The organism is Serratia bockelmannii (assembly GCF_008011855.1).
GTDB lineage: Bacteria > Pseudomonadota > Gammaproteobacteria > Enterobacterales > Enterobacteriaceae > Serratia > Serratia bockelmannii.
On the sequence record NZ_VOUX01000008.1, the window covers coordinates 56,247 to 142,263 of the forward strand.

69 protein-coding genes, 4 tRNA genes and 2 other RNA genes (1 of these 75 running past the window's edge) are annotated in these 86,017 nt (G+C 60.3%); 21 read left to right on the forward strand and 54 right to left on the reverse strand.

The genetic code is table 11. The features are described 5' to 3' along the window. Positions 1 to 1,649, forward strand: partial view of a zinc/cadmium/mercury/lead-transporting ATPase gene (locus tag FOT55_RS11850; RefSeq protein WP_099816939.1) — the 3' portion only. Its footprint begins 670 nt before the window's first position; the window shows 1,649 of its 2,319 coding nt (coding positions 671-2,319); its start codon lies off the left edge, out of view; the stop codon is at positions 1,647 to 1,649. An 80-nt stretch (positions 1,650 to 1,729) separates the two neighbouring features. Here FOT55_RS11850 and tusA read toward each other — a convergent pair whose 3' ends face one another. Then, positions 1,730 to 1,975, reverse strand: coding sequence for a sulfurtransferase TusA (tusA, locus tag FOT55_RS11855; RefSeq protein WP_025304890.1), 246 nt, complete (start codon positions 1,973 to 1,975; stop codon positions 1,730 to 1,732). Between the two features lie 219 nt (positions 1,976 to 2,194). Between tusA and FOT55_RS11860 the strand changes: the two genes are divergently transcribed. From FOT55_RS11860 to FOT55_RS11870, 3 genes are all read left to right on the forward strand, one after another. Then, entirely contained in the window at positions 2,195 to 2,854 is a 660-nt protein-coding gene (locus FOT55_RS11860) for a 7-cyano-7-deazaguanine/7-aminomethyl-7-deazaguanine transporter (protein WP_049209361.1), read from the forward strand. Between the two features lie 40 nt (positions 2,855 to 2,894). Next, a complete protein-coding gene (locus FOT55_RS11865; protein ID WP_043142199.1) occupies positions 2,895 to 3,329 on the forward strand; it encodes a GNAT family N-acetyltransferase in 435 nt (144 codons plus the stop codon). A gap of 80 nt (positions 3,330 to 3,409) precedes the next feature. Further along, a complete protein-coding gene (locus FOT55_RS11870) occupies positions 3,410 to 3,973 on the forward strand; it encodes a DcrB family lipoprotein (protein WP_025304887.1) in 564 nt (187 codons plus the stop codon). 35 nt (positions 3,974 to 4,008) lie between these two features. Here FOT55_RS11870 and glpC read toward each other — a convergent pair whose 3' ends face one another. Genes glpC through glpA form a run of 3 tightly spaced genes read right to left on the reverse strand, consistent with a single transcriptional unit; the run spans position 4,009 to position 8,112 of the window. After that, positions 4,009 to 5,208: an anaerobic glycerol-3-phosphate dehydrogenase subunit GlpC gene (gene glpC / locus FOT55_RS11875; RefSeq protein ID WP_147823499.1), complete on the reverse strand. Its 1,200-nt coding sequence runs from the start codon at positions 5,206 to 5,208 to the stop codon at positions 4,009 to 4,011. Continuing rightward, complete coding sequence (gene glpB / locus FOT55_RS11880; protein ID WP_147823504.1) at positions 5,205 to 6,473, reverse strand: glycerol-3-phosphate dehydrogenase subunit GlpB; 1,269 nt, start codon at positions 6,471 to 6,473, stop codon at positions 5,205 to 5,207. Before glpB ends, glpC begins: the two co-directional genes overlap by 4 nt. Further along, on the reverse strand, positions 6,463 to 8,112 hold the full coding sequence (glpA, locus tag FOT55_RS11885; RefSeq protein WP_147823500.1) for an anaerobic glycerol-3-phosphate dehydrogenase subunit A: 1,650 nt from the start codon (positions 8,110 to 8,112) through the stop codon (positions 6,463 to 6,465). The genes glpB and glpA overlap by 11 nt, the downstream gene beginning before the upstream one ends. A gap of 364 nt (positions 8,113 to 8,476) precedes the next feature. Here glpA and glpT point away from each other — a divergent pair, with 364 nt between their 5' ends. Next, positions 8,477 to 9,832, forward strand: a complete 1,356-nt coding sequence (gene glpT, locus FOT55_RS11895; protein WP_025304883.1) for a glycerol-3-phosphate transporter — start codon at positions 8,477 to 8,479, stop codon at positions 9,830 to 9,832. 82 nt (positions 9,833 to 9,914) lie between these two features. Continuing rightward, a complete protein-coding gene (glpQ, locus tag FOT55_RS11900) occupies positions 9,915 to 10,994 on the forward strand; it encodes a glycerophosphodiester phosphodiesterase (RefSeq protein WP_038874121.1) in 1,080 nt (359 codons plus the stop codon). Positions 10,995 to 11,048: 54 nt separating this feature from the next. Here the strand turns inward: glpQ and yigL are convergent, their stop codons facing one another. Further along, complete coding sequence (gene yigL / locus FOT55_RS11905) at positions 11,049 to 11,846, reverse strand: sugar/pyridoxal phosphate phosphatase YigL (protein WP_025304881.1); 798 nt, start codon at positions 11,844 to 11,846, stop codon at positions 11,049 to 11,051. 4 nt (positions 11,847 to 11,850) lie between these two features. Then, positions 11,851 to 12,894 carry a lysophospholipase L2 gene (gene pldB, locus FOT55_RS11910; RefSeq protein WP_043142212.1) on the reverse strand — a complete coding sequence of 348 codons (1,044 nt, stop codon included), beginning with the start codon at positions 12,892 to 12,894 and terminating at the stop codon, positions 11,851 to 11,853. 148 nt (positions 12,895 to 13,042) lie between these two features. Here pldB and rhtB point away from each other — a divergent pair, with 148 nt between their 5' ends. Further along, complete coding sequence (gene rhtB, locus FOT55_RS11915; protein ID WP_060434791.1) at positions 13,043 to 13,663, forward strand: homoserine/homoserine lactone efflux protein; 621 nt, start codon at positions 13,043 to 13,045, stop codon at positions 13,661 to 13,663. 48 nt (positions 13,664 to 13,711) lie between these two features. Here the strand turns inward: rhtB and rhtC are convergent, their stop codons facing one another. The 3 genes from rhtC to pldA are packed head-to-tail and all read right to left on the reverse strand — an operon-like array spanning position 13,712 to position 17,102. Further along, positions 13,712 to 14,332, reverse strand: a complete 621-nt coding sequence (gene rhtC / locus FOT55_RS11920) for a threonine export protein RhtC (protein WP_049203601.1) — start codon at positions 14,330 to 14,332, stop codon at positions 13,712 to 13,714. 12 nt (positions 14,333 to 14,344) lie between these two features. After that, complete coding sequence (gene recQ, locus FOT55_RS11925; protein WP_060434793.1) at positions 14,345 to 16,180, reverse strand: ATP-dependent DNA helicase RecQ; 1,836 nt, start codon at positions 16,178 to 16,180, stop codon at positions 14,345 to 14,347. 43 nt (positions 16,181 to 16,223) lie between these two features. Beyond that, entirely contained in the window at positions 16,224 to 17,102 is an 879-nt protein-coding gene (gene pldA, locus FOT55_RS11930; protein WP_063989073.1) for a phospholipase A, read from the reverse strand. 203 nt (positions 17,103 to 17,305) lie between these two features. Between pldA and FOT55_RS11935 the strand changes: the two genes are divergently transcribed. Continuing rightward, complete coding sequence (locus FOT55_RS11935) at positions 17,306 to 17,776, forward strand: thioesterase family protein (RefSeq protein ID WP_033636656.1); 471 nt, start codon at positions 17,306 to 17,308, stop codon at positions 17,774 to 17,776. A gap of 66 nt (positions 17,777 to 17,842) precedes the next feature. Next, positions 17,843 to 18,730, forward strand: a complete 888-nt coding sequence (rarD, locus tag FOT55_RS11940) for an EamA family transporter RarD (RefSeq protein WP_025304876.1) — start codon at positions 17,843 to 17,845, stop codon at positions 18,728 to 18,730. Between the two features lie 16 nt (positions 18,731 to 18,746). On the opposite strand, the gene corA is transcribed toward rarD, so the two are convergent. Then, the gene (gene corA / locus FOT55_RS11945; RefSeq protein ID WP_004934262.1) at positions 18,747 to 19,697 is read right to left on the reverse strand and encodes a magnesium/cobalt transporter CorA; all 951 of its coding nucleotides are present in this window, start codon (positions 19,695 to 19,697) and stop codon (positions 18,747 to 18,749) included. Positions 19,698 to 20,141: 444 nt separating this feature from the next. Between corA and FOT55_RS11950 the strand changes: the two genes are divergently transcribed. Further along, complete coding sequence (locus tag FOT55_RS11950) at positions 20,142 to 20,615, forward strand: WbuC family cupin fold metalloprotein (RefSeq protein WP_025304875.1); 474 nt, start codon at positions 20,142 to 20,144, stop codon at positions 20,613 to 20,615. A gap of 45 nt (positions 20,616 to 20,660) precedes the next feature. Here the strand turns inward: FOT55_RS11950 and uvrD are convergent, their stop codons facing one another. From uvrD to lptM, 6 genes are all read right to left on the reverse strand, one after another. Next, on the reverse strand, positions 20,661 to 22,823 hold the full coding sequence (gene uvrD, locus FOT55_RS11955) for a DNA helicase II (RefSeq protein ID WP_025304874.1): 2,163 nt from the start codon (positions 22,821 to 22,823) through the stop codon (positions 20,661 to 20,663). Positions 22,824 to 22,901: 78 nt separating this feature from the next. Further along, positions 22,902 to 23,618: a 5-amino-6-(5-phospho-D-ribitylamino)uracil phosphatase YigB gene (yigB, locus tag FOT55_RS11960; RefSeq protein ID WP_025304873.1), complete on the reverse strand. Its 717-nt coding sequence runs from the start codon at positions 23,616 to 23,618 to the stop codon at positions 22,902 to 22,904. Next, positions 23,618 to 24,529, reverse strand: a complete 912-nt coding sequence (gene xerC, locus FOT55_RS11965; protein WP_147823501.1) for a tyrosine recombinase XerC — start codon at positions 24,527 to 24,529, stop codon at positions 23,618 to 23,620. Before xerC ends, yigB begins: the two co-directional genes overlap by 1 nt. After that, positions 24,526 to 25,239, reverse strand: coding sequence for a DUF484 domain-containing protein (locus FOT55_RS11970; RefSeq protein WP_038874100.1), 714 nt, complete (start codon positions 25,237 to 25,239; stop codon positions 24,526 to 24,528). The genes xerC and FOT55_RS11970 overlap by 4 nt, the downstream gene beginning before the upstream one ends. Then, positions 25,236 to 26,060 (reverse strand): diaminopimelate epimerase, encoded by an 825-nt coding sequence (gene dapF, locus FOT55_RS11975; RefSeq protein ID WP_147823502.1) that lies wholly within the window; start codon positions 26,058 to 26,060, stop codon positions 25,236 to 25,238. Before dapF ends, FOT55_RS11970 begins: the two co-directional genes overlap by 4 nt. A 71-nt stretch (positions 26,061 to 26,131) precedes the next feature. Next, a complete protein-coding gene (gene lptM / locus FOT55_RS11980; protein WP_004934241.1) occupies positions 26,132 to 26,338 on the reverse strand; it encodes an LPS translocon maturation chaperone LptM in 207 nt (68 codons plus the stop codon). 78 nt (positions 26,339 to 26,416) lie between these two features. Between lptM and cyaY the strand changes: the two genes are divergently transcribed. Next, positions 26,417 to 26,737, forward strand: a complete 321-nt coding sequence (gene cyaY / locus FOT55_RS11985; protein ID WP_004934237.1) for an iron donor protein CyaY — start codon at positions 26,417 to 26,419, stop codon at positions 26,735 to 26,737. A gap of 36 nt (positions 26,738 to 26,773) precedes the next feature. Here cyaY and FOT55_RS11990 read toward each other — a convergent pair whose 3' ends face one another. Next, positions 26,774 to 29,326, reverse strand: a complete 2,553-nt coding sequence (locus FOT55_RS11990) for a class I adenylate cyclase (protein WP_019452546.1) — start codon at positions 29,324 to 29,326, stop codon at positions 26,774 to 26,776. 316 nt (positions 29,327 to 29,642) lie between these two features. Here FOT55_RS11990 and hemC point away from each other — a divergent pair, with 316 nt between their 5' ends. From hemC to hemY, 4 genes are read left to right on the forward strand one after another with little or no spacing between them, the layout of a single operon-like run. Next, a complete protein-coding gene (gene hemC / locus FOT55_RS11995; RefSeq protein WP_041037210.1) occupies positions 29,643 to 30,584 on the forward strand; it encodes a hydroxymethylbilane synthase in 942 nt (313 codons plus the stop codon). Continuing rightward, a complete protein-coding gene (gene hemD / locus FOT55_RS12000; RefSeq protein ID WP_025304868.1) occupies positions 30,581 to 31,321 on the forward strand; it encodes a uroporphyrinogen-III synthase in 741 nt (246 codons plus the stop codon). The genes hemC and hemD overlap by 4 nt, the downstream gene beginning before the upstream one ends. 22 nt (positions 31,322 to 31,343) lie before the next feature. Further along, complete coding sequence (gene hemX, locus FOT55_RS12005) at positions 31,344 to 32,468, forward strand: uroporphyrinogen-III C-methyltransferase (protein WP_016929498.1); 1,125 nt, start codon at positions 31,344 to 31,346, stop codon at positions 32,466 to 32,468. Positions 32,469 to 32,471: 3 nt separating this feature from the next. Further along, entirely contained in the window at positions 32,472 to 33,668 is a 1,197-nt protein-coding gene (hemY, locus tag FOT55_RS12010; RefSeq protein ID WP_004934228.1) for a protoheme IX biogenesis protein HemY, read from the forward strand. A 705-nt stretch (positions 33,669 to 34,373) separates the two neighbouring features. Here hemY and FOT55_RS12015 read toward each other — a convergent pair. The 20 genes from FOT55_RS12015 to trxA all read right to left on the reverse strand — a co-directional run bounded on the left by FOT55_RS12015 (position 34,374) and on the right by trxA (position 52,144). Next, positions 34,374 to 34,502: non-coding RNA, RtT sRNA (locus tag FOT55_RS12015), on the reverse strand. Between the two features lie 32 nt (positions 34,503 to 34,534). Then, positions 34,535 to 34,611 (reverse strand) — tRNA-Pro (locus FOT55_RS12020). Between the two features lie 74 nt (positions 34,612 to 34,685). Next, positions 34,686 to 34,772 (reverse strand) — tRNA-Leu (locus FOT55_RS12025). Positions 34,773 to 34,813: 41 nt separating this feature from the next. Continuing rightward, positions 34,814 to 34,889: transfer RNA gene (locus tag FOT55_RS12030), tRNA-His, on the reverse strand. A 63-nt stretch (positions 34,890 to 34,952) separates the two neighbouring features. Then, positions 34,953 to 35,029, reverse strand: a tRNA-Arg gene (locus FOT55_RS12035). A gap of 135 nt (positions 35,030 to 35,164) precedes the next feature. Then, a complete protein-coding gene (gene thrP, locus FOT55_RS12040; protein WP_025304867.1) occupies positions 35,165 to 36,568 on the reverse strand; it encodes a bifunctional threonine/serine APC transporter ThrP in 1,404 nt (467 codons plus the stop codon). 366 nt (positions 36,569 to 36,934) lie between these two features. Beyond that, complete coding sequence (gene wecG, locus FOT55_RS12045; RefSeq protein WP_025304866.1) at positions 36,935 to 37,675, reverse strand: lipopolysaccharide N-acetylmannosaminouronosyltransferase; 741 nt, start codon at positions 37,673 to 37,675, stop codon at positions 36,935 to 36,937. A gap of 14 nt (positions 37,676 to 37,689) precedes the next feature. Then, the gene (gene wzyE / locus FOT55_RS12050) at positions 37,690 to 39,057 is read right to left on the reverse strand and encodes an ECA oligosaccharide polymerase (RefSeq protein WP_060434807.1); all 1,368 of its coding nucleotides are present in this window, start codon (positions 39,055 to 39,057) and stop codon (positions 37,690 to 37,692) included. Beyond that, positions 39,054 to 40,139: a TDP-N-acetylfucosamine:lipid II N-acetylfucosaminyltransferase gene (locus tag FOT55_RS12055; protein WP_060434809.1), complete on the reverse strand. Its 1,086-nt coding sequence runs from the start codon at positions 40,137 to 40,139 to the stop codon at positions 39,054 to 39,056. The genes wzyE and FOT55_RS12055 overlap by 4 nt, the downstream gene beginning before the upstream one ends. Further along, on the reverse strand, positions 40,136 to 41,386 hold the full coding sequence (gene wzxE, locus FOT55_RS12060) for a lipid III flippase WzxE (RefSeq protein WP_147823503.1): 1,251 nt from the start codon (positions 41,384 to 41,386) through the stop codon (positions 40,136 to 40,138). The genes FOT55_RS12055 and wzxE overlap by 4 nt, the downstream gene beginning before the upstream one ends. Before the next feature lies 1 nt (position 41,387). After that, a complete protein-coding gene (gene rffA / locus FOT55_RS12065; protein WP_060434811.1) occupies positions 41,388 to 42,518 on the reverse strand; it encodes a dTDP-4-amino-4,6-dideoxygalactose transaminase in 1,131 nt (376 codons plus the stop codon). Then, entirely contained in the window at positions 42,505 to 43,236 is a 732-nt protein-coding gene (gene rffC, locus FOT55_RS12070; protein ID WP_043142245.1) for a dTDP-4-amino-4,6-dideoxy-D-galactose acyltransferase, read from the reverse strand. The genes rffA and rffC overlap by 14 nt, the downstream gene beginning before the upstream one ends. Next, positions 43,214 to 44,095 (reverse strand): glucose-1-phosphate thymidylyltransferase RfbA, encoded by an 882-nt coding sequence (gene rfbA, locus FOT55_RS12075; RefSeq protein WP_043142249.1) that lies wholly within the window; start codon positions 44,093 to 44,095, stop codon positions 43,214 to 43,216. The genes rffC and rfbA overlap by 23 nt, the downstream gene beginning before the upstream one ends. Positions 44,096 to 44,143: 48 nt before the next feature. Beyond that, positions 44,144 to 45,217 carry a dTDP-glucose 4,6-dehydratase gene (gene rffG, locus FOT55_RS12080; protein WP_187181939.1) on the reverse strand — a complete coding sequence of 358 codons (1,074 nt, stop codon included), beginning with the start codon at positions 45,215 to 45,217 and terminating at the stop codon, positions 44,144 to 44,146. Then, a complete protein-coding gene (gene wecC, locus FOT55_RS12085; protein ID WP_060434813.1) occupies positions 45,208 to 46,470 on the reverse strand; it encodes a UDP-N-acetyl-D-mannosamine dehydrogenase in 1,263 nt (420 codons plus the stop codon). Before wecC ends, rffG begins: the two co-directional genes overlap by 10 nt. Continuing rightward, on the reverse strand, positions 46,467 to 47,597 hold the full coding sequence (wecB, locus tag FOT55_RS12090; protein ID WP_043142254.1) for a non-hydrolyzing UDP-N-acetylglucosamine 2-epimerase: 1,131 nt from the start codon (positions 47,595 to 47,597) through the stop codon (positions 46,467 to 46,469). The genes wecC and wecB overlap by 4 nt, the downstream gene beginning before the upstream one ends. A gap of 86 nt (positions 47,598 to 47,683) precedes the next feature. Next, complete coding sequence (gene wzzE / locus FOT55_RS12095; protein WP_033631474.1) at positions 47,684 to 48,736, reverse strand: ECA polysaccharide chain length modulation protein; 1,053 nt, start codon at positions 48,734 to 48,736, stop codon at positions 47,684 to 47,686. A 27-nt stretch (positions 48,737 to 48,763) separates the two neighbouring features. Further along, complete coding sequence (gene wecA / locus FOT55_RS12100) at positions 48,764 to 49,861, reverse strand: UDP-N-acetylglucosamine--undecaprenyl-phosphate N-acetylglucosaminephosphotransferase (protein WP_025304855.1); 1,098 nt, start codon at positions 49,859 to 49,861, stop codon at positions 48,764 to 48,766. Between the two features lie 296 nt (positions 49,862 to 50,157). Continuing rightward, positions 50,158 to 51,417 carry a transcription termination factor Rho gene (gene rho / locus FOT55_RS12105; RefSeq protein WP_004934188.1) on the reverse strand — a complete coding sequence of 420 codons (1,260 nt, stop codon included), beginning with the start codon at positions 51,415 to 51,417 and terminating at the stop codon, positions 50,158 to 50,160. A 400-nt stretch (positions 51,418 to 51,817) separates the two neighbouring features. Beyond that, positions 51,818 to 52,144 carry a thioredoxin TrxA gene (trxA, locus tag FOT55_RS12110; RefSeq protein WP_025304854.1) on the reverse strand — a complete coding sequence of 109 codons (327 nt, stop codon included), beginning with the start codon at positions 52,142 to 52,144 and terminating at the stop codon, positions 51,818 to 51,820. 131 nt (positions 52,145 to 52,275) lie between these two features. Between trxA and rhlB the strand changes: the two genes are divergently transcribed. Together rhlB and ppx are read left to right on the forward strand one after the other, a co-directional pair. Continuing rightward, positions 52,276 to 53,562 (forward strand): ATP-dependent RNA helicase RhlB, encoded by a 1,287-nt coding sequence (gene rhlB, locus FOT55_RS12115; protein WP_025304853.1) that lies wholly within the window; start codon positions 52,276 to 52,278, stop codon positions 53,560 to 53,562. Positions 53,563 to 53,567: 5 nt separating this feature from the next. Next, entirely contained in the window at positions 53,568 to 55,064 is a 1,497-nt protein-coding gene (ppx, locus tag FOT55_RS12120; RefSeq protein WP_043142260.1) for an exopolyphosphatase, read from the forward strand. Between the two features lie 32 nt (positions 55,065 to 55,096). Here ppx and rep read toward each other — a convergent pair whose 3' ends face one another. After that, positions 55,097 to 57,121, reverse strand: coding sequence for a DNA helicase Rep (rep, locus tag FOT55_RS12125; RefSeq protein WP_043142264.1), 2,025 nt, complete (start codon positions 57,119 to 57,121; stop codon positions 55,097 to 55,099). Between the two features lie 109 nt (positions 57,122 to 57,230). On the opposite strand from rep, the gene ppiC reads away from it, so the two are divergent. Beyond that, complete coding sequence (gene ppiC, locus FOT55_RS12130; RefSeq protein ID WP_004934175.1) at positions 57,231 to 57,512, forward strand: peptidylprolyl isomerase PpiC; 282 nt, start codon at positions 57,231 to 57,233, stop codon at positions 57,510 to 57,512. Between the two features lie 26 nt (positions 57,513 to 57,538). On the opposite strand, the gene FOT55_RS12135 is transcribed toward ppiC, so the two are convergent. The 9 genes from FOT55_RS12135 to bcsR all read right to left on the reverse strand — a co-directional run bounded on the left by FOT55_RS12135 (position 57,539) and on the right by bcsR (position 73,575). Continuing rightward, a complete protein-coding gene (locus FOT55_RS12135; RefSeq protein WP_025304850.1) occupies positions 57,539 to 59,041 on the reverse strand; it encodes a M16 family metallopeptidase in 1,503 nt (500 codons plus the stop codon). Positions 59,042 to 59,302: 261 nt separating this feature from the next. Then, positions 59,303 to 60,589, reverse strand: coding sequence for a dicarboxylate/amino acid:cation symporter (locus tag FOT55_RS12140; protein ID WP_016929514.1), 1,287 nt, complete (start codon positions 60,587 to 60,589; stop codon positions 59,303 to 59,305). A gap of 273 nt (positions 60,590 to 60,862) precedes the next feature. Further along, complete coding sequence (hmsP, locus tag FOT55_RS12145) at positions 60,863 to 62,869, reverse strand: biofilm formation regulator HmsP (RefSeq protein WP_025304849.1); 2,007 nt, start codon at positions 62,867 to 62,869, stop codon at positions 60,863 to 60,865. Positions 62,870 to 63,097: 228 nt separating this feature from the next. Then, positions 63,098 to 66,571, reverse strand: coding sequence for a cellulose synthase complex outer membrane protein BcsC (gene bcsC / locus FOT55_RS12150; protein ID WP_060434817.1), 3,474 nt, complete (start codon positions 66,569 to 66,571; stop codon positions 63,098 to 63,100). Beyond that, on the reverse strand, positions 66,553 to 67,665 hold the full coding sequence (bcsZ, locus tag FOT55_RS12155; protein ID WP_080433042.1) for a cellulose synthase complex periplasmic endoglucanase BcsZ: 1,113 nt from the start codon (positions 67,663 to 67,665) through the stop codon (positions 66,553 to 66,555). The genes bcsC and bcsZ overlap by 19 nt, the downstream gene beginning before the upstream one ends. 5 nt (positions 67,666 to 67,670) lie before the next feature. After that, positions 67,671 to 69,977 carry a cellulose biosynthesis cyclic di-GMP-binding regulatory protein BcsB gene (gene bcsB, locus FOT55_RS12160; protein ID WP_060434819.1) on the reverse strand — a complete coding sequence of 769 codons (2,307 nt, stop codon included), beginning with the start codon at positions 69,975 to 69,977 and terminating at the stop codon, positions 67,671 to 67,673. A 62-nt stretch (positions 69,978 to 70,039) separates the two neighbouring features. After that, positions 70,040 to 72,643: a UDP-forming cellulose synthase catalytic subunit gene (gene bcsA / locus FOT55_RS12165; RefSeq protein WP_060434820.1), complete on the reverse strand. Its 2,604-nt coding sequence runs from the start codon at positions 72,641 to 72,643 to the stop codon at positions 70,040 to 70,042. After that, entirely contained in the window at positions 72,640 to 73,380 is a 741-nt protein-coding gene (gene bcsQ / locus FOT55_RS12170; protein ID WP_025304844.1) for a cellulose biosynthesis protein BcsQ, read from the reverse strand. The genes bcsA and bcsQ overlap by 4 nt, the downstream gene beginning before the upstream one ends. 3 nt (positions 73,381 to 73,383) lie before the next feature. Continuing rightward, positions 73,384 to 73,575, reverse strand: coding sequence for a cellulose biosynthesis protein BcsR (gene bcsR, locus FOT55_RS12175; protein WP_043142275.1), 192 nt, complete (start codon positions 73,573 to 73,575; stop codon positions 73,384 to 73,386). 189 nt (positions 73,576 to 73,764) lie between these two features. Between bcsR and bcsE the strand changes: the two genes are divergently transcribed. The 3 genes from bcsE to bcsG are packed head-to-tail and all read left to right on the forward strand — an operon-like array spanning position 73,765 to position 77,175. Next, entirely contained in the window at positions 73,765 to 75,333 is a 1,569-nt protein-coding gene (gene bcsE / locus FOT55_RS12180; RefSeq protein ID WP_060434823.1) for a cellulose biosynthesis protein BcsE, read from the forward strand. After that, entirely contained in the window at positions 75,320 to 75,523 is a 204-nt protein-coding gene (gene bcsF, locus FOT55_RS12185) for a cellulose biosynthesis protein BcsF (RefSeq protein ID WP_004934139.1), read from the forward strand. The genes bcsE and bcsF overlap by 14 nt, the downstream gene beginning before the upstream one ends. Continuing rightward, a complete protein-coding gene (gene bcsG / locus FOT55_RS12190) occupies positions 75,520 to 77,175 on the forward strand; it encodes a cellulose biosynthesis protein BcsG (RefSeq protein WP_141996993.1) in 1,656 nt (551 codons plus the stop codon). Before bcsF ends, bcsG begins: the two co-directional genes overlap by 4 nt. A gap of 298 nt (positions 77,176 to 77,473) precedes the next feature. On the opposite strand, the gene dppF is transcribed toward bcsG, so the two are convergent. From dppF to FOT55_RS12225, 7 genes are all read right to left on the reverse strand, one after another. Next, entirely contained in the window at positions 77,474 to 78,463 is a 990-nt protein-coding gene (gene dppF / locus FOT55_RS12195) for a dipeptide ABC transporter ATP-binding subunit DppF (RefSeq protein WP_015376237.1), read from the reverse strand. Continuing rightward, positions 78,460 to 79,440: a dipeptide ABC transporter ATP-binding protein gene (dppD, locus tag FOT55_RS12200; protein WP_004934132.1), complete on the reverse strand. Its 981-nt coding sequence runs from the start codon at positions 79,438 to 79,440 to the stop codon at positions 78,460 to 78,462. The genes dppF and dppD overlap by 4 nt, the downstream gene beginning before the upstream one ends. Before the next feature lie 15 nt (positions 79,441 to 79,455). Next, entirely contained in the window at positions 79,456 to 80,358 is a 903-nt protein-coding gene (gene dppC, locus FOT55_RS12205; protein ID WP_025304838.1) for a dipeptide ABC transporter permease DppC, read from the reverse strand. An 11-nt stretch (positions 80,359 to 80,369) separates the two neighbouring features. After that, the gene (gene dppB, locus FOT55_RS12210) at positions 80,370 to 81,389 is read right to left on the reverse strand and encodes a dipeptide ABC transporter permease DppB (RefSeq protein WP_038630050.1); all 1,020 of its coding nucleotides are present in this window, start codon (positions 81,387 to 81,389) and stop codon (positions 80,370 to 80,372) included. A 170-nt stretch (positions 81,390 to 81,559) separates the two neighbouring features. Then, positions 81,560 to 83,167 carry a dipeptide ABC transporter periplasmic-binding protein DppA gene (dppA, locus tag FOT55_RS12215; RefSeq protein ID WP_025304836.1) on the reverse strand — a complete coding sequence of 536 codons (1,608 nt, stop codon included), beginning with the start codon at positions 83,165 to 83,167 and terminating at the stop codon, positions 81,560 to 81,562. Between the two features lie 601 nt (positions 83,168 to 83,768). Beyond that, positions 83,769 to 85,460 (reverse strand): chitinase ChiA, encoded by a 1,692-nt coding sequence (chiA, locus tag FOT55_RS12220; RefSeq protein ID WP_043142281.1) that lies wholly within the window; start codon positions 85,458 to 85,460, stop codon positions 83,769 to 83,771. Between the two features lie 423 nt (positions 85,461 to 85,883). Next, positions 85,884 to 86,012, reverse strand: a non-coding RNA gene (locus tag FOT55_RS12225) — RtT sRNA. Positions 86,013 to 86,017: the final 5 nt, after the last annotated feature.

Consider the following 86,017-nt stretch of genomic DNA (forward strand, 5'->3'; position numbering starts at 1 on the left):
TGGCGGCCATCGGCGCGCTGTTTATTGGCGCCACCGCCGAGGCGGCGATGGTGCTGCTGCTGTTTATGGTCGGCGAGCTGCTGGAATCCTACGCCGCCAACCGTGCGCGGCGCGGGGTGAAGGCGCTGATGGAGCTGGTGCCGGAAGATGCGCTGCTGCTGCAAGGCACGGAACGCAAACGCGTGCCGGTCGCCAGCCTGCGCCCTGGCGATGTGATTGAAATCGCGCCCGGCGGGCGCCTGCCGGCCGACGCCGAGCTGCTCAATCCGTTCGCCAGCTTTGACGAAAGCGCCCTGACCGGCGAATCGGTGCCGGTCGAGCGTCAACAAGGGGAAAAAGTGGCCGCCGGCAGCCTGTCCGTCGATCAGGCGGCACAGATGAAGGTGATTTCCGAGCCCGGCAAAAATGCCATCGACCGCATTTTGCAGCTTATTGAAGAGGCCGAAGAACGCCGCGCGCCGATCGAACGCTTCCTCGATCGCTTCAGCCGCTATTACACCCCGGCCATTATGCTGCTGGCCGTCGCGGTGATCCTGGTACCGCCACTGCTGTTCTCGCAGCCGTGGGAGACCTGGATCTATCGCGGCCTGACGCTGCTGCTGATCGGCTGTCCATGCGCGCTGGTGATCTCGACGCCGGCGGCCATCACATCCGGGCTGGCGGCCGCCACGCGGCGCGGCGCGCTGATTAAAGGCGGCGCGGCGCTGGAGCAACTGGGCCAGATTCAAACCATCGCCTTCGATAAAACCGGCACCCTGACCGAAGGCAAGCCGACGGTCACCGACGTGCTGCCCATCGGCGCGCTGACCGAACAACGGCTGTTGCAGCTTGCCGCCGCGGTAGAGGCCGGTTCACATCACCCGCTGGCGCAAGCGATCATCAACCGCGCCGCCGCAAGCGGGGCTGAGCTGCCGCTGGCGCAGGCGCGCCGCGCGCTGGCCGGCGTCGGTGTGGAAGGGATCGTGGACGGCAAGACCGTGCTGATCAGTGCGCCGGGCAAGCTGGCGCCGGGCCTGCTCGCCACACAATGGCAGAGCCAGGTAGACAAGCTGGAAAACGCCGGTAAAACGGCGGTGGTGGTGCTGGAAGACGGCGCGCCCATCGGCTTGCTGGCGCTGCGTGATACGCTACGCAGCGACGCCAAACAGGCGATAGCCGAACTGAACGCGCTGGGTATTCGCGGCGTGATGCTGACCGGGGATAACCCGCGCGCCGCCGCGGCGATCGCCGGCGAGCTGGGCCTCGACTATCGTGCCGGTCTGTTGCCGGAAGATAAGGTCAGCGCGGTCACCGAACTGAGCGAACTGCGCCCGACGGCGATGATCGGCGACGGCATCAACGACGCCCCGGCGATGAAGGCCTCCAACATCGGCATCGCCATGGGCAGCGGCACCGACGTGGCGCTGGAGACCGCCGACGCCGCCCTGACCCACAACCGACTGGTGGGCGTCGCGGAAATGATCCGCATCTCGCGCGCCACCCACGCCAATATCCGGCAAAACATCACCATCGCGCTGGGGTTGAAAGGGGTCTTCCTGATCACCAGCCTGCTGGGGTTAACCGGGCTGTGGCTGGCGGTGCTGGCCGACTCCGGCGCCACCGCGCTGGTCACTGCCAACGCGCTGCGGCTGTTGAGAAAACGCAGCTAAGTTCGGAAACAAACACGGGCGCGGCATACCGCGCCCGTTGTCATTTGGGGGAAGGAACTTTTAACTCGGCCGCGCCGCCGTTATACGCCTTTACGCAGCAGATAACGGTATGGCGCCTGCTCGGTCTCCTGCGCCACCAGCGTATGCTCCATAAAGCGGCAGAACCCCGGGATATCGCGGGTGGTAGCCGGATCGTCGGCAATAATCAGCAGCGTTTCGCCGTTGTCCATATGGCGCACGGTTTTACGCACCATCATCACCGGTTCTGGGCAACGCAGCCCCAGCGCGTCGAGCGTCTGGTCTGCCTGGGCAAATAAGTCAGTCATGCAATTTTTCTCGTTCAAAACGATCGGCGAACGCTCGCCGCATCTCATTAGCGCCTAGTTTACGCCGGTAGTTTTTCTGCGCAAGATGCGTTAACGTTTGCGTTAAATTTAACCATTGCATTGGTTGCGCAAACGCGTATCATGCCGCCGCGCAGCGTTTTTTGCTGTTTTGACAAGACACACTGGGTTCCCTCACCCCACTGCTAAAAAGGCTACAACATGTATTCGTTTACCGCACAGCAGCGCTTCACGGCGTTGGTCTGGCTTTCGCTGTTTCATATCGCCATCATTACCTCCAGCAACTACCTGGTGCAGCTGCCGATCACCGTTTTAGGCTTCCATACCACCTGGGGCGCCTTTACCTTCCCGTTTATCTTCCTGGCGACCGATCTGACCGTGCGCATCTTCGGCGCGCCGCTGGCGCGACGTATTATCCTGGCGGTGATGGTGCCGGCGCTGTTCATCTCTTATGTGATCTCCACCGTCACCTATCAGGGAGAATGGCAGGGCTTCGCGGCGCTGAGCAGTTTTAACCTGTTCGTGGCGCGCATCGCCGTGGCCAGCTTTATGGCCTATGTGCTCGGCCAGATCCTCGACGTACACGTCTTTAACCGTCTGCGCCAACGCAGCGCCTGGTGGGTGGCGCCGGCGGCGGCGATGTTCCTCGGCAACATCAGCGATACGCTGGCGTTCTTCTTCATCGCCTTCTACAAGAGCAGCGATCCCTTCATGGCCAACAACTGGGTGGAGATTGCGCTGGTGGATTACAGCTTCAAGGTGATGATCTGCCTGCTGTTCTTCTTGCCGATGTACGGCGTGTTGCTGAACATGCTGCTCAAACGCATCGCGGCGCGCAGCGGCAGCCTGCAGCCGAGCTGAGCCATGCTATTCTGGGCGGCCTTATCCTTGGAGGCCGCTCATGACCCCAATCGTCCGCACCGCCACGCTCGAAGAAATCCACCGCCTTTATCAACGCATCCCCGAATTCGGCGGCCTGCATAGCCTGGCCGATCTGCAGCAGCGCATCGGCACCGCCCCCGCCAGCCTGTTGATCGCCGAGATAGACGGGCAGCCGGCCGGTTTCAAACTCGGTTATCAACGGCAGGAAACGGTGTTTTACAGCTGGCTGGGTGGCGTGCTGCCGGCATTCCGTCGCCACGGCGTGGCGCAGGCCTTGTTGGCCGAACAGGAACGCTGGGCTCGGGCGCAGGGCTATCGCCAACTGACGGTCAAAACCCGTAACCGGTTCCGCGCCATGCTGACGATGCTGCTCACCCACCACTATCAGATTGTTCAACTGGAAAAGAAAGGCGAAGTGGCTGATTATCGGCTATTACTGGAAAAAAACTTGTGACAACATCTGCCTTGCATTTCAACCTGGAATAGGTTGCGATACGACAGTGAATCCCTACCGGAAAGGAAGAAGGAAGCCCGATGCGTAAAGTAGCGAAATTGATGGGTATCAGCCTGCTGGCGCTTGGCCTCGCGGCCTGCGACGGCAACACCAAAGACACCAAGGCAGCGCCAGACGGCGCGGCGGCCAGCGCGCCGGCCGGGCAGCAGGTAAGCCTGCTGGACGGTAAACTGGCGTTCACCCTGCCGGTCGGCATGGCGGATCAGAGCGGCAAGCTGGGCAACCAGGCCAACAACATGCATGTTTACGCAGACAGCACCGGCCAGCGCGCGGTGATCGTCATCTTGGGCGACAAGACCGCCGACAGCCTGGAGACTCTGGCCAAACGCCTGGAGAATACCCAGCGCGCGCGTGACGCCAACCTGCAGGTGATCACCAACAAGGCGCTCGACGTCAACGGCGTGCCGCTGCGTCAGTTGGACAGTATCATCACCAGCGGCGGTGAAAAGGCTTATTCTTCCGTCCTGATCGGCTCGCTGAACAACAACATGCTGACCATTCAGGTGACGCTGCCGGCGGACAATCAGCAGCAGGCGCAGACCGAAGCCGAAGGCATCATCTCCACCCTGAAGCTGAAGCAGTAATCCCACAGAGGGCCGGTTTGCCGGCCCTTTCGTTTTTATACCAGCGCCTGCGCCAGCAGGGTGATCGGATGTTCGCAGCGCTTGCTGGTGGACATTTCTATCTGCCATTTGCAGGTTTCGCAGTCGGTCACCACCAGATCCACCCCGCTCTCTTCTATCTGCCGGAACAGCGGCGCGCCGATGCCTTGCGACGTGGCGTAGTTCTCCGATTTGAACCCGTAGGTGCCGGCGATGCCGCAGCACTGCGAATCCAGCACCACCAGCTCCAGCCCCGGTATCTGCCGCAGCAGCTCAAGGGTGTAGGCGGTCCAGCCCATCTTCTCCATATGGCAAGGCGTGTGATAAGCCACCCGCAGCGGCGTGCGCTTGAGCGGTAGGCTGCGCCCCTGATTGATCAGGCGATAGAGATAGCGCGTCGCCAGCTCCACCCGATCGCGCACCGCAGTGGTGTCTACGTCCAGCAGATGAGGGTATTCGTCACGCAGGGTGAAGGTGCAGCTCGATGAGGTCGCCACCACCGGAATGCCGCGCTCCAGCACCGTTTCATGCAGCGATTCGGCATTGACCCTGGCCTGCTTTTTAGCCTGCTCGATAAACCCGTTGGCGATCAGCGGCACGCCGCAGCATTTCTCGCGTTTCAGCAGCTGCACGCCGATATCCAGCGCGTTGAACACCCGGACCAAATCCTTGCCCAGCTGCGGGTGGTTATAGTTGACGAAGCAACCGTGGAAGAATGCCACCTGCTCGGCGTAACGCTGCTGCGCCTGCGCCTGTTGCCGGTACCAGCGGCGGAAGGTGCCGAAGGAATATTTCGGCAGCTCACGACGGTGATCGATCTTCAGCGCCTTGTCCAGCAGCTTGCGCACCGGTTTCAACCCGGTGGCGGCGTTGACGATCGGCGCGAACGGCGTCGACAGCGAGCCCATGATGTCGGTGTGGCTGAGGATGGCATCGCGCAGCGTCGGCTTGCTCTGGGCGAAGTCGGCGCGGGCGCGCTGAATGATGTCGCCGATTTTGACGTCGGACGGGCAGGCCACTTCACAACGCTTGCAGTTGGTGCAGTATTTCAGCGCTTCGTCGTACAGCGCCGGGTCTTTCAACCGCAGCCGCTCGCCGTCCGGCCCCGCCTGTTTCGGCCCCGGATAGAGCGGGTTCACTTTGGCGACCGGGCAGTAGGTGGTACAGACGGTACATTTGATGCAGCTTTCAAAGCTGTGGTCCTGATGCAGGCTCATACGCACTCCTCCGCGGCGATCTGCTGCGCGACGTGCAGCGCACCGATCAATGACACGCCGGCGCCGCAGCCCTGCTGCAGCGGATCGTAGCCGCCGGCGACCGCGCCGATGGCATACAGATTGTCGAACGGCATTCCCTGTTTCATCGCCCGCAGCCTGCCGTCGGTGCGCACGCCAAACTGCAGATAAGGCTGCGGTGCAAACAGCTCGCGCTGGCTCCAGTCGGCGCGATCGGCGCGGCTGTGCACGTCCAGCCCGAAGATCGGCTCGCGTACCCCGTCAAAATCCGCCACCAGCCCATTGCTGAAGAAGCTGCCGCTGGCCAGCACCACCTGCTGCGCCCGCAGCGGAATATCGCCGTGGTTGCGGGTATATAGGCCGGTGACGCGGCCGGCTTCGCACTCGGCGCGCAGCACGCTGTCGCCAGGCATGAAAACGCCGCCCAGCTTTTGAAAACGCCGCCGCAGCGCCTGATGCAAACGCATGCCGGGCACCGAAGGCGGCAGCGTCGGCAGCAGCCGGATCGGTTTGCCGACCGCATCCTGCAGCACCGCCAGCGACGTATCGTCCTCCAGGCCCAGACAGGCTGGCAGGAAGAGCGCGTCGGCCTCGCCCGCCAGCCGCCGCAGCTCCTCGGCCATCGGCGGCAGGCTTTCCATCAAATCCAGCACCCGGGCGATGTTCACCGCGCGGAACTCGCTGGGGTTATTGCGCAATCTGTCCAACGCCGGCATGTGCAGATAGGCCACGTCCGTCTGCATACCGAGCTCCCGGCTCAGAGAGTCGGCGGCCATCTGCGGCTGGAAGTCGAGGAACCCCTCGATGCCGATCACCGCGATGCGCCGCCACGGCAGTTGGCCGGTCAGCGGCAGCGTCGGGATCGCCTGCGGGCTGAGCCAGGTGGCGCGGCGCGTGCCCAGCGGCGTAATGCGCAGATGGTTATTGGTACCCTCGCCCTGCAGGTTCAACCCGCAGCGCGCCAGCAGCCGCTGTGCGGCGGCGGACAGCGCCGCCACCCGACCGGGCCCGATCAGGGCATACGGATGCTGCGGCGCCTGCTGCGCCAGCTGCGGTAACGCCGCCAGCGGCATCTCGACCGGCGTGCCGTCCGGCAATCTCGCCAACAGATCGAGCGAGCCGGAGGAGAAGTAGAGCGCGCTCTGGCCGGAACTGACCACCGCGCAGCGTTTGCCCTGTTCGGCCACGGCAATGGCGCAGCTCAGGCCCGCCAGGCCACCGCCAATCACCACTACGTCAAATCGCATCATCCGCCTCCTGCTCCTTGTCGGCCTGGGCCTCAAGCCCGCATAACCCCTGGTAAACCCAACTGGTAAATTCGCTCTCGCGCAACGCATCGCCCCAGGCGATCGGCCGTACGCCTTTCCACCGTTCGTTGAGGAACTGCGACAGCTGCGCGATAGATTGCTGCGGCGTGCTGACGTTAAAGCGCGTCAGCAGCCCGGCGGCGCGGCAGGCGCAGAGTTCGCCTTGGCAGGTACCCATGCCGACGCGGGTGCGGCGGCGCAGATCCACCAGGTTATTGACGGTCAGCGAATTGACCGCATAGCGCACTTCCCCGGCGGTCACCGCCTCGCATTCGCACACCAGGCTGGTGTCGAGCCGATCGGCCGCCGGCACCTGGCTGGCGCGATCGCCGTGGCGGTAAATTGCTGAGCCGCGAATACTGGCGGGCAGTGAAACCACGCTGCGCACCGTTTCCTCCGCCGACTGGCGAGATCCGGGCAACGCGTCCTGCGCGGTGGTGCACGGACGGTTTACGCCAAGCTTTTCGCACACCTTGTCGGTGGCCCACTCCGCCATCAGGCGGTAGGTCATCAGCTTGCCGCCGGTGATGGTGATAAACCCTTCCAGCCCGTCGCGGGCGGCGTGATCGAGCAGCACGATGCCGCGGCTGACGTTGCGCCCGCTGGGATCGTCGTCGCTGGCGACCAGCGGCCGCACCCCGGCATAGGCGCGCAGAATGCGGGTCTGCGCCAGGGTGGGCGCCAACAGCGCCCCCTCGCGGATCAGAATGTCCACCTCCTGCGGGGTCACCAGCATGTTGTCAATTTGGTCGTAGTCGATATGAGTCGAGGTGGTGCCGATCAGCGAGATGGTGTCGCCCGGCACCAGGATATCGGCGTCCGCCGGTTTGCGGCAGCGGTTGATCACCATGTTGTTGATGCGATGGCCGAGGATCAGCAGCGCTCCCTTGGCCGGGAACATGCGAATGCGTAAATCGGCATATTCGGCAATCTGCTGGCCCCAGATACCGGCGGCGTTGACCACCACAGACGCGTGCAGTTCATAGCGCCGCTGATTCTGATGGTCGTAAACGCGCACGCCCGTTACCCGATCGCCGCTGCGCAACAATCCCACCACCTGGTGGTAGGTCAGGATCTGCGCACCGTGCTCGCGCGCGTCCAACATGTTGGCGGCGGTCAGCCGGAAGGGATCGACGGTGCCGTCCGGTACGCGCACCGCGCCGATCAGCGCCGGGTTAGCCGCCGGCTCCAACCGCAGCGCCAGCTGCGGGTCGATCGCTTCGGCGTCGATGTCGGCCTGGCGACAGGCCGCGATAAACTGCTGCTGATAGTCCAGCGAGTCTTGCGGCAAGGTGATGAACAGCCCGTCGGTGCGCTCGATACAGTGATGCGCGATGCGTTTCAGGATGCGGTTTTCTTCGATGCACTCGCGCGCCGACTCGCCGTCGGTCACCGCATAGCGCGCGCCGCTGTGCAATAAACCGTGGTTGCGGCCGGTGGCGCCGGTAGCGATGTCGTGGCGCTCCAGCAAAATGCATCGCAGGCCGCGCCGCGCACAGTCGCGGGCAATGCCTGCGCCGGTGGCGCCGCCGCCGATGATGATCACATCCGTTTCGCCGCCGTCAAAATAGCTGCTCATGTCGCTCCCTCAGGATCGGTAGTTATGAGCCTATTGAGCCACGGTTATTGGGGTCTTTGTTTGATAAGGAACAATAACGAACATAAAACGAAATAAAAATGACCACAAAAAACCATCAATGTGATCATAATCACGATTTTTGGACGTTTTTCTATTTCATAACGTTAACGAATCGCTCAAAATCCGCCGTGGTTTCATGAAAGTGTAACAATTGCGCCATTCGTCACAGCGACACCAGGCGTATTTGATGACAATGGCGCTCGTTATGGAACACAAAAACACCACATTCGATATCCGCTCAATCATCAAATGAACGTAAAAGGTCATATTGATGTGATAACAGATAAAGCCATCGGAGGCGCTCATGTTGAGTATTTTTAAGCCAGCCGCACACATCGCCCGTGTGCCGAGCGATAAGGTAGATCCGCTCTACCGTAAGCTGCGCTGGCAAATTTTCCTGGGGATCTTCTTCGGTTACGCCGCCTACTATCTGGTGCGTAAGAACTTCACCCTGGCCATGCCTTACCTGATCGAACAAGGCTTCAGCCGCGGCGACCTCGGCTTCGCGCTGTCGGGCATCTCTATCGCCTACGGCTTCTCCAAATTCATCATGGGTTCGGTTTCCGACCGTTCCAACCCGCGAGTATTCCTGCCTGCCGGCCTGATCCTGGCGGCGGCGGTGATGTTGTTCATGGGCTTCGTACCGTGGGCAACTTCCAGCATCGCGGTGATGTTCGTTCTGCTGTTCCTGTGCGGCTGGTTCCAGGGCATGGGTTGGCCGCCGTGCGGCCGCACCATGGTGCACTGGTGGTCGCAGAAAGAACGCGGCGGCATCGTCTCCATCTGGAACTGCGCCCACAACGTGGGTGGCGGCCTGCCGCCGCTGCTGTTCCTGCTGGGCATGGCCTGGTTCAACGACTGGCACGCGGCGCTGTACATGCCGGCCTTCGGCGCCATCCTGGTGGCCCTGATCGCCTTCGCCCTGATGCGCGATACCCCGCAATCCTGCGGCCTGCCGCCGATTGAAGAGTACAAAAACGACTACCCGGACGACTACAGCGAAAAAGACGAAGAAGAGCTGACCGCCAAGCAGATCTTCATGCAGTACATCCTGCCGAACAAGCTGTTGTGGTACATCGCGGTCGCCAACGTGTTCGTCTACCTGCTGCGTTACGGCATTCTGGACTGGTCACCGACCTACCTGAAAGAAGTGAAGCACTTCGCGCTGGACAAGTCTTCCTGGGCCTACTTCCTGTATGAATACGCCGGTATCCCGGGCACCCTGCTGTGCGGCTGGATGTCGGACAAAGTGTTCAAAGGCAACCGCGGCGCCACCGGCGTGTTCTTCATGACGCTGGTGACCATCGCCACCGTGGTGTTCTGGATGAACCCGGCCGGTAACCCGACCGTGGACATGATCTGTATGCTGGTCATCGGCTTCCTGATCTACGGCCCGGTGATGCTGATCGGCCTGCACGCGCTGGAGCTGGCGCCGAAGAAAGCCGCCGGCACCGCCGCGGGCTTCACCGGCCTGTTCGGCTACCTGGGCGGCTCGGTTGCGGCCAGCGCCATCGTCGGTTACACCGTAGACTTCTTCGGTTGGGACGGCGGCTTCATGGTGATGATCGGCGGCGGCGTGCTGGCGGTTATCCTGCTGCTGCTGACCATGCTGAACGAGAAGAAACACCACGCGGAAATCGCTGCCGGCAAGCGCGGCTAACCGTCATACGACTTTTGCATGATTTAAAGGCCGCCCTGCGGCCTTTTTACTACCCTGCCCCCAACAACACGGAGAAAACGGAATGCGGACTCAAGTCAAAGCCCTGCTGACAGGGATCATTCTCGCCACCTCAATGGTCAGCGCCGCCCAGGCGGCGGACAAAGTGGTGATCGCCCACCGCGGCGCCAGCGGCTACCTGCCGGAACACACTCTGCCGGCGAAGGCAATGGCCTACGCGCAGGGCGCCGATTACCTCGAACAAGATCTGGTGATGACCAAGGACAACGAGCTGGTGGTGCTGCACGACCATTACCTCGATCGCGTCACCGACGTCGCCGAACGTTTCCCGAACCGCGCACGCAAAGACGGCCGTTATTACGCCATCGACTTTACGCTGGCGGAGATCAAATCGCTGAAGTTCACCGAAGGCTTTGACATCGAAAACGGCAAGAAGGTACAGGGCTACCCTGGCCGCTTCCCGATGGGCAAATCCGACTTCCGCGTCCACACCTTCCAGGAAGAGATCGAGTTCGTACAGGGTCTGAACCATTCGACCGGCAAAAACATCGGCATCTATCCTGAAATCAAAGCGCCTTGGTTCCACAAGCAGGAAGGCAAAGACATCTCCAGCAAAGTGCTGGCAGTGCTCAAGCAGTACGGTTACACCGGCAAGAACGACAACGTCTACCTGCAGTGCTTCGACGCCAACGAACTCAAACGCATCAAGAACGAGCTGGAGCCGAAGCTGGGCATGGATCTGAAGCTGGTTCAGCTGATCGCCTACAACGACTGGCAGGAAACCTACGAGCAGAAAGCCGACGGCAAGTGGGTGGAATACGACTATGACTGGATGTTCAAACCGGGCGCGATGAAGAAAATCGCTCAGTATGCCGACGGCATCGGGCCGGACTACCACATGCTGGTGGTGGCGGATAAATCCAAGCCGGGCCACATCGTGCTGACCGACATGGTGAAAGAAGCGCACGCCAGCAAGCTGGCGGTGCATCCGTTCACCATCCGCGCCGATGCGCTGCCGAAGTACGTGACCGACGTGAACCAACTGTATGACGTGATTTACAACCAGGCCGGCGTCGACGGCGTGTTCACCGACTTCCCGGACAAGGGCGTGCAGTTCCTGCAGAAGCAGGGCCAGCACAAGTAATGCCAAGGGCGCCGCAAGGCGCCCTTGTTATTTCAGAGAAACGGCCTGGTTATTTCAGAGGAACATCTTGCGCAGGTAGTGCGGCACCGCGTTATCGACATTGGAGCCGATCACTTCCAGCTCCGGCAGCATATCCTTCAGGCGCTGATGCGCGTCGCGCATGATGCAGCCCTTGCCGGCCATCGACAGCATCTCCAGATCGTTCATACCGTCGCCGAAGGCGATGCACTCTTGCAGCGTATAGCCGATGATCTTGGCCACTTCTTCCAGCGCATGCCCTTTCGACACGCCGCCCGCCATCACTTCCAGACAGGTCGGGAACGAGAAGCTGACGTTGACCCGATCGCCCCAGCGCGCGTTGATGGCGTCTTCCACCTGCAGCAACCGCTCATGATCTTCACAGGTAAAGTAAACCTTGCAGACGCCGTCGGTTTCCAGCAGGCCCGGCTCAAACAGCTGATATTTGAATACCGACTCCTGGAAGAACTCTTCCTGCTCCGGGCTTTCGCGGTTGATGAACCAGTCATCGTTACGGTAGACGTTGGTGGTTATCTCCGGATCGTCGTGCAGCATGCCGTACAGATCGCGGGCGATATCCTCGTCCAGGTTGTGGCTGAAGATCAGCTCGCCGGCCGTGTTGTGCACCCGCGCGCCGTTGGAGGTGATCATAAAGGCGCTGATCTCCAGACTGTCGCGGATCTGCGCCACGTCGATGTGGTGGCGGCCGGTGGCGAACACGAAATGCACGCCGCGCTGGGTCAGCAACTTCAGCGTTTCTTTGGCGTACGGCGACAGGGTATGGTCGGGAGACAGCAGCGTGCCATCTAAATCGGAAGCGACGACGTGATACATAGCGTTATGTTCTAACCTCTGATGGAGTTGTCGGCGGCAGCGCGCCACCTAAGTGTTGAGCAAAGAAGCGCAGGATTGCGTTCAGTGCTTCGGCGCGCATCGCGTCCCGCTCGAACAGGATCTCATGGCGTGCGCCGTTGATAACCCACGGAAGCCCCCCTTCGCAAGGGCGCCCCGCGTCTGACAGAGCCTGACAAAAAGCCTGGTGCGAACGGTTGTCAACCACCCGTTCCTCACCGGCTTGCAAAAGCAACAGCGGCGTTGTTATCTCCCCGGCCTGCGCGATAATCTGCCGGCCGGCGCGGATGCTCTCCCGCACCCAATGGTAGGTCGGTCCGCCCACCTGCAGCTCGGGGTAATCGGCGTAATAGCGCAGGCTACGCCGGTAGCGTTCGCGGCTGTGGGTCAACACGTTGACCACATAAGGCAGCGGCCGCCACTGGCCGGTGCCCACCGCGTAGTAGTCGCGGATCGCCGGACGGGTCTCCGCCCAGTCGAGGATGCGGTCGGCCAGCCAGCCCGGCATCGGCAACTGGATGCCGAACATCGGCGCGCAAAACGCCGCCGCATCGAACGCCTGCGGCCGGCGTTGCAGGAACTGCGCCAGGATCGCGCCGCCCATCGAATGCGCCAGCGCGAAGCGCTGCCGGTAACCGCGCGACTCGACTTCGCGCTGCCAAAGCTGCTCGAAATCGTCCACGTAGTCGGCGAAGTTTACCACATGACCACGGTGCGTATCCGCCAGTAAACGCCCGGAACGCCCTTGGCCGCGATGATCGACGATCACCACGTCGTAACCGCAGTGGAACAGATCGTAGGCCACCTCGGGGTATTTCACGTAGCTTTCGATGCGGCCGGGGCTGACCACCACCACGCGCTGATGCCGCGCGGAACTGAAACGCACAAAGCGGATCGGCACGCCGTCCACGCCGCTGAACTCGCCTTCTTCGCGCTGCCGCCAGAAATCCAGCAGCGGCCCGGTGGCGAAGGCAGCGAACTGCGTTTCACGCGTTAACCAGTCATCGGAGCTGAGAGTGAACGAGGTCATCGAGAGCGTTTTCCCTGTGGGGCCGGCGGAAAAATGTGACCGCTGGCACAAGAAATCATACTAGCGTATTGTGATTCAATTCTGACAAAAAACGGCGCCGCCTCGGCGCATTGTGGCACAAAACGACACTTTCAGGGAGCCGAGAACCATGACCTTGGACTGGTGGTTAACCTACCTGCTGACCACGCTTATCCTTAGCCTGTCCCCTGGATCCGGCGCCATCAACACCATGAGCACCGGCATCAGCCACGGCTATCGCGGCGCCGCCGCGTCAATCGCCGGCCTGCAGGTCGGGTTGAGCGCGCACATCGTGCTGGTGGGCATCGGTCTCGGCGCGCTGATATCGCAATCGCTGCTGGCGTTCGAGCTGCTGAAATGGTTGGGCGCCGCCTACCTGGTGTGGCTCGGCATCCAGCAATGGCGCGCCGCCGGCGCGCTGGATCTGCATGCGCTGGCGGGCAGCATGCCGCGCCGCCGTCTGTTCCGCCGCGCGGTGCTGGTCAATCTGACCAACCCGAAAAGCATCGTGTTCCTCGCCGCGCTGTTCCCGCAGTTCATCTTGCCCAATCAACCGCAGGCCGAGCAGTACCTGGTGCTCGGCGTCACCACCGTGGTGGTGGATATTCTGGTGATGATCGGTTACGCCACCCTGGCGACGCGCATCGCCGGCTGGCTGAAAACGCCGCGCCAGATGCAGCTGCTTAACCGGGTGTTCGGTTCACTGTTCATTTTGGTGGCGGGGCTGCTGGCGACCGCCCGCAAAGCCTGACAAAAAAGGCCGGGCATCGCTGCTCGGCCTTGGGCATCTCACCGCCGGTCAGCGGGTAAAGATCAGGTGTAACCCGAAGCCGGTGAACAGCACGCCCGCCACCCCGTCGATCCACTTGGCCAACCGCTGATAGCCGCGGCGCATCGCCGGCAGCGCGAACACCACCGCCACCAAGCTGAACCAGACGAAGGTCTCGGCAACGATCAGCAAGAACAGCCCCCAGCGCGCGCCGGCGCCGACGCTGTCGCCGACGAACAGCGAGAACACGCTGCCGAAATAGATCACCGCTTTCGGGTTGGACAGATTGGTCAGGAAGCCGCGAATAAAGCTGCGCCCGGCCTTCGGCAACGCCACCTGGGCCTCCGCCGCCGGAGCAGCTTGCTGCGCCCGCGCGGAACGCAGCAGTTGCCACCCCATCCAGCACAGGTAAATGCCGCCGCCGACCATGATGACCTGATGCAGCCAGGCCATCTTCTGCAGGATCAGATGCAGCCCCATCAACGCCACGCCGGCCCAAACCACGATGCCGAGCGAAATGCCGACCACGCCCATCATCGCCTCACGGCGCGAACGGCTGGCGGCGGTTTGCGACACGAAAAAGAAGTCCGGCCCCGGGCTCATCAGCGCAATCAGATGCACCAGCGCCACGGTGAGAAACAGCATCAGCATGATTTATCGCCCTCAGTCTTCATCATTGTCGAGATGGTCGCGGATCATCGCCATAAAGGGCGCGCCGAAACGCTCCAGTTTGCGCTGGCCGACGCCGTTGACGCTCAGCAGATCGCCGGCCTTGATCGGCATCTGCTCGGCCATTTCCAGCAGCGTGGCGTCGTTGAACACCACGTAGGGCGGAATGTTTTCTTCGTCGGCGATCGATTTGCGCAGTTTGCGCAGCTTGGCGAACAGCTTGCGATCGTAATTGCCGCCGTAGGATTTCTGGTTGGCGCTGCTGCTGCGCGACTTCAGGCTCTGAATACGCGGCACCGCCAGCTGCAGCGCCACCTCGCCACGCAACACCGGACGCGCCGCCTCGGTCAATTGCAGCGCCGAGTGCATGGCGATGTTCTGGGTGATAAAGCCCAGGTGGATCAGCTGACGCAGCACGCTGGTCCAGTGTTCGGTGGTTTGATCGCGGCCGATGCCGTACACCGGCAGCTTGTCGTGACCGTATTCACGAATGCGTTGGTTGTTGGAGCCGCGCAGCACTTCCACGATGTACCCGAGGCCAAAGCGCTGGCCGACGCGGTACACGCAGGACAGCGCCTTGCGCGCGTCCTCCAGCCCGTCGTAGCGCTTGGGCGGATCGAGGCAGATGTCGCAGTTGCCGCAGTTCTCGTGCTTGCCTTCGCCGAAGTAGTTGAGCAGCACCAGGCGGCGGCAGGTTTGCGCCTCGGCGAACGCGCCCATGGCGTTCAGCTTGTGGCGTTCGATGTCCAGCTGCTGCCCGGCGGGTTTTTCCTCCAGGCAGCGGCGCAGCCAGGCCATGTCGGCCGGATCGTACAGCAGGATGGCTTCGGCCGGCAGGCCGTCGCGCCCGGCGCGGCCGGTCTCCTGATAATAGGATTCGATATTGCGCGGGATGTCGAAATGCACCACGAAGCGCACGTTGGGTTTATTGATGCCCATGCCGAAGGCGACGGTAGCCACCACCACCTGCAGATCGTCACGCTGGAACGCTTCCTGCACCTGCGCGCGGCGATCGTTGTCCAGCCCGGCGTGGTAGGCGCCGACGCTCAGCCCGCGGCTTTGCAGACGCGCGGCGGTGTCTTCCACCTTGGCGCGGCTGTTGCAATAGATAATGCCGCTCTTGCCGCGCTGATCCTGCACGAAGCGCCACAGCTGATCGAGCGGCTTGAACTTTTCCACCAGCGTGTAGCGGATGTTCGGCCGGTCGAAGCTGCTGACCTGCACCAGCGGATCCTGCAGCGACAGCAGGCGCACGATATCGCCGCGGGTGGACTCGTCGGCGGTGGCGGTCAGCGCGATCACCGGCATCGACGGGAAGCGCTGTTTCAGCTGACCCAGCGCGCGATATTCCGGCCGGAAGTCATGGCCCCACTGCGAGATGCAGTGCGCCTCATCCACCGCCAGCATTGCCGGCGGGCAGTGGTCGAGCAGGCTGAGGAAGCTTTCCATCATCAGCCGTTCCGGCGCGATGTACAGCATCTTGATGTTACCGTTGCGGCAACCGGCCATGACGTCCAGCTGCTCCTCGCGGGTTTGCGTCGAGTTATAGCAGGCGGCGGAAACGCCGTAGGCCAACAGTTGGTCGACCTGGTCCTTCATCAGCGAGATCAGAGGGGAAACGACCAGCGTCAGGCCGTCCATCACCAGCGCCGGGATTTGGTAGCACAACGACTTGCCGCCGCCGGTCGGCATCACCACCAGGCAATCCTGCCCGCCGATCGCGGCGTTGATAATCGTTTGCTGCCCCGGACGGAATTGCTGATAGCCAAAGGTATCGCGCAATACCTGCTCGGCCAGCAACTCTCTGTTAATCACTGCTGCGGTTGACACACACTTCCCCATTTTTTCATCGGTACACACCCAGCGGGTATGATTACATAATATCGTTCAGCATGACACCAACGCCCACCCGTGTCTGCCGGAAGTTATAGTCGATCAGCGATTCGCCGTAGCCGCTGAATACCTGGGTATAGAAACGCACGTTGCGGGTGATCGGATAGCTCCAGCCCAGCTCCGCGCCGCCGTAGCCGCTGTTCCAGTTATAGTGGCTGTCGACGCTGAACACGCTGTCGCCCCAGGCGTAACCGACCTTCAACCGGTAGTATCCCATGTATTTGGTGATGTCCGGGTTGTCGTCGTTGCTCGAGCTCTCCGAGAAGCGGAACCAGGGCTTGAGATCCACCTGCCAGTTGCCGTTTTGCGCCATCAGCCGCGCATAGCCGCGATTCCAGCTGCGCGACGTCGGATCCGAGCGGCCGTTAGATTGATGGTTCACGCCGATTTCAATATCGCGCAGCGTCCAACCGGCAAAGCGGTAATCGGTCGCCCACCCCACGAACAGCTGCGGCTCGTAGTTGGTCTCGCGGAACGGCGAAGACTCGCCGCGGTTGGACAATTGCCACCAGGAGCGCTGAGTATAAGACGCGCCGAGCACCGAGTTGTCGCCGGCAATGCCCCGCCACAGCGGAAACGCCAGGCTAAGCTGGTATTTCACCTCGTCCTTGCGCGCCTTGTCGGCCCAGTTGTACGTCTTGATGGCTTCTTTGTTGATATCGCTGGTGTCGGTGTACAGCAGGTAATTGGGATCGTAAGGATACAGCGTGAACGGATTATCGTGCTCCTGCAGCAGGTTGGCGATAATGCTGCCCCGCACCGCCGGCTTATCGTGAATCTGCTGCTCTTTGGCTTCCTCAGCCAATGCCAGCGCCGGCATCAGCAGCGTGGCGGAAACGATCCCTGACAAAATGCGCATAACCTCTCCTCACTCCAACGAAAAAGGGCAAGCCCGGAAAAAATCAGGCCATTTTACACACAAAGGGCGTTTTACCGCAGCGCAGGCCGGTTTTATTGGAATAGTCTGGAAAGCAACAAAGGTTAAGCATAAAATCAACATTCCATTAACCTGGACTGACCAGTTATCTCCCTTAAAACGCAAAAGAAAAACGGAAACCCGCTATGTCGACCACACCATTGACCCTGGAAGCCGCCCGCCGCAAGATCGGCGAAATCTTTGTCTACCACATGCCGTTCAACCGCGAGCTTGGCCTGGAGCTGCGCCGCTTCGACGATGATTACGTTGAGCTGAGCTTCACCAACCAGCGCAAGCTGGTGGGCAACGCCGCACAGGAAATTCTGCACGGCGGCGTGATCGCCGCCGTGCTTGACGTCGCCGCCGGGCTGGCCTGCGCCGGCGGCGTGCTGACGCGCATGGAGCCGCTGATCGAAGAAGAGATCGCCGCCAAACTGTCGCGCATGGGCACCATCGATCTGCGCGTCGACTATCTGCGCCCCGGTCGCGGCGAACACTTCGTCGCCTCCGCCAGCGTGCTGCGCAGCGGCAACAAGGTCGCCGTGGCGCGCGTAGAACTGCATAACCACGACGGCCTGCATATCGCGACCGCCACCGCCACCTATCTGGTCGGCTGATGATTGTGTGCGGTGAGCGTCTTCAGTACACTCACCGCATCTTACGTTCCCCACCAGAGTGACGTCATGGACGCAAAGCAAACGCGTCAGGGCATTTTCTTTGCCCTGGCCGCCTATTTTATGTGGGGCATCGCCCCGGCCTATTTCAAACTGATCCAGCAAGTGTCCGCGGACGAGATCCTCACCCACCGGATCATCTGGTCGTTTTTCTTCATGCTGGCGCTGATCACGCTGGGCCGCAACTGGCCTAAAGTGCGCGCCGCCTGCCAAAACCGCAAACGACTGCTGCTGCTGGCGGTCACCGCGCTGTTGATCGGCGGCAACTGGCTGCTGTTCATCTGGGCGGTGAACAATCACCATATGCTGGAAGCCAGCCTGGGCTACTTCATCAACCCGCTGGTTAACGTGCTGCTGGGGATGCTGTTTCTCGGCGAGCGCTTTCGTCGCATGCAGTGGGTGGCGGTGGCGCTAGCATTCACCGGGGTACTGGTGCAGCTCTGGCAGTTCGGCTCGTTGCCGATCATCGGTCTGGGGCTGGCGTTCAGCTTCGCTTTCTACGGCCTGCTGCGCAAGAAAATCGCCATCGACGCCCAGACCGGCATGCTGATTGAGACGCTATGGCTGCTGCCGGTGGCGGCCGCCTATCTGTTCCTGTTCGCCGACAGCCCCACCAGCCACCTGAGCGCCAACCCGTGGTCGCTGAACCTGCTGCTGGTCGCCGCCGGCATCGTCACCACCGTACCGCTGCTGTGCTTCACCGCGGCGGCTACCCGGCTGCGCCTGTCGACGCTCGGTTTCTTCCAGTATCTCGGCCCGACGCTGATGTTCCTGCTGGCGGTCACCTTCTACGGTGAGACCATCGGCCAGGACAAGCTGGTGACCTTCGGCTTTATCTGGGCGGCGCTGATCCTGTTCACCCTCGACGCGCTCTACACCCAACGCAAGCTGCGCTAAGCCCGGCGCCGCCGGGTTACAGCCAGTTTTTGCGCTTGAAGTACAGGTAAGGGGCCAGGCCGGCCAGGATCATCAGCGTGATGGCGCCCGGGTAGCCGAACGACCATTTCAGTTCCGGCATGAATTCGAAGTTCATGCCGTAGCTGGAGGCCACCAGCGTAGGCGGCAGGAATACCACCGACACCACCGAGAAGATCTTGATGATGCGGTTCTGTTCGATATTGATGAAGCCCATCGCCGCCTGCATCAGGAAGTTCACCTTCTGGAACAGCGATTCGTTGTGCGGCAGCAGGGATTCGATGTCGCGCAGCACTTCACGCGCCTGCTCCAGCTGGCCGGTCGGCAAACGCGCCTTGCGCACCAGGAAGTTGAGCGCGCGCTGGGTATCCATCAGACACAAACGCACCTTCCAGCCGATATCTTCCAGCTCCGCCAGCGTCGACAGCGCGGCGTCGTATTCGTCGCCCTGATGCCCTTCCATGATCACCCGGCTGAGCTGTTCCAGATCGCTGTAGATGTTCTCTATCTCGTCCGCCAGCTGTTCAATCTTGGTTTCGAACAGATCCAGCAGCAGTTCGTAGGCGTTGCCTTCAAGCATGGTCTGGTTGCGGGCGCGCATGCGGTACAGGCGGAACGCCGGCAGTTCACGCTCGCGCAGGGTATACAGGCGGCCGTCGCGAATGGTGAACGCCACCGTGGAGTTGCCGGCGTGATCTTCCGCATCTTCAAAGTAGAAGAAGGAGTGGATATGCAGACCGTCTTCGTCTTCGAAGAAACGGGCGGAGGCTTCGATGTCGTCCAGTTCGGGACGCGTCGCCAAGCTTTGTCCCAGCTCATTCTGCACGCGCTCACGCTCGCCCTCTTCCGGCTCGACCAGATCAACCCACAGCGATGACGTGAGATCATCCGAGTCGTCCAGTTCCAGACGGGACAAGCGGCGGTTATCTAATTTAAAAGCGCTCAGCATGTGCCAAAACTCCGTGAAGGTAACGGGTGCGGACAACGCGTTGAAGCACAGAAACAGAGGGGATGCGTATCACCGATTGTTTCAGACCATGAAGAGATCTGACTCATAGCGACACTTTGCGGGGTCGCCGACAACCACGAAGGCTATCAGCAAAAACGGAGAGCCTTAGAAGTTATACCTGCGGCGCAGGTCAGTGAGCCAGTATCTACTGGGTGTGTCCAAGGCGTCTGTCCTCAATGATAATAGTGCGCGCATGTTACGCCGAGAAGAAAAAGCCTGTCAACACGTTAGGCGGGATAATTGCGCAACAAATCATCACGATGATCAATGGCAGAAATGACGCTTAAACCGTACTGAAAAAGTCGCGACGATCGCTTACCGCCACCAAGAATGTTGCTAAGATGACATCACCCTAATGGTACGACAAGCATGCGGATTTAAACGATGAAACAGATTACCGCCCATGAACTGACCGCGATGAGCGAACAGGCCGCCAGCGTGCCCCGCCTGCGCGCGCACCGCACCTTACACGAAGAGCTGAGCGACCCGGTGCAACGCCTGGCGATCGCCATGGAGCCCGGCACCTATATCCGCCCGCACCGCCACCCGCAAACCTGGGAGCTGCTGACGCCGCTGCGCGGTCGTTTTGTCGTGTTGCAGTTCAACGATGACGGCGTCGTCATGCAGCGCACCCTGCTCGGCGAAGAAACCAAAGTGCTGGAGATGCCGGCATTTACCTGGCATGCGGTGCTGTCGGTCGATGCCGGCGGCGTGGTGTTCGAAGTGAAGCAGGGCCCGTATCAGGCGCTGACCGAAGAGGACTGCATGCAATGGGCACCGCAGGAAGGCGGCGAAGGCACCGAAGCGGTGATGCGCTGGTATGCCACTGCGCAGGTCGGCGATCGCTACCCTCACTGATAATGAACGATTGCAGGGGCCTGCCCCTGCAACTCTCCCCGCTCTTTATACCGTTTCCAGGCGAGCGTAGGCCGCCACCAGCCACTTGATGCCCTCGCCCGGGAAAGCGATCTGCAACCGGCTGTGCTCGCCGCTGCCTTCCAGATTGACGATGGTGCCTTCGCCAAACTTGGGATGGCGCACGCGCTGGCCCAGCTTGTAGCCGGTATCGTTCTCGCTGATCGGCGTGCCCATGCGGCGGTGATTGACCGGGCGCGATACGCTGGCGCGCAGGCGCACTTCTTCCACGCACTCTTCCGGCAGCTCGCCGATAAAGCGCGACGGCCGATGGTAAACCTCTTTGCCGTACAGACGGCGCGTTTCGGCGTAGGTCAGCGTCAGCTTCTGCATGGCGCGCGTTACGCCCACATAGGCCAGACGGCGCTCCTCCTCCAGACGGCCGCCTTCATCCAGCGACATCTGGCTCGGGAACATGCCTTCTTCCATGCCGACGATAAACACCAGCGGGAACTCCAGGCCCTTGGCCGAGTGCAGGGTCATCAGCTGCACCGCATCCTGGTAAGCGTCGGCCTGGCCTTCGCCCGCTTCCAGTGCCGCATGAGACAGGAATGCCTGCAGCGGCATCAGATCCTGATCTTCTTCCTGATAACTGAACTGGCGCGTCGCCGTCACCAGCTCCTCAAGGTTTTCGATACGCGCCTGCCCCTTCTCGCCCTTTTCCTGCTCATACATGATGAACAGTCCAGAATCGCGGATCACGCGGTCGGTCTGCACGTGCAGCGGCATGTCGGCGGTTTCATGCGCCAGCGACTCCACCAGTTCGATGAAGCGCTGCAGCGCCGACGCGGCGCGGCCGGCCAACACTTTGTCCTGCATCAGCTCGCGCGTCGCCTGCCACAGCGTCAGCTGGCGATCGCGCGCCGCCTGGCGCACCACGTCGAGGGTGCGATCGCCGATGCCGCGCGTCGGGGTGTTGACCACGCGCTCGAAGGCCGCATCGTCGTTGCGGTTGGAGATAAGGCGCAGGTAAGCCAGCGCATCCTTGATTTCCTGGCGTTCGAAGAAGCGCTGGCCACCGTAGATGCGGTACGGCATCGCCGTCTGCAACAGCGCCTCTTCCAGCACGCGCGACTGGGCGTTGCTGCGGTACAGGATAGCGCAGTCGTTCAGCGCGCCGCCGTTGTCTTGCCAGGTCTTGATGCGGTTAACCACGAAGCGCGCTTCGTCGAGTTCGTTGAAGGCGCAGTAGAGGGAAATCGGTTCACCTTCGCCGCCTTCGGTCCACAGGTTTTTGCCCATGCGCCCGTCGTTGTTGGCGATCAGGGTGTTGGCCGCTTTCAGGATGTTGCTGGTGGAACGGTAGTTCTGCTCCAGGCGGATGGTTTCCGCGCCGGGGAAATCTTTCAGGAAGCGCTGAATGTTTTCCACCTGCGCGCCGCGCCAGCCGTAGATCGACTGGTCATCGTCGCCGACGATCATCACGTTGCTGTTGCCGCCCGCCAGCAGACGGATCCAGGCGTACTGGATGCTGTTGGTATCCTGGAATTCGTCCACCAGCACGTTGGTGAAACGTTCGCGGTAGTGGTTGAGGATATGCGGCTTGTTCAGCCACAGCTCGTGCGCGCGCAGCAGCAGCTCGGCGAAATCCACCAGCCCGGCGCGATCGCAGGCTTCCTGATAGGCCTGATAGATGCGCAGCCAGGTGGCCTCTACCGGGTTGTTGTAGGTCTCGACGTGCTGCGGGCGCAGGCCCTCGTCTTTCTTGCCGTTGATGTACCACATCGCCTGACGCGGCGGCCACTGCTTCTCGTCGACGTTCAGCGCCTTGATGATGCGCTTGAGCAGCCGCAGCTGGTCGTCGCTGTCGAGGATCTGGAAATCCTGCGGCAGGTTGGCTTCCAGGTGGTGGGCGCGCAGCAGACGATGCGCCAGGCCGTGGAAGGTGCCGATCCACATGCCGCCCTGGCTGGTGCCGATCAGATGTTCGATACGGTGGCGCATTTCCGCCGCCGCCTTGTTGGTGAAGGTCACCGCCATGATCGAATACGGTGAGCAGTTCTCCACCGACAGCAGCCAGGCGATGCGATGCACCAGTACCCGCGTCTTGCCGCTGCCCGCCCCGGCCAGAACCAACAGGTTGCTGCGCGGCGCCGCCACGGCTTCACGTTGTTTTTCATTCAGGCTGTCGAGCAGATCGGAGACGTCCATAGGCACCACTAATGGTTAAGGGAAAACCCGCCGGTGACGGGTTTTTCACTGGAAATTTATACAGAGTTCTGGCAGGGATTATAACAATGCTGTCAGCGATGCCAACTGCGAAATCTCAATATGCGGCAGCAAGCGGCTGTCGGCAGCCTGCATCAGGCAGCGTTGCCGATCGTTGATCCAACAGGCCTGCAGCCCCGCGCGCAGCGCGCCGGCGACGTCGGTAGTCAGATCGTCGCCCACGTGCAGGATCTGCTCGGGCGCCACGCCCAGCCGCTCAACGGCCAGGTGGTACATGTCCTGGTACGGCTTGGCGCGCCCGTCCGGCCCGGAGCGCAACACGAACTGGAAATAACCGTCCAGGCCGCATAGCGACGGATCGACGTTGCCGTTGGTGATCGCCACCAGCGGGTAGCGCGCGGCCAACGCCTTCAGCGTGGCGTGGGTCGCTTCCGGCACCTCGATGCGGCTGCGCCACAGCGCGAAGTTCTGCATCGCCGCATCGGCCCCGATCGCCGCTTCGGCGTCGCGCAGCCCCTGCCGGCTCAGCGCCAGATGAATGGCGCGCCAGCGCCACTGGGTGACGTCATGGTAGATCTCCGGCTCCTGCTCGCGCAGCTCCTGACGCAGGCGATGAAAATCCGCCGACTGAAAGCTGCTCAGGCCGGGATGATAACTCTGCAGGAAGGCCACCGACTGTTGTTCGGTTTGCCGGATCACCGGACGGTTATCATACAGCGTGTCGTCCAGATCGAAAGTCAGCGCCGCCAGCGGGCGCAGCGGGCGATAAAAATGCATCAGGATTTCCCCCGTTTGGCACGCGGATGCGCGGCATCGTACACGTTCGCCAGATGTTGAAAGTCGAGGTGGGTATAAATTTGCGTGGTGGTCAGGTTGGCGTGGCCGAGCAGTTCCTGCACCGCGCGCAGATCGCCGCTGGACTCCAGCATGTGGGTGGCGAAGGAGTGGCGCAGCTTGTGCGGGTGAATATGGCTGTTGACGCCCTGTTTCACGCCCCACTCGGCGAAGCGCTTTTGCACGTTGCGCGTCGAGATGCGTCGCCCCTGATTGGACAGGAACATCGCGTCATCTTCCGGCCCGAACAGATCGCGCATCGCCAGCCAGTGTTCCAGCCAGGTGACGGCGGTGCGCCCGATCGGCAATTTGCGCTCTTTGCTGCCTTTCCCCATCACCCACACCTCGCCGGCGGCCATATCGACATGACGGCAATCCAGCCCCACCAGCTCGGAGAGGCGCAGGCCGGCGCCGTACATCACCTCCAGCATGGCGCGATCGCGCACCGCCAGCGGATCGTTGAGATCGATCTCCAGCAGCTGGTTCATTTCATCGACGTCGATGTTTTTCGGCAGATGGCGGCCGCTGCGCGGCGTGCGGATGCCCTTGGCGGGATTGGCGTGCAATACGCTCTGGCTGACCAGCCAGTCGAGGAAACTGCGCAGCGAAGAAAGCCGCAGCGCCAGGCTGGCGGACTGCAGGCCGGCGCGTTTGCTGCGCGCCGCCAGCATGCGCACCCGGGCGGCATCCAGCGCCACCCAGTCGGTGACGCCGATCTCCTGCGCCAGGCGCATCAGCGCCGCCAGCTGGCGTGAATAGCTGAGCTGCGTCAGCGGGCTGAGTTGGCGTTCTACCTTGAGATAACGCAGAAACGCGTCCACCGGCTGCTGCAGGCTGGGCGCAATCGGCGTCATGCGCGTTCGACCCAGCGTTCCAGCAGTTCCGGCAGCATGCGCGCCAGTTGATTGAGCATCACCGTGCCCATGCCCTGCTGATAGTGTTGCGTATCGCGGCTGCTGAAGATCACCATGCCCAGTTCGCCGTCGTCGCCCAGCATCGACAGCGCCACCGAGCCAATCTGGCCAATCTGTTTGGCCTGCGGCAACAGCAGCAGCAGTTCGGGGCCGTTCAGACCACCGAGGTAGTGTTGTTCGCTGCCCAGCCGCTGAATGCGGAACGGCTCGAACGCCGAACGCGTCAGCGCCAGGTGGGTGAAGTCGGAAGGTGCGCCGATCTTCCAGCGTTCGGCGAACAGGCGCACCGTGGCGCCGGCCAAACCGAAGCCGCGCGCCCAGCGCTGCAGCCGATTGAGCATGTCCTGCAGGCTGTCGGCGGTGGCCAAATCGGCCTGCAGGTGCAGCAACCGGGCGAACAGCCCTTCGTTGGCGCTGGCCTGCTCCATCAACAGCGTGATCTCTTCTTCCAACCGTTCGATGTGATTGCGCTGGCGGGCCAGGTGCCATTCCACCAGCGAAACGGTGCCGCGCACCGGGTGCGGCACGCGCATCTGCTCAACCTGGCGCGCGTTGCGAATAAAGAAATCCGGGTTCTGCAGCAGGTACTGCATCACGGTGTCGTCATCCAGCGCCAGGCCGGCGACGCTCTGTTCTTCTACGCTTTTCATAGATGAATAAATCCGTCATAGACATGGGTTGCCGGACCGGTCATAAACAGCGGATTGCCCGGCCCTTTCCAGCGAATATGCAGGCTGCCGCCCGGCAGTTCTACATGCACCTCTTCTGACAGCAATTCCTGTTGGATCCCCACCGCCACCGCCGCACAGGCGCCGCTGCCGCAGGCCTGCGTTTCACCAGCGCCGCGTTCATAAACGCGCAGCTTGATGTGATCGCGGCTCACCACCTGCATAAAGCCGATGTTGGCCCGTTCCGGGAAGCGTTCATGCCCTTCCAGCACCGGCCCAAGCAGCTCCACCTTGGCAGTTGTTACATCGTCCACCTGCAAAACACAATGCGGGTTACCCATCGACACCACGCCGCACAGCACGGTCTGTTCCGCCGCGCGCATGATGTAGGTCTTTTCAGCCTTAGTGGCGCGGAACGGCACCGCCTGCGGGTCGAAATTCGGTTCGCCCATGTTGACGCACACCAGATCGTCGTCGGTGACGCTGAGCACCATGCGCCCGGTTTGGGTGCTGACACGGATGTCGCGTTTGTTGGTCAGCCCTTTCAGCCGCACGAAACGCGCGAAGCAACGCGCGCCGTTGCCGCACTGCGCCACTTCGCTGCCGTCGGCGTTAAAAATTCGGTAGTGAAAATCCAGTTCGGGATCGTAAGGCGGTTCTACCACCAGCATCTGGTCAAAGCCGACGCCCAGGTGCCGATCGGCCAACCGGCGGATCAGCTCAGGTGAAAAATAGACATTCTGTGTAACGGCATCGACCACCATAAAGTCGTTGCCCAGACCGTGCATTTTGGAGAACTGCATATCATACTCCGCTATCTGGACGCGCTATCCGTCTTGATGTTGCGGTGGCGCTCGCTACCGCAAACCGGGGTTTACTGGTCAACCATCGACGGTTTTTGCTGAGAGCCAGACTGCTCCTGCTGGTTCTTTTGCACCTGATCGCCCGTTTGCACCGGCGGCTTGGCCGGTTTCTGGCTGGCGGGATCGGCAGGCGGGAAGTAAAGCGGGCCTTTCAGACCGCAGCCGGCGAGGCCGGTAACCAGAACTGCCATCAGCGCATAGCGTAGTTGTTTTTTCATTTGCATTAATGCCTGTAATTCATGCGTCCAAGGTCTCTATAATCGCAGGTGGATCATGAAAAGCAATAGGAATTGAATATGAACGACAGTGAGTTTCACCAGTTGGCCGACCAGCTGATGCTGAATATTGAAGAGACACTGGACGATTTTGACGGCGATGCGGATATCGATTACGAAACCAATGGCGGCGTAATGACGCTGAGCTTCGAAAACGGCACCAAAATCGTCATCAACCGCCAGGAGCCGCTGCACCAGGTGTGGCTCGCCACCAAGGCCGGCGGTTATCACTTCAACTACCGCGACGGCGTTTGGCTATGCGATCGCAGCGGGCAGCCGTTTTATCAGCTGCTCAGCGAAGCGGCCAGCGCGCAGGCCGGCGAGGAACTGCATTTTTCCTGAGGCTAAGCAGGGCTCGGCAACCGAGCCCTTGCGGCGTCAATGCAGCTGGAACTGCTGTTTCAGCGGCTGAGCGGCGCCGTCGGCCACCGTCACGCACAGGCTGGACAGCACGTTGCTGCGGAACGGGATCACCTGCGTGCGCCCGTCGAGTTGCACGATCTGATAGAACTGCGGCAGATTGAAGTTGATGAAGCTGGAGCCGTAGGTGAAGCGATCGTGCGACGAGGAGTAGAAGCGGCTGACGTCGCGCACCAGCTCCTCTTTACTGCCCTCGCAGTGGTGATACACCTCCACCCGATTCGACTCATCCAGAATATAGATGTTGAAGCCCTTGTCGTCTGAGGTGTCTTCGAAGAAGAACTGGATGATCCCCTCGCTGGCGAAGCCGTCCACCACCGGCGGCAGATGCACCTGATCGGTTTCCACCTTGATAGACAGGCCGTGCAGCTTGTTGTTGGAGATGGCGCCGTAAAACTCCACCGCATTCTCCAGCTTTTGCACCGACACGCTCAGGCGCTCGAAGAACAGCCCCCAAGTCTGCCCGGCAACGCGCACCGCCTTGAAGCGGCCGGGTTCCAGCCGGGTACTGGACAGGCGCAGCTCGATGCACTCCGACACCAGCTGCTGGATACGGGTGCGGATCAGGCCGCGCAGGTGCTGGCTGTAGCAGAACACTTCCACCGACTCCGGCGGCGCGGCGTCCTGGTGCATTTTGCCGAGAATGGTCTTCAGCGCTTCCAGCACCGACTGCTCGCCGCTGAAATGCAGGGTACGCACTTCGTTCCAGGAGTTGCGATACAGCAGATCGATACTGCCCACCAAACACTGCTGCTGCTGGCCGAAGCTGAACACGTCCAGCTTGCGGAAATCGAAGTGCACCACCTGATTGCGGAAGGCGGCGGTCGGATCGTTTTCCAGATTGACGATGATGGCCAGATGGCGAATTTCGCACGGGCTGTACAGCGCTTTCGGCGTCGGCGCCGGCAGGCGCAGCGGGAAGTGATGAGAAACGTCGGCCACCAGCTCCTGCAGCTTGGCGGTGTCGCACAGGTTGCCGCTCTTGATGTGCAGGCGGGTCTGCGGCGTTAGCAGGCCGTTGAAATAGGCCCAGGCCACCAGCTTGTTCAGGTAGCGGTTATATTCCAGCGGCTGATGGCTGACGATCGAATCCATGGCCGGTGCCTGATTATACAGGTACCAGCCGGTGCGGTTGGCGCGGCCAACCGGCACGTGAATAAAGGTTAAATCGTTTTCCGACAGGTCCGGTGAGATCTGCGGGTTCACCAGCGTCACCTTGCCGGGCAGCGCTTCGAACGCCGCGTACAGTTTGCGGGTCAGCACGCCGATATCCTGCGGGCTGGCGCTGACGCTGAGGTTGTTGCGGCGGGCGAAACGGATCAGGTTGCGGTAGCTTTGCATCATCGCATCGAGCAGTTCGTTATGCGCTTCGCGCACCCGCTCGATTTTCCAGTTGGCGCGGTTATCCAGCATCGCCAGACGCTCTTCGCTCCAGCCCCACTCGCTGACCAATTGGCTGAGGATCTCGCGTCGCCAGCCGACACAGGCCTTGGCCAGCGACAGCTTTTCACATACTTTCAGGTAAAAACAGCGGCGGGCCAGATCGAGGCGGGTGGTGTCGTTGATGTCGGTCAGGTAGCGGGTCACGCGCTCAAGCATCATGCAGTAGGCATCAAGCCCGAAGCTGACGATCTCACCCTGATGCAGCCGGTGTTTGATGTCCGTCGCCAGCAGTTGGGTATTGGGGTATTCCCAGGAATAGGCTTCCAGCAGCAGGGTCTTCAGCACCGCCTTGTAAGGCGAATCGATGCTCTTGTACAGCTGCCACAGGCTGGCGCCGAAGTACTCTTCCGCCGACAGCGAACTCAGGCCACCGAGATCCAGCCACTCGTTCGGCGTCAGCGCACCCTGCGCGTACAGCGACAGCACGTATTCATCGTAGTGCGCTTCTTCTTCGCCCGGTACCATGTTCCACAGGATGCGTTTGCCAGCCAGGCGCACAGCGGTGCGATAGAATTCATCGAGCAACAGGATGTGCTGCGTCGAGCCGCAGTCTTCGCCACCCAGGCTGCCGCTTTCATTATGGCGGAAGCGGTTTTCGTCGATCAGGAAGAAGCTGACCTCCACCCCCATCGAGGCGGCCCACTTCTCAAGCAGGCTGCATTTTTGCTGCAAACGGGTGCGTTCTTCGTTGTCCAGCCAGGACTGGTGGCAGACCCAGATGTCGAGATCCGAGCTGCAGCTTTGGCCGATAGACGAGGTGCTGCCCATCGAGTAGACGCCGGTGATCGGCAGCTCGCCGCTGGCCGGCTTGTCAAACGGGCTGCCCCATTTGTCTTCTAAATCGTTCAGGTAATCTTGTTGAGTTTCATCAGGCGTGTAGAGGCAAATGCCATGGGGAACGTTACCGTTCAGGTAACCCGGCATCAGCGGGTGGTGGTGGTGCAGTAAGGTGGGCAGCAGACTGTATACCCGTTGAAACGCGGGCTTCATAGCCGCTAGGGCGCGATCGACGCGTAGCTGATTGATCGCATCCAGTCTCTGCTTCAATGTCTCGATGTAGAGGTACAAGACGTCTCGCCTGATTATCCCGGTGTTTAGAAAAAAACCCGTATTCCATAAGCGCCGTTAGTGTAAGAAGAATATTTGGCGACTTATTGCTGGAAACGTGATCAATTTAACACCTTGCTGATTGACCGTAAAGGAGGTAACGCTTCACAATTATTGTAGCGCTTCCCTAAACGATTTACCCGCAGTGTTAACTGCCCCAAAGCACATCACACGTCCCTTTGATTCCGTTGTCCTTTTTCCGCCTCCGGCTTCTTGCACTGACAGTATTGGCTCTCAGTGGTAGGATGGATGGCGAAATATAAAAACGGTAACAAGCATGTTAGACAAAATTATTCGAATTGCCACCCGACAAAGCCCGCTTGCACTCTGGCAAGCACATTATGTGCAGCAACGTCTGATGGCCAGCCATCCCGGCCTGCAGGTCGAGTTGGTGCCGATGGTGACGCGCGGCGACGTTATTCTGGATACGCCGCTGGCGAAAGTCGGCGGTAAAGGCCTGTTTGTTAAAGAACTCGAGCTCGCGCTGCTGGAAGGCCGCGCCGACATCGCCGTGCACTCGATGAAAGACGTGCCGGTCGATTTCCCTGCCGGCCTCGGTTTGACCACCATTTGCGAACGCGAAGATCCGCGCGACGCTTTTGTTTCCAATCGTTTCGCCTCGCTCGATCAGCTGCCGCAGGGCAGCGTGGTCGGCACCTCCAGCCTGCGCCGCCAGTGCCAACTGCGCGAACGCCGCCCGGACCTGATCGTACGCGACCTGCGCGGCAACGTCGGCACTCGCCTGGCCAAGCTGGACAACGGCGACTACGACGCGATTATTCTGGCGGTGGCCGGCCTGAAACGCCTGGGGCTGGAGCAACGCATCCGCAGCCCGCTGAGTGCCGAAGAGTGCCTGCCGGCGGTCGGCCAGGGTGCAGTCGGCATTGAATGCCGTCTCGACGACAGCGTCACCCGCGCGCTGCTGGCGCCGCTGAACCATGCGGCTACCGAAACCCGCGTGCGCGCCGAACGGGCGATGAACACCCGTCTGGAAGGCGGCTGCCAGGTGCCGATCGGCAGCTATGCCGAACTGGATGGCGACAGCCTATGGCTGCGCGCCCTGGTCGGCGCGCCGGACGGCAGCCAGATGGTGCGCGGCGAACGCCGCGGCCCGGCCGCCGAGGCTGAACGGATGGGCGTTGAGCTGGCGGAAGAGTTGCTGGCGCGCGGCGCGCGCGAGATCCTGCGCGAGGTTTATCAGGGAAATCCGCCGGCATGACGATCCTGGTAACCCGCCCATCGCCTTCGGGAGAGCGGTTAGTGAGCCGGCTGCGCGCACTCGGCCGGGTTGCCTATCATGCACCGCTGATCGACTTCGCCCCCGGCAGCGATCTGCCGCAGCTGCCGCAGGCGTTGCAGCAGTTGAACGCCGGCGATCTGGTATTCGTGCTGTCGCAGCATTCGGTGAACTATGCCGATTCGGTCATCGGCCGCGCCGGACTGAGCTGGCCCGCTCACCTGGCCTATTACGCCATTGGCCGTACCACCGGACTGGCGCTGCACCGCATCAGCAGTTTGCCGGTGGAATACCCGCGCGAGCGCGAGATCAGCGAAACGCTGCTGCTGCTGCCGGCGCTGCAAAAGCTGGCGGGCAAACGCGCGCTGATTTTACGCGGCAACGGCGGCCGCGAGTTGCTGGGCACAACGCTGAGCGAGCGCGGCGCCGACGTCAGCTATTATGAATGCTATCAACGCAGCCCGGTGCACTACGACGGCAGCGAGCAAAGCGCCCACTGGCAGCGTGCCGGTGTGGATACGCTGGTGGTGACCAGCGGTGAAATGTTACAACAGCTCTATACTTTAGTTCCTGATTACTATCGTTCTTCATGGCTGCTGCGTTGCCGCCTGGTAGTAGTGAGCGAACGCCTGGCTACCCTCGCCCGGGATTTGGGCTGGCGTACGATTCGGGTAGCTGACAACGCCGATAATGACGCGCTGATCCGCGCGCTACAATAATCTGACTATGGGATGTGCCACTATGACGGAACAAAATACCCCAGCCGCCCCGGTTGAAGAGCCAACCACCGCGGTTGAGAGCTCCCAGCAGCCAGCCGCTGCCAGCCGCAAAGGCAAGAACACCGGCCCGGTGCTCGGCGCGATCGCTATCGTGCTGGTCATCGCCCTCGGCGCGGGCGGCTATTACCACACGCACAAGCAGGCGCAACAGCTGATCGCCGCCAATCAGGCGCTGCAGCAGCAGCTTGAAGGCGTGAAGCAGAGCCAACAGCAGGAAAGAAATGCGCTGGAAGGCCTGCTGCAGCAGCAGGGTAAAACCCTGGACGCCGCCGATCGCGAGCAGGCGAATTTGGCGCGTCAACTGAGCGAGCTGCAGGAAAAAGTGGCGACCATCTCCGGCAGCGACGCCAAAACCTGGCTGCTGGCGCAGGCCGATTTCCTGGTGAAAATGGCCGGCCGCAAGCTGTGGAGCGATCAAGACGTGACCAGCGCCGCCGCGTTGCTGAAAAGCGCCGACGCCAGCCTGGCGGACATGAACGATCCTAGCCTGCTCGACGTGCGCCGCGCCATTACCGAAGACATCAGCACGCTTTCTACGCTGACCCAGGTCGATTACGACGGCATCATCCTCAAGGTCAATCAGCTGTCCAACCAGGTGGATAACCTGCGCCTGGCCGATAACGACACCGACGAAGCGCCGATGGATCAAAACAGCAGCGAGCTCTCCGGCTCGATCGGCGAATGGCGGCAGAACCTGGCCAAGAGCTGGCGCAATTTCATGGCCGACTTCATCACCATCCGCCGTCGCGATACCAGCGCCGAACCGCTGCTGGCGCCGAACCAGGACATCTACCTGCGCGAAAATATCCGTTCGCGCCTGCTGGTGGCCGCACAGGCCATCCCACGCCACCAGAACGAGACCTACAAGCAATCGCTGGAAACCGTCTCCACCTGGGTGCGCGCCTATTTCGACACCACCGATCCGGCGACCAAGGCTTTCCTGGAAGAGCTGGATAACCTGAGCCAACAGTCGATCTCGATGGACGTGCCGGATCAGCTGAAAAGCCAGCCGCTGCTCGAAAAAGTGATGCAGACCCGGGTGCGCAACCTGATGACCCAGTCCCCTGCCGCTCACCAGGAGGGTTAAGCCATGTTACGCGTGCTATTTCTGTTCCTGGTGGTGATCGCCAGCGTGGTGCTCGGGCCGATGTTGGCCGGGCATCAGGGCTACGTGCTGATCCAGACCGATAACTACAATATCGAAACCAGCGTCACCGGCCTGGTGATCATGTTGGTGCTGCTGTTCGTGGTGCTGCTGGCGATCGAGTGGATCCTGCGCCGCATCTTCCGTACCGGCGCCCGCACGCGCGGTTGGTTTATCGGCCGCAAGCGCACCCGCGCGCGCCAGCAAACCAAAGCCGCGCTGATCAAACTGGCGGAAGGCGACTATAAGCAGGTTGAGAAGCTGATGACGCGCAACGCCGATCACGCTGAACAGCCGGTGGTGAACTACCTGCTGGCCGCCGAGGCCGCGCAGCAACGCGGCGATGACTTCCGTACCAATCAATATCTGGAACGCGCCGCCGAAGCCGCCGACACCGATCAGCTGCCGGTGGATATCACCCGGGTTCGCATCCAGCTGGCGCAGGGCGAGAACCACGCCGCGCGCCACGGCGTCGATCGCCTGCTGAACCAGGCGCCGCGCCATCCGGAAGTGCTGCGCCTGGCGGAACAAGCCTATCTGCGCACCGGCGCCTACGCGTCGCTGCTGGAAGTGCTGCCGTCGATGCGTAAAATCGAACTCCACAGTGAAGAGCAGTTGCAGGCATTGCAGCAACAGGCTTATATCGGGCTGATGAATCAGGCGATGGCGGACGAAGGCAGCGAAGGCCTGAAGCGCTGGTGGAAAGATCAGAGTCGCAAGACGCGTCACGAGGTGCCGCTGCAAATCGCGATGGTGGAACACCTGATCGAATGCAACGACCACGAACTGGCGCAGGAGATTGTGCTCGACAGCCTGAAGCGCCAATACGACGAGCGCCTGGTGCTGTTGCTGCCGCGGCTGAAGTCCGGCAACCCCGAGCAGTTGGAGAAAGCGCTGCGTCAGCAGATGAAACAACACGGCGCGACGCCGCTGTTAAACAGCACGCTGGGGCAACTGCTGATGAAGCACGGCGAGTGGCAGCAAGCGGCCGACGCCTTCCGCGAAGCGCTGAAACAGCGTCCGGACGCCTACGATTACGCCTGGCTGGCCGATACGCTGGAGAAACTGCATCGTTCGGATGAAGCGGCGCAGATGCGGCGTGAGGGGCTGATGTTGACGCTGAAACAGAACGGCGGCGAATAACGCCCTGCCCGAGAGAGAAGAGCGCGGCCCCGATGCCGCGCTTTTTTTTGCTCAGGGTTTTTCTGTGGCGCAAAAAAAAACACTTGCCGTATGGCAAGTGTATAAAGAAGCAATCAGGTCTAGGACAACAGGGGCGGTGCCTCACTCAACGTTCTGCCCTGAGCGTGATGACGGGTTAGTCATCGTTCTCGTGGGCGATAGGCACCTTAAATCGGCTCTGCGTCATTCCCAGGGTTTATGAAGCCTAAGGCGAACATAAGAGGTGGAATGAGCATCTACGCTATAGATATAGCATTTGGCGTGCCAACTTTTATATTGAGTCCATCCCCATAAGAAAATAGAATTCAAGATATTGAAAATATTGATTTTTATTTAATTCCATCCTTTGCGTTGCAAATCACTTCCTGGCATTCCTTGCCAGCGGCCGTTATCAGGATGTCGCCTCAAAACGACGACTTAAGCCAAAGCCAACTTTATCTTTTTAAATCAATGAATTATTTGTCTCAACCTGACGACAGCGCTGGATGGCGTTGTCGCTGAAAACCAACACGCTTGCCAGCAGAGACAAAATGCCCATCCTTCGATACGCAAAAAACCCGCGCATTGCTGCACGGGCTTGTCGGTATTAGCTTCGTCATGCTGAGAAAACTTGCTCTCATAAACGGCAGATGTAAAAAAACCGACTTGCGTCGGTTTCTTTGAAAGTGGTCGGCGAGAGAGGATTACGCGCATCGTTGATACGCGCCCTGCGGGCCGTTGCTAAAGCAACGTTGTCTCGCTTCGCGAGGCTCGAACCTCCTGCGGAGGTACCCATCCTCATAAACTGCAGGCGTAAAAAAACCGACTTGCGTCGGTTTCTTTGAATGTGGTCGGCGAGAGAGGATTCGAACCTCCGACCCACTGGTCCCAAACCAGTTGCGCTACCAAGCTGCGCTACTCGCCGATTTGTGTTGCTCATACTACCCGATTTATCAGACCGTTGTCCATATAAATCTTATATTTATCAGATATTTTGCGTGGTGCGAAGAGAGGGACTTGAACCCTCACGTCCGTAAGAACACTAACACCTGAAGCTAGCGCGTCTACCAATTCCGCCACCTTCGCACTGTCACAAAATACTGCTAAATCTTCACTTCGTTAGGAAGTGGGGTGGCTAATGGGACTCGAACCCACGACAACTGGAATCACAATCCAGGGCTCTACCAACTGAGCTATAGCCACCATTACTACTTCTTCTTACTCACGCGGTAATATTACCACCGCAGCTCCTGCGCACAAACTTAATGGCGCGCCCGACAGGATTCGAACCTGAGACCTCTGCCTCCGGAGGGCAGCGCTCTATCCAGCTGAGCTACGGGCGCGTAGCGCCGTTGCGGGAGGGGATACTACGGATTTACGCCAATCCTGTCTAGTGCTTTTTCGCAGAAATGTTGCGTTTGATTACGCTTTGCTCACTCCTGCGCAGGAAAGCGCACTCCGTAGCCCCTTTTCACCGTTTATTGCCGCGTTTCTACCCGATTTTCAGCCGGATGATGTTTCTTATGCATACCGAAAGCGAAGTAGCACAGGCTGACGCCGGCTAAGAAAATCGCCCCGACCAGCAGGGAAATTCGCGTATCTGGGTTGATTCCCATGCCGACCAACACGCAAACCAGAAAAGCGATGGTCAGATAGTTCACATACGGGAACATGATCGACTTAAAGCTGTGGGTTTTGATCGCTTCCTTATGGGCACGGCGGAAATAGAGCTGGCTTATCAGCACCACGAACCACGGCACCATGCCCGGCAGCACGCTGGCGCTGTAGACATACACGAACACCTGCTCCGGATTCGGGATGATGTAGTTCAGCGCGGACCCCACCAACAGACAGGCGATGGTGACGGCGATGCAGTTCACCGGCACACCGCTGGCGGAAAGCTTGGTCAACGCCGCCGGCAGTTGGCGGTTCTTGGCCAGGGCGTACAGCATGCGGCCGCCGCTGTACATGCCGCTGTTGCAACCGGAGAGCGCGGCGGTCAGCACCACAAAGTTGATAATGCCGGCGGCGGCGACGATGCCGATCTTGGCGAAGGTCAGCACAAACGGGCTGCCGGTGGTGCCGATGCCGTTCCACGGGAAGATGGTCACGATGACGAAGATTGCGCCGACATAGAAGATCAGGATGCGCCACAGGATATTGTTGATCGCGCGTTTCAGCGTCACCTGCGGGTTCTTGGCTTCCCCGGCGGTGATGCCTACCAGCTCAACCCCCTGATAGGACGCCACCACGATGCACAGCGCAAACAGGAAGCCTTTCCAGCCACCGGCAAAGAAACCGCCGTGCGCCGTCAGATTGGCGAAACCGATAGGCTCACCGCCGTTGCCGAAGCCGAAGAAGATCACCCCCAGCCCCACCAGAATCATCACGATGATGGTGGTGACCTTGATCATGGCGAACCAGAACTCCAGCTCACCGTACAGGCGCACCGCCGCCAGGTTGGCCAGCGCCACCATCGCCACGGCGATCAGCGCCGGCACCCACTGCGGTATTTCCGGGAACCAGAACTGCACATACACCCCGATGGCGGTGATCTCAGAAATGCCGACGGCAATCCACATAAACCAGTAGCCCCAGGCGGTCAGGTAGCCGAAATAGGGATTCATGTATTTATGCGCGTAAACGGCAAACGACCCGGCGACCGGCTCGAGGAACAGCATCTCCCCCATCGAACGCATAATAAAGAACACGAACAGCCCGGCGATGATGTAGGCCAGCAGTACCGACGGCCCCGCCCATTTCAGCGTACTGGCCGACCCCATAAACAGGCCGACACCGATGGTGCCTCCCAGAGCGATAAGCTCGATGTGCCGGGCCTCAAGGCCCCGGTGTAGCCCTTGCGGTTTCTCTTTGTGTGCCATAAATCCTCAATAATTTTTCTCGGGTTGTGTTTGCCTGCCGGCCGCTGCCGGTCGTTATTGTCATTATTAAAAGAATAAATCATCCCCTGCCGTTCGGGTTGGCATCAACGGGTAGTCGGAGCGAAGTTACCGTGAGAAGAACATCGTTCAGCGCTGTCGCATCAGGCTTCAGCGGCCGGGGATAATTTCCGGGCGGTATCGTTTCGCATTTCGCCGCTATAAGCAAACCGCAATTTAAAACTTTATGGAATAAATGCGGCTGCGTTTAGGGCTGGGGGTTATAGATATGCGGGAGAAACGTGCAAAAGCAGATTATTGGTACAGCAGACCGGAGCGGAACAGCACTTTCCGCCCCGGATGTAGAGGTTACATCTTGCCGCTGTAGTAGTAGCCGACAAACTTCAACAGCTTCAACTGCCGGCCGATGCGGCTGGGCTGGCTGAGCAGGCGGTAGAGCCATTCCAGACCGAGGTTCTGCCACACCTTGGGCGCACGCTTCACGTGGCCGGTAAAGACGTCGTAGGTGCCGCCCACGCCCATGTACAGCGCCTGCGGATGCACCTTGCGGCAGTCGCGCATCAGGATCTCCTGCTTCGGCGATCCCATCGCCACCGTCACGATAGCGGCACCGCTGGCGCGAATACGCTCGAACAGCGCCTCACGTTGCTCCGGTTTGAAATAGCCATCCTGGCTACCCACCAGGTTGACATTCCACTGGCTGCGCAGCTTTTGCTCGGTTTCCGCCAAGACCTCCGGCTTGCCGCCGACCAGGAAGACCGGCGTGCCTTCACGACCGGCGCGCTGCATCAAGGCTTCCCACAGATCGGCGCCCGCAACGCGCGAAACGTCCGCCGCCGGGTATTTGCGGCGAATCGAGCGCACCATGCTGATGCCGTCGGCGTACTTGTACTCCGCCTCATCCAGCAACGCATGCAGCGCCGGGTCCTCTTCCGCCTTCAGGATCTTTTCCGCGTTCATGGCCACCAGCGTGCCCTGTTTGACCCGGCCGCCGTCGAACAGAAAGTCCATGCAGTGCGCCATATCGCGAAAGCCCCACAGGCTGAAACCGCGCAGCTCATACTGCGGCACCGAAATCTTTGTTTCCATCGTCGTCATTACCCTTACAAAAGACCGTCCACCCGTGGGGGAGAGGCCAGCGCGCGGGCGCGCGTCACTCTGGCCTTGATCAGCCCGGCGGTATCGAACAGCCAATACAGCAACTTCGCCAGCACCAGACAGGCGCCGAAAATAATGCAGAAGAACACCACGCGCGACACAAATGAGTCCACCCCTTCACGCGCCAATACGATTATGTTGAACACCGCACCGAAGCAGAAGCCTTGCAGAATGGCCGCCTTATAGCGGTTCGGTTCGGTTTTACCCAACTCATACAGCCAGTCGAACCACTTGATGATCATGCCCACCAGAATCGCGCCGAGCGGGATAAACAGCGCGCCGCCCATCACCACCAGTGAACCGATCAGCGTCGGGGAAATCGCCAGCCCGGAGTGATTGTTCAGCACTTCCCAGGTGAAATAGTTGGCTGAGTTCAGCACCACGTCCGGCCGGCCTGGCCATAGCCAGGTTGGAATAAAGACGTAGAAATCACGCAGGATCGGCGCCAGGCCCTGGAAATCGATCTTGTCGTAATTTTGCAGCAGCAGCGCCAGATTTTCCCACGGCGAGAAAGTATCGCGGGTCAGATAAAGGAAGGTATAAAACGCTTCCGCGCCGCTGACGTCCAGGCTGTAGCGCTTCAACGCCAGCCAGAACATGCCGACCACACCGAATATGCCCGCCGCCGCCAACATCCACAGCGTGATCCAGCCGCGCACGATACCGATAAACAGGAACAGCGCGAAGGCGATGATGATATTGGCGCGGGTGCCGCCGACGATGACGTAGGTCAGAATGCCGAACGCCACCGTCGCCACCAGGAACAAGAACCAGGCGCGCAGATCCTGCCGCAGGAAATAGACCACCAGCATCGCCGGAATGAAGAAGTAGAAGAACCGTTTGAGCGCCACGCCGGACACGTCGCTGGAGAAGATCTGGCTGTAGGAATTGAGCTTGAACAGCAGGAAGCCGTTCTGCATGAAGAAGATACCCACGGTCCCGATCGCCACCAAGGCCAGCAGCACCCAGGTCATATGGGTTTCCACCCGGTTCATGGTGAATAGCGCCGCACGCGGCTGAGAGCGGCGCTTGCGCAGCCGGGTCTTGTAGGTGACGTAATAGATGGCGTAAAACGCCGTCGCCGACAGCAAGGCGTACAGCAGAAACTCCACCGGCACCACCTCGACGTCAAACTGAAACACCAGCAGACAGGTCAGCGGGAAGCCGAAATAAAACGTCAGCAAATACAGCAGCGAGAAGAAGACGTTGAAGTTAAAGCGCACGCGCCGAAACTCCTGGTAGGTCAGCGTCAGAATAAACGTCAGGCTGACCAGGTAGACGACGAACAGGCCGCCGAATTGCGCCAACGTCATGAGTGCTCTCCCGCCGCCAGCGCCAGGGCTTGCTGCCAGCCGTCGACATAGTTCGGATTGAAGAAAGCGATCGCCTGTTTATCTACCGCCGCCAGCTGACGCTGCGCTTCGCGCACCACCGCCTCGTCGAGCGAGTCGCCGTAGAACAGCACCGGCAGGTGCTGTTCCGCCAAATCCTGCCAAAACGGGTTTTGCCGGCTGAGCACGAAAGGCACGCCAAACTGAATCAGCAGGCACAGGGTGCCTATCCCCTGCTGGCGATTGAAAATGAAATAGCCGAGATCGCAGGCGCGCAGAATATTGAGGTAGTCTTCAAATGCCACCTGCTGCGTGAGCAGCTGCAGATTTTTCTCGCCGAACAGCGGCAATCCGGCGGCACGCACCTGCTCGATGTAAGCGTCGTTATTGGCCGGATAGCCCATCGGCAGGATCACGCGCACGTCGGTGCCGAACTGCTGATGGATCGCCTGCAGTGCTTCGATATGCCGATTGCTGCGATCGCCGGAGTTGCCCACCAGAATCGTCATCGGCCCGGCCAGATTTTTCTCGACGTGAACGTCGGTCAGCGCCGGATCCATGCGGGTCGGGAAGTACAGCAGCGAAGCCGGTACCCGCGCATGGCGCTGCTGGTAGTGAATCACGTCGCCGCGGGTAGCAAATACATTCCCCACCCGCCCCTGGGCAATGCGGCGCAGCAGATAAAACAGCCTGAATTTCCAGCTGGTGGCGTCTTCGTACAGATCGGCGCCCCAAATATGCCAACTGACCTGACGCGCCTTGATCTTGCCGCTCAGCAGCGCCAGCCACAGCCCCGGATTGAACTGGCCGTGCAGGAAGAAGCGCGCAGCGCGATCGGCCTGGGCGCGGGCGATCACCGCCGCCGCCAGGCTTTTCTTATCGGCGTAAGGCTCAATATTCAGGGCGGGGAAATCCCCCAGTGCCGCCACATCCTTGGCCGCCACCATAAAATGCCGCGTCTGCTCAGCCGGCAGACGCGGCGCCAGCACGTCGTTGAAGAAGCGCAGCACCGTCTGGTTATGATGCGGGATATCGGATCCCAGAACGTGAATCAGTGTGGTCATACTCGTCTACGATAAATAAGAAACACGCAGCTACAGAGCGCGAAATACACGATGTAGGTTGCCATATAGGCCTGAGCCGCACCCAGCGCGCCGTGCTGCGGGATCAGCCAGTGCGAGAACAGCGTCAGCAGCAGAAACTGGCTGACTTCCGTCAGGATATAAAAGCGCAGCGACGCTTTAGCGATCACCAGATAGCCGAACACATAAGCCCCGACTTTCAGCACGTCGCCCACCAGTTGCCAGGCAAACAGATCGCGCATGGCGACGAATTTATCCGAGAACAGCAACCAGATAGCGAAATCGCGCAGCACCCAGACCGTAAAGCTCGCTGCCGCTACCGCCGGCAGCACGAATTTCAGCGAGCGCACGATCTCCCGCGAGATGGCGCCCTTGTCCGTCAGCCGCGACAGCGTCGGCAGCAGATAGACGGTAAACGAGGCGGTGATAAACTGCAGATAGGCATCGGAAATGCTGCTGACGCCTTGCCAGATCCCCACCTCATCCCAGCCGTAATGCGCGGCCAGCAGGTTTCGCATCATGACGTAGGCCACCGGCAGCGTCACCGAGGTGATCAACGCCATGACGGTGAATTTGCCGAGGTTACCGGCCACCCGTTTGTCCCAGCGCAGCGCCAAATAGCGCAGCGGCAGCGTTTTGCGCCGCCACAACATCAGCCCGGCCGGCAGCACCACCAACGCCGGCACCAGCGCCAGCCCCGCCAGCGCGCCTTCATAGCCACCCAGCTTGAAGCACAGGTAATATGCCACCACGCCGATCAGGCTGCCGCCGATCACCGCCAGCGCATTGCCCATCGCGTCGCGATAGCCTTTCAGCACCGCCATGAACAGGTTGGCGTAGGCGATGCCCATCTGAATGAAAGCGACGGCGCGCACCACGCCGACGTAATCGGCATGCCCGAACAGCCCGATGCTGATCGGTTCGACGGCGAACAGAAACACCAGCGCCAGCAAGGTCGAAAAGCCCAGCACGATGCTCGACGCGGTACCGACCGCCAGGCGCAAACGCTGCGGATCCTGATGGTACTCCGCAACGTATTTGGTTATACCGTTAAAAATACCCGCGCCGGACAGCACGCCCAGCACGGTGATCAACTGGCGAAAGTTACCCGCCTGCCCCACGCCGCTGGGGCCAAACGCTACCGCCAGCAGTTTCACCACCAAGAGCCCCACGCCAATTTTGATCAGCGTGGAGCCGGCGGTCCATATCGATGCTTTTGCCAACGACATATCAGGCAAAGAAGCTCAGGATGGTATTGATTACCGTACGCTGATTGACATCAGACATATTGTAGAACAGCGGCAAGCGCACCAGACGCGCACTTTCCTGCGTGGTGTAACGATCTTCGCCGGCAAAGCGGCCAAAGCGTTCACCGGCCGGGCAGTCATGCAGCGGGATATAGTGGAACACGGCCATGATTTCGGCTTCCTTCAGGTAGTCGATAAAGGCCGTGCGCTCTTCGATATCACGCAGCTTGATATAGAACATGTGCGCGTTATGCACGCAGTCGGCTGGGATGCTCGGCAGTTCGATGCGGCCGGCCTTCGCCAACGGCAGGAAGCTGTCGTAGTACTTCTGCCACAGTGCCAAACGGCGCTGGTTGATGCGTTCCGCCACTTCCAGCTGGCCCCACAGGTAAGCGGCCTGCAGGTCAGACATCAAATAGCTGGAACCGATGTCGCGCCAGGTATATTTATCGACCTGGCCACGGAAGAACTGGCTGCGGTTGGTGCCTTTCTCGCGGATGACTTCCGCCCGATCGATCAGGGCCGGATCGTTCACCAGCGTCGCGCCGCCTTCGCCGCCGGCGGTGTAGTTTTTGGTTTCATGGAAGCTGAAGCAGCCGATATGGCCAATGGTGCCCAATGCCTTGCCTTTGTAGGTCGACATCACACCCTGCGCGGCGTCTTCCACCACGAACAGGTTATATTTCTTCGCCAGCGCCATGATGGTATCCATCTCGCAGGCAACGCCGGCATAGTGCACTGGCACAATCGCGCGGGTTTTATCGGTGATCGCCGCTTCGATTTTGGTTTCGTCGATGTTCATGGTGTCCGGACGCAGGTCGACGAACACCACTTTGGCACCGCGCAGCACAAAGGCGTTGGCGGTTGAAACGAAGGTAAAGCTCGGCATGATCACTTCGTCACCCGGCTGAATATCCAGCAGGATGGCGGCCATTTCCAACGACGCGGTGCAGGAAGGCGTCAACAACACTTTCGCGCTGCCGAAACGCTGTTCCATCCACTGCTGGCAGCGACGGGTAAAGCCGCCGTCGCCGCACAATTTGCCGCTGCCCATGGCAGCCTGCATATATTCCAGTTCAGTGCCAACAACCGGTGGAGCGTTAAATGGAATCATGTCTACCTCTGTATAACCAGTACGCGGTGCTTTCAATCACGGCACCCTGTCGTTGATAGAGTCGTAATGCGGCGATATTGCCTGTCTGGGTCGCGACCCGCAGGCGCTGCATTCCTTGCCGCCGACATTCGGCCAGCGCCGCAGTCATCAGCCGAGTGCCAATGCCCCGGCCTGATACGCCGGGGAAAGCCGCCAGCAGGCCGATACGCATTTCCTGGCCGCCAATGTCACGCAGGCTGACAAATCCCTCTGGCCGCCCCTGTTCGTCCAGCGCCAACAGGCACTGATGATCGAAGGTGCCCAGAACGGCCTTTTCGATCCACAAAGCATAAAACCGGCCGCTGTCATCAGGTTGATACCAGGGGGTACGAAAGCGGCTGACGGTGAACGCCTGAGCCGCCGCGGTGCGCAATGCCGGGATATCGGCTTCTGCCGCCAGGCGGGACGTCTGGGCGACGAAACCCGGTTCAACCACGTGATCATGCTCAAGAGCCAGAACCAGATCGACCTCGCCCTCAACCAGGCGAAATCCCAAATCAGCCAGACCGTCCGCCAACGCAAGGTGCTGAGCGGGGACTTTGGCCTGCACCAAGGCATAAGCCGCCAGATCGGCTTCGGCAAGCGCCGGAGCCGAGGAGGAGAAGCTGAGTTTCGCGCTGTCTAGCGCGAAAAACTCGCTTTCCCACGCCAAAGGCTCAATAGTGGCGTGGACGCACATGCAGCAGATCCAACAGGTACTTACCGTAACCGGTTTTCGACAAGGCGTTGGCGGCACGTTTGAGTCCCTTGTCATCCAGCCAACCGTTGCGCCAGGCAATTTCCTCTAGACAGGCGATTTTAAAGCCCTGGCGTTTTTCTACCGTCTGCACGAAGCTGCTGGCTTCCAGCAGACTGTCGTGAGTCCCGGTGTCCAACCAGGCGAAACCGCGTCCCAACAGCTCGACGGTCAGTTCACCGCGCTCCAGATACATCTGGTTGATGCTGGTGATTTCCAGCTCGCCGCGCTCAGAAGGCTTCACCTGCTTGGCAAACTCCACCACTTGGCTATCGTAGAAGTACAGACCGGTCACCGCCCAATCGGATTTCGGTTTCTTCGGTTTCTCTTCGATCGACAGCGCACGGAAGTTGCCGTCAAACTCCACGACGCCAAAGCGTTCAGGATCCATGACCTGATAACCGAACACGGTGGCCCCTTCGGTGCGGGCCGCGACGGTTTTTAATTTCGGGCTGAAAGATTGGCCGAAGAAGATGTTATCGCCCAACACCAGGCAGCAAGAATCGCCGTTGATAAACTCCTCGCCGATCAGAAACGCCTGCGCCAGACCTTCAGGCTTAGGCTGCGCAGCGTAGCTGAGATTGACGCCGAACTGTTCGCCGTTACCCAACAAACGTTCGAAGGACGGCAGATCTTCCGGGGTCGAGATGATCAAAATATCGCGGATCCCCGCCAGCATCAGTACCGACATCGGGTAATAGATCATCGGCTTGTCATAAATCGGCAGCAGTTGCTTGGACACGCCACGAGTGATCGGATGCAGACGCGTACCGGAACCGCCAGCCAGAATAATACCTTTCATACTTACTCCAAAAACCGCCGCGCCGCCGCAGAGCGATGCGGCGTTAAATTAATCTGACAACCCTAAACGCTCGCCGGCATAAGAGCCGTCTTGCACCCGGCGCCACCAGGTTTCGTTAGCCAGGTACCAGGCTACCGTCTTGCGAATGCCGCTTTCGAAGGTTTCCTGCGGCCGCCAGCCCAACTCACGATCGATTTTGCCAGCGTCGATGGCATAACGCATGTCGTGGCCCGGGCGATCCTTCACGTAAATGATGAGATCGCGGTAGTTCGCCACGCCTTCTGGTTTGTTTGGCGCCAGTTCCTCCAGCAGATCGCAAATGGTCTGTACCACTTCGATATTCTTGCGCTCGTTGTGGCCACCAATATTGTAAGTTTCGCCCACCACGCCTTCGGTCACGACCTGATAGAGCGCACGCGCGTGATCCTCGACATACAACCAGTCACGCACCTGCGCGCCGTTGCCGTATACCGGCAGCGGTTTGCCGGCTACCGCATTCAGGATCACCAACGGAATTAACTTCTCCGGGAAGTGATAAGGACCGTAGTTATTCGAACAGTTAGTCACGAGGGTCGGCAAACCGTAGGTGCGTAACCAGGCACGCACCAGATGATCGCTCGACGCCTTGGAGGCGGAATACGGACTGCTCGGCGCATAGGGCGTGGTTTCGGTGAACAGATCGTCGGTGCCGTGCAGGTCGCCGTACACTTCGTCGGTGGAGATATGATGGAAACGGAAAGCCAGCTTCTTCTCCGCCGCCAACGGCTGCCAGTAATGGCGCGCCGCTTCCAGCATCGTGTAAGTGCCAACCACGTTAGTCTCGATAAAGGCCGCCGGGCCGTCGATAGAACGATCGACGTGGCTTTCCGCCGCCAGGTGCATCACTACATCCGGTTGATACTGGGCAAATACCCGATCCAACCCGGCGCGATCGCAGATGTCGACCTGCTCAAAAGCATAGCGCTCGCTCTCGGCCACCACCGCCAGCGACTCGAGGTTACCGGCATAGGTCAGCTTATCCACCACCACCACGCTGTCGCCGGTGGCCTCGATGATGTGCCGCACAACTGCGGAGCCAATGAAACCGGCACCACCGGTAACTAAAATACGTTTCAACGCCATACTCCTTTGGTATCAACAACCCATGTTTGTTTTACATCTTCCGGCCGGATGGCCCTGAACTGTTGGTGATCGACCAACATCACGATCACATCGGCCTGCTGCAACGCCTCGGCAATCGGCGTCAACGTCACATGGCCCGCCAGCGACTTCGGCAACTGTTCGACGTTCGGTTCCACCGCCAGCGTTTCGCCGACGTGCCATTCGGCGATCAGGTGCGCCACCTCTACCGCCGGGCTTTCACGCAGATCGTCGATATTCGGCTTGAAGGCCAGGCCGAAACAGGCAATTTTCACCTCGGACGCGCGCTTGTCGGTGGCGGCCAGGCAATCGGCCACCGCCGCTTTCACACGGTCGACCACCCACAGCGGTTTGCCGTCGTTCACCAGGCGTGCGGTGTGGATCAGGCGCGCCTGCTGCGGATTCTGCGCCACGATAAACCACGGATCGACGGCAATGCAGTGACCGCCGACGCCCGGCCCCGGCTGCAGAATATTCACCCGTGGATGGCGGTTTGCCAGGCGGATAAGCTCCCAGACGTTGATCCCCTGCTCGGCGCAAATCAGCGACAGTTCGTTGGCAAAGGCGATATTCACGTCGCGGAAGCTGTTTTCCGTCAGCTTGCACATCTCGGCGGTGCGCGAATTGGTGATCACGCATTCGCCCTCGAGGAAAATCTTGTACAGCGCGCTGGCGCGCTCCGAGCACTTCGGCGTCATGCCGCCGATCACGCGGTCGTTTTGAATCAGCTCCACCATCACCTGCCCCGGCAACACGCGCTCCGGGCAGTAGGCGATATTCACGTCCGCCGCTTCACCCGCGTGCTGCGGGAAGCTGAGATCGCTGCGCGCCTGCGCCAACCATTCCGCCATCTGTTCAGTGGCGCCCACCGGCGAAGTGGACTCAAGGATCACCAAATCACCTTTTTTCAGCACCGGCGCCAGCGATTTCGCCGCCGCCTCGACATAGGCCAGATCCGGCTCATGGTCGCCCTTGAAAGGCGTAGGCACCGCGATCAGGAACGCATCGGCCGCCAGCGGTTTGGTCACCGCCTGCAGGAACCCGCCGTCGACGGCGTCCTTGACCACTTTATCCAGATCCGGCTCAACGATGTGGATCGCGCCGCGGTTAATGGTATCTACCGCATGTTGGTTAACATCTACACCCACCACTTTTTTCTTGCGGGAGGCAAACGCCGCCGCCGTTGGCAAGCCGATATAACCCAGGCCGATAACCGAAATAGTGTCAAAACTCATAGTTTCACCTGATGATTCTTTAAAGCTTCGAGGATACGCTGACAGGCATGCCCGTCACCGTACGGGTTGTGCGCCCGACTCATCGCGTGATATTCGCTTTCGTCCGTCAACAGCCGGGTCACCGCTTCAACAATTTTGGCCACGTCGGTGCCGACCAGACGCACCGTGCCCGCATCTACCGCCTCCGGGCGTTCGGTGGTGTCGCGCATCACCAGCACCGGTTTGCCTAACGAGGGCGCCTCTTCCTGAATGCCGCCGGAATCGGTCAGGATCATGTAAGCCTGGGTCATCAAATAGACAAACGGCAGATAATCCTGCGGTTCGATCAGCATGACGTTGTCGATGCCTTTCAAAATGCGATTCACCGGCTCACTGACGTTTGGATTGAGATGCACCGGATACACCACCTGCACTTCCGGGTGATTGCTGGCGATCTCCGCCAGCGCGCTGCAAATCCGCTCAAAGCCGCCGCCAAAGCTTTCGCGGCGATGGCCGGTGACCAAGATCAGTTTCTTGTCGGCGTCGAGGAACGGGTAACGCTGTGCCAGGCCCGCGCGCAGCGCAGCATCACTCATCACGCGGTCGCGCACCCAGAACAGCGCGTCGATTACCGTATTGCCGGTCACGAAAATGCGGTTGTCCGGCAGCAGCTCGCGCAACAGGTTTTGGCGCGAGTTCTCGGTTGGCGCGAAATGGTACATCGCCAGATGGCCGGTCAGTTTGCGGTTGGCCTCTTCCGGCCAGGGAGAATACAGATTGCCGGTACGCAGCCCGGCCTCGACATGCCCAACGGGGATGCGTTGATAGAACGCCGCCAGGCTGGTCGCCAGCGTGGTGGTGGTATCGCCGTGCACCAGCACCACGTCCGGTTTGAAGTCTTCCAGCACCCCTTTCAACCCTTCCAGGATGCGACAGGTGATTTCCGTTAGCCCCTGGCCGGGTTTCATGATGTTCAGGTCGTAATCCGGCGTGATCTCAAACAACCGCAATACCTGATCCAACATCTCACGATGCTGTGCCGTTACGCAGACTCTTGCGTCAAAGGCCTCATCCTGGGCCAGTGCATGTACCAGCGGCGCCATTTTAATGGCTTCAGGTCTGGTGCCGAAAACAGTCAACACTTTCACAGCGAATCTCTTTTGGTCGGTTAATCGCAGGCACCGCCTGCGAATGGGGAGCTCACGCGCCCTGCATCAGATTATTATATTATTTTTTAACTACGCGGCCGACGCGCCAAGGCAACACCCGCGCCAACCAAAGCGCCCATCGCGCCCCACAGAATCAGCCAGAATACCCGGCGTGGGCTGTCACGTTTTACCGGCTCTTCCGGCGTGCGCAAATAACGATAGGTCTGGAACTTCTCATCCAACGTCGGGCCAACGTTCAGCGTCGCCAGCATCGCGCGGTTCTGATCGTAATCCAGATCGTAGGTCGGGCCGGAGGCCTGCAGGCCTTCCAGACGTGCCTGCAGCATTGGCCGGCCCAGCAGGAACAGATCCGAATCCGGCAGTTGCTCGGCCGGAGTGTCGGTTTGCGTGCGGCTAATCCCCTGGCTTTCAGCGATTTTCAGCGCCTGCTGCGTGGTATTCAGCTCGCGCTTGTAAACCGACTCTGCCACCGCTTCCTGACGCTTGACCTGCGCCTTCATCGAGGTGGTGCGAGCGGCCCATGCCCCTTGGATCTCTTCGTTCAGGTGCAGAGCAGCACGGTGGCTGGCGAAAGCCACGTATTGACGCAGCAGGCGGTTGGCGTCCGCGGCGGTTTCCGCCGTCAGCTTCACGCCGTCGTTCGGGACTTTTTTGTCGTCACGCGGCGTGAACAGGATGTTGTTGATCAGCTCGTCGAGCAGCGCCGCATCGGCGCGGGCATCCCCTTCCTGACGTTGCTTGTAATAATCACTCTGCAGCCAGAAATCGCGACGCGTATCGTAAGCCGCCAGTTGCATGATGAACTCATTGTACGCTTCATCCGCGATGCTCGGCTGATCGCCCGCCGTCGCCGGCAACGTGCGCACATCCAGATTGCGCAGGAACTGTTGCTGGGAGTAGTAACCGCCCAGCGCATTCACCGTGGGTTTGTCGGTGATTGCGGTCGCGCTCCATTCTTGCTTAACCAGATAAGAGACGATCAGCGCGACCGCCGCGAACAGCACCGCAATGCCGATTATCCACGGTTTGCCGCGCCACAGGGTGCAGCACAGGCCGCGGATATCGAGTTCGTTATCCACCGCCGGGGTATGCTTGTCAGACGTTGTTTCTGGATTCATCACAGCCAAAAAGCCTCTGGTCTCTGGTTAAGGTACTTGCTTGTTATCGCCCGAACGCCGCAGCCGGCGCTTGATACGCTTAATGTACCGCGCAACCCGCCAGGCGCGCTTGATGCAGTAACCGTACAGGAAGAATGCAAGCAAGAATAATGCCAACATAACCCACTCAGGGATAAAAGTCAGGCGTTCGCCGATCACGCCCACCGCCGCCAGCAATGCGGCCGCCAGGGTGATCAATACGAAAGCCTGCCGTGGCGTAAAGCCGGCGCGCATGATCAGGTGGTGAATATGTTGACGATCGGGAGAGAAGGGGCTCATCCCCTTGCGTAAACGACGATACATGATTGCTATCATGTCCATCAGCGGAATAGCGATGATCCACAGCGCAGTCACCGGGTTAATCGAGTGTGCCTTGCCCTGCGAGCTTTGCAACAGCAGCCAAATGGCGGTAAAGCCGATCAGGGTACTGCCGGCATCCCCCATGAACACCTTATAACGGCGGCCGAGGATGCCGAGGTTGAGCAAAATATAGGGAACGATGGTGGCGATCATCGCAAAGCACCAGAACGCCATCTCATGGTGACCGCTCAGGTACAGCAACAGACCCAGCGCGCCGAAGGAAACGCATGACAGCCCACCCAGCAGGCCATCAATGCCATCGACCATGTTGAAGGCGTTGATCGCCGCCCATACCGCGAACAACGTCACCAAATAGCCGAACGGCCCCAGCAACATCTCCCAGTCGCCCAGCACATGGCCGAAGCTGCGCAGATACAGACCGGCGAACACCATCATGGCGATGCCGACCAACGCCTGCACCAGGGCGCGGATCTTAACGCTGATGTCAAAACGATCGTCGAGCGCGCCCACAAACACCAGAATGCCGGCGCAGGTGAGGTAAAGCTTGGCGTGCGCGATAGGCTGTTCGGAGATCCAAAATGCGAAGCACAATCCGGCATAAACGGAAATACCGCCGACCAGAGGAATCAGCCCCTGATGGCGTTTGCGATAATTGGGTTTATCTACCAGACCAATACGTTTTGCCGCCTTGCGGGCAACAAAGAGAAAAGCCAAAGAAAACAGGAAAACAAATAGAATTTCAGTACTCATAGTGAGTAAGTTCACAGTTAACAGATCTCTGTAGAAGATAAGGCAGCTTACCACGGGCAATAGCTTGTGCCATCGGCCCCCGCCACCTTTCGGTCATTTCCTATGACAACGGTGATTCATGCCTATTTTCTTCGCATCGGCTGACAAAACGACAGCAGCAAAGCCGACCGACGCAACGCCGACCGACAAACAAGATGAATTCTCAATAAGTCGAGGAAACAACTTACTTTTCCATTACTGCTACTTATCGTATCCGCCAAAAGCGAAAAACGCCACGACTAGGCGTGGCGTTCAGCGAATTTTTTAACGAATTATGAGCGTTTCATCATATCGAAGAATTCATCGTTGGTTTTAGTCATCGCCAACTTATTAATGAGGAACTCCATCGCGTCAATCTCACCCATCGGGTGAATGATTTTGCGCAGGATCCACATTTTTTGCAGCTCTTCGGAGGTGGTGAGCAGCTCTTCTTTACGGGTACCGGAGCGGTTGTAATCGATCGCCGGGAATACGCGTTTCTCGGCGATTTTACGCGCCAAGTGCAATTCCATGTTGCCGGTACCTTTAAATTCTTCGTAGATCACTTCGTCCATCTTCGAACCGGTATCAACCAGCGCGGTCGCGATGATGGTCAGGCTGCCGCCCTCTTCCACGTTACGTGCCGCACCGAAGAAACGCTTCGGACGATGCAGGGCGTTGGCGTCCACACCACCGGTCAGCACCTTACCGGAAGCCGGTACCACGGTGTTGTAGGCACGCGCCAGACGGGTGATAGAGTCAAGCAGAATGATCACGTCTTTCTTGTGCTCAACCAGGCGTTTGGCCTTCTCGATTACCATTTCGGCCACTTGCACGTGGCGCGAAGCCGGTTCGTCGAAGGTCGATGCGATCACTTCACCTTTCACCAGGCGCTGCATCTCGGTCACTTCTTCCGGACGTTCGTCGATCAGCAGCACCATCAGCACGCAGTCTGGGTGGTTGTAAGCGATACTCTGCGCAATGTTCTGCAGCAGCATGGTTTTACCGGCTTTCGGCGGTGCCACGATCAGGCCACGCTGGCCGCGGCCAATCGGTGCCGCCAGGTCCAGTACGCGCGCCGTCAGGTCTTCGGTCGAGCCGTTGCCGCGCTCCATCCGCAGACGGGAATTGGCGTGCAGCGGCGTCAAGTTCTCGAACAGGATCTTGCTGCGGGCGTTTTCCGGCTTGTCGTAGTTGACTTCGTTGACTTTCAACAGGGCAAAATAGCGCTCGCCTTCTTTTGGCGGACGAATCTTACCGGAAATGGTGTCACCTGTGCGGAGGTTGAAGCGGCGGATTTGGCTAGGGGATACATAGATGTCGTCGGGACCGGCGAGGTAGGAACTGTCTCCAGAGCGGAGGAAACCGAATCCATCCTGCAATATCTCGAGCACGCCGTCGCCGAAGATATCTTCTCCGCTTTTCGCATGTTGCTTCAGAATGGAGAAGATAATGTCCTGCTTGCGCATGCGGGCAAGGTTTTCCAGCCCCATATTTTCGCCGAGAGTAATCAGCTCAGAAACCGGCGTATTCTTTAATTCGGTAAGATTCATAGTGGTGGGTTCTTAAACTCGGGGTATGTCTCGAACTTGTATCGTGAATGGTATGGCAGCGAGATGCGTGCCTGTTTACTGGACGTTCGATCACCGGGCGCAGAGCCGTCGCGGTAAGAAATGGCTTACATCGGGCGCACGCATTGACGGTTGAAGATCGAAGGTACCTTAAAAATGATTTTTGCAAAACCGTTTGATTGCCAAAACACGGGCTGAGTTCAGTTTACTTTCAACGCCAGTGGTTCGACACAGAGTATAGCTTTAGATTCAAACTCTTTAGATTTAAAACTTCGGGCAAGTTCTATATGCAGTGTGGTTAAACTTAACACGCTTCTTGGCAGGCGTCTAGCGGTGAATTGAACATCACCGCCAGGCACCTGATACTGGGCTTCCCGCCCGATTACAGATTCGCGTTCAGGAAATCTTTGAGCTGACCTTTAGACAACGCGCCAACCTTGGTCGCGGCCACTTCACCGTTCTTGAACAGCAACAGCGTAGGGATGCCACGGATACCGTACTTAGGCGCGGTAGCCGGGTTCTGATCGATATTCAGCTTGGTGATGGTCAGTTTGCCTTCGAACTCTTCGGCAATCTCATCCAGAATCGGAGCAATCATCTTGCACGGCCCACACCATTCAGCCCAGAAATCGACCAGGATCGGCCCTTCCGCATTCAGCACATCGGCTTCGAAGCTGCTGTCAGTCAGGTGAATAATTTTATCGCTCATGTTCTACTCCACAGGATTATGTCTACCTTGTTGGTGTAGCATTAACCAACTCAAGGTGATTTTATTGCACCGCGTTTATTTCAACGGATGTGCTTTCGTAAAGCAATAGTTAGCTGATATTCTACCACACTATGAGCAAAACACACTTGACCGAACAGAAGTTTTCCGACTTCGCCCTGCACCCGTTAGTCCTTGAAGCCCTTGAGAAAAAAGGGTTTCACAATTGCACGCCTATCCAGGCGTTAGCATTGCCGCTCACGCTCTCCGGGCGTGACGTTGCAGGTCAGGCGCAAACCGGTACCGGAAAGACGCTGGCGTTTTTGGCGTCTACTTTTCACTATTTGCTGACTCACCCGGCGAAACAGGATCGCCAGACCAATCAGCCGCGCGCCTTGATCATGGCGCCTACGCGTGAACTGGCGGTGCAAATCCACTCCGATGCTGAAGCGCTCTCCCAGAGCACCGGCCTCAAACTGGGCCTGGCCTACGGCGGCGACGGCTACGACAAACAGCTGAAAGTGCTGGAAAGCGGCGTGGACATTCTGATTGGCACCACCGGCCGTTTAATCGATTACACCAAGCAGAACTATGTCGATCTCGGCGCGATGCAGGTTGTCGTGCTGGATGAAGCCGATCGCATGTACGATCTTGGCTTTATCAAAGACATCCGTTGGCTGTTCCGCCGTATGCCTACGGCCGATCAACGCCTGAACATGCTGTTCTCCGCTACCCTGTCCTATCGCGTACGCGAATTGGCCTTTGAGCAGATGAACAACGCCGAATATGTTGAAGTGGAACCGGAACAGAAAACCGGCCACCGCATTAAAGAAGAGCTGTTCTACCCGTCCAACGAAGAAAAAATGCGTCTGCTGCAGACGCTGATCGAAGAAGAGTGGCCGGATCGCGCCATCATCTTCGCCAACACCAAGCACCGCTGCGAAGACATCTGGGGCCATCTGGCCGCCGACGGTCACCGCGTCGGCCTGCTGACCGGTGACGTGGCGCAGAAAAAACGCCTGCGCATCCTCGACGATTTCACCAAGGGCAACCTGGATATCCTGGTCGCCACCGACGTCGCCGCGCGCGGTCTGCACATTCCCGCCGTCACGCACGTCTTCAACTACGATCTGCCTGACGACTGCGAAGACTACGTGCACCGCATCGGCCGTACCGGCCGAGCAGGCGCCAGCGGCCACTCCATCAGCCTGGCGTGTGAAGAGTACGCGCTCAACCTGCCGGCGATCGAGACCTATATCGACCACAGCATTCCGGTGAGCAAGTACAACAGCGATGCGCTGCTGACCGATCTGCCGGCGCCGAAGCGCCTGTCGCGTCCGCGCGGCGGCAACGGCCCACGTCGCAACTCCGCGCCTCGTCGCGGCGGCGCGCCGCGCAGCAACCGTAAACGCCCGAGCTGATCGCCATGCTCAGCTCCAGCACGCTTTATGCTGCCATCGACCTCGGCTCCAACAGCTTCCACATGTTGGTGGTGCGCGAGGTAGCCGGCAGCATTCAGACTCTGGCGCGGATCAAGCGCAAGGTGCGCCTGGCGGCCGGGCTGGATCAGCACAATCACCTGTCGCATGAGGCCATGCAGCGCGGCTGGCAGTGTCTGCGGCTGTTCTCTGAACGCCTGCAGGACATTCCGCGCGAGCAGATCCGCGTCGTCGCCACCGCCACGCTGCGCCTGGCGTCCAACGCCGATGAATTCCTGCAGGTCGCCGAGCAAATCCTCGGCTGCCCGGTGCAGGTGATCAGCGGCGAAGAAGAGGCACGGCTGATTTATCACGGCGTCGCGCACACCACCGGCGGGCCGGATCAGCGGCTGGTCGTCGACATCGGCGGCGGCAGCACCGAACTGGTCACCGGCACCGGCGCACAGGCATCGCAGCTGTATAGCCTGTCGATGGGCTGCGTTACCTGGCTGGAGCGCTACTTCAGCGACCGCAACCTCGGGCAAGAAAACTTCGAGCGCGCCGAACAGGCCGCGCGCGAAATGGTGCGGCCGATCGCACCGCAGCTGCGCCAGCAAGGTTGGCAGATCTGCGTCGGCGCTTCCGGCACCGTGCAAGCGCTGCAGGAGATCATGGTGGCGCAAGGCATGGATGAACGCATCACCCTGCCCAAGCTGCGCCAGTTGAAACAGCGTGCCATTCAGTGCGGCAAGCTGGAAGAGCTGGAGATCGAAGGGTTGACGCTGGAGCGCGCGCTGGTCTTCCCGAGCGGCCTGTCCATTCTGCTGGCCATTTTCCAGGAGCTCGGCATCGAGAGCATGATGCTGGCCGGCGGAGCGCTGCGTGAAGGCCTGGTTTACGGCATGCTGCATCTGCCGGTGGAGCAGGATATTCGCATCCGCACCATCCGCAACCTGCAGCGCCGTTACCTGATCGATACCGAGCAGGCCGAACGCGTGAGCCAGCTCGCCGCCAATTTCTCGCAGCAGGTCGCCAACGAATGGCAGTTGGACGCACGATGTCGCGAGCTATTGCACAGCGCCAGCCTGATCCACGAACTCGGCCTCAGCGTCGATTTCAAGCAGGCGCCGCAACACGCCGCCTACCTGATCCGCCATCTGGACTTACCCGGCTTTACCCCGGCGCAGAAAAAACTGCTGGCCACCCTGCTGCAAAACCAGAGCAACCCTCTCGACCTGTCGCTGTTGAACCAGCAAAACGCCCTGCCGCCGCGCACCGCGCAGCGTCTGTGCCGCATTTTGCGCCTGGCGATCATCTTCGCCAGCCGCCGCCGCGACGACACGCTGCCGGCGGTGCGTTTACGCGCCAATCAGGACGATGAACTGACGGTGATTTTGCCGCCGGGGTGGCTGGAACAGCATCCGCTGCGTGCCGAGGCGCTGGAGCAGGAAAGCCACTGGCAGAGCTACGTCCACTGGACGCTGCGGTTGGAAGAACAACGTTGAAATGACCAGGGCGCGATGAGCGCCCTGTCTTTTTAATTCCCGCCTTTGGCCTTGGCCAGCTGGGCGCGGATATTGGCCAGATGGCTCTGCCCTTTCTGCATTCGCTCCTGCGGGCTCACCACTTTGCGCTCGGTTTCCCACGCCAAATCGTCCTGCGGCAACTCCAGCAGGAAGCGGCTCGGCTCCGGCCGCACCAGCTCACCGTACTGACGGCGCTCGCGGCACAGGGTGAAGATCAGCTCTTTTTGCGCGCGGGTGATCCCCACATAGGCCAGACGCCGCTCTTCGTCGACATTGTCTTCGTCAATGCTGCTCTGGTGCGGCAGCAGGCCCTCTTCCATGCCCACCAGGAACACGTAAGGGAACTCCAGCCCCTTGGAGGCGTGCAGCGTCATCAGCTGTACCTGATCCAGTTCTTCTTCGCTTTCGCCGCGCTCCATCATGTCGCGCAGGGTGAAGCGCGTCACCACCTGGGTCAGCGTCATCGGCTCGTCCAAATCGTTGCCTTCCAGCATCTCCGTCATCCAACCGAACAGCGTGTTGACGTTCTTCATCCGCATTTCGGCGGCCTTCGGGCTGGTCGAGGTTTCAAACAGCCAGCTTTCATAATCCACGCCGCGGATCAGATCGCGCACCGCCGCCACCGGCTCACGCTCCGCCTGTTGAGCGATGCCGCCCAGCCAATGGGTGAAGCGCTGCAACGATTCCAGCCCGCGCCCGGTCAAGTGCTGGCTCAGCCCCAGATCGAAACTGGCGTGGAATAAACTCTTGTTGCGCTGGTTGGCCCATTCGCCGAGCTTCTGCAGCGTCGCCGGGCCGATCTCGCGCTTGGGGGTATTGACGATGCGCAGGAAGGCGCTGTCGTCCTCCGGGTTGGTCAGCACGCGCAGGTAGGCCAGCAGATCCTTGATCTCGGGGCGCGAGAAGAACGAGGTGCCGCCGGAAATCTTGTACGGAATGCGGTTCTGCATCAGCATCTTTTCAAACACCCGCGACTGGTGGTTGCCGCGGTACAGGATCGCATAGTCGCCGTAGTTGGTCTTTTTCACGAAGTGGTGGGCGATCAGCTCCCCCACCACCCGCTCGGCTTCGTGCTCCTCGTTGTTGGCGGTCACCACTTTCAGCTCTTCGCCATACCCCAGCTCGGAAAACAGCCGTTTTTCAAACACGTGCGGGTTATTGGCGATCAGGATATTGGCCGCCTTCAGAATGCGCTCGCTGGAACGGTAGTTTTGCTCCAGTTTGATCACCTGCAGCGCCGGGAAATCCTCCTTCAGCAGCACCAGGTTCTGCGGCCGCGCGCCGCGCCAGGAGTAGATCGACTGGTCATCATCACCCACCACGGTAAAGCGCGCGCGGTTGCCCACTAACAGCTTCACCAGCTCGTACTGGCTGGTGTTGGTATCCTGGTATTCATCCACCAGCAGGTAGCGGATGCGCTGCTGCCAGCGTTCGCGCACCTCTTCGTTGCGTTGCAACAGCAGCGTTGGCAACAGGATCAGGTCGTCGAAGTCCAGCACGTTGCACGCCCGCATATGGGCGTGGTACAGGCCGTAGCAGTGGGCGAACAGCTTGTCGCGCTCCGAGCGCGCCAGCTCCGCCGCCCGCTGGGGATCGATCAGGTCGTTTTTCCAGTTGGAGATGGTCGAAATCAGCTGCGCCACCAGCGTTTTATCGCTTTCCAGCCACTTTTCGGTCAGCTCTTTCAACAGCGCCAGCTGATCTTGGTCGTCGAACAGCGAGAAGTTGGATTTCATCCCCAACGCCACGTATTCCCGCTTGATGATCTCCAGCCCCAGGGTATGGAAGGTGGAAATCATCAGCCCGCGCGCCTCTTTGCGCCCCAGGGTTTGCGACACGCGCTCTTTCATCTCGCGCGCGGCCTTGTTGGTAAAGGTCACGGCGGCGATGTGCCGCGCCTGGTAGCCGCAGTGGTGGATCAGGTGGGCTATCTTGTTGGTGATAACGCGCGTCTTGCCGGAACCGGCACCGGCCAACACCAGGCAGGGCCCGGTAACGAATTCGACGGCTTGTTGTTGGCTGGGGTTTAATCGCATGGTGCTGGCTTGCTCGGCTGTAAAACGTGGAAGGGAATTGTAGCAGAAAGCGCCGACGAGATTTAGCGGGTATAATCAGCGCAATTTTCGCATCGACAAAGGCAATACCATGGCAAAAACGGCGTGCGCCCTGCACATTCTGGTAGACAATGAAAAGCTGGCCAACGAGCTGCTGGCCAAGCTGAAGCGCGGCGTCAGCTTCGACACGCTGGCGCGCAAATACTCGAGCTGCCCGTCAAAACGCAACGGCGGCTCGCTGGGCGAGTTCAACAAAGGCGCGATGGTGCCGGCGTTCGATAAAGCGGTGTTCAGCATCCCGCTGCTCAAACCTTACGGCCCGGTCAAAACCCAGTTCGGTTACCACATCATCAAGGTGCTGTACCGCAACTGAGGGGGCCTGAGCCCCCCTGCGGCGAATTACTGCGCGCTGGCGTCCGTCGCCGGCGCTGCCACCGCGGCGTCGGCCGGCTTGGCTTCTTCCGTCACCACCGCCGGCGCCGGCATCATGATGCCGTCATAGGTTTCCTGCAGCTGCTTCATGCTCATTTCCGGCTCGCCCTTCGGCTGCATCAGCACTAGCGTCGCCTCCTGAGAAAGCTGCAGCTTCAGCGCCTGATTCAGCGTCTCCAGCGTCAGGCTGGACAGGAACTCCTGGCGCAGCTTCTGATACAGCTCCGGCGCGATATCCACCACCCCGCTCTGTTGCGAGCGCAGACGCTGGCTCATCAGCACATCGGTGTCGGTACGGGCGTAGGTCGCGAACAGCTTGCTCAGCTGATCGTTTTTCTGCGCCAGCAGCGCATCGAATTCTTCTTTCGACAGGCCGTTGTCACGCACGTTGGCCAGCTCGCGGGCAATAAAGCCCAGGCTGCCGTTCAGATTGTTGTTCGGCGTATCCAGATGAATGGCGCACTGCCCTCGTTGATACTGCACGCGGCAGTCAAAGCCCAGATGCAGGCTCTTCTGTTCGCTTTTTTCCAGCGTCTGCTGGAGATGCCAGAACAGCGCCTCGCGGGCGAGATCGCCACGCCAGTAACGAAGCAGGCTCTGCGAATCGCGAATCGGGTGCCACGGCGAATCCCACATGATCGACAGCGTATCCTGTTTCACCTGCTCGCTGATCAGGCTCACCGGCTGCTGCGGCAGCGGTGTCAGCGTCGGCATCGGAGCCGGGGTTTCACGTTTGCCTTGCAGCGGCGAGAACGCCTTGTTGATCTGCTCGCCCAGGCTGCGGCTGTCAACCTTGCCGACCACGAACAGCGTCATGGCATCCGGGGTATACCACTGTTGGTAGAATTTCTTCAGCTGCTCGAGGTTGACCGGCCGTTTTGCCGGCTGCGCCGGATCGTGCGCCAGCAGCGTCGAGCCTTTCAGGCGGTAACGCCACCAGACGTCTTGGGTATTAGGCGGGAAAGTGCCGACCGGATTGATGCTGGAATTCATCACCGCATGCACCGTATGCTCGTCGATCGCCAATTTGCCGGTGGTATCCGCCAGCCAGGCCAGCGCTTCTTTCAGCAGGTCGGGCCGGTTGTTCGGCAGGCTGAGGTTATACATGGTGAAATCATACGAGATGATAGCCGGCGGCAGCGGCCGCTCGTTGTCCACGCTCTGCTGCCACAGGGCGCGCAGCTGCGGGGCCGTGAAGCTTTCGCTACGCGCCAACGCCAGCCGCGGCAGCAGATGAGCAAAGCCGGTCTGCTGCGAAGACTCCACCAAAGAGCCGGTATTGACGATCAACCGCAGTTCAACGCGGTCACTCGGCCGCTGCGGCGTATCGAGAATCTGCCATGAAAACCCGTTGGCCAACGCCCCCTGCTGCCAGGCAGGGTCGGGTTGTAGTGCTTCAGCCTGCACGCTGCTACTGGCTGCAGCCAATAGCAACCCACCAACTATAAGATGAATTCTGGTGCCCTGCATGTGAACCCCTACTTAATGACTATCCAATTTCTTATGCAAATGCGTGTATTCCATTCAATGGAATCATAAAAATACGCCCTGAGTTTCACGGTGGGGCGGAAAGCAGAAAGTGTACCACCGTGTTAGACCGCGCGCCTTTGCGGATGTCACTCATTAGAGTGAAAAATAATGGATTGCGGGGTTTTTAATGCAAAAAATCGTTACGAGGCAGGGGGAAGAACCTCACCGGCCGCGGATGCGGCCGGTGATTTACCGCCGATATCAGGCGGAAGGCAGCGTTTTGTCCGCGCCGGTGTTTTTGTTGTTCAGCGTGTCTTTCAGCTGTTTTTCATCCAGCTGGTTACACCATTTTGCCACCACCACGGTCGCCACGCCGTTGCCCACCAAGTTGGTCAACGCACGGGCTTCCGACATGAAGCGGTCGATGCCGAGGATCAGCGCCAGGCCGGCCAGCGGCAGGTGGCCGACGGCGGAGATGGTGGCGGCCAACACGATAAAGCCGCTGCCGGTGACACCCGCCGCCCCTTTGGAGGAGAGCAGCAGCACCACCAGCAGGGTAATCTGATGCATGATGTCCATGTGGGTATTGGTCGCCTGCGCGATAAACACCGCGGCCATGGTCAGGTAGATAGAGGTGCCGTCCAGGTTGAAGGAGTACCCGGTCGGAATAACCAGACCCACCACTGATTTCTTGCAGCCCAGCTTCTCCATTTTATCCAGCATGCGCGGCAGCGCGGATTCGGACGACGAGGTCCCCAGCACGATCAGCAGCTCTTCTTTGATGTAGTTGACGAATTTGAAGATGCTGAAGCCGTTGGCGCGGGCGATGCTGCCCAACACCACCACCACGAACAGGATGCAGGTGATATAGAAGCACACGATCAGCTGGCCGAGTTGCACCAGGGTGCCGACACCGTATTTACCGATGGTAAACGCCATAGCGCCGAAGGCCCCCAGCGGCGCCAGGCGCATGATCATGTTGATGATGCCGAAAATCACCCGCGAGAAGCTGTCGATCACGTTGTAGATCAGCTGCCCTTTGTCGCCCAGACGATGCAGGGCGAAGCCGAACAGTACCGCGAACAGCAGCACCTGAAGAATGTTGCCACTGGCGAACGCGCCGATCACGCTGCCGGGGATGATGTCCAGCAGGAACGGAATGATGCCCTGCTGCTGTGCCTGCTCGGCGTAGACCGCCACCGCCTTGGCGTCCAGCGTGCCGGGATCGACGTTCATGCCGGCGCCCGGTTGCACCAGGTTGACGATCACCAGACCGATAATCAGCGCGATGGTGCTGACGATTTCAAAATACAGCAGCGCGATGGCGCCGGTGCGCCCCACCGCCTTCATGCTTTCCATGCCGGCGATGCCGGTCACCACGGTGCAGAAGATCACCGGTGCGATGATCATCTTGATCAGTTTGACGAAGCCATCGCCCAGAGGTTTCATCTCGGCGCCGAGGTCAGGGTAGAAATGGCCAAGCAGGATACCCAGCGTGATCGCCGTCAGTACCTGAAAATAGAGGCTCTTAAAGATCGTTGTTTTCATATGAACATCCTATGGGGGGAAGACACGCACCAGGCAGCAGTCTAAAAATCCAGCCTGTTCATTGCTTGCGCGGAAAATAACACCCACTTAACAACATGGAAATAATTTGTTGCACCCGCCCCTGCGGGTTGATGTGAATTTAAGAGCTGAAACGCGTCAGTCGAGGTGCAAAGCTGAAAATTGCGTAAGCCTTTGTTTGCACTAACGCAAAAGAGGTAGATGAAGAATGGCGATTTTCGGACGGGGAAAAGTACCTGAAAGGTCACGCGGCGCTCACGGCGCCGCGCGGCAAAACTCGGCTTCGAACGCTTCGCGCGGCAGCGGCCGGGCGAACAGGAATCCTTGCCCGCTGCGAATGCCGTGCTGCAGCAGCCAGTCGCGCTGCCCGGCGTTTTCCACGCCTTCGGCCATCACCGGTAACGCCAGCACTTCGGAGATCGAACTGACGATACGCGCCATCGCATCGTCGGCCGGCAGCCCCTGAATGAAGCTGCGGTCGATTTTGATCAAATCTATCGGCAGGGATTTCAACCGGTTCAGGTACTCCAGGCTGGAGTAGCCCATGCCGAAGTCATCTAGCGCGATAGACAATCCCAGATCGTGCAGCTCACGCAGCAGCGCCAGCGCGTGGTCGAGATCGTCGATGCGTACCGTCTCGGTGATCTCCAGCAGCAGCTTGCGCGGATCGATCCGATACTGCGCCAGCAGGTTTTTCAGATGCGGAACAAACGCCTCATGTTGCATCTGAATCCCGGAAACGTTGACCGCCAGCGGCAGCGCAATGCCGCGTTGCTGCCAGTCTGCCAGGATGCGGCAGGACTCTTCCAACACCCAGTTGCCGAGAGGCACGATCACACCCAGCTCTTCCGCCAGCGGGATAACGTCGGCCGGCAGGGTATAGCTGCCGTCATACTGCTGCCAACGCAGCAGCGCTTCGGCGCCGATCACCTCGTTGGACTGCATGTCGATCTGCGGCTGCAGGAACAGCGTGAAATGCCGCTGCTCGATGCCGTGCAAGATCTCGCTCTCCTGGGTCAACCGCTTCTGCGTGCGTTCCGTCAGGCTGGGCTCGAAGAACAGGATCTGATTTTTTCCTTCGCGGTGCGCGGACATCATCGCCGAGGTGGCGCTGCGCAGCAGCTGTTCCGCACTCTCCCCCTGATTGAGGTAGTGCGCGATGCCGATACTGGCGTTGGGCCGCAGCGCCAAACCTTCCAGCGTCAACGGCGCGTTGATCTCCGCCATGATACGCCGCGCCAGCTGCATGGCGTGGAACGGCCGCTCGATGCCCTTGGCCAGAATGGCGAATTCGGTATTGCTCAGCTGTGCCAGCACGCCGTTTTCGTCGATGCAGCCGCGCAGCTTCTTCGCCAACGCCAGCAGCAACGCTTCACGCATCGCCGGGCTCATCACGCCAGACGCTTCATGCAGCGTCTCGATGCCGATCACCAACAGGTTAAAACGCTCGGGGCGCAGGCTGGAGGCGATATGCTGTTCCAGCAACGCGTTCAGCAACGCCGGATTTGGCAATTCGGTCACCGGGTGGCGGGTGCTCAGGCGGCTCATGTCGGCATGCGCCTTGGCCAACGTCTGTTGATTGCGGTTGTAGTTGCGCACCAGCAGGCCGAGCTCGTCGTCCTGGTGCAGCGCCGGCAGCATCAGTTGGTGATAGGGCGCTTCGTCCTGCGAGATGTTCTCCAGCTCTTTGGCCATCGCGCGCAGCGGGTGCACCATCAACCGGTTCATGCACCAGGTGATGGCCACCGACAGGATCAGCGCCAGCAGCAGGTAGGTCGACAGCATGGTCGACAAAATGCTGAGGATAAACTGGTACATGCGGAACGAATCGGCCTGCAGCACCAGATAGGCCAGCGGCTGCTGGTTGGCCGGCACCCGTTCCAGCGAATAGAGCGGCACGGAAATTTGGATAGGCAGTTCAAACAGCCGGGCGATCAGCGTCGGCACCGGCCGCTCCGGCGGGAAATTGGCGTGCAGCGCCTGAAACTCGTTCGGCAAGACGATATCCGCCCGGCTGAGAATGCCGACCGGCAACAGGGTGTTCAGCACCCTTTTGGCTTCCGGCACGTCCATCCGCAGCACCGCTTCCGCCAGCGGCTGGCGCACGGAGTGAGCGATATTCTCCAGTTGCTGGGCGTAGTCATCCCTGCGCTGCTGCACAAAGTGGAATAACTGGATCACGATAAAGATGCAGATCGTGACCAGCGCCACGCCGGACACTGTCGCCATCTGCTTAATCGTTAACGAACGCCTGACCCGCAAACCTGCTCTCCGTGAAATCGGGCTAAAACAAAAAGGGGGCTGACTCTCACCCGCCCCCTCGAACCGGGCTGAGTATACTCGATCATCGGCTGTTTTTATCTGGCTATGCCGCAGGCAAAACCAAGAAAATCGCGGGTTTCAGTCTTTTCCTAAAGCGAACAAACACGACCCGGACACAGGGTAACAAAACTCCCCGGCGTCCGACACTCCGAATCTTTCCTCTTCCGACTACTTAAAGTCGGCGTAAGGCGTCAGCGGCTGCGGCGGCAAATCGAGATCCCCCTGCCAGCCGGCCAGGGAATAGCGCAGATAAATCAACGCGTGGCTCGGCGTATAGTCCTTCGCCTGTTGAATGTCGATGCCGGCGCCGAGCGTCCAGTGCGAACTGAGACGGCGTTCGACGATTGCCCGCAGGGTATAACCGACGCCGCTTGAGGAGCTGCCGTCCTCGATGGCGAACTTATCGGGCAACGAATCCGGGATCAGCCCCTGCAGTGGATAACGGCGCTGGCTGTCGGTTTTGGAATGGGACAGCGAAACCGAACCGCCCAGCTCCCACGACCAGTTCTCGGTGCGCTGACGGTAGTTGACCGGCAGCGACAGAGACAGATATTGCTGCGGGCTGTAATAGCCGCCCTGCCCCAGCGAATAACCACTCAAATCCTTCTGGTAATGCCACAGCATGGTATTGAGCCCGACGCTCAGGCGGCGATTGTCTTCGTTGATCAGCTTGTAGTAGTAACCGGCCATCAACCGCTGCCGCTGGTTGTCCGCCACATTCTTGCCGGTAATCTGGTGCGCGCTGAGATCTGCCCACACGCCGTTCGCCTCGCCGCGATCGTAGCTGGCGCTCAGGCTGACGCCGGTGGCGCGCACGCCGCCCCAGGTGGTACCGGTGTTCGGATCTTTGGCACCGCCGAACGCCAGCAGCGAGCTGGAGATCGGCCGCCGCGAGGCCGCCAGCGTCCAACCGATGTGGTTCCAGTCGCCGCTGTAGGCCAGGCCGCCGGTCCAGTCGACCACCTCAAAGCCCATCGGCGTCGTGCCGATATCGGCGGCCCAGCGATCGTTTTTCCAGCCGGCCGCCACGCTGGTGCCGGTGGTTTTCTGGTGTTCATCGCCGCGGCACCCTTGCGTGTTGCAGGTGCCGAAGGTTTCGTAGTATTTGCCGCTGCCGTCGGTCGAGAAGCGGCCGGCATCCAGCTGCACGGTGTCAGTGCGCAAGAAGGCGCGCCCGTCATACAGCGGCATGTCCACCTGCAGCATGGTGTCGTGCGCGTTGAAATCGGAAATGCCGCCGGTGCCGCTCGAGCGCCAGTAATCGTGATCGAGCGTGACGTTCACGTCTTGCTGTCGATACAGATCCGCGGCGTCGGAGCGGATGCCGCGTTTCAGCCAGTCGTCGCCCGCGTTATTGCGCGTCAAATAAGTGTAGCTGTCATTATCCTGCGGCAGCGTCGGCGTGATGCCGCCGGCCACCATCGCCTGCCGGAAATCCTGCTGCGCCCGCTCAGGCTGTTGCTGAGCCCGCTCCAGACGGGCGGCGTCACGGTAGATCAGCGCCTTGGTCTGCCCGACGGGTTCTGAAGCCGCCGCCGTTTTCAGCCGGCCGAAGAGCGCGTCGGCCTGCTGCGCATCGCCGACCGCACTCCAGGCGTTGGCAACCCGCCGTTGGCTGTTGAGCGAAGCGTCTTGCGGCTGCGGTTCGGTTTTCAGCCGCTGGCGCGCCGCGTCAAGATCTCCCTGCGCCACATAGGCTTCGATCTCGCCCAGCTGCGCATCCGGATTGTTCGGTTCACGGCGTTTCACCCGCTGATAGTCGTCCAGCGCCGCCGCATACTCCCCGCGCGCCAGCGCCCAGTCGGCGAGCAGCAAATCGATGCGGGTGTCCGCCGGCTGCCGGCGCAGATAGGCTTCCGCCGCCGGTTCGTCACCGGCCGCCCGCAGCCGTTCGGCCTGTTCGATTATCGCCTGCATTTTCAGCCGCTGCGCCAGTTCGCGCATATCGTCGTTCCACTGCGCCGCCGGCAGCGTATTGAGCTGCGCCAGCGCCTGCCTGTCGCGATCGCTGCCGGAAAGATAGAGCGCATAGGCGTAGGTCAGCTGCGGATTGGCGTGCTGGCGCTGCGCCAGCTGCCGGAACAGAGCGTCCGCCTGCTGCGGCTGCCCAGCCTGACGCAGCGCCTGCGCGTAGCGATAGGTCAGCCAGACATCGTCGGGATCCATCGCCTGGGCGCGGCGATAAATTTCCACCGCCTGTTGCCACTGTTGCTGCTGCGCCAGCGTCTCCGCCTGCTGTTTCAACATGTCGAGCCGCAGCCCGTCGAAGGTGCTGCGCAGCTTGGCCTGTTGGCTGCGCGGCAGGCCGCTGAGGTAGGCCAGCGCGTTTTCCGGCGACTGCCGTTGATAGATATTCACCAGGCCGCGCAGCGCGCTGCCGTTGCCGGGATCGCGTCGCAGCGCCTGCTGATAAAACCCTTCCGCCGCGGCGTCATCCTTGCTCGCCACCGCCACATCGCCCAGGCCGATAAACGCATCGCCGTCGCTGTCGTCGAGCTGGCGCGCCTGCTGATATTTCTGCCGGGCCAGCGCGAGATTGCCTGCCTTGAGCGCTTTGTCGCCCTCGTCGATCGCCAGCCAGTAGCCGGTGCTCTTGATCAGGCTTTGCCATTTGCCGCTGCCGTAGCCATTCTTGTCGGCGGCCAGCGCCTGGCGAAACAGCTTCAGCGCCTGCGGGCGGTTACCGGCGCGCGAATAGGCCTGGCCGAGCGCGCCCAGCACCTCGGCGTCGTTCGGCGCTGCCGTCAGCGCCTTTTGCAACGCCGGAATGGCCGCCCGGCTGCCACCTTTATCCACCTGCGCCAGGCCGCGCACCCGCGCCTGATAAGCCGGATCGGCCAACAGTTTCTGTTGTCTGGCCAGCTCTTCACGGGCGCTGGTCGCCTGATCGCCGGTATCGAACACGCCGAGGAAGCGGTTGAGCGCCGCCACGCTTTGCGCGTTGACCGGCATCGCTTTGACCTTGTCCAGCCACAGATCGGCGGCATCGCCGCGCCCGGCCGGATCGGCGGCGATCTTCTGCAGCAGTTCATAGGCCTGCGCGTCCTGATTCTGACTGAACAGCATGCGCGCCAGCGACATGCGCAGCGCCACGTTGCCGGAATATTGCTGGTCCAGCGCCTGCAACTGCTTTAACGCCTTCGCCTCCTGCCCCGGCAAACGCGCCACCAGCCGCCAATACTCCACCGCCAGATCGAGCGTCGGCGGCTCGCCGTGGAACAGCGCATCGTACTGCGCCTTGGCCTCCGGCAGCCGGCCGGCGGTCGCCATCAGGCGGGCCTGCTGCAGCTTTTGCCGGGTTTCCGGCTGGGTCAGCAGCATGTTCATTTGCGCCTGGCGATAGGCGCTGGACTGCGGCGCGAGAGTTTTCAGCTTGTCCAACTGCCGTTGCGCCAGCGCCATGTTGCCCTGCCGCAGCGCCAAACGCATACGCGCGGCGATCACGTCCGGGTTATTCGGATCCATCAGCTCGAGCCGGTACAGCGACTGGCGCACCAGATCGTCCTTGTTGCCGGCCTCGCCAATGCGCACCTGCTCCAGCAGCCACTGCTCCGGGGCCACGGCCTCCGCGGCGCGCGCCTGCGGCAGCATCGCCAGGCTCAGCGGAATCAAATTCAGCCAGTTTATTTTGAAGTTGTGCATTGGCCGTCCCACGAGGGTTGCAATTCACCCTGACGATTAAAGCGATAACGTTGTTGATCCCACCCCTGACCGAACAGCGTCAGCGAGGCGCTGAAATAAGCGTCGTCACCCGGCGGATGTTCGCTGATGCGTTGCCGCTGTGTCGCCAGCGCCTCGGCCTGCGTCGCCAACATCGGCAGCATTGAGGCGGAAAAGCCGACCGGGCCGTCACCGGTGGTTTTGCCGCTGGCGGTATCGGTTTTCTCCGGCGGCACACCCTGTTTGGCGGTGAGCTGCGCCATCGGCTGGAAGCGTGCGAGCAGCGCCGCCTTATGCTCATCGTCGTCCGCCAGCATGCCGGCCCACAGATAGACCCGAATCGCGTCGTAGCTGCCGACGTTCGGCTTGACGGTATCCGGCTGCCAGCCGGTGCCGACTCGCCACACCACCCAGTCCGGTGAGAAGCCGTGCGGCGCGGTGTCCAGCCACAGCCGCTGATTGACCTGGCGCATCGCGCGCCACGGGCCGTTCAGCGCCGCAAAACGCGCCAGCAGCTGCGGCGGCAGGTAGCTGGGGTTCAGCCGCCAGCGATCTTCCGCCACAAACCCGACTTTGCCCGGCAGCAACATCAGGCCCAGGCCGGGGATGTCGGCCACTTCCTCGCGGCCGATGCGTTGCAGCAGCAGCGTTCCCAGGGTTTGATAACGCCGGCTTTTCCACAGGCGGCCGGCTTCGAGCAGGTTATAAGCGATCCACAGATCGGCATCTGACGCCGAGTTGGCGTCCAGCACCTTCCACTGCTTGTCGTCGCTCTCGCCCCACAGCCAGGCGGGCAAACGGGCGCTGAGATCGCCCGCCGCCAGGTTGTTCTCCGTCCAGGCCAACAGCCGATCGAAGGTCGGCCGGTCGTTGGCCACTAGAGCGAAGAACAGGCCGTAACTCTGTCCCTCGGAGGTGGTGATCTTGTTCGGACTGCTCGGATCGATCACCCGCCCCTGCGGGCTGATGTAGAACTGCTTGTACTGTTGCCAGCCCGGCCACTCGCAGGCCGCCGCCGCGCTGAACGCGCACAGCAGCAGCATGCCGAGCGACAGGCGTTGCAGCATCGCGCTCACCGCCGTCAATCCCGATCTTCAGGCGCCAGACGACGCCGGCTGAAGGCCTTCAGGCCGCGCCACAGCATCAGCCCCAGGATCACCACCAGCACCACCGCGATCACCGCCAGCAGTACCGGATGGGTGGAGAGGGCATACCACAGCCGCTCCCACCACGGCAGGTGGCCGACATAGTAAATATCGCCGACGCGCAGGCTGTTAACCCCCGATTCGCGGATCACCGCCACCGAACCAAACACCGCGGCGCGCTTGCCGCTGTCCAGCAGGGCATTGTTGAGCAGCTCATAGCCGCGCGGGCTGTCCGCCAACAGCGCCACGATGCTGCGTTGGTCGTTGAACGGCGACTGTACGCCGATGATCGCCGACATTGCGCCCTCGGAGCTGACGGTGGTCTTGCTGTCCGGCTTGGTGTCCTCTGCCAGCACTTCCGCACTCGGCAGCGGCGGCTGCCGCGTCGGCTGTTTCACCCAGCTTTGGGTCGCGTCCACCAGCAGACTGATTTTCTTGTCGTCGCGCAGCTCCGGCGGAATGGTGCCGACCATCAGGATGTCGTCGTCGCGATCCTTGGCCTGCGACCAGTCGTCGCTCAGCGTGAAGGCCAGCGCCGGATAACCGGTTTGCGCGCCGATCACGCCCAGCGCGTTCAGCAGCGCGCTGACCTGCGCCGGCTGCGGTTTCTGGTTCACCAACACCAGCGTTTGCGACAGATCCGCCAGGCGGCTGAACGGGAAACCGGCGTTGGCGAAAGCGCGCAGGTCCGGCATCGCCATAAAGTGGCGGTAGCCGGAGAAATCGATGGTGGACGCACCGTCGATCACCGCGTGGTTTTGCGTGAAGGAGTAGGTTTCGCAGCGCCCTTCCGCGCCGCTGGCCAGCAGCGTGGTGTAATCGAAGTCAAAGCGCAGCTGGTTGGTGGCCCCGAGCCGCAGCGCCGGAATGCTGACGTTTTTGTCGGAATCGAGCAGCCCCTGCGTCAACGGCAAGCGCAGCAGCTGTGCGCCCTGTTCGTGTTCCGGCACCAGCGAGTAAGCCTGCACGAACTGGTTGTTCAGGCTGACGCTCAGCCGCGAACCGTCCTGAATGCGCGGCGCGGTATAACGGTATTTCAGGTGCATGTCGATGCCGGTGCTGCGGATCAGGAACAGATCCGGCGGCAGGTTCATGGTCAGCGAGATCGGGCCGGGCTCGATGCCGCTGGTTTGCAGCTGTTCGGCGTATTGCTGCAGCTCAGCGAAGGTCATCGGCCGATCGGTGCGCACCCAGTTCGGCGCGTCGTAAGGCTGGCGCGGCGCGAGCTGTTCCACCTTGTCCACCGTCACGTTCTGGCCGCGGAACAGGATGTTGCCCTGCGCGATGCCCTTCACCGCGGTGATCAAATCGTTGTCGTCACGCCCCTGAATCAACAGCAGTTTGACGTACGGATTGTCGGGGTGGCTGATCATCTCCACCGTCGGGCCGTTGACCGCCGGATAATCGCGTAGGAAATCCGGGCGCTGCGAGTTGGTGGCGAACACCACCGCGTGCTGCGTCGGCAGCGCGTTGTACAGCGTCGGGAAGGATTGCCCGCGCCACTGCGCCTTGCTGCCGAACCAGGAGGCCAGAATACCCGCCGCGCGCTGCTGGGTGAGGTCAGGCTGGCCGGCGAACACCATCGGCAGCGTCAGCGGCCGATTGTCACGGCTGTCGAAGAACGGCTCAGGGAAGTGCGACAGCTCGTTTTTCACCGGCAGCGTCTGGAAACGCAGCTTCAGCGCGCTGGACTTGCTGACGTCGAGCCACAGCGAGGTGCTGGCCGGGTTTTCGCAGATGTTCTGATAATGGCCGACGAACACCAGCCTTACGCGGTTAAAATCGGTGATATAGCGCGGATCGATCACCATCTGGATGCGATTGGGCTTGCCCAGTTGCTCTTTGGCGAGGGTGGTTACGCCCATCAGTTCGTCGTTCAGATAGACCTTGACGTGCGACTCCACCGGGATCAGCGCCGGTGACGGCGTAAACTCCATATCGAGCATCGCCTGCGAGACCACCTCATCGCTGCGCACGCCGAATTCGATCTGTCCGTCCGGCCGGGTGCCGCGCAGAACAAAGGTGCCCGGCGGCGGCGCTATCTGCGCAAACGACAGCGATACGTCGCGCACCGGCGCATTCGGATCCTGCGGTGCGGTGGCCAGCGGTGGCGCGGTCGCCGTATCGGCCGCCGCGGCGATCGGCGGCTGGGCCGCCACGGTCGGCGCGGTGGCGGTTTCGGCCTGCGACAGGGTACTGATGCCTAAGGCCAGAGCAGTTAACCAGGTTATTTTTCGCGTCATCGTATCATCATCAATGTTGGAGCCTGTTCACCGGGCGAGTGAGCGGGCGGTTGAACTCGCAGCTAACCCACTGTTTCTTGTTGACCCAAGGTCGGATCCCTGCCGACGCCGCGCGGAATAAACGACACGACCCAGGCGGTCAGCGACGTGACCCCGACCAGCAAACCGCGCACCAGCGGCGGCGCGTAGTCCGCCATGCGCACATAGCCCCGGAAGCCCAGCGCCAGCACGTCGCGCAGGCTTTCGATCGGCCGGTCTTCAGGGAACCCGTCCTGCCACAGCGCCCAGGTATCGGCGCGGGCGAAGGTGCACTGAATGAAATCGATGTGTTCACGGGTAGAGAGACTGACCAGACGCACCCCCACCTTGTTGCCGAAGGCGCGCGTCACCACGCAGGGGAAGCTGTACTCCTGCTGGCCACGCTTGAGCAGCAGCGAGGCTTTGTCGCCGTCTTTCAACGCGTTTTCCACTCGCATCTCAATGCCCACGCCGCCGTCGGAGTAATCGCGCAGCGTGCAGGGGTAGAGGTGGCCGTCGGCACGCGCGATCGCCGCCGGCATGGCGATCTCCACGCGGTGCGCCTGACGCACCTGCTTGGCCTCTACCGCCACCGCCACCGCGCCGCCGAGAATGGTCATGTTGTACAGCACCCACACCAGGCTGATGATCACCGTCATCACCTCGTCCGTCGGGCCATAGGCCAGCCGCCAGGCGCCGAACGCCAGCCCGGCCAGGTTAAGGATCACCAGGAACATATAAGGTCGGGTGATCACCCAGTCTACGTGCTCCTCCTCCACCAGCCCGCCCTTGGCAGTGACGTTGAATTTGCCCTTGTGCGGATTGAACAGCGCCACCGTGGTCGGCCGCGCGATATACCAGGCCAGCACCGTTTCATAGATTTCGCTCCAGAACGAATGGCGGTATTTCCCCTGGATACGCGAGTTGGTCAGGCTGGCGTGGATCATGTGTGGCAGCACATAAAGCGCGATCGCCAGCGCCGGCGCGAAGATGATGTAGGCATGCAGCAGCAAAAACGCCAGCGGTGCGGTGAGGAAGATCAGCCGCGGAATGCCCGACAGGAAGTGCAGCATGGCGTTGGCGTAGCACAGGCGCTGCGCCAGTTTCAGCCCCTTGCCCAGCAGCGGGTTGTCGAGCCGGAAGATCTGCACCATGCCGCGCGCCCAGCGAATGCGCTGGCCGATGTGCGCCGACAGGCTTTCGGTCGCCAGCCCGGCAGCCTGCGGAATGCGGATATAAGCCGAGGTATGCCCGCGCCGGTGCAAACGCAGCGAGGTGTGGGCGTCTTCGGTGACGGTTTCCACCGCGATGCCGCCGATCTCGTCCAGCGCGCTGCGGCGCAAGATGGCACAAGAGCCGCAGAAGAAGGTGGCGTCCCACATGTCGTTGCCGTCCTGCACCAGCCCGTAGAACAAGGTGCCCTCGTTGGGCGTCTGGCGGAAACGCCCCAGGTTGCGCTCGAACGGATCCGGCGAGAAGAAGTGGTGCGGGGTCTGCAGCATCGCCAGCTTTTTGTCTTTGAAGAACCAGCCCATGGTCAGCTGCAGGAAAGAGCGCGTCGGCACGTGGTCGCAGTCGAAAATCGCCACGAACTCGCCGGTGGCCTGCTTCAACGCGTTGTTGATGTTGCCGGCCTTGGCATGTTCGTGGGTCGGCCTGGCGATGTATTTCACCCCCACTTCGGCGGCGAACGCACGGAATTCGGGGCGATTACCGTCATCAAGGATATAGATATTCACCTTTTCCTTCGGCCAGTCGATGCCCAGCGCCGCATAGACGGTCGGCTTCACCACCCCGAGGTCCTCATTGTAAGTCGGCACCATCAAATCGATGGTTGGCCAGGTCGCGCTGTCAGCGGGCAACGGCACCGGCTGGCGATTAAGCGGCCAGATAGTCTGGAAATAGCCCAGCACCAGCACCACCCAGGCGTAGGTTTCCGCCACCAACAGCAACAGGCCGCACACCAGGCTAAGTGGATCGTCCCAGTTCAGCGTGGCGGTATAGCGCCACCACAGGTAACGGCAGGAGACGGTCAGCGACAGCACGATCAGCATCAGCGCAGGCAAGCGCCCCGGCACCCGGCGCACCACCATCGCGATCCCCCACAGCAGCACGACGAACACGAATTGCGCTGACAGATCGAACGGTTGCGAGATGCACAGCATGGCGAGGATCGCCGCCAGCACGCCGACCAGAATAAACAGCGCGCGTCGCATGCCGCGGTTCATGCGGCCGAGGCGCTCTACCGAACGCTGTTCCACGCCGGCGTTTTTCAGCCGCTGCGGCAGGCCCTGCAGCCAATCGGCGTAGCGCTGCTGCAGCCGACGCCACCCAGCGAAATAGTCACGCTGCACTGGCGCGCGGCCGCTGCGGAACAGCAGTAGCCACAGGCCCTGCAGCAGATAGCGCAGCGCATCCGCCGGGCGTGGGCGTTCGGCGGACAGATGCGGGAACCAGTAAGCGCGGCCGGTACGCACACGCTGCCAGGCCGGTGATTCAAAGCGCAGCAGCATCCACCCCAGCGCCACCAGCAACGTGGCAAAAAACGCGGTCAGCGCCGACGCGCCGTTGCGGCGATAGCCGCGGTAGCGCGCCTGCACCGCCTGACGCACCGGCGGCACCAGCAGCAGGCTCAGCACCCGGCTCATGGCGCAACACCCCGTTTGAGGTTGATCAGGCACCAGTTGGCCAGCGTCAGCACTTCATCCGCCGCCAGACTCTCGGGGCGGTACTCGCCCAGCGGCTGTTTGACCGCCAGCGCTTCCGCCAGCGCTTCATCGCGGTGGATCACCACCGGCAACAGACCGCTCAGGGTTTGCAGCCACAGCTGATGCAAATCCTGCTGCAGCTGGCTGGCGGAGGAGTAGTGATTGACCAGGAACCGGCAGTCGTTCGGCAGCGTCTGCTGATGGAGCCGTACCTGACAGTTGGCGTCGGGGTTCAACAGCATGAACACGCTGTCGGCTAGCTGCAGCGCTTGCTGCGCCAGAGCGCCGTCCCCGATCGGAACATCCAATAGGATCCAGCGCTGCGGATCGCCGGCGCTCAGTTGGCGCAGGTTGTCGCGCCAGCGTTCGGGCAGCTGCTGACACTGACGCTGCACTTCCAGCCGTTCCGCCGCATTCAGGCGGCCAAACGGCAGAAAATCGAGGTTTTCACAATAACGCAGCGCGCCTTCCTGCCAACCGCCGCCGTCCTGCTCCGCGCGGGCCCAGCCGCGTGCCAGTTCGAACGGCGTGTTGAAATGCAAGCGCAGCAGATTATCCGGCGTGAAATCGATCGCCAACACCGACTCACCCAGCTGCTGCAACGCCCAGGCGAGCGCCGCCGTGACCGACGTCGTCCCCATCCCACCCCGCAGCCCTTGCAGCGCGATCACCGGCATAGATCAATGGCTCCCCACAGTCTGCGCCAATTCGGCCAACAGTGACCAGCGCGTCATCATGTGCGTTAGCCGCTCCTGCCGCGAAATATCGACATAGCTTAATTTCGGCAATGAAAAAGCCTGGCTGAGCGCCTGCAGGTCATCCTGGCTCTCCCCAGGCGCCGCTGCACGAAAATGGGTAGGTGCGTTATTCATTCTTCCGCCTTGGCGAAAATAGGCTATGTTAATTAACTATAGCAACGATACAAAAAGAGACAGGCAATAAGATGATTCTCAACAAATATTGCCGAATAGCGTCGGATATTTGTTATTGCCAGAGTAAAAATGGCTATCTTTAAATATAAACGCCTTTAGTCGGCTTTCAACGAAAGTAGAACACATCCTATGGCGCACTCTTTTTCTCTAGGCATTCGGCAGATTTGGGAAGAGCTCTCGGTGATGCAGGCTCCGGGGCTCTATTGGATCAATATCGACAGGCAAAGCGACGCCGCGTTGCTGTGTCGCCAGGTGATCGCCGCCCAGCCGGCCACCCACAAAGTCGCCCTGATCTGCAGCGGCGACAAACCCGAAAGCCTGCTGGCCGAGCTGGCTTCGCCCGCTTTGCAAAAGCTGCCGCTGTATCAATTACCGGAGAAAAAAGCCGCGCTGACGCAGCTGAGCGACGATCTGATGCGCGCCCTGCGGCCGCAGAATCGCTTGCTTATCCTGCTGGCCCACGCCAGCCTGTGGCAAACCTTCACCACCGAAGAGCTGCGCGAGTGGACACGTACCCTCGCCGCCTGGCTGCGGCGGCAGGGCTGCACGCTGTTGATCCTCAGCCACGGCGGCGGCATCAATAAGCTTAAAGGGCAGCTCAGCGCACAGCATCGTATCCTGAACGGCCTATCCAGCCTGCAATGGCAGCAGGACAGCGCGCAATATCTGGTGAACTGGTGGAGCACCGAAAACGGCATCAACGCCAATCAACTGCTGACGTTGTACGCCGCGCAAGGCGGCTGGCAGGGCGAGGATGAAAATAGTCAACCCTCCCCCACCGCCTTGCGCAGCGACGAAGGTCAGTATCTGGCCGAACGCAGCATTCTGGAGGGCGCGCCACCGCTGTCCGCCAACTGGCAGCTGTTGGAGAGCAACGACGAACTGGCGCAGCACGGCATGCTGAGACTCTCGGCAACGTTGATTTTCGCGTTGTATCAAAGCGACCAAATCGATCACCTGGCGCACCAGATCCACACCCTGCGACGCAGCCGCGGCAGCGGCCTGAAAATCGCGGTGCGCGAGATGAGCGCCAGCCTGCGCTACAGTGACGAACGGCTGCTGCTGGCCTGCGGCGCCAATCTGATCGTGCCGCACGTCGCGCCGCTGTCGCGTTTTCTCACCATGCTCGAGGGCATCCAGGGGCAGCGTTTCTCACGCCATGTGCCCGCCGACATCGATGCGTTGCTGGCCGGTTTGCGCCCGCTGCAGCTCAAAGGCTATATGCGGCCGGAAGCGTTCAGCCAGGCGGTGCTTTCGCTGATGGGTAACACGCTGCTGCCTGAGGATGGCAAAGGCGTAATGGTGGCGCTGCGCCCGGCCATCGGTCTGCGCGCGGAACAGGCGATGACCCTGTGCCACCTGCGGCGGTTCGGCGACGTGATGACCGTGGTGCAGGGGCGGCTGGTGCTGTTCCTGTCCACCTGCCGCATCAACGATCTGGATACCGCGCTGAAGTTCATCTTCCGGCTGCCGGTGGATGAAGCCTTCAGCAACCGGGTGGTGTGGCACCAGGACGTCGATATCGTTTCGGAAATCAAACGCATGGCCCAGGGGCACTGGCAGATTTCGGCTACCGGTACCGCCGGCGCCGCGCCGCGCCCCAGCGTGGCGGTGGCCGAGGAACCTGTGGAACGGCGGCAGCCGGTCGCCTTCACGCTGTCGCTTGACCCGCAGGAGGAACCGCATGCTGAACCTTAACGATATCGTGCAACTGATCCTGCTGTGCGCGCTGATCTTCATTCCGCTGGGTTACGCCTTTCACCGGCGTTTTCCGCATTTGCGTCAATACTGGCAAAACCTGTTGTTATCGCCGCGCTATTTGAAATCCGCCGGTTTGTGGGTGCGCACTGGCTCCTCATCTCAGATTAAACGTAAGAAGCAGCCATGAATCGAAACTCGAATACGCAATCCGATAACGCTCTGTGGCGCTACTGGCGTGGGCTGGGTGGCTGGAACCTTTATTTTCTGGCTAAATTCGCCCTGCTGTGGTTCGGCTACCTGAATTTCCACGCGCTGCCGAACCTGGTGTTCATGGCGTTTCTGCTGATGCCGATCCCTTCGCAACGCCTGCATCGCTGGCGCCACTACCTCGCCATCCCGATCGGCATCGCCTTGTTCTACCACGACACCTGGCTGCCGGGCATCAACAGCATTCTCAGCCAGGGGTCGCAGCTGGCCGGCTTCAGCGCCCAGTATCTGCTGGAACTGGTCAACCGCTTTATCAACTGGCAGATGATCGGCGCGGCCTTCGTACTGTTTATCGCCTACCTGTTCGTCGCGCAATGGGTGCGCGTCACCGTATTCACCGTGGCGGCGCTGGTGTGGCTCAATATCGTCAACATTGCCGGGCCGGCGGTCTCACTGCTGCCCGCGACCTCCACAGCCTCGGCCGGCAGCGCCAATACGCCGGCCACGGCCGCGCCGGTGGCGGGGAACGCTGCGCCGGCGGACAGCCTGCCGCCGACCAGCGCCAACCTGACGGCCTACCTGAACCAGTTCTACGACCGGGAAAAAGGCCGCGCCACCGCGTTCCCGACCACCTTGCCCGCCGACGCCCAGCCGTTCGATCTGCTGGTGATCAACATCTGTTCGCTGGCCTGGGCCGATATGGCCGCGGTCAACCTACAGAATCATCCGCTGTGGTCGAAGATGGATATCATGTTCGACAGCTTCAATTCGGCCACCGCCTACAGCGGCCCGGCCTCGATACGGTTGCTGCGCGCCAGCTGCGGCCAGCTTTCGCATCATGATTTGTACCAGCCGGTGAACCAGCAGTGTTACCTGTTCGACAACCTGACAAAACTCGGCTTCAAGGAACAGCTGATGCTCGATCACTCCGGGGTATTCGGCAACTACCTGAAAGAGCTGCGTGAACAGGGCGACATGCAGGCGCCGTTAATGTCGCAGGCCGGCATCGGCAACGAGCTGACGTCGTTCGACGGAGAGCCGATTTATAACGATCTCGAATTGCTGACCCGCTGGCTGGATCAGCAGCAAAAAGGCGGCGACGGCCGCACCGCTACCTTCTTCAACGTCATCCCGCTGCACGACGGCAACCGCTTCGTCGGCGCCAACAAGAGCGCCGACTATCAGCCACGCGCGCAGAAGCTGTTCGATCAGCTGAACACCTTCCTCGATCAGCTGGAAAAATCCGGCCGCAAAGTGGTGGTGGTGATCGTGCCGGAACACGGGGCGGCGTTAGTGGGTGACAAGATGCAGATGTCCGGCCTGCGCGATATCCCCAGCCCGAACATCACCCATACGCCGGTCGGCATCAAACTGGTGGGCATGAAGGCGCCGCATCAGGGCAGTCCGCTGCAGATCAAAACGCCGAGCAGCTATCTGGCGCTGTCTGAACTGGTGTCGCGCCTGGTGGACGGCAAGGTCTTCAGCGAATCCAGCGTCGATTGGCAGACACTGACGCAGGGGCTGCCGCAGACCCCGGTCATCTCCGAAAACGACAACGCTATCGTGATGCAATATCAGGGCAAGCCTTACATTCGCCTGAACGGCGGCGACTGGGTGCCTTATCCGCAATAAGCGCGATCTCATCAACCTAAAGCACGCCGCCGGCGTGCTTTTTTATTAGGGTTTTATAATAGAAATGGCGAAACAGCTCGACCGACAGAATGTTATTAACAACAAACCGTTGAATTCTATTATTCGATTATTATTTTCATGCGAAGATTCTTAAAAAAATAACGATTTGTCAGAATGACGTTAAGGGAATAATTTAAAAAATGGGTTGTCGCGATCGTTTACTGACTAACCCTTTGATTGAGTAATAAAAAACGCCGGCGTGATGCCGGCGTGAATTTAAGCGATGACGTTCGACGCCTTACGCCCCCGGATGTTCGTCCTGATCGACCGCAAAGCAGGCCACCATCTGCTCACCGTACTGTTTGAGCTGCGGCTGCAGCTGTACGCAGGTGCCAAAAGCGCGGCGGCAGCGGGCATTGAACGCACAGCCCGGCGGCGGATTCATCGGGCTGGGCAGCTCGCCGGTCAATTTGATGCGCTCGCGGCGCATATCCGGGTTTAACCGCGGCGTCGCCGACAGCAGCGCCTGAGTGTACGGATGACGCGGGTTGTTGAAGATCGCCTCTTTGCTGCCCTTTTCCACGCAGCGACCGAGGTACATCACCATCACCTCGTCGGCGATGTGTTCCACCACCGACAGATCGTGCGAGATAAACACATAGGACAGCCCCAGCTCCTGCTGCAGATCCATCATCAGGTTCAGCACCTGCGCGCGCACCGACACGTCCAATGCCGACACCGGTTCATCGGCGATCACCACGTCCGGATTCAGCATCAGCCCGCGGGCAATGGCGATACGCTGGCGCTGGCCGCCGGAGAACATGTGCGGGTAGCGGTCATAATGTTCGGTCTTCAGGCCGACCTTCGCCATCATCTCCAGCGCTTTTTCCCGCCGTTCGGCGGCGCTGAGCGACGTGTTGATCAACAGCGGCTCCTCGAGGATCTGCCCGACCTTCTTGCGCGGGTTGAGCGATCCGTAAGGATTCTGGAACACGATTTGGATCTTCTGGCGTCGCAGTTTCTCGGCCGAGACGTCCGGCTTCAGCAGATCCTGCCCCTGGTAGTACAGCTCGCCGCCGGTCGGCACTTCGATCATCGTCAGCAGGCGGCCGAGCGTCGATTTGCCGCAGCCCGATTCGCCGACCACCGCCAGCGTTTTGCCGCGCTCCAGGGTGAAGGACACACCGTCGAGCGCCTTGACCAGCCGCTCCGGCGCGAACAGGCCCTTTTTCACCGGGTAATGCTTCTTCAGGTCAATCGCCTGCAGTAAAGGTTGATTCTGGCTCATACGGTCGGCCTCCCCGCATCATCCAGCGGTGTGTGACATTTAACCTGACGGCCGGGAATGCTGCGCAGTTCCGGCTCCTCGTTACGGCAGCGCTCGTTGGCGTACGGACAACGCGGATTGAGCAGGCAGCCGGTCGGGCGATCGTATTTGCCCGGCACCACGCCCGGCAGCGAAGCCAACCGCGCCTTGTCGGCGGCAAACTCCGGCAGCGCGCGCAGCAGTGCCTGGGTGTACGGGTGGCGCGGCGCGCGGAAAATCTCCGCCGCCTTGCCGGATTCCACCACCTGGCCGGCGTACATCACGATGATGTGATGCGCGGCTTCCGCCACCAGCGCCAGATCGTGGGTGATCAGCAGCAGCGCCATGTTTTCGCGCTGCTGCAGGTCCAGCAACAGCTCGATGATCTGCGCCTGGATGGTCACGTCGAGCGCGGTCGTCGGCTCATCGGCGATCAGCAGCTTCGGCCGACAGGCGATGGCCATGGCGATCATTACGCGCTGGCTCATGCCGCCGGAAAGCTGGTGCGGGTATACGTCCAGCCGCGAAGCCGGATCCGGAATGCCCACCTGGGTCAGCAGGTCGATAGCACGCTGGCGGCGAGTGCGGCGATTGCCGCCCTGATGCACCTTCAGCGCCTCCATGATCTGATAACCGACGGTATAGCACGGGTTCAGGCTGGTCATCGGATCCTGGAAGATCATCGCCACTTCGGAGCCCACCAGCTGGCGGCGCTCTTTTTCGGAGATCTTGCGCAGATCCTGGCCGTTGAACTCCAGCTTGTCGGCCATCACCTTGCCAGGGAAATCGATCAGGCCCATGATCGCCAGCGAACTGACGGATTTGCCGGAGCCGGATTCACCGACGATGCCGACCACCTGACCTTGCTCCACGCTGTAACTGATGCGGTCTACCGCACGGAACGGGGTGCCTTCGTCACCGAAGTGCACCGAAAGCTTGTCTACATTCAATAACGCCATCTCTCTCGTCCTCTGTTACTGCTTGAGTTTGGGGTCGAGAGCGTCACGCAAACCGTCCCCCATCAGGTTGAATGCCAGCACCGTCAGCAGGATCGCCACGCCGGGGAAGGTCACCACCCACCAGGCACTTTGCGCGAACTGCAGCACGTCGGAGAGCATGGTGCCCCACTCCGGCGTCGGCGGCTGCGCGCCCATGCCCAGAAAGCCGAGCGCGGCCATGTCCAGAATGGCGTTCGAGAAACCGAGAGAAGCCTGCACGATCAAAGGCGCCAGGCAGTTAGGCAGAATATTGACGAACATCTGGCGCAGTGCGCCGGCGCCCGCCACCCGCGATGCGGTGACGTAGTCGCGGTTGACCTCCACCAGCACCGCCGCGCGCGTCAAACGCACATAGTGCGGCAGGGCGACGAAGGTCAGCGCCAGCGAAGCGTTAACGATCGACGGCCCGAATACCGCCACCAGTACCAGTGCCAGCAGCAGGCTCGGCAGAGCCAGCATGATGTCGACGACGCGCATGATAATCGCGTCCACCACGCCGCCGAAGTAACCGGCCAGCAGGCCGAATATCACGCCCATGATCAGCGACAGCACTACCACCAGGCAGCCGACCAACAGCGACAGCCGTGCACCGTACATCAGGCGCGACAGGACGTCGCGGCCCACGTCGTCGGTGCCGAGGATATATTGCCAGCTACCGCCCTCTTGCCACACCGGCGGCTTGAGCAGAGCATCGCGGAACTGGTCCGCCGGCGCATGCGGCGCCAGCACGCCGGCGCCGAGCGCGATCACCAGCATCAGAACGATATACACCAGGCCGACCACGGCCCCTTTATTGCGCTTGAAATAGTGCCAGAACTCCTGAAACGGGGTCATTGGCTTCGGCGCACCTTTAACTGCAGACTCAGTGATTTGAGACATGAGAGCGCCCCTTATTTCTTGTGGCGAATACGCGGGTTGACCACGCCGTAGAGCACGTCTACCAGCAGGTTAACCAGAATGATCATACAGGCGACCAGCAACACCCCGCCCTGCACCACCGGGTAATCGCGGCGCTGCAGCGCGTCGATCAGCCAGCGGCCCAGCCCCGGCCAGGAGAAGATGGTTTCGGTCAGAATGGCGCCGGCCAGCATGGTGCCGACCTGCAGCCCGATCACCGTCACCACCGGCAGCAGCGCGTTGCGCAGCGCGTGGACGACGATCACCCGCATACGGCTCACGCCCTTGGCGCGGGCGGTGCGAATGTAGTCTTCACCCAACACCTCCAGCATCGAGGAACGGGTCATGCGCACGATCACCGCCAGCGGGATGGTGCCCAGCACGATGGCCGGCAGGATCATGTGCATCACCGCGTCGATAAAGTCGCCCGGCTCGCCCCAGATCAGGGTGTCTATCAGCATAAAGCCGGTCAGCGGCTGGCTGTCGTCAAGGAATACCGTGTCGCTGATGCGCCCCGACACCGGCGTCAGGTTAAGCTGCACCGACACCAGCATGATCAGCATCATGCCCCACCAGAAAATCGGCATCGAATAGCCGGTCAGCGAGATGCCCACCGCAGTATGATCGAAGACCGAGCCACGTTTGACCGCCGCCAGCACCCCGACCGGGATGCCTACCAGCACCGCGAAAAGCATCGCGCAGAAGCCCAGCTCCAGCGTGGCCTGAAAGCGCGGAACGAACTCGCTCCAGACGGAGATGCGGCTTTTGAGTGAGGTGCCCAGATCGCCGTGCAGCACGTTGGACACGTAGGAGAAATATTGTTGATAAAGCGGCTTGTCCAGCCCCATTTCCGCCATCAGCTGCGCGTGGCGCTCGGCGGAGATACCGCGTTCCCCGGCCATGATGGTCACCGGGTCGCCGGGGATCATATGGACGAATGCAAAAGTCAGCAATGTAATGCCGATAAACGTTGGGATAACTAACCCCAAACGTCGGAGTATGAACTGCAACATATCCCGAACTCTCTGTATCAATGCCCGGCAGCTCATCGTCCGCCAGGCTTATTAACGCTCACATGCCTTTGAACGATTCGACGGCCATACGCCGGAGACTGGTCAGCAGGGGCGCAAACCTGTTGCGCCCCTGCAAGTCCATTCGTGCGTCTCCGGTAAAGCGGTCGAAATCAGTCTACAGAGACATTCTCGAAGTGATGCTTACCGAGCGGATCCACGACGTAGCCTTTCACTTCCTTACGCACAGGCTCGTACACGGTGGAGTGTGCGACAATCAGCGCCGGAGCCTGATCGTGCATCACCACCTGCGCCTGTTTGTACAGTTCGATGCGCTTGTCGTGGTTGGATTCGGCGCGCGCCGGTTGAATCAGATCTTCAAACGGCTTGTAGCACCAGCGGGAGTAGTTGGAGCCGTCTTTCGCCGCCGCGCAGCTGAACAGCGTGGCGAAGAAGTTATCCGGATCCCCGTTGTCGCCGGTCCAGCCCATCATCACCGTCTGGTGCTCGCCCGCTTTGGCGCGCTTGAGGTATTCACCCCACTCATAGGTCACGATTTTGGCTTTCACGCCGATCTTGGCCCAGTCGGCCTGGATCATTTCCGCCATGCGGCGTGCGTTCGGGTTGTAAGGACGCTGTACCGGCATCGCCCACAGGTCGATGCTGAAACCGTCGGCCATGCCCGCTTCTTTCAGCAACTCTTTCGCCTTGGCCGGATCGTAAGCGTAATCCTGCACCGCGTCGTTATAGCCCCACATGGTTGGCGGGATCAGGTTCTTGGCCGCCTGGCCCGCGCCCTGATAAACCGCGTCGATGATCGCCTGCTTGTTGACCGCCATGGTCAACGCCTGGCGCACCTTCAGGTTATCCAGCGGCTTTTTCTCGACGTTGAACGACAGGTAACCCACGTTCAGGCCCGGCTGTTCCATCAGGTTGATGGACTTGTCTTGCTTCATGCGGGCGATATCGGCCGGGTTCGGGTACGGCATCACCTGACATTCGTTTTTCTGCAGTTTGGCGTAGCGCACGGAGGCGTCAGGCGTGATGGAGAACACCAGGCGATCGATCTTCGGCTTGGTGCCCCAGAAACCGTCGAATGCCTTGTACAGGATCTTGGAGTCTTTCTGGTATTGCAGCAGTTGGAACGGACCGGTGCCGATCGGATTCAGGTCGACTTTCTCCGGCGTGCCGGCTTTCATCATCACGTCGGCGTATTCGGCGGACAGGATGGACGCGAAGTCCATGCCCAGGTCAGCCAGGAACGGCGCCTCCGGGCGGTTCAGCACGAAGCGCACGGTGTTGTCGTCCACTTTTTCAATCTTGGCGATCAGCTTAGGCATGTCCATGCCTTCAAAGTATTCGTAGCTGCCGCCGGACACTTTGTGGTAGGCGTTGTTCGCATCCAACTGGCGCTCAAAGGAGAACACCACGTCGTCGGCGTTGAAATCGCGCGTCGGTTTGAAGTCTTTGTTGCTCTGCCACTTCACGCCTTTGCGCAGGTGGAAGGTGTAGGTTTTGCCGTCTTCGCTGACGTCCCACTTCTCAGCCAGGCCCGGCTGCAGTTCGGTGGTGCCGATTTTGAATTCGACCAGGCGGTTGTAGATCGGTACCGAGCTGGCGTCGTAGGTGGTGCCGGAGGTAAACAGCTGCGGGTTGAACCCTTCCGGGGAACCTTCAGAACAGTAAACCAACGTCTTGGCCTGTACGCTGGCCGCCACGGTCAGCGCGATCAGCCCAATACCGAATTTCAGAATCCCCGATTTACCCAAGGAACGTGTCATCGTTAGTGCTCCATTGTGTGATGTGATGTGTGTAATTGCCGCCAGACCTGTATTTTTTATTGCGTGGCCTGTGCGATCGGCGCCCGAAGGCAGAAGGCGTACGAGGAGAGAATGCCGGATGGAACGCATCGCGGCGGGGACGTCTGAGCGCGTGGAATTCACTCAAACAACTCTCGCTCTTACCCCTGAGGCTATCAAGTTGCCAACTGTTTGGGGTGTCGTCAATATAACCAGTGGGGATTTACGCAGACTGTGAGAAACAGCAAACAAACATAAAAAAAACCTTTTGTTAACAGTTCCAGCATGAAAATTTATGCTAAGCGGCCATTTTTAGCGCATTGGTCTGACCCTAACAAAGTTACTGGTTTTTAACTCCGTTAAAAAACGCCAAAACTTTGTTGCTGAATGATGAATATCTGAACGGTTATTTTTGTGATCGCCGTTAAAGACAGGAGGAAATGCTGAAGGATTACCCAAAAGGGTGAGTCCGATGAGCGCGTTTTGCACCGGGCAGGCCCACAATCTGTGCGGCGTAAAAAAACTTTCGGCTGCGAAAAAGCCGGGGGCGAAAGGATATCCCCCGGCAACGCACTGCAACCGATTATTGAACGCCGGCGCTATTGCCCAGGCTGGCGTTCATGCTGTTAAGAATATCGCCATTGTCCGCGTCGATCTCCCAGGAGAACAGGCCACCTAACTGCTTATCCAACACGTACTTGCCTTTGGCCTGCACCGAGCGGGCATCGTCGAAGGTGATCAGATCGCCGGTGGAAGGTTTGAACACGTAAGGCGCTTCCGCCGTGGCGTCGTAGGTATACTGCCACTCGCCGCTCATGAACTGGCTGGCGATTTGGCGGTAGTCCACGATGCCATTCTCCCAGGTGCCTTTAACCGGCCCGGTGGCGGTACCAGTGAACGGAATGTTGTTCTGGTAGCCGTTCACCCCGGTCCAGCCGCGGCCATACATGGCGGTGCCGACGACGATCTTGCCCGGCTTGACGCCCTGCGTCAGCAGCGCATTCACGCCGTTCACCGTGGTGTAGGCGGTATCCGGTTTCCAGGCCGGCGCATTCAGCGCGGTCTGATGCCCCAGGTTCTTCAGATCGAAGGCGCCATAGAAGTCGTAGCTCATCAGGAAGATGTGATCCATCGAGTTCTGCGCAACGTTGTAAGCCACCTTGTCGATCTTGTCCTTGCCAGCGCTGATGGCGGAGGTCAGCTCATACTTGCGGCCGGTTTCCGCCGACAGCTGATCCAGCATCGCCCGCAGCTCCTTCATCAGCAGCACATAGGTTTCCCCGTCTTGCGGGCTGCCCAGGTTAGGGTTGGCGCCTTTGCCGCCCGGGAACTCCCAGTCGATATCCACGCCGTCGAAGAACTTCCAGGTCTGCAGGAACTCTTTTACCGAACCGACGAAGCGATCGCGCTTCACCTTGTCGCCCATGAAGAAGAACGGGTCGGACAGCGTCCAGCCGCCGATCGACGGCAGAATTTTCAGGTCAGGATGCGCCTGCTTCAGCGCCATCAGCTGGCCGAAGTTGCCCTTGTAGGGGTCATCCCAGGCGGTCACGCCCTTCTGCGCTTTTTGCAGCGCGGCGAACGGATCGTGGATCGAGACTTTGAAGTCCTCGCGGCCCTGACAGGAGCGCTGCAAGGCCTGGAAACTGCCTTCGATCTCTTTCAGGCTGTCGTTGATGCCATTGCCGCCGCAGATCGGGATAAAGCCGTACAGCAGGTGGGTCAGGTTTTGCGCCGGGATCTTGTCGACGGTGAAATTGCGCCCGTAAACGCCCCACTCGACGAAATAAGAACCGACCACTTTGCCGGAGTTCTGTTTATACGGTTTATTCTTTTCCAGCAGCGGCTCTTTCAACGGCGCCAAATGGCTGCCGTCGGTGTCGGCCACCACAATTTCGGTGGCGTCGCTGGCGGTGCAGCCGTCGGCATTGCACAATGCCACCTGCATTTGATAACGGCCGCCTTTATTCACTTTAAAATTCGCCGTACCGGAAGAACCGGTTGAAGGGCCGCTCCACGCCTCTTTGCCATTTAATAAAATTTTTGCCGTCGTGCCGGTGTCGCCATTCCATAAATTCCAGGAGACAGAAACGTCGGCGGCATTTTTTACCTTCACCAGATTATTATAAGCGGTGGCCGCCTGATCGACTTCGACGATAGCGAACTTGGTGTTGCCCCAGGCAATGGTCGGCTTGCCCGGCGCGGCGGCCTGCGCCGCGGAACACAACGTGCTGCCGATCAACAGCGCCAACAGCGGTTTATTAAATTTGCGCATAACTGATTCCTTTATTCCGAGAGGATAAACATAAAAGAGTTAATCGTCGCTACGCATTGCCGAAGCGAAAAATTCCGCAATAATCCACGAAGATTAACGTTAATAAATAATCACGGTATTTCCCACGCGACGGGAATAAGAGTTCCCGCGTTGTCCATTTAGACTATAGGTAAAAAAAACGTGAAAACAAGAGCGCTATCAATCGGGTTTTATTTGGCAAGCATGAATTTATTTAAACATGAAAATAAGAATCTAATGGGAGTAAGGAATGTGAATTAATTAAGCGTAAAGGATAAATATATTTCACGAGGACGGCAGATTGAGGCACGCCATAAAGCGAAGCCGGTCGTAGCGAGGAGGTACTCAGCCTCATAAACGACAGGCGAAAAAAAACCTGCTTTAAAAAGCAGGTTTTTCGAATGGTGGTCGGCGAGAGAGGATTACGCGCATCTTTGATACGCGCCCTGCGGGCCGTTGCTGAAGCAACGTTGTCTCGCTTCGCGAGGCTCGAACCTCCTGCGGAGGTACTCATCCTCATAAACTACGGGCGAAAAAAA

What these genes read in the sequence shown, in the direction of transcription:
- rarD (WP_025304876.1), top strand. Translation starts at nt 17,843, where the DNA reads ATGGACGCAAAGCAAACGCGTCAGGGCATTTTCTTTGCCCTGGCCGCC.
- wzyE (WP_060434807.1), bottom strand. Translation starts at nt 39,057, where the DNA reads ATGACGTTGGCGCAATTCGGCGGCCTGTTCGTCGTCTACCTGGTCAGC.
- rhtB (WP_060434791.1), top strand. Translation starts at nt 13,043, where the DNA reads ATGACCTTGGACTGGTGGTTAACCTACCTGCTGACCACGCTTATCCTT.
- hemD (WP_025304868.1), top strand. Translation starts at nt 30,581, where the DNA reads ATGACGATCCTGGTAACCCGCCCATCGCCTTCGGGAGAGCGGTTAGTG.
- dppF (WP_015376237.1), bottom strand. Translation starts at nt 78,463, where the DNA reads ATGAGCCAGAATCAACCTTTACTGCAGGCGATTGACCTGAAGAAGCAT.
- rhtC (WP_049203601.1), bottom strand. Translation starts at nt 14,332, where the DNA reads ATGCTGATGCTGTTTCTCACCGTGGCGCTGGTGCATCTGATTGCGCTG.
- dppC (WP_025304838.1), bottom strand. Translation starts at nt 80,358, where the DNA reads ATGTCTCAAATCACTGAGTCTGCAGTTAAAGGTGCGCCGAAGCCAATG.
- bcsG (WP_141996993.1), top strand. Translation starts at nt 75,520, where the DNA reads ATGAATCGAAACTCGAATACGCAATCCGATAACGCTCTGTGGCGCTAC.
- chiA (WP_043142281.1), bottom strand. Translation starts at nt 85,460, where the DNA reads ATGCGCAAATTTAATAAACCGCTGTTGGCGCTGTTGATCGGCAGCACG.
- FOT55_RS11950 (WP_025304875.1), top strand. Translation starts at nt 20,142, where the DNA reads ATGAAACAGATTACCGCCCATGAACTGACCGCGATGAGCGAACAGGCC.
- pldB (WP_043142212.1), bottom strand. Translation starts at nt 12,894, where the DNA reads ATGACCTCGTTCACTCTCAGCTCCGATGACTGGTTAACGCGTGAAACG.
- wzxE (WP_147823503.1), bottom strand. Translation starts at nt 41,386, where the DNA reads ATGTCGTTGGCAAAAGCATCGATATGGACCGCCGGCTCCACGCTGATC.
- wecG (WP_025304866.1), bottom strand. Translation starts at nt 37,675, where the DNA reads ATGGAAACAAAGATTTCGGTGCCGCAGTATGAGCTGCGCGGTTTCAGC.
- rffA (WP_060434811.1), bottom strand. Translation starts at nt 42,518, where the DNA reads ATGATTCCATTTAACGCTCCACCGGTTGTTGGCACTGAACTGGAATAT.
- FOT55_RS12135 (WP_025304850.1), bottom strand. Translation starts at nt 59,041, where the DNA reads ATGCAGGGCACCAGAATTCATCTTATAGTTGGTGGGTTGCTATTGGCT.
- glpT (WP_025304883.1), top strand. Translation starts at nt 8,477, where the DNA reads ATGTTGAGTATTTTTAAGCCAGCCGCACACATCGCCCGTGTGCCGAGC.
- glpB (WP_147823504.1), bottom strand. Translation starts at nt 6,473, where the DNA reads ATGCGATTTGACGTAGTGGTGATTGGCGGTGGCCTGGCGGGCCTGAGC.
- lptM (WP_004934241.1), bottom strand. Translation starts at nt 26,338, where the DNA reads ATGAAAAAACAACTACGCTATGCGCTGATGGCAGTTCTGGTTACCGGC.
- corA (WP_004934262.1), bottom strand. Translation starts at nt 19,697, where the DNA reads ATGCTGAGCGCTTTTAAATTAGATAACCGCCGCTTGTCCCGTCTGGAA.
- glpQ (WP_038874121.1), top strand. Translation starts at nt 9,915, where the DNA reads ATGCGGACTCAAGTCAAAGCCCTGCTGACAGGGATCATTCTCGCCACC.
- dppB (WP_038630050.1), bottom strand. Translation starts at nt 81,389, where the DNA reads ATGTTGCAGTTCATACTCCGACGTTTGGGGTTAGTTATCCCAACGTTT.
- hemX (WP_016929498.1), top strand. Translation starts at nt 31,344, where the DNA reads ATGACGGAACAAAATACCCCAGCCGCCCCGGTTGAAGAGCCAACCACC.
- hemC (WP_041037210.1), top strand. Translation starts at nt 29,643, where the DNA reads ATGTTAGACAAAATTATTCGAATTGCCACCCGACAAAGCCCGCTTGCA.
- uvrD (WP_025304874.1), bottom strand. Translation starts at nt 22,823, where the DNA reads ATGGACGTCTCCGATCTGCTCGACAGCCTGAATGAAAAACAACGTGAA.
- bcsQ (WP_025304844.1), bottom strand. Translation starts at nt 73,380, where the DNA reads ATGCCGGTGATCGCGCTGCAAGGGCTGCGGGGTGGGATGGGGACGACG.
- ppx (WP_043142260.1), top strand. Translation starts at nt 53,568, where the DNA reads ATGCTCAGCTCCAGCACGCTTTATGCTGCCATCGACCTCGGCTCCAAC.
- rhlB (WP_025304853.1), top strand. Translation starts at nt 52,276, where the DNA reads ATGAGCAAAACACACTTGACCGAACAGAAGTTTTCCGACTTCGCCCTG.
- trxA (WP_025304854.1), bottom strand. Translation starts at nt 52,144, where the DNA reads ATGAGCGATAAAATTATTCACCTGACTGACAGCAGCTTCGAAGCCGAT.
- dppA (WP_025304836.1), bottom strand. Translation starts at nt 83,167, where the DNA reads ATGACACGTTCCTTGGGTAAATCGGGGATTCTGAAATTCGGTATTGGG.
- xerC (WP_147823501.1), bottom strand. Translation starts at nt 24,529, where the DNA reads ATGACGCCGATTGCGCCCAGCCTGCAGCAGCCGGTGGACGCGTTTCTG.
- bcsR (WP_043142275.1), bottom strand. Translation starts at nt 73,575, where the DNA reads ATGAATAACGCACCTACCCATTTTCGTGCAGCGGCGCCTGGGGAGAGC.
- pldA (WP_063989073.1), bottom strand. Translation starts at nt 17,102, where the DNA reads ATGCGCATTTTGTCAGGGATCGTTTCCGCCACGCTGCTGATGCCGGCG.
- FOT55_RS11870 (WP_025304887.1), top strand. Translation starts at nt 3,410, where the DNA reads ATGCGTAAAGTAGCGAAATTGATGGGTATCAGCCTGCTGGCGCTTGGC.
- FOT55_RS12140 (WP_016929514.1), bottom strand. Translation starts at nt 60,589, where the DNA reads ATGAAAACAACGATCTTTAAGAGCCTCTATTTTCAGGTACTGACGGCG.
- glpA (WP_147823500.1), bottom strand. Translation starts at nt 8,112, where the DNA reads ATGAGCAGCTATTTTGACGGCGGCGAAACGGATGTGATCATCATCGGC.
- wecC (WP_060434813.1), bottom strand. Translation starts at nt 46,470, where the DNA reads ATGAGTTTTGACACTATTTCGGTTATCGGCCTGGGTTATATCGGCTTG.
- rho (WP_004934188.1), bottom strand. Translation starts at nt 51,417, where the DNA reads ATGAATCTTACCGAATTAAAGAATACGCCGGTTTCTGAGCTGATTACT.
- dppD (WP_004934132.1), bottom strand. Translation starts at nt 79,440, where the DNA reads ATGGCGTTATTGAATGTAGACAAGCTTTCGGTGCACTTCGGTGACGAA.
- rep (WP_043142264.1), bottom strand. Translation starts at nt 57,121, where the DNA reads ATGCGATTAAACCCCAGCCAACAACAAGCCGTCGAATTCGTTACCGGG.
- rfbA (WP_043142249.1), bottom strand. Translation starts at nt 44,095, where the DNA reads ATGAAAGGTATTATTCTGGCTGGCGGTTCCGGTACGCGTCTGCATCCG.
- bcsC (WP_060434817.1), bottom strand. Translation starts at nt 66,571, where the DNA reads ATGCACAACTTCAAAATAAACTGGCTGAATTTGATTCCGCTGAGCCTG.
- FOT55_RS11860 (WP_049209361.1), top strand. Translation starts at nt 2,195, where the DNA reads ATGTATTCGTTTACCGCACAGCAGCGCTTCACGGCGTTGGTCTGGCTT.
- FOT55_RS11935 (WP_033636656.1), top strand. Translation starts at nt 17,306, where the DNA reads ATGTCGACCACACCATTGACCCTGGAAGCCGCCCGCCGCAAGATCGGC.
- wzzE (WP_033631474.1), bottom strand. Translation starts at nt 48,736, where the DNA reads ATGAATCCAGAAACAACGTCTGACAAGCATACCCCGGCGGTGGATAAC.
- yigL (WP_025304881.1), bottom strand. Translation starts at nt 11,846, where the DNA reads ATGTATCACGTCGTCGCTTCCGATTTAGATGGCACGCTGCTGTCTCCC.
- rffG (WP_187181939.1), bottom strand. Translation starts at nt 45,217, where the DNA reads ATGGCGTTGAAACGTATTTTAGTTACCGGTGGTGCCGGTTTCATTGGC.
- glpC (WP_147823499.1), bottom strand. Translation starts at nt 5,208, where the DNA reads ATGAGCCTGCATCAGGACCACAGCTTTGAAAGCTGCATCAAATGTACC.
- FOT55_RS11970 (WP_038874100.1), bottom strand. Translation starts at nt 25,239, where the DNA reads ATGAAAAGCGTAGAAGAACAGAGCGTCGCCGGCCTGGCGCTGGATGAC.
- yigB (WP_025304873.1), bottom strand. Translation starts at nt 23,618, where the DNA reads ATGCATTTTTATCGCCCGCTGCGCCCGCTGGCGGCGCTGACTTTCGAT.
- dapF (WP_147823502.1), bottom strand. Translation starts at nt 26,060, where the DNA reads ATGCAGTTCTCCAAAATGCACGGTCTGGGCAACGACTTTATGGTGGTC.
- thrP (WP_025304867.1), bottom strand. Translation starts at nt 36,568, where the DNA reads ATGGCACACAAAGAGAAACCGCAAGGGCTACACCGGGGCCTTGAGGCC.
- FOT55_RS12055 (WP_060434809.1), bottom strand. Translation starts at nt 40,139, where the DNA reads ATGACCACACTGATTCACGTTCTGGGATCCGATATCCCGCATCATAAC.
- cyaY (WP_004934237.1), top strand. Translation starts at nt 26,417, where the DNA reads ATGAACGACAGTGAGTTTCACCAGTTGGCCGACCAGCTGATGCTGAAT.
- bcsA (WP_060434820.1), bottom strand. Translation starts at nt 72,643, where the DNA reads ATGAGCCGGGTGCTGAGCCTGCTGCTGGTGCCGCCGGTGCGTCAGGCG.
- bcsB (WP_060434819.1), bottom strand. Translation starts at nt 69,977, where the DNA reads ATGACGCGAAAAATAACCTGGTTAACTGCTCTGGCCTTAGGCATCAGT.
- hemY (WP_004934228.1), top strand. Translation starts at nt 32,472, where the DNA reads ATGTTACGCGTGCTATTTCTGTTCCTGGTGGTGATCGCCAGCGTGGTG.
- rffC (WP_043142245.1), bottom strand. Translation starts at nt 43,236, where the DNA reads ATGTGCGTCCACGCCACTATTGAGCCTTTGGCGTGGGAAAGCGAGTTT.
- bcsE (WP_060434823.1), top strand. Translation starts at nt 73,765, where the DNA reads ATGGCGCACTCTTTTTCTCTAGGCATTCGGCAGATTTGGGAAGAGCTC.
- ppiC (WP_004934175.1), top strand. Translation starts at nt 57,231, where the DNA reads ATGGCAAAAACGGCGTGCGCCCTGCACATTCTGGTAGACAATGAAAAG.
- tusA (WP_025304890.1), bottom strand. Translation starts at nt 1,975, where the DNA reads ATGACTGACTTATTTGCCCAGGCAGACCAGACGCTCGACGCGCTGGGG.
- bcsF (WP_004934139.1), top strand. Translation starts at nt 75,320, where the DNA reads ATGCTGAACCTTAACGATATCGTGCAACTGATCCTGCTGTGCGCGCTG.
- FOT55_RS11865 (WP_043142199.1), top strand. Translation starts at nt 2,895, where the DNA reads ATGACCCCAATCGTCCGCACCGCCACGCTCGAAGAAATCCACCGCCTT.